Raw genomic sequence first — 112,657 nt, 5'->3', positions numbered from 1 at the left:
CGCGTCAAATCCCAATAGCAGGGGAGTGGCAACCCCGGATCCATGGCCGTGGACCGGGACGCTAACGGAACGGTGGTTAAAAGCTGGTGCGGCGCCAGGTGATCGGCGACTGAACTTTTCCCGGGATTGGCAGTCTCATTGCCCGACGTCGGTTGGGCTGACAGGAGTGCGGCCCCTCATGGCCGAGGTTGATACACCACAGGAGTTGGATCTGGAACTGGTCCGGCGCGTGCAGCACGGCGAGAGTGCCGCCTTCGATGTCCTGGTGCGCAAGTACCAGCATCGGGTGGTGGCCCTGGTCGGTCGCTACATCGCCGACTGGAGCGAATGTCAGGACGTCGCCCAGGACACTTTCATCCGTGCCTACCGCGCGATCGGGAGTTTCCGTGGCGATGCCCAGTTCTCAACCTGGTTGCATCGAATCGCCGTGAATACCGCCAAAAACTACCTGGCTTCACACAATCGACGGCCGCCGACCGATGACATCGACATCGGCGATGCCGAACAGTTCGACAGTGGTACGCGCCTGCGTGACACCGACACGCCCGAACGCGAGTTGATGCGCCAGGAGCTGGAACAGACGGTGATGAAGGCCGTCAACGCGCTGCCGGAAGAACTCCGGTCAGCGATCACCCTGCGCGAGGTGGAAGGCCTGAGCTACGAGGATATCGCGCAGAAGATGGGGTGCCCGATCGGCACGGTGCGTTCACGGATCTTCCGGGCGCGCGAGGCGATCGACACCGAACTCCGGCCGCTGCTGGACATCGGCAGCGCCACCCGTGAGAAGAGCCGCGTATGACCAGTAACCCGTTCAACGAATCGCAGAACCATCAATCGCCCGCCGGGCAGCGCCTGGACCAGCGCCATCGCGAGCAGCTGTCGGCCCTGGTCGATGGCGAGCTGGGCGCCGATGAAGCGCGCTTCCTGCTGCGCCGGATGGAGCACGACCCCGAGCTGGCCGGCTGCCAGGAACGCTGGCAGCTGCTGGGCGACGTGATGCGCGGACAGGCGTCGGCGCTGGCGCCGGCCGGCTTCAGTGCCGCCGTGGCTGCCGCCATCGCGGCTGAGCCGGCGCCACAGGCCGAGCCGCGTCGCCAGGTACGTCGCAGTGGCTGGCGGGCCTGGGGCGGCGGCGCCGCCCTGGCCGCGTCGGTGGCCGCCGTCGCACTGTTCATCGGCGGCGAGAAACTGAAGGAGGCCACGCCGGGTGAACCGCTGGCGCCGCAGGTGATCGCCAGCCAGGCGGAACTGCCACCGGCGCCAACCGCGCCGGCCCCGGTGACCGAAGCATCGGTGGATACCGCCGCGATGGCCGTGGCGGCGGCGCCGGCTGTGGCGATGGCTGCTACCAGCCGTCGCCAGGACGCCCGCCGCGCCAGTGCAACCCGCAGCCAGCAGGCCGCGCGTGCCGCCCAGCGCGATGACGCTCCGCAGCGCGCCATCGCCGCCGTGCAGGCACCGCTGGCTCCGACCGTACCGGCCAACGCCAACCACAACCTGCCGTTTGGTGAGGTCGGTGGGCTGCAGGCCCGGCCATGGCCGCGCTCCAGCCTGGCGCCCGCCGCCGGTGGTGCGCTCAATGCCAGCTTCCCGGCCCATGCCGGTGGTGCCGCGTTCTACCCGTTCGAGCCGCGCCTGCAGGACGACCTGCCGGTGCCGCCGCGCCCGCGCGACTGAGCCGGGCGCCTTCACGCCCCGCCGTCGGCGGGGCCCGTATTCCTCTTTCCACCCGATCCGGAGGTTGCCGTCCGATGACTCCCCGACTCCGCACGCAGGCCATTGGCCTGCTGGCCCTGACCCTTCCCCTGGTGGCCTGCGCACAGGCGCCGGCGCCTGCCGCGCAGACCCAGCCTGCGCCGGCCGCGGCGCCGCGGGCGCCTGCACAACCGCTGGTCAGTGGCTTGCCTGACTTCACCAACCTGGTCGAACAGGTCGGCCCGGGCGTGGTCAACGTCGACACCACCATCGTCCGCAACAACCGCCAGGCCTCGCGCGGCCCGATGGGCGACGATGACATGCCGGAGTTCTTCCGCCGCTTCTTCGGCCCTGACTTCCCGATGCCGGGGCAGGGGCCGGGTGGGCAGGATGGCGGTCCCAGCATCAAGGGGCGTGGCATGGGATCGGGCTTCATCATCTCGCCCGATGGCTATGTACTGACCAACTACCACGTGGTGGCCGACGCCAGCGAGGTGAAGGTCAAGCTGGGCGACAGCCGCGAGTTCACCGCCAAGGTGGTGGGCAGCGACCAGCAGTACGACGTGGCCCTGCTCAAGATCGATGGCAAGAACCTGCCCACCGTGCGCGTGGGCGATTCCAACACCCTGAAGCCCGGTCAATGGGTTGTCGCGATCGGCTCGCCGTTCGGCCTCGACCATTCCGTTACCGCCGGCGTGGTCAGCGCCGTTGGTCGCAGTACGGGGGGGCCGGACCAGCGCTACGTGCCATTCATCCAGACCGACGTGGCGATCAACCAGGGCAATTCCGGTGGGCCGCTGCTGAACACCCGCGGCGAAGTGGTCGGCATCAACTCGCAGATCTTCTCGGCCTCCGGCGGCTACATGGGCATCAGCTTCGCGATCCCGATCGACCTGGCGATGAGCGCGGTCGAGCAGATCAAGAAGAGCGGCAAGGTCACCCGCGGCCAGCTCGGCGCGGTGGTCGAACCGATCGATTCGCTGAAGGCGCAGGGACTGGGCCTGCCGGACAGCCGCGGCGCGCTGGTCAACCAGATCGTGGCCGGCAGTGCGGCCGCCAAGGCCGGCGTGCAGGTGGGCGATGTCATCCGCTCGGTCAACGGCAGCGCGGTCAACAGCTGGTCCGACCTGCCGCCGCTGATCGGTGCGATGGCGCCGGGCAGCAAGGTGAACCTGGTGGTTTACCGCGACGGCAAGCCGCATGAGCTCAGTGCCACGCTGACCGCACTGAGCGAGGACGGGCAGGCCAATGCCCGCGGGCCGTCGGCTGGCGGTGGCGAGGCGGCTCCGCAGACCGGTGCCAACGCCCTGCTGGGGCTGGACGTCAGCGACCTGAACGCGGCCCAGCGCAAGCAGTTGGGGCTCAACGGCAATGAAGGCGTGCGCATCACCGGGGTCAAGGGCCAGGCGGCACGCGATGCCGGCCTGTCGCCGGGCATGGTGATCCTGCAGGTCGGCCGCACTGCGGTCGGCAGCGTGGATGCCCTGAACCGGGCATTGTCCAGCTTCAAGAAGGACGACGTGGTGATGCTGCTGGTCCGCACGGCCAACGGCAACAGCGCCTTCGTGGCGGTGAAGGCCGGCCAGTAAGGCGCCTGCCGGGGCCGCTTCGGCGGCGCCGGCGCGGCCCCCGAAGCCCCGCCCCGGCGGGGCTTCGGCCGTTCTGGCCCCGGCCCGATGAGGCAGTTTTCGCGGCCGGGCGCCGGGCATGCGATAATCGACCGTTACCCTGACGACGCCGCGCGCCGCCGCCACCTATGTCTTCTGATTCGATGCGGAACATCCGCAACTTCTCCATCATCGCCCATGTCGACCACGGCAAGTCCACGCTGGCCGACCGCATCATCCAGCTCTGTGGTGGCCTGCAGGCCCGCGAGATGGAAGCGCAGGTGCTCGACTCCAATCCCATCGAGCGCGAGCGTGGCATCACGATCAAGGCGCAATCGGTGTCACTGCCGTACCTGGCCAAGGACGGGCAGACCTATCACCTGAACTTCATCGACACCCCCGGCCACGTCGACTTCTCCTATGAAGTCAGCCGCTCGCTGGCCGCCTGCGAAGGCGCGCTGCTGGTGGTCGACGCGGCGCAGGGCGTGGAAGCGCAGTCGGTGGCCAACTGCTATACCGCAGTGGAGCAGGGCCTGGAAGTGGTGCCGGTGATCAACAAGATCGACCTGCCCACCGCCGACATCGAGCGCGCCAAGGCCGAGATCGAGGCCGTGATCGGCATCGACGCCTCCGACGCCGTGCCGGTCAGTGCCAAGACCGGCCTCAACGTGCAGGACGTGCTGGAGGCGATCGTCCATCGCATCCCGCCGCCGGTGCCGCGCGACACCGACAAGCTGCAGGCGCTGATCATCGACTCGTGGTTCGACAACTACCTGGGCGTGGTCTCGCTGGTGCGCGTGATGCAGGGCGAGATCAAGGCCGGTGACAAGCTGCAGGTGATGTCGACCGGCCGCAACCACCAGGTCGACAACGTCGGCGTATTCACTCCCAAGCGCAAGGTGCTGCCGGCGCTGCGTGCCGGTGAAGTGGGCTGGGTCACCGCCAGCATCAAGGACGTGCATGGTGCGCCGGTCGGCGACACCCTCACCCTGGCCGGCGATCCGGCGCCGAAGCCGCTGCCGGGCTTCCAGGAAATGCAGCCGCGCGTGTTCGCCGGCCTGTTCCCGGTCGATGCCGAGGACTACCCGGACCTGCGCGAAGCGCTGGACAAGCTGCGCCTGAACGATGCCGCGCTGCGTTTTGAGCCGGAAAGCTCCGAAGCGATGGGCTTCGGCTTCCGCTGTGGCTTCCTGGGCATGCTGCACATGGAGATCGTGCAGGAGCGCCTGGAACGCGAATACAACCTGGACCTGATCAGCACCGCGCCGACGGTGGTGTATGAGGTCCTGAAGACCGACGGCTCGGTCATCAACATGGACAACCCGGCCAAGCTGCCGCCGGTGAACCAGGTCGAGGAGATCCGCGAGCCGATCATCCGCGCCAATGTGCTCACTCCCGAGGAATACATCGGCAACATCATCAAGCTGTGCGAAGAAAAGCGCGGCAGCCAGATCGGCATCAACTACCTGGGCAGCCAGGTGCAGATCAGCTACGAGCTGCCGATGGCCGAGGTGGTGCTGGACTTCTTCGACAAGCTCAAGTCGGTCAGCCGTGGCTATGCCTCGCTGGACTACCACTTCGTGCGCTTCGACGCCGGCCCGTTCGTGCGCGTCGACGTGCTGATCAACGGTGACAAGGTCGACGCACTGTCGCTGATCGTGCACCGCAGCCACGCCGACCGCCGTGGCCGCGAGCTGTGCGAGAAGATGAAGGACCTGATCCCCCGGCAGATGTTCGACGTGGCCATCCAGGCCGCCGTCGGCTCGCAGATCATCGCCCGCACCACGGTCAAGGCGATGCGCAAGAACGTGCTGGCCAAGTGCTATGGTGGCGACGTCTCGCGCAAGAAGAAGCTTCTGGAAAAGCAGAAGGAAGGCAAGAAGCGCATGAAGCAGGTCGGCCGCGTGGAGATCCCGCAGGAAGCGTTCCTGGCCGTGCTGCAGATGGACAACAAGTAAGCCCGCACCGGCCTCGCGGGGCCGGTCGTCTGGTGACGTTGCAAAGGACCCTGAATGAAACTGTTTGAGATCCTCCTGGTCGTGCTGACCCTGGCCTCGGGCCTGATCCTGCTCGCCGACAAGCTGTACCTCGCCAAGCGCCGCGCCCAGCGCGCGGGCCTGCTCGACACCGAGCCGGTGCTGGTGGACTACTCGCGTGCATTCTTCCCGGTGCTGGCGATCGTGCTGATCGTGCGCAGTTTCATCGCCGAGCCGTACAAGATCCCGTCCAGCTCGATGATGCCGAACCTGCTGATCGGCGATTTCATCCTGGTCAACAAATTTTCCTACGGCCTGCGCCTGCCGATCAGCAACACCAAGATCGTCCCCTTCGGCGAGCCGTCGCGCGGCGACGTGGTGGTGTTCCACTTCCCCGGCCACAGCGACAACGACCCGGCCAAGGGCGAGAACTTCATCAAGCGCGTGATCGGCGTGCCGGGTGACACCGTGGTCTTCGAAGGCGACGGCGTGATCCTCAATGGCGAACCGCTGAAGTACGACAACAAGGGCATCTATGCCGGCCACAAGGGCCAGGGCGAGGGCGCCAACCTGCTGGTCGAGCACCTGCCGGGCCGTACCCATACCGTGCTGGAGACCGACTATCCGCGTGGCCAGGGCCAGTGGACCGTACCGGCCGGCAAGTACCTGGTGATGGGCGACAATCGTGACAACAGCGACGATGGCCGCTTCTGGGGCCTGCTGCCGGAAGAAAACCTGCGCGGCAAGGCCTTCCTGATCTGGCTGAACTGCCAGGGCTGGTTCTGCAAGGATGGCTTCGAGCCGTCGCGGATCGGCTCGAGCATCAACTGAGTACCTTCACATCCAACGCGTATCTGGGGAGAACGCAATGAAGACGATGAACACGCAGCGTGGCATGACCCTGACCTCGTTCCTGGCGGTCCTGATCGTGGTGGGTTTCTTCCTTTACATCGGCATGAAGCTGTTCCCGATGTACCAGGAGTATTACGCGGTGCGCTCGGCGATGAAGAGCCTGGCCAAGGAGCCGGGCGTGGGCAGCATGGAGCCGGCCCGGATCCAGGATCTGTTCTTCAAGCGCCTGTACATCAATTACTCGGAAAACGTGAAGCCGGCCAACGTGAAGTTCGACCGTCGCGACAATGGCTGGACCCTCAAGGTCAACTACGAAGTGCGCCGTCCGTTGGTTGGCAACCTGGACGTGGTTGGCAAATTCGATTCATCCCAGGACCTGACTCGAAGCGGTGCCGAATAAACCTTTCCAACGTGGTGACCTGATCGGTCATCCCTTCCGCGACCCGGCGCTGCTGAAGCAGGCGCTGACGCATCGCAGTGCCGGTGCGCCACACAACGAGCGCCTGGAATTCCTGGGCGACAGCATCGTCAACATGATGGCGGCCGAGGCGCTGTACCGACGCTGGCCCAAGGCTGACGAGGGCGCGATGACCCGTGCCCGCGCCGAACTGGTGCGTGAGGGCGCGCTGGCGGTGATTGGACGTAGCCTGGAACTGGGCGAGCGGCTGATCCTGGGCCCGGGCGAAATGAAGTCCGGTGGCCACCGTCGTGATTCGATCCTGGCCGACGCGGTGGAAGCCGTGGTGGCTGCGATCTACCTGGATGCCGGTTTCGAGGCCTGCCGGGCAGTGGTCCTGCCCTGGTTCAGCGCTTCGATCGAGGCACTGCCGGCCTCTGGCCGACCCGAGAAGGACCCCAAGACCCGCCTGCAGGAATGGCTGCAGGCCCGACAGAAGGCGTTGCCGCAGTATGAACTGGTGTCAGAATCCGGTGACGACCACGCCAAGCACTTCCGGGTACGCTGCAACGTAGCCGACCCGGCCGCCAGCACCGAGGGCGAAGGCGCCTCGCGGCGGCTTGCCGAACAACAGGCGGCTGCGGCCGTCCTAGAACAACTGGATTCCAAGTGAGCGAACAAACTCCCCATCATTGCGGCAGCGTGGCCGTCATCGGCCGCCCGAACGTGGGCAAGTCGACCCTGACCAATGCCCTGGTCGGCGCCAAGGTCAGCATCGTCTCCAACCGTCCGCAGACCACGCGTCATCGCCTGCTGGGCATCGCCACCTATCCGGAGGGCCAGCTGGTGCTGGTCGACACCCCCGGCCTGCACAAGGTGCAGAAGCGGGCGATGAACCGGGTGATGAATCGCGCCGCGCGTGGCTCGCTGGAAGGCGTCGATGCCGGCCTGCTGGTGATCGAAGCCGGTCGCTGGGATGAAGAGGACAGCCTGGCGTTCAACGTGCTGCGCGACGCCGGCATCCCGGTGGTGCTGGTGGTCAACAAGATCGATCGCCTGAAGGAAAAGGGCGCGTTGCTGCCGTTCCTGCAGCAGGTGACCGAGGGTCGCGACTTCGCCGCCGTGCATCCGATCTCCGCGCAGAAGCGCAACGGCCTGGAAGCGCTGGTGCGCGACGTGCTGAAGCTGCTGCCGGAAGCCCCGCCGATGTTCGGCGAGGATGAGATCACCGACCGCAGCCAGCGTTTCCTGGCCGGTGAACTGGTGCGTGAGCAGCTGATGCGCCAGCTCGGCGAGGAACTGCCCTACGCCACCACTGTCGAGATCGAACGCTTCACCGAGGACGGCAACCTGCTGCGCATCGGTGCGGTGATCTGGGTCGAGCGTGAAGGCCAGAAGGCCATCGTGATCGGCAAGGGCGGCGCCCGCCTGAAGGAGATCGGCGCCAAGTCCCGCCTGCAGATGGAGCGTCTGTTCGGGGCCAAGGTGTTCCTGGAAACCTGGGTGCGCGTGCGTGAAGGCTGGTCCGACGACGAGGCCGCGCTGAAGGCCTTCGGTTACGAGTAAGGCGTTGTAGTCGCTTCGATGATGATCGAGGACGACACCGGCTTCGTGCTGCACGCACGGGCCTACCGCGAGACCAGCCTGCTGGTCGAAGTGTTGAGCGCACAGCATGGCCGTATCGGCCTGCTTGCGCGTGGCGTGTCCACTGCCAAGGGCCAGGTGCTGCGCGCCGCCCTGCAGCCGTTGCAGTGGATCCGCTTCAGTGCCCAGCAGCGGGGTGAGTTGGCCCAGCTGCGTGGCGCCGAGGCGCTGGATGCCGCGCCACGCCTGGTCGGGCAGGCGATGCTGGCCGGCTTCTACCTGAGCGAACTGACCCTGCGCCTGGCCCCGCGCCAGGACCCGCTGCCGGAGCTGTACCTCGCCTACGGCGAGGCGCGTGCGCGGCTGGCGGTGGGCGCTGGCCTGGCCTGGACCCTGCGCCGTTTCGAACGCGAGCTGCTGTCTGCGCTGGGCCTGGGTTTCGAGCTGGACAGCGCCAGCGATGGCCAGCCGATCGACCCGGCGGCGCGGTACGAACTGGACCCGCAGGAGGGTGCGCAGCGCCTGTTGAGCGAGCGCGGCGGGGAGCGCCGGGCAGCCGCCACCGGGTCGGCGCTGTTGGCGCTGGCGGCTGACGAAGAGCCGGATGCCGCCGATCTGGCCAGCCTGCGCCTGCCGATGCGGCGGGTGCTGGCCCATCACCTGGGGCCGCGCGGGCTGAAGTCCTGGGAAATGCTCGAGCAGCTGGCGCCCAGGCGTTGAGGGGTGTTCGGCAGGGCTTGCAGCCCTGCACCTGCCGAGGCCAAAGCAACAGCAACAGCAACAGCAACAGCGTGCATTCCGTCGGATGGCGGGGTGGGTCCGGTTGAGGGGGGGGCGCTGCAAGTACCCCTCCGGGGCCCGGCCCAGCCGCCAGCGGCTGGGCCGGACCGCGGAGCGGGGTTTACGGCGTGTCCTGCCCACCCATCCCCCCCGTCCAACAGGCAGAAAGACAGAGCCGCTCTGGCTCTGGCCTTTGATGTTGCTCTGGCTTGAAGCATCTGCGGGTGCAGGGCGCAGCCCTGCCGAGCAACCCTCAGTGCAGCAGGGCAGCCACCGCGTCGCGGAACCCCGCCTGGGCCTGCCCGGAATCGGGCGCATGATGCAGCTGGCGCACCGCCCGTCCCAACCGTGCCGCCCCCACGAAGCCACAGCTGGCCTGCAATCGGTGCAACTGGCTGCGCAACTGGCGCTCGTCGTGCTGGTCGACCGCCTGCTCGACCGCGTCGCGCACGCCCGGCAACTCGGCCAGGAACAGTTCGCGCAGTGCGATCAGGTGGTTGCGCTGGCCATTGAGCGCTGCCAGGGCTGCGGTCTCGTCCCAGTCCTGTACGGCCAGTTCGACCGCGGCCGGGGCCTGTGCCACGAAGATCCCCGCCGGGCTGTTGACCAGCGCTCGGCGCACGGCCTTCAGCAGCTGGTCGCGGCCCAGTGGCTTGACCAGCGTGTCGCTGAAACCAGCTTCGCGCAGGCGGGCGTGAATGGAGGCATCGCCGTCGGCGGTATGTGCCAGCGCCGGCGTGTCGGGATGTGAACGGCGCAACTCACGCAACAGCTGCGCGCCATTGCCGTCCGGCAGGTTGACGTCGATCAGCCACAGGTCATGCGAGCCGGGCTCGGCACTGGCCAGGGCACTGGCCAGCGAATCTGCGGTGTCCACATCCGCCGGTAACGTTTCCAACGCCGCCTTGAAAAAACCGCGGCTGATGATGTCGTCCTCGACAAGCAGGAAGCGGGGCCGTGCGGCCCGCGGGGTCATCTGCATCAGGGCTGCCTCCATGTCAGCTGTCCCAATCATCATGCACGACGGCCACGGGCGCAAGCGGGTCCGGGCCCCATCGGTCAGGATCTGCGACAATACGCCCCCATTTTTGCCCGCAGCCTGTTGCCACGTGGCCCGATCCCGCTCCCGCACCGACCGTACCCCGTTCCAGACCGAGATCCTCGACCTCAGCCATGATGGTCGCGGTGTCGCCCGCCGTGAAGGCGAGGGCGGCAAGGTTACCTTCGTCAGCGGCGCCCTGCCCGGTGAGGTGGTGATGGCCGAACAGACAGCCCGCAGCCGCCATTTCGACGAGGCGCGCACGCTGGAGGTGCTGCAGGCCTCGCCGCAGCGGGTGACCCCCAAGTGCCCCCATTTCGGCACCTGTGCCGGCTGCGTACTGCAGCACCTGGACGAGGCCCAGCAGATCGTCGCCAAGCAGCGCGTGCTGATGGACAACCTGGAGCGGATCGGCCATGTGAAGCCGGGCACCGTGCTGCCGCCGCTGGTCGGCGAGAGCTGGGGTTACCGCCGCAAGGGCCGCTTCTCGGTGCGCCGGGTCGAGAAGAAGGACAAGACCCTGGTCGGCTTCCGTGAACAGGATCCGCGTTTCGTCGCCGACCTCAGCCAATGCCTGACGGTGATTCCGGAAATCGGCACCCAGGTCGAGGCGCTGTCCACCTTCATTGAAACGCTCGATGGCAAGCGCGACATCCCGCAGATCGAGTTCATCGCCGGTGACCAGGCGGTGGTGCTGACCGTGCGCCACCTGGAACCGCTCAGCGATGCGGACCGCGCGGCCTGGGCTGCCTTCGGCCAGCAGCATGGGTTCGTGATCTACCTGCAGTCCGGCGGCGTGGACACCGTGCAGCCGCTGGACGGGCAGGGCGTGCCGCTGTCGTTCCGGCTGGCGCCGTGGGATGTCGAGCTGGCGTTCCGCCCGTTGGATTTCATCCAGGTCAACGCCAAGCTCAACGAGAAGATGATCGCCCACGCCCTGGACCTGCTGCAGCCGGGTAAGGACGAGCGCGTGCTGGACCTGTTCTGCGGCCTGGGCAACTTCACCCTGCCGTTGGCCCGCCGTGTGCGTGAAGTGGTGGGTGTGGAAGGCGATGCCGGCCTCGTCGCGCGTGCGCGTGAGAACGCCGAGCGCAACGGCCTGGCGAACGCGCAGTTCTTCAGCGCCGACCTGACCCAGGACCAGCGCAGCACGGCGTGGATGCGCCAGGGCTTCGACAAGCTGCTGCTGGATCCGCCGCGCTCGGGCGCGATCGAAGTGCTGCAGCAGCTGCCGCTGAAGCAGTTCAAGCGCATCGTCTACGTCAGCTGCCACCCGGGCTCGCTGGCGCGCGATGCCGGCTATCTGGTCAACGAACAGGGCTTCACCCTGGTCAGCGCCGGTGCCATGGACATGTTCCCGCACACCGCGCACGTGGAAAGCATCGCGGTATTCGAAAAGCGCTGAGCAGCTGTCATCACCCGTGGCGCATAATTGCGCCATGGGCATCGAAATCGAACGCAAATTCCTGGTCAGCAGCGATGGCTGGCGCACCGCCGCGCATCGGGTGATCCCGATGGCGCAGGGCTACATCAACGACATGGGCGCGCTCGACCGCGGCACCCAGAACGCCTCGGTGCGCGTGCGCATCGAAGGCGACCACGCCGCGCTGAACCTGAAGTCGCGCACCCTCGGCCACACCCGGCAGGAGTTCGACTACCCGATCCCCGTGGAGGACGCGCGCGCACTGCTGGCGCTGTGTGTCGGCGGCCTGATCGACAAGCGCCGCCATCTGGTCGAACACGCCGGCCTGACCTGGGAAGTGGACGAGTTCCTCGGTGACAACGCCGGCCTGGTGGTGGCCGAAGTCGAGCTGGAAAGCGCGGACCAGGCCATCGACCTGCCGGACTGGGTCGGCGCCGAAGTGACCGATGACGCCCGCTACTACAACGTTGCCCTGGCCAGCCGCCCGTATTCACAGTGGTGAGCCCCCAAAAAGGGGACGGAGGGGATTAAGTCGGCTTTACCCCGCCTGTGCGGAAAGCGACTTAATCCCCTCCGTCCCCTTTTATCGAGGAAGGCGGTCCCCATGTCGTTCGGATGAGAATCGACATCTACTCCGACGTGGTCTGCCCTTGGTGCTGGATCGGCAAGCATCGTTTCCAGCAGGGCGTGCAGTTGCTGGGTCTGAACGCGCCTGACCTCGATATCCACTGGCAGCCGTTCCAGCTGGACCCGGATGCGGACGACACCCCGGTGCCGCTGCGCGAGGCCTATTCGCGCAAGTTCGGGGGCGTCGAGCGCACCGAGCAGATCCTCGGCCAGACCCAGACCGCCGCGCGCGCGGAGGGGCTGCCGATGGATTTCAACCAGGGCCAGGTGCGGGTGACCACACTGCCGGCGCATCGGGTGTTGTGGCTGGCCGGCCAGCATGGCGTGCAGGATGCGGTGGGTGAATCGCTGTTCCGCGCCCACTTCGAGCATGGCCAGAACCTGGCTGACAACGCTGTACTGGTGAAGGCCGGCGTGGCGGGCGGCCTGGACGGTGGCGAAATCGCGCAGATGCTGGCCTCCGACCGCGGGCTGGCCGAGGTCGAAGCCAAGCTGGCGCAGGCCCATGCACTGGGCATTTCTTCGGTGCCGACCTTCGTCATCGATGGGAAGTGGGCGATTTCCGGGGCCCAACCACCCGAGGCGTTCGCCCAGGCCCTGCAGCAGATCGCGGCCGAACAGGGCGCCCCGGCCACCCCGGCTGACGGCGACGAGGCCTGCGGCCCGGACGGCTGCAAGGTCTGACCGGCTCCTCAAAAGGGGACGGAGGGGATTAAGACGTATCCAGCCCCTTGGGGCCGATTGCGCCTTAATCCCCTCCGTCCCCTTTTTCTGACCACTGCGCCTGTCGGCCGGTTCTGCGACAATGCGGCACTGCGCCATGCGGGCGCGCGTTGTGGAGATCGACCATGCTGCTGATCGGCGTTGCCGGCACCGAACTGACCGCCCAGGAACGTGACTGGCTGCAGCACGACGCCGTGGCCGGAGTGGTGCTGTTCAAGCGCAACTTCGCCTCGCGCCAGCAGGTGACCGATCTGAGCGCGGCCATCCGTGCCGCTGCCCCGCGCCCGCAGCTGATCTGCGTGGACCAGGAGGGCGGCCGCGTACAGCGCTTCCGCGAGGGTTACAGCGATCTTCCGCCGCTGCAGGACATTGGTGCCCTGTACGCCACCGACCCGCAGCAGGCCCTGGCGCTGGCCGAGCAGCATGCCTGGCTGATGGCCAGTGAAGTCCGCGCCAGCGGCCTGGATCTCAGCTTCGCCCCGGTGGTCGACCTTGGCCGCGGCAACCGCGCCATCGGCAACCGCGCCTTCAGTGAAGACCCGCAGGTCGTGGCCGCGTTCACCGCAGCCTATGTGCGCGGCATGCACGCGGTCGGCATGGCCGCCACGCTCAAGCATTTCCCTGGCCACGGCACCGTGCTGGAAGACACCCACGTGGATACCGCGATCGATCCACGCGCGCTGGACGAACTGCGCGCGCAGGACCTGGTGCCGTTCCAGGCCGGCATCGCCGCCGGTGCCGATGCGGTGATGATGGCGCACGTGATCTATCCGCAGGTGGCACCGGAGCCCGCCGGCTATTCCCCACGCTGGATCCAGGACATCCTGCGCGGCGAACTCGGCTTCCGCGGCGTGGTGTTCTCCGATGACATCGGCATGGCCGCCTCGCGCAGCGCCGGCGGCGTGCCGGCACGCGTGCACGCGCACCTGGACGCCGGCTGCGACGTGGTGCTGGTTTGCCATCCGGAACTGGTCGATGAAGCCCTGCATGCGGTGCAGGGACGCTCCCTCAATACTGCTGCGCTGCTGGGCCTGCTCGGCCGCGGCGCACTCGGCTGGGACGGCCTGCTGGCCGATGCCCGCCATGGCGACACCCAATCCCGTCTGCTTGAAACCCTTGGAAGAACCGTCTGATGCCCAACCTCACCATTTCCCAGGCCCTGGCCCAGGCTGACCTGCTGGTCGACCGCCCCACCATCGACAAGGCCATCGCTGCTATCGCCGACGCCATCGCGCGCGATTACAAGGGCGAGGTGCCGTTGTTCCTGTCGATCATGCATGGTGCGCTGCCGTTCGCCGGCCAGCTGGCGCTGGAACTGGGCGCGCGCGGCCAGGACGTGCAGTTCGATTACCTGCACGCCACCCGCTACCGCGGCGAAACAACCGGCGGTGACCTGGTCTGGAAACACAAGCCGGCCACCTCGCTGTTCGGCCGCCGCGTGCTGCTGGTCGACGACATCCTCGACGAGGGCTACACCCTGCAGGGCGTTCGCACCTGGTGCCTGGAACAGGGCGCGACCGATGTGCGCATCGCTGCGATGACCGTGAAGAAGCACGACCGTGCGCTGCCTGACGTGACCGCCGATTACGCGGGCATCGAGCTGCCGGACCGCTACGTGTTCGGCTTCGGCATGGACGTCAACGAGACCCTGCGCTGCGTGCCGGCCATCTACGCGATGAAGGAATAACGGCGCAGCCGCCCGCGGCGCGTCTTCTTCTGCCGCCGGCATCCTCGGGTGCCGGCGTTCGTCTTTTCATGGAGTGCTTCGAATGCAACAGATCGCCCTGGCCGTGATCGGCGGTACCGGTGTCTACAACCTGGCCAAGCTTGACGACGTGCAGACCCACGAGGTCGACACCCGCTTCGGCCGCCCATCGGGCCCGGTGCGCGTGGGCACGCTGCTCGGCCATCGCGTGGCGTTCCTGGCGCGGCATGGCGAGGGGCATTCGCTGCCGCCGCACAAGATCAACTACCGAGCCAATTTGGCTGCGCTGCAGCAGCTGGGCGCGCAGCGGGTGCTGGCATTGAACACGGTGGGTGGCATCACCGAGAACTTCGGTCCGCGCGTGCTCGCCTGCCCGGACCAGATCATCGACTACACCTGGGGCCGCATCAGCACGATCTGTGAAGAAGAAGGCTCCGACGTGGTCCACGTCGATTTCGGCCATCCGTACACGCCGATGCTGCGCAGCAAGATCCTGGCGGCAGCCAAAGTGACCGGTGTCACGGTCCATGACGGTGGCTGCTATGGCGCAACGCAGGGCCCGCGCCTGGAAACGATCGCCGAAATCGCCCGCATGCGCCGCGACGGTTGCGATCTGGTGGGCATGACCGGCATGCCGGAAGCCGCACTGGCGCGGGAGCTGGGGCTGGATTATGCCTGCCTGGCGATCATCGCCAACTGGGCCGCCGGCTGCGGTGATGGCGAGGAGATTACGATGGCCGAAGTGCTGGCCAATGTGCAGGCGGCCAGCAACGGACTTCCGGAACTGGTGGGCGAATTGGCGCGGGGGTGATTGTCTTCCCCGAGCAAGCTTTGCATACTCAGCTTGTGCGCGGGTTCAGCGTACACCACCCATTCATTGCATAAGGTCTCGCATCACCATGCCGAACGGTACCGTCAAGTGGTTCAACGACGCCAAGGGATTTGGCTTCATCTCGCCGGAGGATGGCAGCGCCGACGTGTTCGCGCACTTCTCCGCCATCAACTCCAAGGGCTTCCGCAGCCTGCAGGAAGGCCAGCGTGTCACCTATGACGTGACCCAGGGCCCGAAGGGCGCCCAGGCTTCGAACATCACGCCGGCCGAGTGATCCACTCGACAGTGCGTTGAAAACCCCGCTCCGGCGGGGTTTTTTTGCGCTGCGACAAGAATTGCGCTGCCGTGGGCGGAGGCCCCGCTGGGCATCCGGATTTGCGCTCGGGCACAATGCGCCCATGAAGGAACGACTGCGCATCGCCGTGATCGGCTACGGCACCGCTGGACAGGCATTGTCCATCCTGCTCTCCCGTGATGGCCACGAGGTGGAGATCTTCGAACGTGTGCCCACGCCGGGACCGGTTGGCGCCGGTTTCCTGCTGCAGCCCAGCGGCCTGCAGGTGCTGTGGCAGATGGGCCTGCTTGACGCCGTGCGCGCGCATGCCGCGCCGGTGCATCGCCTGTACGGCGATACGCCGTGCGAACGCGCAGTGATGGACATGCGCTACGCCGGCCTGGACGCGCGCCTGCACGGCCTTGGCATGCAGCGCGGCGCCCTGTTCTCGTTGCTGGATGATGCGCGTGCTGGTGCGGGCCAGCTGCATGCCGGCGTCAGCATTGCCGCAGTGGATGCCGAGCAGGGCCGCTTGCGTGACAGCGAAGGGCGCCTGCACGGTGCGTTCGACCTGGTGGTGGCCGCCGATGGTGCGGCCTCGACGCTGCGCGGCACGATCAAAGACGGCAACGGACTGGATCGCGTGTATCCGTGGGGTGCGCTGTGGTGCCTGTTGCCGGCCGAAGACTGGCCACACCTGCAGGAGCTGCGGCAGCGCTACGTGGCCGCACGCAAGATGATCGGGCTGTTGCCGGTCGGTACGCGGCCCGGTGATGACACGCCGCGCCTGAGCTTTTTCTGGAGCCTGCCACGCGCCGATTTCGAACGTTGGCAGGCCGACGGCATGACGCCCTGGCTGGACGAACTGCATGCGCTGTGGCCGCAGGCCAGTGCACGCTTCGCGCATCTGCGTGACGCCGGCCAGCTGGCACGGGCCGTCTACCGCGACGCGGTGATGACGCGCTGGCATCACGGCCGCATGGTGCTGGCCGGCGATGCCGCGCATGCGATGAGCCCACAGCTGGGCCAGGGCGTGAACATGGCGCTGCTCGATGCGCTGGCGCTGCGCGATGCCTTGCGCGCGCATGGTGGCGGTGCCGCGGCATTGCAGGCCTACCAGGCGCAGCGCAGGGCACACGTTGCGGTCTACCAGCGCTGGAGCCGTTGGCTGACGCCGCTGTTCCAGTCCGATCGCGATGCCTGGGCCAAAGCGCGCGACGTGCTGCTCGGCCCGATGGGGCGCCTGCCGGGTGGACGTGGTCACATGCTGCGTGTGCTCAGCGGTACCCAGCATGGCTGGTTCGGTTCGCTCGCGCTGGATCCTGCTTTCGTCGACGCGCTGGCCACTGCGGCGCAGGTGCCTCGCATCAACGCGATCACAGCCACTGCGTGAAACGCGTCGTCACGTGAATTAACGGTTGCCTCACTGCGCATATGCGAGAAGTAGGTTGCACGCGATTACGCGTCGCCCGTTTTCCTTTCCGTGATCAACATCGCGCGTGGCCCGGGAGGCGCTGCCGTCGCGGCCTGTTGCGGCCCGGATGTGCCGCCTGTTGTCGAAGAGGAGGATGCCATGTTGTTCGCGGTCGAGGAGCTGGAATCGGAAATCTGCAAGCTGCGCGGTCTGTTGCAGATGCTGCACGAGGACCAGCCCGACGTACTGGAGGACGTGTTCGAGTTTCATGTCGGCAGCCTGATCAGTCATGCGTCGCCGGAGCACCACACGCGCATCCGCACCTGCGCGCAGGAGATGCTGGCGGCGATCCAGGCCTTGCCGCGGCGACGGGAAGAGGACACGCCTGAGTTCCAGCTGATGCCGCAGCTGGATATCCGTCCGGCCTGATTCAAGCCAGGGGCAGTGCCACCAGGCCGTTGTCCACGCAGGCGACCATCTGTTCGCCGGCAGCGGGAACAGGAACGATTCCGGCGGTGAACGCGGAGAAGGCCGGCAGGAGTGTCATCCTGTCACGCAGCCAGAATGCGGGGAAGCGCCGCCGCAACGGAGGCAAAGCGATCTGTGGATGCAGATGCCCGGCGATCACATGCAGCTCCGCATCGGGCACCGGCTCATGCCGAAGCAGGAACGGTGGCAACCGTACTTCGTCGTGGATCTGCACCTGCAGCTCGGCACGCGGCAGCTGCCGGTCATGATTTCCGCGCAGGACATGCACGTCCAGTGCGGCATTGCGTTCGCGCCATCCCAGCCATTGCTGGTACCACGCAGCACGATGCGCCGGGCCGTGCAGGATGTCGCCCAGGATCCACACCTCGCGGCAGGCACGCGCGTCCAGCAGCCCCTGCAGGCGTTGCAGGTCCTTGCCGGTACCGCCGCCGGGCAGCGCGATGCCTGCGCGGCGGAAGACATCGGCCTTGCCCAGGTGCAGGTCGGCGAGCAGCAGTGCCTGCCGCGCGGGCCAGTACAGTGCACGCGCGCCAAGCAGCACCAGCGGCTCGCCTGCGCGCAGCAGCGGCAGTTCATCGGCCATACCGACGCTCCAGCTGCTGGGCCACGCGTTGCACCCGGGTACGCCAGTCTTCGTTGCTGAACTGCCCGCGCAGGCGTTCGGCCCACAGCGGGAAACCCAACGGCGTCAGTGACGCCGGGCGCTGCACCGAGAGGGTCTGCATCCGAATCCTGGCCAGTACCTGTTGCAGCCCCGGCATGTCGAGGCTGTCATTCAGCACTTCCTGTTCCGCCAGCGCCAGCAGCAGGTGATCCGGGTCGTGCTCGCGCAGTACGTCGTAGAGCAGTCCCGCGGACGCCTGCAGCTGGCGCAGTGCCCGTGGCATGCCACCGGGCAGGCTGGGGACCAGCAGGCCGGCGACGCGTGCGATGCCGCGGAACTGGCGACGCGCCAGCTCGCCCAGGTTCACCGCAGCACGCAGGTCATCCAGCAGCTGACCGGTGGCGAACAGCGCCCGCCATTGCGCCGCGTCCAGATCGATGGCCTGTGCCGGTACCAGCACCAGGCCGTGATCGTTCACCGCATAGCCGATGCTGTTGCGCTGCCGGCGGGTACAGCGCAGCGCGAGCAGGGCGGCCAGCGCCTCATGCACGTGGCGGCCGGCAAAGGGATAGACGAACAGGAACTGGCCTTCGCGACGCCGCACCTCTTCCACCAGCAGGTGGTCCGGGCCGGGAAGCGCCGACAACTGTTGCTGCAGTGCCAGCAAGGGCGACAGCCAGCGTGATTCGGCGCTGTCGTCAGCACCGGACAGTACCCACTCCAGCTCGCGTCCGAGTGGCATCGACAGCGGCAACTGGCCTCCCTGCCAGCGTGGCACGACACCGTCTCCGCGCCCTCGTGCCAACCGCACGAAGGCGGTCATGTCGCGCAGCTGCACCAGCTCCAGCAGGCGCCCGGCGAACTGGAAGCGGTCGCCACGGCGCAGGCGGCTGGCGAACTGCTCCTCCACGGCGCCCAGGCCGCCGCCGCGCAGGAACTGCACGCGCACGCTGCCATCGCTGCTGATGGTGCCGATCGACAGCCGATGACGCAGCGCCTGGCGGCGGTCGTGCATGCGGTACCACCCATCGGCATCTCGCACGACCTTGTGGAAATCGGGGTACTGGGCCAACGCCTGCCCGCCCTGCACGATGAACGTGAGCACGGCCTGCCACTGGTCGTCGCCGAGCGACGCGAAGGCATGGGTACGCCGGACCTGTGCCAGCAGCGCAGTGCTGTCGAAGCCGCCCGCCAGTGCGCGGCTGACCGCGTGCTGGGCCAGCACATCCAGCGACAGCGTCGGCGGCTTGCGCGCTTCGACCACACCTTCAGCCAAGGCACAGCGCACCGCAGCGTACTCGGCCAGTTCCAGCGCATGGCTGGGCACGCACAGGATGGCGCCGCTGGCACCCGGGCGGTGGCGTGCGCGTCCGGCGCGCTGGCGCAGGCGCGCCACGCCCTTCGGGCTGCCCAGCTGCAGGACCTGCTCAACCTCGGGGAAGTCGACGCCCAGGTCGAGGCTGGAGGTGGCAACCACGCAGCGCAGCGCGCCCGCGCGCAGGCCGTCCTCCACCTGCTGGCGCAGTGCCGGATCCAGCGAGCCGTGGTGCAGTGCAAGCGTGTCCGGTTCTTCCGGCCAGACCGCCGCCAGCGCCTGATGCCACAGTTCCGCCTGTGCACGGGTGTTGGTGAACAGCAGGCTGCTGCGTGCCTGCATCAGCGCCTCCAGCACGCGTGGCAGCTGTGCCAGGCCCAGATGCCCCGCCCATGGGAAGCGCTCGCCGGGGTCTGGCAGCAGGCTGCGCACGCTCAGTGGGCGCGGCCGTACGCCCTGCACGATCGGTGCTTCCGGTCGCCCGGGCAGCAGCACGTCGCGCGCCTCCTGCAGATTGCCCAGGGTGGCTGACAGTCCCCATAGCTGCAATGCCGGCGTGGCATCGCGCAACACCGCCAGGTTCAACTGCAGCAGGACGCCGCGCTTGTTTCCCAGCAGTTCGTGCCATTCGTCCACCACCACGCAGCGCAGCCGCTGCATGCGCGGCAGCGTATCTGGATAGCTCAGCAGCAGCGCCAGTGATTCCGGCGTCGTCACCAGTACGTCGATGCGGCCTTCGCGCGCCTGGCGCCGCTCGCGGTTGCTGGCGTCACCACTGCGCAGGCCGACACGCCAACCCAGCCCCAGCCCATCGACCACGGTCTGCAGCGCGCGTGCAGTGTCGCTGGCCAAGGCGCGCAAGGGGGTCACCCACAGCACCTGCAGCGGGCGTACCGCGCTGGCGCGGCGGGGGGAGGTCGGCGGGTTGATCATGGCCTGCAGCAGCGGCCCTCCGAACATCGCCAGTGTCTTGCCACTGCCTGTGGGTGTGTGCAGCAGTCCGGATTCGCCGGCGAGATAGTGACGCCACATCGCGCGCTGGAACGGCAGTGAGCGCCAGCCTCTGGACGCGAACCAGTCTTCAAGCCGGCGCAGTGCCTGGCTGCGGTTCATCGTGCCAACGCCTGCAGCGTGGCCAACTGATCGGCTTCGCTGGCGGGCTTGTCGTGGCGCCAGCGCAGGATGCGCGGAAAGCGCACGGCGATGCCCGACTTGTGCCGGCTGCTGCGGTTGACCGCCTCGAAGCCCAGCTCGAAGACGTGTTCGGCGCGAACGCTGCGCACCGGGCCGAAGCGCTCGCGGGTGTTGGCGCGGATCCAGCGATCGAGCGCGAGGATTTCCTTGTCATCCAGGCCCGAATAGGCCTTGGCCACCGGCACCAGCGTGTCGCCGTCCCAGACGCCGAAGGTGTAGTCGGTGTACAGCGTGCTGCGCCGCCCATGGCCGGCCTGCGCGTACAGGAGCACCGCATCGATGGTGAGCGGATCGACCTTCCATTTCCACCAGTCACCACGGCGGCGTCCGGCCTGGTAGGGCGAGGCATGCCGCTTCAGCATCAGCCCTTCCACGCCGCGTTCGCGTGCCACGTCGCGCATTGCCGCCGCCTGAAGCCAGTCGTCGGCGTCAACGCCGGGTGAGAGCTGGATCCGTGCATCGTTCAGTGCACCGACGACCTCGGCGAGACGCGCGCGCCGCTGCTGCAGCGGACGTTCGCGCAGGTCCACGCCATCGAGTTCAAGCAGGTCATAGGCGAGCACCCGCACCGGCGTGTTGCGCAGGGTGGCCGCACCGGGTTTTCGGCGCTGGATGCGCGTCTGCAGCGCGGTGAAGGCACGCGGCAGGTCCGCGGCTTCGTCCCAGGCCAGCAGCTCGCCGTCCAGCACGCAGCCATCGGGAAGCGCCATCGCCGCCTGTTCGATCTCGGGGAAGCGGCCATCCAGCCGCTCTTCGCCGCGTGACCACAAGGCGACCTCGCCGCGCCGGCGCAGCAGCTGCAGGCGGATGCCATCCCACTTCCATTCCAGCAGCCAGTCATCGATCGCGCCGAGTCGTTCGGCAGGGTTGCCCTCCAGTGGCGAGGCGAGGAAGAACGGGTAGGGCTGCTGCCGGTCCAGCGGCAGCTCATCCGGCGACAGCAGCTGGGCCAGCAGCCCGGGCGAGGGCACCCACTCGCCCAGCATGCGCTGGGCGATGCGTGCGATGTCCAGGCCGGACCATTCGGCCAGCGCCTGCTGCACCAGTCGTTGCGAGACGCCAACGCGCAGGGCGCCGGTCAGCAGCTTGTTGAACACCAGGCGTTCGCTGCTGCACAGCTGCTGCCAGCCGGCCACGACTGCCGCACGGCGCATCGCCTCGGGTTGGTTGGCCACCGCCAGCAGGTGCTGTTCGATCCATTCGGCCAGGGGCCGGTCAGGCGAGGGGTTCGGTGGGTCGTCCAGCAGCAGGGTCAGCGTTTCGGCCAGGTCACCCACCTGCGCATAGCTGTCCTCCACCAGCCACGGTGGCAACCCTGATTCCTCGGCAATCCAGGCGCGCAGTTCGCCACTGGCGGCGATCTTCCTGCGCGCGCCGCCCACCTTGCCACCACTGAGCAGGTACAGCGCCCACGCCGCATCGTGCGCGCCTGCCTGGCCGAAGTAATCGACCAGTGCCGCTCGCTTGTCCAGCGTGGCAGTGCTGCGGTCCAGGCGTTGGTAGAGTGCTGCGAAGGCCTTCATTCCTCGCTCCCGAAATCGGTACGGAAGGCTTCGGCAGCCACGCCGCGCTCGCGCAGGAACGGAATCAACGCATCGGTATTGCCATGGGTGGCGATCACCCGCTGCGCGCCGGTCTGTTCGATCGTCTGCAGCAGTGCGGGCCAATCGGCGTGGTCGGAAATGACGAAGCCACGATCAACGTTGCGGCGGCGGCGGTTGCCGCGCAGTTGCATCCAGCCCGAGGCGAAGCCCAGCTGGTGACGGCCGAAGCGGCGCATCCAGGGCGTGCCCGCAGCCGAGGGCGGGGCGAGGATCAACTGGCCGGCGGCATCGGGCTGGCGGCCCTGTTCGGCCACGGTGAGCGTCTCCAGCATCGGTACGCCGGCCTGCCGGTACACCGCCACGCCATTGGCGATGGCGCCATGCAGCCAGGCCGGCCGATCGTCCAGCGGCCGCAGCTCGGCCAGCACCCGTTGTGCCTTGCCGAGTGCATAGCACAGCAGGATCGCAGCCTCGCCGCGTTGTTCGCATTCGCGGCGCCACGCCACGATCTCAGCAGCGACGGCCGGCGTGTCCGGCCAGCGGTAGATCGGCAGGGCGAAGGTGGCTTCGGTGATGAAGGTATCGCAGGGCACCACTTCGAACGGCGCACAGGTTGGGTCAGGCTGCCGCTTGTAGTCGCCGGAGGCGACCCAGACCTGCCGCCCGTCGTCGATGCGCACCTGCGAAGATCCCAGGACGTGACCGGCTGGATGCAGCGAGACCTGTACCCGGCCCAGGCGGAACGGCACGCCCTCGACGTGCGCCTGTACCGGCACATCGCCCAGGCGCCAGCGCAGGATCGGCAGGCTGCCTTCGCTGCAGTGGTACTCGCCCATGCCCGGGCGGGCGTGATCCCCGTGGCCATGGGTGATGACCGCGCGCGCTACCGGTCGCCAGGGATCAATGTGGAAATCGCCGGCGGCGCAGTACAGCCCTTCCGGGCGCAACACCACCAGATCGTCGTTGGCTGCCATGCGGTCACTGTGGCCTGCCGCTCGTGCACAGGGTGAGAACCGGCCTGAACACGGGCTTGGCAAGTCATGCGGCACAATCGGACCGCATACCTCTTGCCGCCAGGATGGACCGGATGAGTGGACCGAGCTTCAGCAGCGACGCGCCCTACGAAACCCATGTGGTGTTGAACCAGCCGCCACCGTTCGCGGGGCGCCAGTTGTGGACTGACGATGTGGCGCTGATGGAAGCCGTGCAGCGCGAAGGCGCTGGCAGCTTCGCGCCACGCCTGGCGGTCTATGGCGCGCTGGCCGGCGACGAGCTGTACCGGCTCGGCTTCGATGCCAACCGCGACCGCCCACGCCTGCGCACGCATGATGCACAGGGTCATCGCATCGATACGGTGGAGTTCCACCCGGCCTATCACCAGTTGATGGAAACGGCGAAATCGCACGGTGTCGCCGGCTTGTCCTGGCACGAACCGCAACCCGGCGCGCACGTCGCGCGTGCGGTGTTGAGCTACCTGCACCACCAGGCCGAGGCCGGCACCAGTTGCCCCTTGACGATGACCCATGCAGCAGTAGCGGTGCTGCACACGCAGCCGCATCTGGCCGAGTGGGCACGCAAGGCCGCAGCGCCGGTCTATGACCCGCGCGACGTGCCGGTGGCTGACAAGGCCGGCATCACCCTGGGCATGGGCATGACCGAGAAGCAGGGCGGCTCGGATGTGCGCGCCAACAGCACGCGCGCCGAACCGATCGATGGTGAGCGCTATCGCCTTGTCGGCCACAAGTGGTTCTTTTCCGCACCGATGTGCGATGGCTTCCTGGTGCTGGCGCAGGCGCCCGGAGGACTGACCTGCCTGCTGATGCCGCGCCGGCTGGCCGACGGTGACCGCAACGCGTTCCGCCTGATGCGGTTGAAGGACAAGCTCGGCGATTGGGCCAATGCCTCCAGCGAAGTCGAGTTCTGCGGCGCGCAGGCATGGCGGGTGGGCGAGGAGGGGCGTGGCGTGGCCACCATCATCGGCATGGTGATGATGACCCGCCTGGATTGCATGCTGGGCGCAGCGGCGGAAATGCGCATGGCGTTGGCGCAGGCGTTGCACCACGCACGCCATCGCCGCACCTTCGGCAAGCTGCTGGTCGAGCACCCGTTGATGACCAATGTGCTGGCCGACCTGGCACTGGAATCGGAAGCGGCCACGGTACTTTCGATGCGCATCGCACGCGCGGTGGATCGCGCAGGCGTGGATGCCAACGAAGCTGCGCTGGCACGGGTGGGAACGGCGCTGGGCAAGTACTGGCTGTGCAAGCGCGCACCGGCCTTCGTCAACGAAGCGCAGGAATGCCTCGGCGGCGCAGGCTATGTGGAGGAATCGATGCTGCCGCGGCTGTACCGGCAGGCGCCGTTGAATTCGATCTGGGAAGGCAGTGGCAACATCCAGTGCCTGGACGTACTGCGCGCGCTGGCACGTGAACCGGAGGCACTGGCGGCGCTGCGCGCCGAGCTGGCAGCGGTGGCCGATCGTGATGCGCGCTACGCAGCGGCATTGCAGCGTTGGGCAGCGGCACCGGCACCGGATGAGTCGCAGGCGAGGCTTTTCTGCGAGCGCACTGCGCTGCTGTTGCAGGCAGCGTTGATGTTGCGGGCGGGCAGTCCAATGGCTGAAGCGTTCGTGCGCAGCCGGCTGGAAGGGCAGCATGGGCTGGTGTTCGGGACGCTGCCGGCGGGTGTGGATCTGTCGGCAATGCTGGCGCGCGCGCTGCCGTAGGGCGGCCAACGGCGAAGCCCCTCGGGGTGGGCGCTGATACTGATGGGTGGGCCGCGCGGGTAGGTCGCGCAGGGGACGCCGTGAATACGTTCTTGTAGGCTCGGGCGCGCCATCCATGGCGCTTACGCCCCTGCGCAACCTACCCGCGCGTCCTTGGACACTTTCCGTACGCGTCCAGCACGGAATCAACAGAAAGAGCAGAGAGCGAAAAGCAGAAAAGCCGCGGCAGTGCCGCGGCTTTTCCTGTGGCGCCGAGCCGATGCCCGGCTGCCGGTACGCCTTAGTGCTTGGCTTCTTCCCTGGCGGCGTTGGCCTTGGCGTCATTGGCGACATCACGGGCCTTGTCAGCAACCTTCTGTGCGGCGTCCGCAGTGGCGTCGCTGGCATGTGCAGCGGCGTCGGTGGCTGCAACCTTGGCCTTGTCTGCGGCGTTTGCGGTGGCGTCTGCGGCCTTGTCCAGTGCCTGCTGGGTATCGGTGGCGGCCTGCTCGGAAGCGGCAGCGGTCTTGTCGGCAGCGTTGCGGGTGGCTTCGGCGGCCCTGTCCACGGCGTCACGGGCGGCAGCGCCGGCGCTGTCGGCGGCCTGCTGCGCGTCCTGCTTGGCCTGTTCGGCTTCCGGACCCTTGCAGGCGGCCAGGGCCAGCAGCAGGGAGGCGGCCAGCAGCGTGGTGGTGATCGGGCGAATCTTCATGGCGGTCTCCGGTACTGCAATGGATGGGGACGCCAGCCTATTCATGCCGTTGTGAAGACGGGGTCGCGATCCGAGGCGCGCGCAGGCAGCAGGCCAAAGAAAAAGCCGCTGGCGAACCAGCGGCTTTTCCAGAACAGCCTGAAGAAAGAAGTTATTACTTCTTGGCTTCTTCAGCAGCGTCCTTGGCCTGCTCAGCGGTAGCTTCGGCAGCCTTGGCAGCGTCCTTGGCTTCGCCAGCAGCAGCGTCGGTCGCGGCAGCAGCGGTGTTGGCAGCAGCGTCGGTCGCAGCGTCAGCAGCGGTGGCGGCGGTGTTGGCAGCCTGCTGGGCAGCGTCGGCGGTCTGGGCGCCGGCAGCGGCGGCCTGGTCGGCAGCAGCCTGGGCTTCGGTGGCGGCTTCGTTGGCCGAAGCAGCGGCGTCCTGGGCAGCTTCCTGCTTCGAGCAGGCGGCCAGGGCCAGAGCCAGGGACATCGCGACCAGCAGCTTGTTGATGCTCATTGTGTAAATCCTCGTCGTTAGAATTAGGCAACGCGCATGCTGCGCGCCGACAACATGATGACAAGCCAAGATTGGGTGTCAAGCGATCCCGCATTCATTTTTGCGAAATCGTCGTTAAATCTTTTTAAATCAATTCGATGGCGATGGCTGTTGCTTCACCGCCACCGATGCACAGGGTGGCAATGCCGCGCTTGCCACCGCGCGTGCGCAGGGCGTTGACCAAGGTCACCACCAAGCGTGCACCGGAGGCACCGATGGGATGGCCCAGTGCGCAGGCCCCGCCATTCACGTTGAGCTTGTCGTGCGGGATGCCCAGTTCACGCATCGGTGCCATTGCCACCACGGCGAAGGCCTCATTGATTTCGAACAGGTCGATCTGGTCCAGCGACCATCCGGTCTTGGCCAGCAGCGTGCGGATCGCGCCGATCGGGGCGGTGGTGAACCACTCCGGTTCCTGCGAATGGGTGGCGTGGCCGACGATGCGCGCCAGCGGGGTAATGCCACGTGCGTTGGCGTCTTCCTCGGTCAGCAGGACCACCGCAGCGGCGCCGTCGGAGATGCTGGAGGAGCTGGCGGCGGTGACGCTGCCGTCTTTCTTGAAGGCCGGGCGCAGGGTCGGGATCTTGGCGATGTCGGAGCGGCCGGGTTGCTCGTCGGTGGCGACCTCGACCTCACCCTTGCGGGTGGCGACCTTCACCGCGACGATCTCGTCGGCGAATGCCCCATTGGCCTGTGCGGCCTGTGCGCGCTTGACCGATTCGATCGCATAGGCGTCCTGTTCCTCGCGGCTGAACTGGTACTTGTCCACGGCGCATTCGGCGAATTCACCCATGGCCTTGCCGTCGTAGGCGTTGACCAGGCCGTCGTGGGCCATGTGGTCGATCGCCTGGAAGTTGCCGAAGCGGTTGCCGGTACGCGAGTTGGGCAGCAGGTGCGGGGCGTTGGACATCGATTCCATGCCACCGGCAACCACGATGCTGGCCGAACCGGCCTTGATCAGGTCATGGCCGAGCATGATGGTCTTCATGCCCGAGCCGCACACCTTGTTGAGGGTGGTGGCACCGGTCGACAGCGGAATGCCGGCGGCGATCGCCGCCTGGCGGGCGGGCGCCTGGCCGAGGTTGGCCGGCAGCACGCAGCCCATGAGGACTTCAGAGACGTCGCTGGCCGGCACGCCCGACTGTTCCAGGGCGGCCGCGATGGCGGCCGCGCCGAGGGTCGGGGTCGGCACGCCGTTGAACTGGCCGAGGAAGGAGCCGATGGCGGTGCGCTTGGCGGCGGCGATGACGATGTTGGACATGGCAATCTCGTTGATGCGTAAGCAATGTTCGGAAAGGAGACCGAAGACGTTGGAAGCGCCGCGATTTCCCGGCAGACTGCGTGGGGGTCGACCCAAGTATAGAGGGTCGGGGAGGGCCGCCGCTGGGCGGCACCGCACGCCTGCCGGGATGTGGGCAGGCCAACGTTCATGGGAAGGAATCGATGGAACGCACGATGATGGTGAGGTCGGCGCTGGCGTCGGCGCTGGCGATGGCATTGACGGCATGTGGTGGCGGCGGAGGCGGCGGCAATGTCCGCATCGATCCACCCCCGACCACCCCGACGCCCCCGACCACGCCCCCGCCGACCACCCCGCCTCCGGCCAAGCCGCAGGAGCCGGCCTTCGACGCGCACCTGTCCGTGACCAATGCGCGTGCCGCACAGGCCGCTGGCCTGACCGGGCAGGGGGTGCGCATCGGCATCGTCGATTCGGGCGTGCAGCGCAACGCAGTGGCGCTGAACGGGCGCGTGGTCGCCAACCTCAACTACATCGACCCCGCCCGCAACAACCTGCAGGTGGACGACGTGGTGGGCCACGGCACGGCGGTGGCCAGCCTGGCCGCGGGTGCTCCGGTGGGGTCCTGGCCGGGCGGCATCGCCCCCGGCGCACAGATCGTTTCGGCGCGGATCATCGCCGACAAGCCGCCCGTCGATGACGGCAGCGGCAAGGGCAATTCCTTCAGCGGCCCACTGGGCGTGGCGCAGGTCCACCAGGACCTGATCAGCTACAACGTGAAGGTGATGAACAATTCGTGGGGCGGCCTGTACTGGACCGACCTGCCGACCACCGCGCAGGTGGCGGCCGAGTACCGGCCTTTCGTCATCAATCATGGCGGCCTGGTGGTGTTCGCGGCCGGCAACGATGCGCGCCCCGAGCCGAGCAGCCTGGCCGCGCTGCCCAGCCAGCTGGGCGTTGCCGGCTCGCTGCCAGCGGCCGATCTGGAGCGCGGCTGGCTGGTGGCCACTGCGGTGGATCCGTATGCACCGGGCACGCTGGCCAGCTACGCCAATGCCTGCGGCCAGGCCGCGCGCTACTGCCTGGCGGCGCCGGGCAGCGCGGTCTATCCCGATGCCAACGGCGGCAGCTATTACTGGAACTACGGCACGTCCTTCGCCGCCCCGCTGATTTCCGGCGCCGCCGCCCTGGTCTGGCAGCGCTACCCGTACTTCGACAACAACCTGGTGCGGCAGACCCTGCTGGGCACCGCCAAGGACATCGGTGCGCCCGGCGTGGATGCGGTGTTCGGCTACGGTCTGCTCGACATCTCGCGGGCGATCAAGGGGCCGGGGCGCTTCGACTGGGGCGATGTGGTGGCCAATGTCGATGCGCCATCGAGTGGCTCGCTGTGGAGCAACGACATCGTCGGCAGCGGTGGCCTGGTCAAGCAGGGCGGGGGAACCCTGGTGCTGGGGGGCAACAACAGCTACAGCGGCGCCACCCGCATCGAGCGCGGCATCCTGTCACTCCAGAACGGCAGCGTGATCCGCTCCAACGTGACGATCCTGGCGCAGCCCGATCCGGATTCGACCGGCCTGCAGTTCAATGGCGGTACGCCGCGCGTGATCGGCAATGTGGTCAACGGCAGCAGCGTGTTGCTGACCACCGGTAGCACCACCGGCACCATCGAGGGCAACTACACCCAGCAGGCCGGCGCGCAGCTGATGATCGCGCTCGGTGCCAATGCGCTGCAGGTCACCGGCAACGCCACGATCAACGGGGGCGTGCGCGTGCACGGCTTCGTCTCCGGCTATGTGCCGCAGAACGGCAGCCGCCAGGACCTGATCCACGCCGCCGGCGGCCTCAGCGGCACCTTCAGCAGCCCGGCCACCTCCAGCGGCCTGCAGGGCCTGTCGCTGCTGCAGAGCAGCTATGGCTATGACAGCAACAACGCTTGGTTGAACCTGACCCAGGTCAGCGTCACGGCGGCAGCGACCGGGCTCACGGCCTCGGCGCAGTCGGCTGCGCAACGCGTGGACAGTGCGTTCAGCGCGCTTGATGGCGATACGACGCTGCAGGGCTCGGCCTTCGGTACGGCCGCCGGTGCGCTGCAGTGGACTGGCGGTGGCAGCAAAGGCCTCGAGGCCAGTTTGCAGAGCCTGTCCGGACAGGCGCATGCGCGGGCCGAGTCGGCCACCTTCGACAGCATCGACATGTCACGCCGCGCGATCGCCGAGCGCTTCGATCGCGTGCAGGCGGCGCCGCGCCTGCGCGGGGCCTGGCAGAGCGCGCTCGGCGAAGCCGGGCAGGGCAGTTTCGCCGGCAATGCCGCCGACAGCCGTGGTTGGATGGCCGGCCAGGACCTGCCGCTGGGCAGCAATGGGCTGATGGGTGTGGCCTTCGGCGAAACCCGCAGCAATGGTGGCAGCAGCTTCGGCGGTGATCGTGGGCGTGATCGCCAGGCGCAGGCGCAGCTGTACGCCGGCTGGAACCTGGGCCGGGGCTATGCGCTGGCCCAGGTCGGCAGCGGCCAGTTCACCCGGGCGCTGGATCGCCAGTTGCTGCTGGGCGCCGGCGCCTACGGTGTCTCTGCACGTTACGGCGGACGTTTCAGCAGTGCCAGTGTCGAAGGCGGCTATCGTTTCGGCCGCGTAGGTGCGTCGTTGACACCGTATCTGGGCGCCAGCACGACGCGCGTGGATACCGATGCCTTCAACGAACTGGGCGGGTTCGGCTTCGGCCTGCGTGGCGATGCCAACCGCGTACAGCGCAGCCAGATGCTGGCCGGTATCCGCGGTGAACGCGGCTGGGGGCGCTGGACCCTGCGCGGGCATGCCGAATGGCAGCAGCGGCTCGATGGTGCCGATGCGGACTGGCAGGCCAGTTTCGTCGGCGTCGATGCCTGGGCGCCCCTGGCGGGCTGGAACGCGCCGCGCGGCAGTGCGCTGTTCGGCGTGGCGCTGGAGTCGTGGTGGGGCCGCAACGGCCGCCTGAGCCTGGGCTTTGACCAGCGCGTCGGCGGCGAAGGCGCGCGCCAGGCGGCGTTGCGCTACAGCACCGGCTTCTGAACGGGCGGTCGCGCCGGGTCGAAAGGCCCGGCGCGACATCGGCAGGCTCAGCCGCCGCGCAGGTTGCCCAGGCGCGGGGTGCTGCGGCCCAGCGGCATCTTCAGCTTGCCGATCGACAGGATACGGCTTTCGGCGATGCGGTCGGCTGCCCGCTGCGGCGCGATGTTCTCGCGTTGCGACAGTTCGAAGATGCGGGTGAGGTTGTGGTAGATGCTGCGGATCAGGCGCATCGCGCGTTCGCGGTTGTAGCCATCGATCTCCAGCGACACGTTCATCACGCCGCCCGCGTTGACCGCGTAGTCAGGTGCATACAGGATGCCGCGCGCATGCAGTTCGTCGCCGATTTCCAGGCTCGCCAGCTGGTTGTTGGCGGTACCGCAGATGATCTTCGCCTTGATCCGCGGCAGGGTGTCGGCGTTGATCGCGCCTTCCAGCGCGCACGGTGCGAACACATCGGCGTTCACTTCGTGGATCTCGTCCGGCTTGACCGCTTCGGCGCCGAAATCGCTGACCGCGCGATCAACCAGCGCGCTGTCCAGGTCGGTGACATACAGTTTGGCGCCGCGGTCGCGCAGCAGCTTGACCAGCTCCATGCCGATGTGGCCCAGGCCTTGCACTGCGATGCTGGTCTTGCCCACTTCCTCATGGCCGAACTTGAAGCGCATCGCCGCCATCAGCGCCTGCAGCGCACCGTAGGCGGTGAACGGGGCCGGATCGCCGGAGCCGCCATGGACCTGGTGCACGCCGGTCACGAACTGGCTCTCCAGGTAGATGTTCTCCATGTCGTTGACGTCGGTACCGACGTCCTCGGCGGTGATGTAGCGCCCTCCCAGCGAGTCGACATAACGGCCGAAGGCGCGGAACAGTACTTCAGTCTTGTCCACCTTCGGGTCGCCGATGATCACCGCCTTGCCACCACCGACGTTGAGGCCGGCCAGCGCATTCTTGTAGGTCATCGTCCGGCTCAGCCGCAGCACGTCGGCCAGCGCCTCGTCGGTGCTGGCATACGGACGCATGCGCACGCCGCCCAGGGCCGGGCCCAGGGTGGTGTTGTGGATGGCGATGATCGCCTGCAGGCCGGCATCGTGGTTGTGGCAGAACACCACTTGTTCGTGGCCGGTGGTGGCGAGGGTTTCGAATAGCATGGCGTCTCCGATGGCGCGAACAGCGGCGAACTGCAGCGAACGGCCAGTGAACGGTAGGGTCCCAAAACAAAAAAAGCGACGTCGTCATGGCTGGGGGACGGGTCGCGCGGCGCCATTCTAGTCCATTCCCCCGGCCGGTGCCGTCGACATCGCATGCCTTGCAGTTAAAGAAGATGAAAATGCGGCCGATGCTGCGACGACGGCGGGTGGCCGGATTCGCGTGAAGAGGCAGGCGGTCAGTGACGGCAAGGGCACCACAACGACAGGGCAGGCGGCGATGACAGCGGCCTGGTGGCGATCGCTGCGCGGCTGGCTGGCGCGTTCGACCGGGGCGGCACCGTCGCGGCTGGTTGCTGCGTCCCGCCAGGCGGTGGCCGCCGCAGCGGCGAGCCTGCAGGGCGAAGCGCTGCCCCCGGCCGAGATCGCTGCACATCTGCAACGTGGCCTGCATGCGCTGGCCCTGTACCCGCGTCTGGCCGGTGAATCCACGCCGGTGCAGGCCGCAGGGCTGGGCGAGGCGGTGGCGCGCGCGCTGCAGGACCGCAACTGGGCGGCCAGGCAGCTGCCCCGCCGGCCGCAACTGCTGCCGCAGCTGATCCAGACCGTCAACGACGATGCCGCCTCAGCGCGGGTGATGGCCGCGATCATCGGCCAGGACCCGGTACTGACCGGCAACCTGCTGCGCATCGCCAACAGCCCGGCCTACAAGGTGCATGAGCGCCCGGTCGAAAGCCTGCAGCGGGCGGTGACACTGGTGGGTACCGAAGGCGTGCGGCAGATCATCAGCGCGGTACTGGTGCAGCCGGTGATGCAGGTGCAGTGCGAAGTGTTCCCGCAGTTCAGCGCGATCATCTGGGAGCACGCGCTGCTGGCCTCGCGCGCGGCCGCCGATCACGCACGTACGGTCACCTTCGGTGATGCCTTCGCTGCGCAGTGGCTGGGCCTGGTGCAGGGACTGGGCGCGTCACTGGTAATGCGCCAGCTGCTGCAGGAAGCGCAGGCCCGCGGCGAGGCCGTGGAGCCGGCGTTGGCCCTGCAGCTGCTGCAGCAGTGGTCGTTACCGTTGGCGCAGCGGGTCGCCGCCGCATGGGAGCTGCCTGAACCGGTTCACCAGGCCCTGGCGGTGGATGCAGAAGGGGCGCTGGCCGACAGCCTGCGCCTGGCCAGCGCCGCCGCAGCGGCCAGCCTGTTGTGCCGCCATGGGCATGCCAGCCAGAGCCGCATGCTGGCGCTGCTGGAGCAGCTGCCTTCAGCGCCGCCGCATGCATTGCGCTGGATCTGGCGGCGCCTGCATGGGCGCAGCGTGGAAACGCTGGATGAGGCCGGACAGGACCAGGCCGGCCCGGCGGCCTGAGTGCTACAGCTGCGATTCGACAGGCAGCCAGCTGATGGCCCGCGACAACCAGCGTTTGCGCGCCGTTGCCCCTGGCTCGGCCTCGACCCAGTGCGGTGGCGGCTCGCGCTCCAGCCAGCGCAACCGGCCACGGTCGTCCAGCGCCAGCCACCAGCTATGCCTGGGGTCTGCCAGGCGCAGGTACTCATCGCGCAGCCGCGCCCCCAGCACCGGGTCGTCGAACAGTACGCCCATTTCGGTGTTGAGGTAGGCCGAGCGCGGGTCGAGGTTGAACGAGCCGACGAAGCCGCGGCGGTCGTCGACCACGAACGCCTTGGTGTGCAGGCTCGCGCCGCTGCTGCCGAACATGCCGGCATCGCCGGACTGCCCCTGCGCCTTCAGTTCGTACAGGTGGACGCCCGCTTCGAGCAACGGCACGCGGTAGCTCATGTAGCCGCCGTGCACGGCAGCGACGTCGTTGGCAGCCAGTGAGTTGGTCACCACGCCGACCTGCACGCCCCGCCCGGCCATGGCCGAAAAGCCATCCAGGCCTTCGTCGCCTGGCACGAAGTAGGGCGAAATCAACAACGTTTTGTGCCGGGCGGCCTGCAGCTCGCTGATCAGGGTCGACACCAGCCAGGCAGCGCGATCATCCTTGCGATGCTTCATCGGCGGGTCCGAGACGATGCGCACTGCACTGCTCCAGTGCAATGGCTCGGGACTCGGGCGCTGCCGCTGGCGCGATTTGGCCACGCGCGCAAGGTAGGGCCGGGCCACGTCCCGCTGCGCCTCATGATCCGATTCGCGCACCAGCAGGCGCAGCTGCGCATCGGTATGGAAGGCAAGCGCGGATACCGGAATGGCGGCCTCGCTGTTCCAGTAGTCGTCGAAGATCCGGTTGGCCTGCTCCACGGCAGGGCCGGCGACCAGCAGGTCCAGATCCTGGAAATTCACACCGGTGCGCGCGCTGAAGTACTCCTCGCCGATGTTGCGGCCGCCGACGATCGCGACGCGACCATCGGCGATCCAGCTCTTGTTGTGCATGCGGTGGTTCACGCTGAAGAAGCGTTGCACCATCTCCACCATGCGCAGGATGCCGGTCCGGTTGCGGAACGGGTTGTAGAGGCGGATTTCAATGTTGGGGTGCCGGTCCAGCGCCATCATCAGCGCGTCCTTGTCCTTGGCATTCATGTCATCGAGCAGGATGCGCACGCGCACACCGCGCTCGGCGGCGTCATGCAGCGCCTTGGCCATCAGGTGGCCGATCAGGTCGTCGTGCCAGATGTAGTACTGCAGGTCCAGGCTGCGGCCAGCGTGCGCGGTGATCATCGCGCGCGCGGCGAAGGCATCCATGCCATCACCGAGGAACGCTACGCCTGATTGCCCGGGATGCGCGTCCTGCAGCGGCACGATCTGCTGGTCGATGCGGGTCTGCGCCGGCTGCAATGGCAGTACATGCGAGGGCGCGCCCTGTGCCTGTGGCGTGAGATGGTCGGCCAGCAGCAGCCCGGACAGGACCAGCAGCAACAGCGCGGCGAGGATGATTGCAGCGACGCGCAACAGGCGTCGCCACAGGGGCATGGGCAGGCTCATGCCTCGATGGTAGATCCACGCCCTGCGTGAAGGAATGCCTGCAGGATCGATAGGGCATCAGCGCGCTTGCCTTCGGCAACGGATCCGACCCCGGGGCGTCAGGATGGGGGCGGACCCGTTTCCGCAGGAAAGGGCCCTGACCCGCAGGCCTCAGAACCGCTCGTCGCTGCCCAGGTAACGCCACTGCGCCGGCGGCAGCGGCCCCAAGGCCACGCGGCCGATGCGCAGCCGGCGCACGGCCAGCACCTGCAGCCCGGCGGCGGTCACCGCCACGCGCAGCCCCTTGGCGGTCAGCCCCTTGCCGGCAAAGCGCAGGCGCTGCTCGCTTTGCCAGCTGACCTTGGCGCCGCCGGATTCCTGCTGCAGCCGCGCCAGCAGCCACGGTCCTCGCTCGGGGCCGCCTTCGGCCACTTCGATCAGGTACTCCTGTTCGGTGCGGCCCAGATTGCGCTGTAGATGGGCCAGCGTGGCCGGATCCTGGCTGACCACCACCAGGCCGCTGTCGCTGGCCGGAAGCGCAGCGGCCAGCTGCAGGCCGTGGAAATGGCGCTGCAACGGACGGATGTCGCTGGCATCAAGTTCGCTGCGGCTGTCACTGCTGACCAGCGCACACAGGGTCTCAGCAGCAACGCCGGCCGGCTTGTGCAGCAGCATGCTGACCCGCTCGGCCTTTTCATCACTGGCCTGCTCGGCCACGACGATCACCACGCTGTCATCGACCGGGCGCTGTGGCTGTTCCACCACTTCGCCGTCGACCGTTACCCAGCCGCCTTCGATATAGCGCCGCGCTTCGCCGCGGGGGATGCCGAGCAGGGCGGACAGGCGTTTGTCGAGACGGATCGGTTCCATGGCGGGCAGGTCGGGCAGGGGGCGCGCAGTGTAGCTGCTGCGGCCGGTCAGCGCTGGCTGCGGTTGGCCAGCTCGGTCAGGTAGAGACGGGTATCGAACTCCAGCTGCAGGTAATCCGGTTCCATGTGCTGGCACAGCTGGTAAAAGGCCTTGTTGTGGTCGGCTTCCTTCAGGTGGGCCAGCTCATGCACCACGATCATGCGCAGGAACGCCGCTGGCGCCTGGCGGAATACCGTAGCGATGCGGATCTCGCGGCTGGCCTTGAGGCGGCTGCCGTGCACGCGGGAAATGGCGGTATGCGTACCCAGCGCGTGCTTGATCACTTCCAGGGTGTTGTCGTAGCAGACCTTGTTGAGCGGCACCGACTTGCGCAGGTAGCGATCTTTCAGCGCCTGGGTGTAGTCGTACAGCTGGCGGTCGCTGCGCACCTCGTGCGGGTCGGGATAGCGCTGCTGCAGCCAGGGGCCGAGCTTGCCCTGCGCCAGCAGTTCGCTGACCTGGGCGACCAGGGGTTCGGGGTAGCCGGTGAGGTACTTCAGGACTGCCATGCAGGGGCGGCGGGGCGTCGGTAGAATGGAAGCATCCAAGATTACACGCGGTATGTACCAACCATGGCAAAGCCCAACGCGCTGCAGGAACAATTGCTCAAGGCCGGTCTGGCCAAGAAGTCGCAGGCCAGCGCCGCCGCGCGGGAGCAGGCCAAGGCCCGCCAGGGCAAGGCCGAATCGGCCTCGGCCGAGGTCCAGCGTGAGGCTGAACGTGCCCGTGCCGAGAAGGTCGAGCGCGACCGTGCGCTGGCCGCCGAGCGCAATGCCCAGGCCAGGCAGGCGGAACAGAAGGCGCAGGCGAAGCAGATCATCGCGGCCCATGCCGTGCCCCACAAGGGCGATGACGAGTATCGCTTCAGCGATGGCGCGGCGATCCGCACCCTGCTGATCGACCCCAAGCTGCGCAAGGCGCTGTCGGTGGGCGTGCTGGTCATCGTCGCCAATGGCGAGGGTTACGCCCTGCTGCCGCGCGCCGCCGCCGAGAAGGTGCGCGAGCGGGCCCCGGAGGCGATCATCGTCGACCACGGCCAGCCGGGCTCGACTGCCGAGATCTCCACCGGCAACGCCGAGGACGACGCCTACTACGCCCAGTTCCAGGTGCCGGACGACCTGATCTGGTGAGCAAAAAGGGGACGGAGGGGATTAAGTCGCGATCGACCTGATTGGATCCGTTGGCGTTCTGCTCAGCTTGCTGAAGGCGCACCGGCCATGGCTCGGCGCAACACAGGCCTGCTCCTTTGTGCGCGGGTGTATCGTCCCCATATCAGGCGACACACCTGCGGAGGAAGACCATGGCCACTGGTTGGGCGGGAGATGGCGCGGTGCAGGACCAGATCGACGCCACCGTCGACGATGCGATCGCCCGCGCGCGAGGCCAGCTGCGGCAGGGCCCGGGCCTTGAACACTGTGAGGAATGTGACGCGCCGATTCCGTTGGCGCGACGTCGTGCTGTGCCGGGAGTTCGCCTGTGCGTGGCGTGCCAGCAGGCGCATGACGAAGAAGCGCAGGCGCACGCCGGTTACAACCGGCGCGGCAGCAAGGACAGCCAGTTGAGGTAAAGGTTGTTCGGCAGGGCTGCGCCCTGCACCTGCTTGGAGCAACGGCAACGGCAACGGCAACGGCAAAAGCGTGCTATCCGTGGGATGGCGGGGTGGGTCCGATTGAGGGGGACGCTGCAAGTCCCCCTCCGGGGCCCGGCCCAGCCGCTGGCGGCTGTGCGTTCGGGCGCTTGCGAAGCAATGCTTCGCAAGCAAAGCGCCCTCACCCATGTAAGCTCGGCCGCCGCATCCATGCGGCTCACGCCCCCTCAACCGGACCCACCCCGCCTTCGACAGATTTCCGCGATCTGTTGGAACCTGCTGCTGATGGTGGGTGCCGACCGTTGGTCGGCACGGGGTCGGATCCAATTCTGACTATCGATATCTGACAGATGTGCCGACCAACGGTCGGCACCCACCAACAGCGCGCGGAATCTGTCAGAGGTGGGGCGGTGTGGGTGGGCAGGACCGTTGGCGCCATGGATGGCGCCATCGAGCCCCCATGGATGGGTTTACGGCGTGTCCTGACCACCCACACCGCCCCGCCATCCCACGGAATGCCGCTCTTGATCTTGCTTCGGCTTCGGCCTCTGCAGGTGCAGGGCGCAGCCCTGCCGAAAACCACCCTCAGCCGTCGCCCTGGATGCCGCCGGGCGCCTGCGCCGGGTCACGCCAGCGGCGCACCGTGCGCTGGAAGAACAGGTTGTTCGGCAGCTGCAGCACCGTGCCTTCGTGGCCGTCGCCGGTTTCCTGCAGTGTGGTGTAGATCAGGTTCACGTCGATCACCCGGCCTTTCAGGCCCGGCTTCTCGCCGTTCTCCAGCACTTCGATGTAGTCATGCAGGCGGAACGGGCGAGTGGTGAAGATCAGCAACGTGCAGAAGATGTTGGAGAGCACGCTCCAGGCCGCGAAGAAGGCCACTGCGCCCACGGCCGCGAAGCCGGTGAACGCGGTCCACAGCACTGAAGGCTTCGCGCCGAGCAGGCTGAGGATATACAGCAGGGCGCTGAAATAGACCACGAAACTGGTGATCCGGCGCGCGCCCATCACCATTTCAGGTGGCAGCGTGTAGTGCTCGGCAAAGCGCCGGATCAGGCGACGGGCCAGTACCCGCAGCAGCCAGGCGACCAGCAGCACCAGCACGATCTGCAGGGCCACGCCCGCGTAGTTCAGCCATGGGTGGCTCCAGGCCGGCAGGTGATCCTTCAGCGACAACATCATGGGGGCGAAAACAGGTGGCGGGAACGGCCTCGATGTTACCCGGCGCGTGCCGGGGTTTCGACCATCGGTGACCACGCCAGGCAGACCAGCTCCTGGCGATCCTGCTGCAGGCAGGCGCGGCCGTTGTCGGGGCACAACCGCAAGGACAGGCCCGATGCCTGCAGCACGACGCAAGCGACGATTACCAGCAGGGCGGCGCAGGATGGGCTGGACATGGCGGAACTCCCTGGAGGTGTTTTCTCGAATGACCATGCATGGATGCAGCCATCGTCGAAAAGGTTGCATGGCCTCGATTGGCGATCGGCTCTAAACCTTTTTCCGGGTCGCCGCATCCAAGCGATATGCTCGACACCACGATGCCATCGCCGCCTGCCGCCCACGCCCCTGTCGACGAACCCGCCCTGGTGCGGGCGGCCGCCGCCGGTGACACTGCGGCCTACGAACTGCTGTACCGGCGCCATGCGCCGCGCGTGTTCGCCGTACTGTGGCGCCTGTGCGGGGGCCAGCAGGCGCGTGCCGAGGATGCCCTGCAGGAAGCCTTCCTGCAGGCATGGAAGGCGCTGCCGGGGTTCCGGTTCGAAAGCAGCCTGTCGACCTGGTTGCATCGGCTGGGCGTCAACGCCGCACTGATGGAACTGCGCGGGCGCGCCGCCGGGCAGGACCACGACAGTCTGGAGGAGGTCGACGGCGGCCTGCAGGAGCTGGCGGTGCACGACCGTTGTGGCGGTACCGAGCGCGACCTGGAGCGCGCACTCGCGACGCTGCCTCCGAGGGCGCGTGCGGTACTGGTACTGCACGACATCGAAGGCTGGAAACACCAGGAAATCGCCGAGCAGCTGCAGATGGCCGTCGGCAGTTCAAAGGCACAGCTGCATCGTGCGCGCGGCCTGCTGCGCGCACGGCTGGGAGACATGACATGAGTACACACGAACACGATTGCGATCACGATCTGCTGGCCCGGCTGCGCGCGCTGCCGAACGAGCGCGATGTACCGGCCGATGGCTGGGCACGCCTGTCCGCGCGGCTGCCGCCGCGTGAACCAGAGGCAGCACCTGCGCCAACGGGCAACGTGGTGGCCCTGGCAACGCGTTCGCGGCGCCGCTGGTGGTTGCCGGCCGGCGCTGCCCTGGCTGCCAGCCTGGCGATCTACGCCGTGGCCCCTTGGCGGCATGCGCAGCCGGATATGCCGGTGCCGTCCGCGCTGCAGTTGCAGGCTGCGGCGATGACCGAGCAGTACCGGCAGGCGGTGGCCTCGCTGCCCGCAGGCCGGGCACCGGAATGGCAGCCGGCGCTGCACGAACTGGATGAAAGCGCGGCACAGATCCAGGCCGCGCTGGCGCAGGACCCACGTGCGCCTCACCTGCTTGGCCAGCTCAAGCGCACCTATGCGCTGCGGCTGGAACTGACCCGGCAGGCGGCCTATGCCGCCGAGTCCGGCCTGACGACCTGAGGAGACCCCCGATGACACGAACCCTGATGACCTGCTGCGCCGCGCTGTTGCTGCTGCCCGCGGTGGCCCTGGCTGACACCCGGATCGACGAACGCCACAACCTGGCCGCCGGCGGCCGCATCGAACTGAGCAACGTGGCCGGCAAGGTGACCGTGCGTGGCTGGGACCGCAACGACGTGCAGCTCACCGGTACGCTCAGTGATGGCCTGCAGCTGCGCCAGGAAAAGAGTGCCAACCGCGTCCGCTGGGAGATCGAGTATCCGCGTCGCAGCAACAACGGCGGCGCAACGCTGGTGCTGAACGTGCCGCGCTCGGTGGAACTGCTGCTGAGCACGGTCAGTGCCAGCCAGGACATCAGTGGCATCGACGTGCGCCGCCTGCAGGCCGACACCGTCAGCGGCAGCCTCAGCGCCTCCGGTCGCAGCGGTGACAGCAAGCTCAATACGGTCAGTGGCGGTGTCAGCGCGCGCCTGCAGACGCCGAAGCTGGACGTAAATACGGTCAGTGGCCGGATCGTGGCCGGGAGCGGCGTGTCCGGTGACATCGGTGCACAGACGGTATCCGGCCGGGTCGAGGTCGATGCCGGGCGGGTGCAGCGGCTAGCGGTGGAAACCGTATCGGGCAGTATTGACCTGTCGGCGGCCGGGCTGGCGCCGGGAGGCCGTATCAATGTCGAATCGGTGAGTGCGTCGGTCAACCTGCGCCTGCCGCGCGCCGTCTCGGCGCAGCTGTCGGTGAACAGCTTCAGCGGGTCGATCAACAGCGATGCTGGCCAGGTGGAGCGGCCGCGCTACGGCCCCGGCAGCCATCTTGATACGCGGCTGGGCAGCGGCGACGGTGATATCCGCATCCAGTCGCATTCGGGCAGTGTTCGGGTAAGCCTGGATCGCTGAGCGCGATCCGGCAGGCCGCGGCGGCAGCGCCGCCGCGGTCGCTACTGGGTCAGCTGGCTTTCTTCAGCGCCCAGGTGGTGCCGAGGACTTCGATCTTGCCACCGGCCTTGCGGAACGCTGCCAGGTCCGAAGCGATCGAATCGCTGCTGACCACGGTGCTGGCGGCCGCGCCCTTGCGTTCGCTGCGGATGCTGTTGCTGGCCTTCGCGGGGGTCTTTGCCTTGCGGGGCATGGTTGCTCCTGTCAGGTGGAAGGGGAGGAAAGCGCCCAGGCATCAGCCTGGCGCAGGTAGTCCTGCCGCTCGCGGCGGCAGTCACTGCCGCCCATCGAGAACTGGCGGCAGATCGCCGGGCGCTGCGAATAGATCGTGCAGCGCAGGTGATAGGGATCGATCGCCGCACACCAGCCTTCCTCGTTGCGCGCCATCACGGCACGGCCGTGGGTGTCGCGTGACAGGAACTGGCCGGGCACGTGGTCGCCGGACTGCAGCAACACGGGCAGCCGGCAACAGACCGCGTCACAACGGCGGCAGTCGATGGGTGCATGTGCTGCGTCAGGTTGTAAGGCCTCAGGGGCCTGGCGGGTGCCCAAAGCGGGTCTCGATGGCGGCTCCGGTGGTACGCGGACCATGAACGAGCCAGGAAGGCATGGCCGCTAGGCCCGCAGGGCGGGCCAGGCTGCACCGTGGACACACACCGGCGTGGCCGGTGGAAGGTACAGCAGGGTTCTAGCCGACCAAGAGTAACTTGGATCGCGTAACGTTTTGTTAATCCTGGCTGGCTGCCGCCAGCGCAAGGCCCTGGACCACGCCCAGCGAGGGCTCGCCGTGGACCATGCGGGCGCCCGGGAAGGCCTCCGCAACGGCCTGGCGCAGATACCCGGCGCGGGACATGCCGCCGGTCAGGAACACCGCGTCCGGGTCGCCGCCGATGTCGCTGCGGACCTGGGCCAGCAGCTCCCGGAGCTGCTCCAGATAACCATGGGCGGCTGCGGCCAGGCCGTCGGCGCTGCTGTCGGCATGCAGGTCGCGGGCGATGTAGTCCAGCGTGCTGCGATGTTCGCTGGCGGCGCTGAGGGCGATCTTGGCGCGCTCGACGTCGCGGTACAGGCGGGCGGTATTGCCGGTGTCCTGCAGGGCCTGCAGGCGCGCGCCCCACGGATTGTCGACATGGTCATACTTGTGCTGGCGGAAGTCGCGCTGGCGGGTCATGTCCTGCACGGTGGCCGCTTCCACGTAGTGGTGGGCGGGCACGCGGGTGATGCCGCGGCCGAACAGCGGCATGTAGCTGGACAGGCTCAGCGCCAGGTCGATGTCGGTACCGCCGCGGGCGATGCCCCAGGCGCGGTGGATGCGCGGGGCGTCGTCGCCGCCGACTTCGGCGTGGGCGATATCGGTGGTACCGCCGCCGATGTCGACGATCACGGCCTGGTGCCGTTCGCGGCTTTCGGCGTGATAGTGCATGGCCGCCGCGGCCGGTTCCTCGAGGAAATCGATCTGGTCGAAACCGGCCTGGCGGGCGGCTTCGCGCAGGATGTCCAGCGCCTGGTCATTGCCGGCCGCACCGATCGAGCTGCGGAACTGCACCGGACGCCCGAGCAGGGCCGCTCGCAGCGGCTGGCCAAGCTGGGCGCTGGCGGTCAGGCGGATGTGTTCGAGGATGTGCGCGGCGATGCCGGTGATGGTCTGCTTGGCGCGTGGGTGCAGGTTGTAGCCGAGCATCGATTTCGGGCTCTGCACCAGGTTGCCTTCGTGTTCCTCGAAATAGGCTTCCAGCGCTTCGTCACCGTAGACCGCATTCTGCAGCAGGTCGCTGGCACTGCGTTCCTTGCCGGCACGGGCCTCCATCCATTCCCGGCGCAGCGCGCGCAGGGCTTCGCGGCGCAGCGCCTGCGGCGTGCGTTCCTGGCCGGCGGCGCGCGCCGCACGCGCAGCGCTGTCGATCATCTGCTGCAGCTGGTGCTCCTGGCCGTCATCGAGCTGGAAGTCATCCGGGTCGGGCACCACGCCGGGGAAGTACACGCTGGTCCGGAACTGCTCGGCGTCGCCGAAGCGGATCGGCAGCAGCTTCCCTTCATGCACGATGGCGGCGGCGGAGTTGCTGGTACCGAAGTCGATGCCGAGGCGCATGGGGAGTTCCGGGGGCGATCAGGGGCCGCGCACTCTGCTGCAGTTCGCCGCCGACTGCAAGGTCCCGCAGCTTCCTGTTCCGGGCCGGGTCAAGGAGGTCGCGGCGTACTGCCCGGAAAAGGCCAGGGGAGCCGGGCGGTTACAATGGCGGCTGTTGATTCACTTTGAGGTACTTGCTGATGTCTTCTGCCCCCGCCTGCCCGCAGTGCACCCTGGAAAACACCTACGCCGATGGCGCGCTGTGGATCTGCGCCGACTGCGGCTTCGAATGGACCGCCGAGGAAAGTGCCGGTTCGACCCTGGTCGTGCGTGACAGCAACGGCAATACCCTGCAGGCCGGTGACACCGTCACCGTGATCAAGGACCTGAAGGTGAAGGGCTCCTCGATCCCGCTCAAGCAGGGCACCGTGATCCGCAACATCCGCCTGGTCGAGGACGATGCCGAGCACATCGAAGGCAATTCGGACAAGATCAAGGGCCTGGTCCTGAAGACCTGCTTCCTCAAGAAGGCCTGACCGGCCTTCAGCGCCTGGCCTGCTGCCGTGCGCGCCAGCGGGCCAGGCTGTCCAGCTTGGCCTGGTAGCGCGCCTGCTGCGGCGCCCCGCCCAGTTCCTGTGCACGCAGCAGCTCACGATCGGCGTGCTTGAGCTGGCCCGCCAGGAAATAGACCCGCGCCAGCCCGAAGTGGAACTGGTGCGCGGTGTCGTACAGGCGCACGGCCTGCCGGTAATAGCGGATCGCCTGCTGCAGTTGCCCGGCGCGTTCGGCCTCGGCACCGAGCATGTACTGCGCGAACGGGTCTTCGCGCTGCACCGATTGCAGCCGCTGCTCCAGTGCTTGGGCCTGCGCAATCATGCCGAGCTTGCGGTAGAGGGCGCTGGCGTTGGTGAGTGCAGCATCCTGGCGGCCGTCCAGTCGCAGCGCCCTTTCCAGTGCCCGTCGCGCGGCGGCGGTATCGCCCGTGCGATTTTCCAGCACGCCCAGGTTGTTCCAGGTGGCAGCGAAGCTGTCGTCCTGCGCCAGCGCGGTATCGAAGAAGGTACGTGCGCCCGCCAGGTCGCCGCTGGCCATGCGCTCGGCACCACGATTGTTGTAGAAGTGCGCCAACGCCCGCGCCTGGCTGATCGGCAGCGGCCCGCGGCGGTCGTACAGCACATTGCGATCCAGATCGACGGTGGCGAAGCGGCCGGCGAAGCCGACCCCGGCATTGACGTGGCCTACGCTGTAGACCAGGCCCTGGGCCTGGTCCTGGTACCACGACACCACCTGGCCGACCTCCTGCACGCGCGCCTGGATGCCGGCTTCGCGTGCCAGCGCCACGAACATCAGGGTAAAGGCCAGGCAGTTGGCGCGTCGCTGCTGCCAGATCTCGCTGACGGTAAGGGTCGCGTCGGCGTCGTACTGCAGGTCCATGCCATGGCGGTCGAAGATCATCTCCACCAGCGCCTGCAGGCGCTGCTCGCGCGAATAGCTGCGACGGGTCACCTGGGTGTGCAGCATATCGAGCATGGCCGGTGGAATCGCGAACACCTGCTGCGGCGTCGGAATCGTCGGCGCGGCGGTGCTGGCAGTGAGCGCAGGGACTTCGTTCGCGCCAGGGTTCAGTGCGATCGCGGAGGGTGCCGCCAATGCGGCCAGTGCGAGCAGAACGGATCGGGCGGCAGGACGGTACATGACGGCTCCCGGCAGCGGCGGGCGCTCCCGCCTGAGGCGAGTGTAGACCTGTGCGCGCCCCCCTGCAGTGACCGCTGGTCGGTACGCGCGTTCATCCACAGCCGGTGTGGACCAGCGCTCGACAAAGCTGTGGACAACCGCGTTGGGGCCCCGTGCGAAGGGCGTTGTGAGGGTGTGGTGAAAAAATGGCCAGCTTGCCCGCCACCGGCGCAGGCGGGATGATCCGGTCATGGACTTCTCCCCGCTGACGCTCGCTCCGGCGCAGTGGCAGGCGCTGCAGGACAACTATGCGACGCCACCACGTGCCTACCATCACTTCGGCCACGTGCGTGCGGTGCTGCAGCACTGCCAGGAGGTTGCCGACGGTCCAGGCTGGCAGCAGCCGGCCGAGGTCTACCTGGCCGCGCTCTACCACGATGCGATCTATGTGGCGGGGCGAAAGGACAATGAGGCGCGTTCGGCGCAGCTGGCCCTGCAAGTGATCGCGCAGGCGCCGGAACTTGCCACGGTCGACGCGGCCCGGGTCGAGCAGCTGATCCTGCTGACTGCCCGTCATGGCGAGCTCGGCCTGGACGATGTCGATGCCGAGGCCGCGTTGTTCCTGGACTGCGACATGGCGATCCTGGCCGCGCCGGAACCGGTGTTCAGCGCCTATGACCGCGGCGTGGCCGAAGAGTACAAGGGCGTGGTGCCGGGCTTCCTTTATCGCGCCGGCCGCCGCCGTTTCCTGCAGGGCCTGCTGCGTGCACCGCGCATCTTCCTCAGCGAATTCTTCCACCAGCGACTCGACGCGGCCGCGCGCGACAACCTGCGCCGGCAGCTGGGCCGCTGAACCAGCCCGGTACACTGGGGCCTGTTTCCACCGATTGCCGCTTCCAACCGTGTCTGTCCCTGATCCCGATCCCCGCCCGTTGCCGCCGGAAGAGCCCGGTCCGAACGAATGCTGCGGCAGCGGTTGCCCGCTGTGCGTGCTGGACCTGTATGCCGACGAGCTGCAGCGCTATCGCAAGGCGTTGGCCGAATGGCTGGCGCGGCACCCGGAGGCGTCCGCATGAGCCGCGCGCGCCCAGCGGCACTGCTGGCGCTGGCGGCGCTGCTGCTGTTCGTGGCCACCGCGCTGTGGACCCAGTTCGCACGCACTGATCTGGACTGGGTGCGGGCCACGCTCAGCCTCTACCTGCACGGGCCGTGGGGGCTGGCATTGCGCGCGGCCTACTGCCTGCTGGCATTGGCGATCGCCCTGCTCGGCATCAGCCTCTACCGGGGCAGCGTCGGCCCGCGGCGCAGCGCGGCGGCGCCGCTGCTCTTCACTGTCTCGGCGCTGGGCCTGGCCACGGTCGCCATCGGTGACAGCTGGCTGCCGGAAGCGACGCCGCTGCTGGCACCGTTCATCCATGGGCTGGCGGCCAACACTGCGTTCCTGTGTGCCAGCGTCGGCATGCTGCTGCAGGCCTGGTACCTGCGCCGCGAACCGGGTTGGCAGTCCGCCGCGGGCCTGCTCTGGGGCTGGGCCTGGCTGGCGTTCGTACTGTTGTGGCTGCATGTGCTGTGGCGTGGCGGGCCGCCGCGCGGGTTGGGGCAGAAGGTCGTGATCGTGGTGATCGTAGGCTGGCTGCTGTACCTGGCGCTGGCACTGTACCGGCGCAGTCGGCGTACCACGGCCGACTGAATCGCCAACGGCCTGCACCGGTACGTGCCGTGCACGCGGTGGCGGCGTATCGTGTGCGCATTCCATCGGGGATGCGATATGAAGCGTGCAGGGCTGGGCAGGGCAATGGGTGTGGTTCTGGCGCTGGCGGCGCTGCCGGCAATGGCGGCGGCCAACGTGCAGCAGTTCAGCCACGGGCGGTTCGAGCAGATTCCGGTGCACATGCCGGCCGGCACGCCGCAGCGGGTGGTGATCTGGTTCCACGAACCCACCCCAGGGGGTGACACCAGCCGCCTGCCGATCGAAGCCCTGCGTGCCGACGGCGCCATGGTTGCCGCTGTGGACATCGCGCACCTGCGCGGGGTGCTCAAGCGCGAGGGTGATCCGACCTGCTCGTTCGGCGCCGGTGACGTCGAGAACTTCTCGCGCTGGCTGCAGGCGTCCCTGCATCTGCCCGGCTACCACCTGCCGCTGGTCGGCGGTGACGGCGAGGGTGCCGAGATGGCCTATTCGCTCGCGGCGCAGGCCGACACCCAGGTGTTTGCCGGCCTGCTGACCACCGGCTTCTGCCCGGACCACAACCATGAGCGCATGGTCTGCGGCGATGGTGTGAAGCACAACACGCTGCAGCCCGCCGAACTGAATTTTCCGTGGTTGAGTGCCGCTGGCGATCACGGCTGCAAGGTGGGCGAGGCCAGCCAGTTCGTGCAGCAGGTGGCGATGGCGCGCGAATTCAAGCGCACCGCGCGCGGTGATGCGTCGCCGGGTCTGGTCGCCGCGGCGCGCGTGATCGGTGCGCAGGCGGGTGTCAGCCTGGCACCGCCACCGGCAGCGCTGAAGGACCTGCCGATAGTGGAAGTGCCGGCGAGTGGCAACGGTGACACGCTGGCCGTGTTCGTGTCCGGCGATGGCGGCTGGGCCGGCCTGGACAAGGACGTGGCGTCGTCGCTCAACGAGCACGGCGTGGCCGTGGTCGGCATCGACTCGCTGCGCTACTTCTGGAGCGAGCGCACGCCGAAGGGCTTCGCCGCTGACCTGCAGAAGATCATCGACCACTACCGCCAGCAGTGGCACCGCGACAAGGTAATGCTGATCGGCTTCTCGCAGGGTGCCGACGTGCTGCCGGCGACCATCAACCAGCTCGACGCCGATACCCGCGCAGCGTTGGATCGTATCGTGCTGCTGTCGGTGGGCAGGAAGGCCGACTTCGAGTTCCACGTCAGCAACTGGCTGGGCGGTGGCGGCGATGGCCTGCCGATCGCACCGGAGGTGGCCAGGCTGCCGGCGGAAAAAACCCTGTGCGTATACGGCGACAAGGACGAGGACGCACTGTGCCCGGACCTGCCGGCCAATGACGGCGTGAAGCGGGTGAAGCTGCCGGGCGACCACCATTTCGGCGGTGACTATGATCGGCTGGCCGAGGTGATCCTCAAGGGCGGGGCGTAGCGCCGGGCCACGCTGGCCAGCGTGCTGGAAAATGCCGACCTTGGTCGGCGCTGGCGTGTCGACCAAGGTCGACACCTGTCGGGTGGTGCGGGTCGTCAGTTGCGCCGCGGGTCCAGAGAGATCAGGCGCGTGGCGTCCAGCAGCGCCGCCGGCAGGTGCATGCCGCCAGGCGCGGCGAGATAGCGCGGCCGCCACTGCGGATCGAACTTCGACTTGAAGCGGCGCAGGCCACTGAACCCGTAGAAACGTTCGCCATGCCGCGCCAGTAGGCCGGCCAGGCGGTTCCAGCGGCCAGCCAGACGATGCTGTGCCAGCCCGGAAAGCGGCGCCATGCCCAGCGAGAAACGTGCATAGCCCTGTGCGCGGCCCCACAGGAACAGCTCGATGAAGAGGAAGTCCATCGTGCCCTTCGGTGCTTCGCTGACGTGGCGCATCAGGTCCACCGACAGCTCGGCGCCTGCCGGTGCCTGCCACAGGTTGGCGAAGGCCACGATCTGGCCTTCGGCCTCGACCAGCGCCACCGGGAAGCGCACCAGGTAATCCGGGTCGTAGCTGCCGAGCGAGAAGCCCTTTTCGTCGCCGGCCTTGTCTTCCAGCCATGCGTTGGAGATCGCGTGCAGGCGCGGCAGCAGGCTGGGAACTTCCTCCACGGGCGCCACGCGGAAGGACAGGCCACCCCGCTTGCCCCGGTTCCAGGCCTGGCGCAGGTCGGCGCGCTCGCGCCCTTCCAGGCCGAAATCATGCAGCGGCACCATCGCTTCTTCGCCCAGCTTGACCAGCCCCAGGCCGAGGTCAAGGTAGGTCTGCCAGTAGGACTCGCCGACCTGGTAGAAGACGGGGCGCAGGCCGAGGCGGTCGGCTTCCTCGCGGAAGCGCCAGATCAATGCGCGGGCGACGTCCGGCGGGCCGACCGGGTCGCCCATCGCGATCAGCGACCCCCCATAGCGCTGCATCATCACGAAGCCCAGTTTCGCTTCATCGCGCAGCACTGCCTTGTCAGCGGTCAGCACCAGGCAGGCCTGGGTATCGGTGGCGCCGGCCAATACCGGCGCCAGTGATTGCAGCGTGGCCTCGTCGGCGGCCGGCAGCGGGCTGCGGGTGCTGTGCAGCAGCCGCGCCAGGCCGAACATCACCAGCGCGATGGCCACCACCAGCAACGCGCGCAACGCGCGCGGTGCGTTGCCCGACACCGCGAACTGCCACCACAGCTCGTTCTGGTACTCGACATGGCTGTAGGTGAAGAACAGCAGCCAGGTGACCGCGACCAGCACCAGGCCCAGATTGCGCAGCCACGGCCAGGACCAGGCTTCATCCAGCAGCGCACCCTGGCGGTAGAACTCGCGGCGCGCGGCCCACAGCGCCATCGCCACCAGCACCGCCGAGACGGCGATCAACGGTTGGCCACCGCGCAGCCACAGCGGCAGCGGGGTGACCACGCACACCGCCATCGCCAGCATCCACGCCGCGTGGCTGCGCCGGGCCAGGCCCTGTCCGATCAGCAGCAGCGCGACACCACTGAGGCTGCCGATCAGGTGCGAGGTTTCCAGGATCGGCAGCGAGGCGTTCACCAGGTGCCGGCGTGGCGTGGGCAGCGTGCCATCGATGACCAGCGCGGCGCCGATGCTGAACACCGCCAGCGCGATGATCTGCGGCAACCACGGGCGCAGTGCGTTCCAGCCGGCGCGGGTTGCCCCGGCACTGGCCTGCAGCGGCTGGCGCAGCGCGGGCGCAAGGGCGAGCAACGTGGCCAGCACCAGCGGTAGTACGTAATAGGTCACGCGGTAGATCAACGCGGCCGCCAGCACCGCCGCCGGTGCCACCTGCGGCAACAGCTTCAACAGGCTCCATTCGAACACGCCCAGGCCGGCCGGCACGGTCGAGACCAGGCCGGCCAGTACCGCGACGAGGTACAGGCCGACGAAGCCGGGCAGGCCGGTGGGCGTCGAGTCCGGCAGCAGCACATAGAACGCGGCGCTGGCCAGCACCAGCTCGATCACGCTGAGCACGGTGACGCCGAGCATGGTGCGGCGGTCGGGTAGCCACAACGTATGGCCGAACACGCTGAACTGCCGTCCATCGCGACCGACCAGCAGCACGGTACCCAGATAGGCGAGCAGGGCGACGATGCCGACGATGCGCACGGCATCGGGATTCAGTGGCAATGCCAACGCCGCTGCTGCCGGTTCCATGCAGAGCGCCACGCTGATCAACAGCCACGCACCGAATACGAAACCGAGCGTGCTCATCAGCACCACCTGGCCGATCTGTGCCAGATCCAGGCCGGCGCTGCGGTAGCCACGCAGGCGCACTGCGCCGCCGGTCAGCGCGGCAAAGCCCACGGTCTGGCCCAGTGTATGCGCAAGGAAGGCGGTGATGCCGATGCGTGCCGGATGCACGCGGATGCCGCTGCGGCGCAGGCCGATGGCATCGAAGCCGATCAGGCAGGCGTAGCTGGCCAGGCCGAGCATCACGGTGAGCGTGATCTGCAGGCCACTGAGCTGGCGGAATGCCTGGCGGATGGCGCGGTAGCCGTGCTCATCGAATTCATTGGCCAGGCCATGCAGGGCCAGCGACAGGATCAGCAGGGGAACGACAATGGTGAGGACCCGCTTCCATGCCGGGGTGGAGGAAGCGGCGGCGGGGTTGGTGGCTGCGGTCATCGGCGCAAGGGTGCGTCAGGAGGGGCGAGTGCGGTGTCAACGCGGGGCGTGGCGCATCGTGCGCCTGTCACCGCCATTTGACCAGCGGATGTGTCGGAGCCCGGTAGTGACGTGTCGCGCGGGGGACCCGTGCACCCACCGTTGACCGGATTGGAGGACAATGCGGGCCTGATCACCCGCAGGAGCCACGCCCATGATGGAGCGTTACGACGTCGGACCGCGCATGTCCGAAATGACCGTGTACAACAAGGTCGCCTACCTCTCCGGCCAGATTCCGGAAGACACCAGCCAGGACATCACCGGCCAGACCCGGCAGGTGCTGGCGGAGATCGACAAGCTGCTGGCGCTGGTCGCCAGCGATCGCCAGCACGTGCTGCGTGCGGAAGTGTTCCTGGCCGACATCGCCGACTTCGACGGCATGAACAAGGCGTGGGACGAGTGGGTGGTCGAGGGCGCGACCCCGGCCCGCGCAACCTTCGAAGCCAAGCTCGCCCACGCCGAGTGGAAGGTCGAGATCGTGGTGACGGCAGCGGTGCCGTAACTGCGGGATGGGGGCAGGTCCCTTTCCTGCGGAAAGGGATCTGACCCCTGTTACAGCGGCACCAGCTCGATGCAGTCCACCGGGCACGGCGGGATGCACAGCTCGCAGCCGGTGCACAGGTCGGCAATGACCGTGTGCATGTACTTGGCGCCGCCGACGATGGCGTCCACCGGGCAGGCCTGGATGCACTTGGTGCAGCCGATGCAGTCGGCTTCGACGATCAACGCCACCTGGGCCGCCTTGTGCTCGCCGCGCGAACGATCGAACGGAATCGCCGGTACGCCCAGCACCTGCGCCAACGCCCGTGCACCGGCGTCGCCACCCGGCGGGCAGCGGTCCACACCCGCCTCGCCACGTGCCATTGCCTGCGCATACGGGCGGCAGCCGTCATAGCCGCATTGCCCGCATTGGGTCTGCGGCAGCAGGCGGTCGAGGCGTTCGGTCAGGGGCGGGATCAGGCTCATGCGTGGCGGAGGCTGCGCGTTGGGTTATTTCAGGGGCTTGCCGCGGAACCAGCGCTCGTGGGCCAGCGCCAGCATCGGCTTGTCTTCGGAACTGTCACCGTAGGCATGGATGCGCACGTAGCGCGACAGATCGAACTGGCGGCGGATGTGCTCGGCCTTGCGCGGACCGCAGTCGCCACCGGCGTAACGGCCGGTCAGGCGGCCGTCCTGGCTTTCCAGCCGGTTGCAGATCAGCTGCAGGCCCAGCTGCTCGCACCACGGCCGCAGGTACAGGTCCAGCGAGCCGGACACGATCACGACGGTGTGCTGCTGTTCCTTGTGCCAGCGGATCTGCTCCAGCATTTCCGGGCGCACCACGTCGGGCAGGAACTCACGCGAGAAGCCGGCGGCCAGCGTGGCGATGTCATCGCTGTGGCGGTCACTGAAGGTCAGGCGGGTGACGCGGGCGCGGATGCGTTCGGCCGAGATCAGCTTCAGCCTGTACGCGGCCAGCCACGGCCCGACTTTCCACCATGCCTGTGCCAGCTGTTCGGCGGTGGCCACGCGGCGCAGGAAGCGGCCATAGGTATCGCAGGTGGTCACGGTGTGGTCGAAGTCGAACAGCGCCAGTTCCATTGCGTTGCTTCCCATCGCGTTGCCTCCCGGGGCCGGAGCTGCCGGCGGGCGTGGCCGTAACCACGCCCGCTGCAGGCATCAGCGGACCGGCATGCCCGGCTGCGCGCCGCTGTCGGCGTCCAGCAGCGCCAGTGCGCCACCGTCGAAGCCGGCCGACAGGATCATGCCTTCGCTCAGGCCGAAGCGCATCTTGCGCGGGGCCAGGTTGGCGATGAACACCACGCTGCGGCCCACCAGCTTCTCCGGTTCGCCGTAGCTGCCACGGATGCCGGAGAAGATCTGGCGCTTGCCCAGCTCGCCGGCGTCCAGTTCGAAGCGCAGCAGCTTGTCCGAACCTTCCACGAACTCGCAGACCAGCACCTTGCCGATGCGCAGGTCGAGCTTGGCGAAATCGTCGATGCCGATGTAGGCCGACGCGTCGGCGCTCATTGCTTCGTCCTTGGCCGGGGCCGGAGCCGGGGCGGCCGGCTTGGCGGCGGGGGCAGCGGCAGCCGCCGGCTGCAGGGTGTCCTTGGAGGCGTCGATCATGGCGTCAATCTTCTTCGGGTCAATACGGGTGAACAGCGGGGTGTACTCGGTGATGCGGTGTCCCAGCAGCGGTTGCGCCAGCTCGGTCCAGTCATTCACCGGCGCGGCGAGGAAGGCCTCGGCCTGCGCGGCGGTGGCCGGCAGCACCGGCTTCAGGGCGGTGACCAGCACGCGGAACAGGTTCAGGCCCTGGCTGCACACGGCCTGCAGCTGCGCATCGGCGCCTTCCTGCTTGGCGATGACCCACGGCTTGACGTCGTCGATGTAGCGGTTGGCTTCGTCGGCCAGGGTCATGGTCAAGCGGATCGCCGCGGCCGGGTCGTTGCGCTCGTAGGCTTCACGGATCGGCGCCAGGCCATCGACGAAGCGCTGGTACTGCGCCGCATCGGGGAGCTGCGCGGCCAGCTGGCCGTCGAAGCGCTTGCTGATGAAGCCGGCGCAGCGGCTGGCCAGGTTGACGAACTTGCCGACCAGGTCGGCGTTGACGCGGGCGATGAAGTCACCCAGGTTCAGGTCGAGATCGTCGACGCCACCGCCGGACTTGGCGGCGTAGTAGTAGCGCAGCGCTTCCGGCTCCAGGCCAGCATCGAGGAAGGTACGGGCCATCACGAAGGTGCCGCGAGACTTGCTCATCTTGGCGCCGTCCACGGTCAGGTAGCCGTTGACGTGCAGGCGGGTCGGCGCGCGGTGGCCGGTTCCGTGCAGCACCGCCGGCCAGAACAGCCCGTGGAAGTTGACGATGTCCTTGCCGATGAAGTGGTGCAGTTCGGTGGCGGTGCCGGCACGCAGGTGCGCTTCGAAGTCCTCACCGATCCTGCCGCACAGGGTCTGGAAGCTGGACAGGTAGCCGATCGGTGCGTCCAGCCAGACATAGAAGTACTTGCCCGGCTGGCCGGGAATCTGGAAACCGAAGTACGGCGCATCGCGCGAGATGTCCCACGCGCGCAGGCCGCCTTCGGCATTGAGCCACTCGCCCAGCTTGGCCTTCACGCCCGGCAGGGCGACATCGCCGGCCAGCCACTCGCGCAGGAACGCATCGAAGTGGCCCACCTCGAAGAAGAAGTGCTCCGAATCGCGCATTTCCGGCGTGGCGCCGGAGATGACCGAACGCGGCTCCTTCAGGTCGGTCGGTGCATAGGTCGCGCCGCAGACTTCGCAGTTGTCGCCGTACTGGTCGGCACTGCCACAGTTCGGGCAGATGCCCTTGACGTAGCGGTCGGGCAGGAACATGCCCTTGGCTGGGTCGTAGAACTGCGCGACCGAACGGCGGCTGATGTGGCCGGCCGCTTCCAGCTTCAGGTAGAACTGCTCGGTCAACGCCTTGTTGGCCGCCGAATTGGTCGAGTCGTAGTGGTCGAAGGCCACGCCGAAGGCGGCGAAGTCACGTTCGTGGCTGGCCTGGATGTTGGCGATGAAGGTTTCCGGGGTGACCCCGGCCTTTTCCGCGGCCAGCATGATCGGCGTGCCGTGGGTGTCATCGGCGCAGACGAACCAGGTCCTGCCGCCGCTCATTCGCCGCGCACGTACCCAGATGTCAGCCTGGATGTAGCCGACCAGATGGCCCAGGTGCAGCGGGCCGTTGGCGTAGGGCAGGGCGGTGGTGACGAGCGCGGTACGGGTCATGGTCGCGGGTGGATCCGAGGGGAACCGCAGAGTATCGCATGCCCGCAACGACGTGACCCGGCCGGGGCCGGGTCACGGGGTTGAAGCAGGTGCGGGGCGCTTATTCGCGCTGCCAGGTCTGCGCGCGGCAGATGAAGGCGATGCAGCCGGACACGTCCAGCCGGGTGCCGCCGGGCTGCAGTTCCATCTTCGACTTGTAGGTCTTGCCGTTGGCCGGGTCGAGGATGGTGCCGCCGGACCACTTGTTGGCGCCGTCGGCCTTCAGGTTCCAGAGGATGGTCATGCCCTTCACCGGCTTGTTCCTGTTGGCGCCTTCACAGCCGTCACAGACCGGGTTCGGGCCCTTGTCCGAGTGCAGGATGTCGACCACCTTGCCGGTCAGCGTGCCGTTGGGGGCCTGGGTGATCTCGACGATCGACTTCACCTTCCCGGTCTTGTCGTCGATGGTCTTCCAGCGGCCGGCGGCGCCGTCGGCGGCCTGCGCCGAGAGCGCGGCCAGGCACAGCGGCAATGCCAGCAGCAGGGTCTTGAAGGTCTTGCGCATGGTCCCCTCCCAGGGTTCATTCCGGCACGGTGCCGGCATGGGTCGACTGTATACCCATTCGGCGGAGTATGGGGAAGGGGGGCGTTGCAGGGTTGCGCCCTGCACCCGCGGTAGTGCCGGCCGCTGGCCGGCAACCTCAACGGCGGGATTCCGTGGGATGGCGGGGCGGTGTGGGTGGGCAGGACACGCCGTAAACTCCGCTCCGCGGTCCGGCCCAGCCGCTGGCGGCTGGGCGTTCGGGCGCTTGCGAAGCAGTGCTTCGCAAGCAAAGCGCCCTCACCCTTGGGGGCTCGATGGCGCCATCCATGGCGCCAACGGTCCTGCCCACCCACACCGCCCCACCTCTGACAAATTCCTTCGGCTGTTGGTAGGTGTCGACCTTGGTCGACACGGTAGATCCACGCGTGGATGACGTTTCCGGTGGCGGCGATGGGGTCAGATCCCTTTTCCGTCGGAAAAGGGATCTGACCCCAGGGCCGTCAACCGACTTCGTACAGTTCCAGCGGCAGGCCGTCGGGGTCGGCGAAGAAGGTGAAGCGGCGGCCGGTGTATTCGTCCACGCGGATCGGTTCGCAGTCCACGCCGTGGCTGGCCAGGCGTTCGATGAACGGCTCCAGCGCAGCGACCCGGAACGCGAGGTGGCGCAGGCCCTGGGCCTCCGGGCGGCTGGGGCGGGGCGGTGGCGAGGGGAATGAGAACAGTTCCAGCTGTCCGCCGTCGGGCAGGGCCAGGTCCAGTTTCCAGGAATCGCGCGCAGCGCGGTGGTTCTCGGCCAGTACGCGCAGGCCGAGGATACGGACGTAGAAGTCTTTTGAACGCGCGTAATCGCTGCAGATCAGTGCCGCATGGTGGATGCCCAGCAGGGCGTCGGAACCAGTGTTCATTGCAGGGTGTCCAGCCAGCGCTGGGCGATCTTCAGTGCCAGCGGATAAGGTTCGGGGGCGTTGCGGTTGGTCAGCACGATCACGGTCAGGTGCTTTTCCGGGTGTCGCACGACCACATTGCGGAAGCCGATGCTTTCGCCACTGTGCCATTGCACCGGGCCGTTCAGGCGCCAGCCGAAGCCGTAGTGCGGCACATCCGGTTCGGATGTCGATGTGGCCGGGCTGAACATCGCGCGGCGCGAGGCCTTCGACAGCAGGCGGTCGTCGTACAGCGCCGCATCCCAGCGGGCGAGGTCGTCCAGCGAGGAGTAGATCCCGCCATCGCCGAGCACGGCACTGGTGGCGCTCTGGTCGGTGCGCTGCCAGCGGCCATCGATCCAGCTGTAGCCATAGGCGCGTGCGGCGATGGTATCCATGCCGTCCTGATGGGCCACAGTGTGGGCCATGCCTAGCGGGCGGAAGATGCGCTGTTGCAGGAAGGCTGCGAAATCCAGGCCGGAGGCACGGCCGACGATCAGTGCCAGCAGCGCATAGCCGCTGTTGCTGTAGTGGTACTGCGTGCCCGGCGCGAACTTCAGCCGGTCCTGGCGTGACAGCAGGGTCAGCACATCGGCGTCATGCACCTGCCGAGTGTCAGCCGGATCCATCAGGTCTTCGTAGTCGAGCAGGCCGCCGGTGTGCGAGAGCAGCTGGCGGATCGTGATGGCCGCGGCAGCCGGTGGCAGTTCGGGCAGCCACTGCCGGGCGGGTTGATCCAGCCCAAGCCGGCCATCCTCCACCAGCAGCAGCACCGCCGCAGCGGTGAACTGCTTGCTGACCGAGGCCAGCCGGAAGTTGCTGGCCGGGGTGACCGCAGTGCCGTCCTCCACCACCGCCAGGCCGTAGCCACGGCGGAACACCGCTTGCCCGTCGTGCAGCACCAGGACTGCAGCACCGGGTACCTGGCCGTCGTAGGCCTGCATCAGCCCGTCGATGCCCGCATCCGGTGGCGTCAGCACCGGTGCGGCGATACCCGTTGAAGGCAGCAGGCCCAGCACGACGGCGAACAGGGCGACGGCAGGGCGCATGGTGGCTCCGGAGGGGTCAAGGAGAAGGCGTGGGCGTAGTGCTGGCCGGCTGAACCATCCAGCGTTCCATCTTGCGGTCAAGCACGTCCAGCGGCATCGAGCCGTCCTTCAGCAGTTCGGCGTGGAAGCGGCGCAGGTCGAAGGCGGCGCCCTGGCGTGCCTTGGCCTTGTCGCGCAGGGCAACGATGGTGGTCAGGCCGGCGACATTCGACAGCGCCTGGCCGGGCTGGGCCATGATCCGCTCGACTTCGGCGTTGGCATCGTCGCTGCTCATGTCCACGGTCTTCTGCAGGTAGGTGACAGCCTGCTGCTTGCTCCAGCCCTGGGCGTTCACGCCGGTGTCGGCCACCACGCGGGCGGCGCGCAGCAGGCGCGAGTACAGGTAGCCGATGCGGTCGTAGGGATCGGTGTAGATGCCCAGATCCTCGCCCAGCGTTTCTGCGTACAGGCCCCAGCCTTCGACGAAGGCGAGATCGCCACCGAGGCGGCGGAAGCGTGGCAGCTTGGCCAGCTCCTGCTGCAGGCCCAGCTGCACGTGGTGGCCCGGGATCGCTTCATGCAGGTACTGCACCGGCACGTTCCAGCGCTTTCGGCTGGGCAGGTCGCGGGTGTTGATGTACAGCACGCCCGGTTGACCGGCCGCCGACGGCTGATAGGCGGCAGCGGCGGCGGTCAGTGCACGTTCCGGTTCCACCGCACGGACCTCCAGCGGTGCCTGCGGCAAGGTATCCAGCACCTGCGGCAGGCGTGCGCTGACCTGTTGCTGCACCTGGCGGTAGCGGTTGATCAGCGCGTTGGCGTCGCCGTACTGGAACTGGCGGTCGTTGCGCATGCTGCGCAGCAGCTTGGTGGGAGAGCCGCGCAGCTTGGCGTCCTTCATCACCGTGGCGATCTGCGCCTGCAGTTCCTGCACGCGCTGTTCGCCCAGCGCATGCAGTTGTGCGGCGGTCTGGTCGCTGGCGGTGGTCTGCACGATCAGGTTGGCGTACCAGGCCTGGCCATCGGGCAATGCGCCCAGGCCGCTGCTGGTGCGTGTGGCCGGCAGGTATTCGGTGGCGATGAAGCCGCGCAGGGCGCGGTAGGCCGGCATGATGCGCAGCTCGATCATGCGCTTGTATTCGGCGCTGATGCGCGCCTTGTCCTCAGCCGGGATGGTGTTCGGCATGGTGCGGATCGGCGACCAGAAAATGCTCTCCTCGGCGGTCGGCTTGATCACCGCATCCAGCTGCGGCAGCACTTTTTCCATCAGGTCGCGTGGTTGCACCACGCCGGCCTTCATGCCCTGGCGCATGTTGTCGATGGCCTGGTCGAACAGCTCGGGAATGCCCAGCGAACGGCGTGACCAGGTGTCGTAGTCCTGCACGGTGTTGAATGGCTGTGCGCCCGCACCGGAGCCGAGGATCGCCATGATGCTGCCGATGTTGTAGTACTGGCTGATCGGCATCATCCAGCTCGGGTAGCGCTCGGCGGCCAGTGATGCGCGCGCGTCGCGCACGAAGATCTCGTAGCTGAGCAGGTCCTGGCCCTGCAGGCCGTCACTGCCGAGCTTCTCGACCTTGCCCAGCCATTGCGTGGTGAAGTCGTGCGACTGCTGGCGCCAGGCGGCGGACAGGATGTTGGGCAGCTGGTCGTTGTAGCGGGCCTCGCCCTGGAAGGTGGCCTGCAGCGGGTTCAACCGCATTGAGGCATCCCAGTACTCGTCGTACAGGCGCTCCAGCTGCACCTGCTTGGGTACGGCCCGGGCCGGGGCGACCGGGCGCGGCGCGGCGCGGCGCGCCGAGCTGCCACGCGCCGGCGCGGTGACGCGGGCGGGCCTGGCCTTGGGCTTGGCAGCCTGGCGGGTCTGCGCGGCGGCAGGGCGGCTGGCCTTTTTCTTCGCTGCTTCGGCCGACGGTACGGCACTGAACAGGAACAACGCGGCAATGGCGGCGGCCAGGGCGCGGGTGCGATGCGGCATCAGGAGCTTCCGTGGAACACAGACCGTGGAGCTTGCACGATCCGGCCGCGTACGGCCAGCGTGAAGGCGCAGTCAGCTTGCCGTCGCTGGGGCTTCAGTCAGCCGCGGCGGCGGCGCGCAGCGCGGCGGCCCTGTCTGCGCCCAGGTAGCGGGTGATCGCACGCCGCATCAGGTACAGCAGTGGAATCAAGGCAACCGCAAAGCCCATCTTGTAGATGTAGTTGACGCTGCTGACGGCCAGGAACAGTGAGGTCGGCCAGTGCTGCGGGCCGAGCACGAAGGCGATCCAGATCACTACAAAGCTGTCCACCACTTGGGAGATCGCGGTGGATCCGGTCGCACGCAGCCACACGTGGCGCTCGCCGGTGGCCTGGCGGATGCGGTGGAACACGGCCACGTCGATCAGCTGGCCGAGCAGGAAGGCCACCAGCGAACCGGCGATGGTCCACATGCCCTGGCCGAACACCGCTGCGAATGCCGCCTGGTAGTCCGGCACGCCGTGGCCGTCCATCGAGGTGACCCACCAGCTGGCCGGCGCCAGCGAGATCGCTGCGAAGGCGAACAGGAAGCCATAGGCGATCAGCACCACGGCCAACCACGAGATGAAGCGCACGCCGCGCTTGCCGAAAAACTCGTTGATCGTGTCGGTCATGATGAACACCACCGGCCACAGCAGGGTACCGGCGGTGAAGCTGAGCGAACCGGTCTGGCCAAACAGGTTCCAGTTCAGCGGATCAATGCCGAGGGTGTCTTCCAGCGCGAAGATCTTCACCCCGATCAGTTCGGCCAGCACGGCGTTGCCGCAGAAGAACGCGGCCAGCACGATGAACAGCAGGACCGCGCGGTCCTGCAGCGGGCGCTCGATTGGCGCCGCGGTGGTCATTCGCTGCGTTCGCCTGCGCGCGTGAACGGAACGCTGGACGGTGCGACGGCACCGCCGGAAATGATGAAGCTCATGGCCTGGTCGACGGTCCAGTCGGTCGGGGTCAGCAGCTCCACCGGCACGATCTCCAGGTAACCCGAGGTCGGGTTCGGCGTGGTTGGCACGTACACCGCGGCCAGTTCACGGTCGGTGCCCTGTTCCTTGATCACGCGGGTGACCAGCCCGACCGACTTCATGTCGCGGTGCGGGAAATCGATCAGCACCACGCGCTGGGTGCTGCCCGGCTCGGTCTGCAGCATGTCCAGCAGCTTCTTGGCGCTGTCGTAGATGATGCTGGCCAGCGGAATGCGCTTGATCACCGCGCCGACCCAGCGCAGCAGGCGCTGGCCGAGCACGCGGCGGCTGGCCACGCCCACCGCCAGGATCACCAGCAGGGTGGCGAGCAGGGCGATGGTGTTCTGGATCCACTCGGCACGGACCCAGCCGAGGTAATGCGGGAAGCTTGTCGCGATCTGCTCGGAAAGCGGCACCACCAATGGGCTGGAAATGCCCGACAGCAGCACGAACACGAACTTGACCACGACCCAGGTCAGCCAGATCGGCAGCAGGGTCAGCAGGCCGGTCAGGAACAGGCGCTGCAGGGAGGGGCGGGGGACCAGGGCGGGGGCTTCGAGCGACATGCGCGCATTGTAGCGGCCACAGCCGGTCGATTACGCTGGGGGATCGACTGCGGCAACGATGCATGGAAGGGAAGCTGTGTTGAAGATTCTGCGCGGACTGGGCTGGGCCCTGGCAGGACTGCTGGTGCTGGCCATCGTGGCGTGGTGTGCCTCGCGCATGTGGCCCGTGCCGGAATCACGGCTGCAGGCCCAGCAGCGGTTGCAGGCCCGCCTGCCCGCTGATGGCCGCAACGGCTTTGCGCTGCTGTGGACACTCGCGTTCGACGATCTCGACCCGGGCCAGCGCGATCAGGCGCTGGTCCGGGACGTACAGCGCTGGGAGGCGGATCCGCGCGGCAATGGCGGCGCCCGTCCGCAGCTGGCAGAGGACCACGTCGAGCTGCAATCACGGCCTTCGGCCAGCTGCGGACCGACCGCCAGTGACTGCCTCGCCCAGGTGCGCGCGGACCCGCAGCGCTTCGTCGATGCCCACGCTGGCCACCAGCAGCTGCATGCGCGCCTGGACCAGCTGGCCGATGCGGATCACTTCGTGTCGCCGTTCCGGCCCAAAGGCGAAGGCATCCTCGTGCCGATGCCGACCTATGGCTTGGTGATCGACGCCACCAGCGCACGCGCGCTGGCCTATGTGCAGGGTGATATCGACGGTGCGCTGCGTGGCAGTTGCCGCGGGCTGCAGCTGGGCCGCCGGCTGGTGACGGGCGGCAGCTACCTGGTGGAGAGCATCATCGGTGCCAGCCTGGTGCAGGCCAATGCCCAGCTGCTGGCCGACATGCTGGTTGAACTGCCGGCCGACCAGCCGCTGCCTGCGGAATGCGAGCAGGCGATGAAGCCGATGCGGGCCGCCGAACAGAGCCTGTGCCGTGCGATGCAGGGCGAGTATGCGATGAGCAGGGCTGCGATCGAAACCTCGGCGCAGGAGTTCGGTGGTGTGCTGGTACTCGATCGCAGCAGCACCCTGGCGCGTGTGGCGGGCAACCTGGGCTGGGCCTGTGGCGCGGCGGCGATGACCGCGCTGGAGGCGGATCGCCCGCTGCCGGTGCCGGCACCGCCGCAGCATGACTTCGGCTGCCTGTCGAACATCATGGGGTGCGTGCTGGCCGATATCGCGGGCCCGGCCTATCCGGCCTATTCGTCACGGCCCCAGGATGCTGCCGCGATGGTGCGGCTGATCGGTGCGCAACGCTGGCTGCGACAGCAGGCCGAGGACCCTGTGGATGCGCTGAAGCGCTTGCCTGCCCAGTTCCGCTCGCAGGTGCGGACACCGCAGTTGTCGGCCGATGGCCGCCGCCTGCAGGTACCGCGGCGCTCAGCGCCGCGCAGCACCGACGAGAGCCCATGGTTGTCGGTACCGATGGTGGCGGGGGACGCCCCGGCCGCCGCCGCGCGCGACTGAGCAGCGGCGGCCAGTGCGCGCTGTCCCCGTCATCCTCGCGGCTGCCTTCGCTCCGCAGGTGCACACGCGCATACGGGCGCATCGGAGCCTCCCTGGCAGGGCAGCAGAGGACAGCGCCCGCGCCGGATCAGCGCGCGTGTGGCTTCAACCGCAGATAGACCTGCTTGCGCACCTGGGCGACCACCTCGCCGCTGTCGTCGACGACGTCGTTGCTGAACCAGCGCAGCACCTTCTCGCCGCCCGCTGCTTCGGCACGCAGTTCGGCCAGCAGCGCATCGTCGATGCGGAACGAGGTGCGCACCGTGCCCCGGCCAGGCTTGAGGAAATCGATCGCACCGGCCCGGTCCCACACGTAGTAGTCACGGCCGAGGATGTGCAGCAGGCCCAGCATCCAGAACGGGTCGGTCATCGCGAACAGGCTGCCGCCGAAATGCGTGCCGACGTAGTTGCGGTTCCACGGGCGCAGCCGCAGCTCGACGTCGATCTGCCGGTAATCGGGCGTGATGCGGGTGACATGGATGCCGGTGAACAGGAACGGTGGCCACAGGTTGATGCCGAAGCGGAACAGGCGGGCGTTCATGCGGGTCCGGGGGCGCGAGGCGAGGCGCCCAGTCTAACCATTCGCATGCGTATGTTGCACCCCGGGCGTGTGTCCTACGGCGGCGTGCATGTCCTGCCTCATGGGCCGTCGATCATGTACCCGTCGCGGCCGTTGGCCTTGGCCTGATAAAGGGCGGTGTCGGCGCCTTCCACGAAATGGTGGGGCTGCAGTTCGCCGTCGGGCACGCGGGTGAATACGCCGATGGTGAGCGTGACGGTACCGTCGCTGCCATCGCCCGGCGCCGGCAAGGCGCGCACGCAGGCAATCAGGTCCTCGATCACCTGGCGTGCGCCCTCGGCCGGTGTATCCGGCAGCACCAGCGCGAATTCGTCGCCACCGTAGCGTGCCGCCATGTCGCGCGGGCGGCGCGCATGGGCGCCGATCAGGCGGGCGACATCACGCAGCACGCGGTCGCCGACCTGGTGCCCGTGGCGATCGTTATGGCGCTTGAAGTGGTCGACGTCGATCAGCGCCAGGCTCAATGGCTTGCCGCTGCGCCGCGCTGCATCACATTCCTGCTGCAGCGACTGCTCGAAGCGGAGGCGGTTGCCCAGGCCGGTAAGGGCGTCGCGGTTGGCCTGGCGGTGCCAGGCCGAGATCCGCCACACCGCCCAGACCAGCAGTGCCAGCGTCACGCCCAGCATCGCGCTGGCCGGCGCCCACCACAGGTCACTCGTGCGCAGCAGCAGCCAGCTCAGCAGGGCAGGCATCGGCAACGAACACAGCGCGACCAGCCAGGGCAGGCGCAGGCCGAGCAGGATCACGCACAGCGCCACCAGCACACCGCTGATGGCGTGCTGCCAGGCATGCGGTAGAACATCGATCTGCCTGTGCTGCAGCAGCATCGAGGTGATGTTGGCCTGGTACTCGCTGCCGCTCATCCAGAACTCGCGGGTGGTCGGGGTCAGCAGGCGGGGCGCGATGCCGCTGGCCGTCATGCCAACTACGATGCGGCGGCCATGCAGCATCGCCATGTCCACGTGGCCATCGAGAACGTCCGCATAGGACACCTGCGGCAGCCGCTCGGGGGGGCCGGCGTAGCGCACGCGAACGTAATCGTCGCGACGCCATTGATAGGGCGAGCCCAGTTCCGGGTCGGGATCGGGCAGGCCGCGTACGGCACCGGCAGGCAGGTCGGCCAGTGCCAGGCCCAGTGCCGGCCAGTGCGGCTGGCCGATACCTGCGTGCAGATAGACGCCACGGGCGACGCCGTCGCCATCCACCTCGACATCGGTGTGGCCGATGGCGGCAGCACTGGCAGCGATCTGTGGGATCGGCAGCATCTCCTCGGCCATGCGGTCGCCGGCCGCCGGTGCGGCCAGCACCGGCAGCACCACCCGGCCATTGCGTCGGATGGCGGCCGCCAGTTGATCATCCTGTCGGCTGTCACGGCGATCCGGTTCGGACAGCATCAGGTCCAGCGCGACGCGTTCGGCGCCGGCATCGGTCAGGCGGTCAAGCAGGCGTGCATGCACCGAGCGGGGCCAGGGCCACTGGCCAATGCGCTGCAGGCTCCCTTCGTCGATGGCGACGATCAGCACGCTGGGATCGGGGCGGTAATCCCAGTTGCCGACCAGCGCGTCATAGGCCGCCTCGTCCTGCCGCCACAGCCATTGTCCCTGGCTGGCCACGATGGTCAGCACGCCGGCCAGCAGGGCCAGCAGGATCCGCTTCGACCATGGCAGCGGCGAGCGCCTCACAACAACAACCAGAGCAGCAGGGCACCGCCACCCGCGCCGTAGCACAGGCGGCACGGCAGCGGGACCTGCTGGGCAGGCGAGAACGCGCTGGCGTGGCCGTCATCGTCGATGTACTGCACGCGTACATGCAGGGTGCCGCTCCACGGGCGCTTGAAGCTCACCTGCGGCTGGTCCACGGTTTCGTCGACCAGCGGTGCCTGGAAGTCGCCGCGGCGATCCACCTGCACCCGGTAGCGCTGGCCCTCGCTGCCGGCCTGCCAGCGCAGCGTCAGCTCGCCGTGTGCGGCCTCGGGTGGTTGCAGGGCCGGGTCCACCGGTTCGTTGCTCAGCTGCAGCGGCAACGCCTGGCCATAGCGGCCCTGTCGGCCTTCGCCATCGCGCGAGGCCACGCGCCAGTAGTACTGGCCGGGCGGCAGCGGTTGCGCCAGGCGCAGGTCGGTCGCATGGGTGGCCTGCTCCTGCAGGGGCTGCAGGAAGCTGGGTTCGGTGGCGATCTGCAGGACGCTGCTGCGCGCACCGGGGGCCTGGCTCCAGCGGAAACGCGGGCGGTCGCTGTTGATCGTCTGCCCATGCAGCGGCGATACGGTCAGCGGCGGTGGTGGCTGGTCACCGAGCTCGAAATCGGCGCTGGCATCCAGGCCTTCGACCCCCTGGGCGTCGACCGCGCGCAACAGGATGCGCAGTTGGCCAGGCGGCAGATCGCCGATCGCCAGCCGGGTGTCGGCGGTGGTGGCGGCGAACAGCAGGATCTCCGGCGTTGCCGCCTGCACCACTTCCACCCGGTAATGATCGGCGCCATTGACCGGTTCCCAGGCAAGCACGGTCGGCAGCGGCGCCAGGCGCAGCGCGTCATTGCGCAGCGCCGGCGCCGGCAGCAGTGCGGAGACCGCAGCGGGCGCCGCATCGGCACTGCTGCTGCGGGTCGCCTGGCCCGGCCGGACCAGGCGCTGGCCATGGGAGTTGCCGACCTGCACCTTGCCCTGCAGGACCTCGGTGGCACCGACGTGCCCGTTATCCCCGGCGCTGACCCGGAACACCGTGCCGCGCACGCTGCTGGTCGCGGTGGGCGCATCGATGATGTAACGCGAGGCGGGGCCGCGCGCCGGCGTCACCCGGTTGCTGGCTCGCCCCTGCTGCAGGCGCAGTCGGGTGTCGACCATGCCGGTGTGGCCGTAACGGCTCAGCTGGTCCAGGCGCAGGCGCGAGTACTCGCGCAGCTGCAGGCGCGAGGCATCGGCGAATTCCAGGGTGATGCTGGAATCGCCTTCGGTCTCCACGGTGTCACCGATATGCAGCTGTTCGCCGGCCTGGAGCGCGCGGGTCGCCGTGCCATCGGCGCCTGCCAGCGCGACCTTGCCGCGCACGGACAGCACCCGGGCCGGCGCCGGTTCGGTGCGCAGCCAGCTGATCGGGAAGCGCAGCAGCTGGCCCGGCGGCAACTGGTAGGGGTTGTCGATGCGGTTGTGCTGCTGCAGCTGCTGCCAGCGTACCGAGGGCTTCAGGTAGAGCCCGCCCAGGTCCCACAGGGTATCGCCGGGCCGGACCCGGTAGTTCCAGTCCTGGGCGCCGGCAATGGCGGGCATCAGGAAGAGGGCGCAGAGCAGAGCGCCCGTTAAATGCATGGCGAACGACAGAGAGCGGACGACGGTCACAGTTTGCAATCCCGGCAATGCGGGGGTGCAGCTGCAAGACCCCATGGCCCCGACCTCATCCCCCCGAACGGATCGTGGCGACCGCGTGGCCACCAGCGCGGGCATTATTGCCCGCGTTCAGTGCAGGGATTCTGAACGGAGCGGGTTCCCGTTCAGAACAGCAGCGACGCCATCCTGCGGCGGTACTGGCCGACCAGATCCTCGTCGGAGATCACATTGAAGGCGTCGATCAGCGCCTTGCGCGGCAGGCCTTCCTCGAATCCGCGGTCGATCCGCAGCATTTCCAGGAACTGGGCCAGCGCGGCCTCGTCATGACCGCCGAGCAGCAGTTGCACGCCGCGCAGGTGGCGGGCCTTGAGGTCCTTGCCGTCAGCGGCGATGCGTGCGTCCAGTACCTCGGCGGCCGGTGCATCCTTCAGCGCGGCGGCGAAGGCCAGGCGGGCGCGGGCACGCACGGCGCGGTCGTCGGTGGCCAGGTTGGCAGGCAGGCCGTCGATCAGGGTGCCTGCCTCGTCCACGCCACCGATCTGCAGCAGGGCCAGGGCCAGGTCGAGCTTCAGTTCATCCTTGTCCGGCTCGGCGGCGATCTGCGCACGCAGCACATCGACCTGCGCCTGCGGATCCAGCGGGGTGTCATCTTCGGGGACAGCATCGCCCACATCGGCCGGTACGATGCCGTGCTGGGCCAGGAACTCACGCAGCTGGCCTTCCGGAATGGCGCCGGGGAAGCCGTCCACCAGCTGGCCGCCCTTGACCAGGAACACGGTCGGCACCGAGCGGATCTGGAAGGCCGCAGCGATCTGCTGTTCCTTGTCGACATCGACCTTGGCCAGCTCGAACGCACCGTTGTACTCGGCAGCCAGCTTTTCCAGCATCGGGCCGAGGGTCTTGCACGGCCCGCACCAGGTGGCCCAGAAGTCGACCAGCACCGGCGTCTGCAGCGACTTCTGCAGGACTTCGGCCTCGAAGGTCGCAGTGGTGGCGTCGAATACGTAGGTCGTCTCGGTCATGGGGAAAGCATCGCTTGGCATCTGGAGACCGATTCTATGGTGACGATCGATGTCCGTCTCAACCCTGCCATCACATCGCGCGCGACGGCCTCGGGGGCGTGGCACGCAGTACAGCTCGTGGATCACCCGCTTTCCGGAGCTGACCGGCGTAGTGGTCGCGGTGCGCCGGAAGCACCCGGCCTCGGTCGCGCGCTTGGCGCACCGCGTCGCTGCCGCGACAATGCGCTGATCCATTCTTTTCCGGGTGACTGCGCGCAATGTCCATGGTCCGGCTTGATCGTTGGTTGGGACTGCTTGCTGCAGTCGTGTTCGTCCTGGCTGTGTCTGGCTTCGGTGCCGGCCTGGAGGGTTATGCACAGGCGCGCCACCCGGTGGCGCTGCTGGGTGCGCGGGGTGTACCGCATGCGCTGGCCTTCAATCTGCTTGGATTTGTGCTGCCCGGCGTGCTCGCCGCGGTGGTGGCTGAGCGCCTGCGCCGCAGCCTGCCCGCCACTGCCGGCTGGGCATCGAGGGTCGGCAGCCAGATGCTGCTGCTGGCTGGCCTGGGCTTTGCCGCGATGGGCTTGCTGCCGCTGGACGTGGACGATCTGCATGGGCCGGCCAGCCAGCTGCATGCCAGTGCCTGGATGATCTGGGTGCTGGGCTTCGTCGCCGGAACCCTGTTGCTGGGCACGACACAGCTGCGTCAGGCGCATGGCCGCGCCCTGGGCGCCTTGGCCCTGGGCTGCGGCATGCTGGCTGCGGTGGCCGCGTTTGCCCTGCAGGGCGTCCTGCCGGCGCCGCTGGCACAACGGCTGGCGTTCGCCTGCTGGGTGGCCTGGCTGGCCACCGCACTGCCGCTGTCGCGCCAACGCTGAGACGGCTCCCGGGGCATCGCGGCGCCCACCCCCAGCAGGCAGGATTGGAGACGTTTGCCGCACTGCGGTACGCTGTACCGCTTTGCCGCCGCATCCGCGTGTTCCATGACCAGCGCTGAAACCAACGCCTACGACCCGCAGCAGGTTGAATCCGCCGCCCAGCAGTACTGGGACGCCACCCGTGCCTTCGAGGTCGACGAGACCTCGGACAAGCCGAAGTACTACTGCCTGTCGATGCTTCCGTACCCGTCCGGTGCGCTGCACATGGGCCACGTGCGCAATTACACGATTGGCGACGTGATCAGCCGCTACAAGCGCATGACCGGCCACAACGTGCTGCAGCCGATGGGCTGGGACGCGTTCGGCCTGCCGGCGGAAAACGCCGCGATCAAGAACAAGACCGCGCCGGCGGCGTGGACCTACAAGAACATCGACCACATGCGCAGCCAGCTGAAATCGCTGGGCTATGCCATCGACTGGTCGCGCGAGTTCGCCACCTGCCGTCCGGACTATTACGTCCACGAGCAGCGCATGTTCACCCGCCTGATGCGCAAGGGCCTGGCCTATCGCCGCAACGCGGTGGTGAACTGGGACCCGGTCGACCAGACCGTGCTGGCCAACGAGCAGGTCATCGACGGCCGCGGCTGGCGCTCCGGTGCGCTGGTGGAGAAGCGTGAGATCCCGCAGTGGTTCCTGCGCATCACCGACTACGCCCAGGAACTGCTGGATGGCCTGGACGAGCTGGATGGCTGGCCGGAATCGGTCAAGACCATGCAACGCAACTGGATCGGCCGCTCGGAGGGCCTGGAAATCCAGTTCGACGTGCGCGACGTCGATGGTGGCGTGCTGGATCCGCTGCGCGTGTTCACCACCCGCCCGGACACGGTGATGGGCGTGACCTTCGTGTCGATCGCCGCCGAACACCCACTGGCGCTGCACGCAGCGAAGAACAACCCGGAACTGGCCGCGATGCTGGCCGACCTGAAGCAGGGCGGTGTATCCGAGGCCGAGCTGGAGACCCAGGAAAAGCGCGGCATGGACACCGGCCTGCGCGCGCTGCACCCGGTCACCGGCGAGCCGGTCCCGGTGTGGGTCGCCAATTTCGTGCTGATGGGCTACGGCACCGGTGCGGTGATGGCGGTGCCGGGCCATGACCAGCGCGACAATGAAGTGGCCAACAAGTACGGCCTGCCGATCAAGCAGGTCATCGCGCTGAAGGACCCGCGCACTGAAGAAGAACGCAACTGGGACGGCAGCCGCTGGCAGGACTGGTACAGCGACAAGAACCGTGCCTTCGAACTGGTCAACTCGGCCGAATTCGACGGCTTGGACTTCCAGGGCGCGTTCGAAGCGCTGGCCGAACGTTTCGAGCGCAAGGCCCAGGGCCAGCGCCGCGTCAACTACCGCCTGCGCGACTGGGGCGTGAGCCGCCAGCGCTACTGGGGTTGCCCGATTCCGGTGATCTACTGCGCCAAGTGCGGTGCGGTGCCGGTGCCGGAGGAGCAGCTGCCGGTGGTACTGCCGGAGGACGTGGCGTTCTCCGGGACCGGTTCGCCGATCAAGACCGACCCGGAATGGCGCAAGACCACCTGCCCGGAATGCGGTGGCGCCGCCGAGCGCGAGACCGACACCTTCGACACCTTCATGGAGTCGAGCTGGTACTACGCCCGCTACACCTCGCCGGGTGCCCGTGACGCCGTCGACAAGCGCGGCAACTACTGGCTGCCGGTCGACCAGTACATCGGTGGCATCGAGCACGCGATCCTGCACCTGATGTATTTCCGCTTCTATCACAAGCTGCTGCGCGACGCGCGGATGGTGGACAGCAACGAGCCGGCGCGCAACCTGCTGTGCCAGGGCATGGTGATCGCCGAGACCTACTACCGCCCGAATCCGGACGGTTCGAAGGACTGGATCAACCCGGCCGATGTGGAAGTGCAGCGTGACGAGCGCGGCCGCATCACCGGCGCCACCCTGATCGCCGACGGCCAGCCGGTGGTGGTCGGTGGCACCGAGAAGATGTCCAAGTCGAAGAACAACGGCGTGGACCCGCAGGCGATGGTCGGCAAGTACGGCGCCGACACCGTGCGCCTGTTCTCGATGTTCGCCGCGCCGCCGGAGCAGTCGCTGGAGTGGAACGAGGCCGGCGTGGACGGCATGGCGCGCTTCCTGCGCCGCCTGTGGGCCCAGGTGCAGAAGCATGCTGCCGACGGTGCCGCCCCGGCGCTGGACGTTGCAGCACTGGATGCCAACCAGAAGGCGCTGCGCCGCAAGACCCATGAAACCATCGGCAAGGTCGGTGACGACTACGGCCGCCGCCACAGCTTCAATACCGCCATCGCAGCGGTGATGGAGCTGATGAACGCGCTGGCCAGGTTCGAGGACGACAGCGAGCAGGGCCGCGCGGTGCGCCAGGAAGCGCTGCAGGCCGTCGTGCTGCTGCTGAACCCGATCACGCCGCATGCCAGCCACGCCCTCTGGCAGGTGCTTGGCCATGGCGAGACGCTGCTGGAAGACCAGCCGTTCCCGCAGGCCGACAGCAGTGCGCTGGTACGCGATGCGCTGACCCTGGCGGTGCAGGTCAACGGCAAGCTGCGCGGCACCATCGAGGTGGCGGCCGATGCCGCGCGCGAGCAGGTCGAGGCGCTGGCGCTGGCCGAGCCCAACGCGGCCAGGTTCATGGAAGGCCTGACGGTGCGCAAGATCATCATCGTCCCGGGCAAGATCGTGAACATCGTCGCCGCCTGATGTACCTCGCACCGGCCACCCGCGCGGTGGCCGGTGCCTTTCCAGAAGCAGGGCCGGGTGCTTGATGGCCCTGCATTCACGCGGCTTCGGGCACGCTGTGTGTTGCCGTGATCGCCCGGCTCCGCCAGACTGTCTCCATGACCCGAATCCTGCTTGCCCTCGTTCTTGTCCTCGGCCTTGCCGGCTGCGGCTTCCATCTGCGCAACAAGCTGATGCTGCCGACCGACACCGCCCCGGTGAAGGTGGTCTCCACCGCCCCGTACAGTGAACTGGTCAAGCTGCTCAATCGCAGCCTGCTGGCCTCCGGTGCCAGGCTGGCCGATGAGGACAGCAAGGAACCCAGTACCCAGCTGCAGGTGTTGTCCGAGCGCTGGGGTGACCTCCCGATCGCCATCGACTCGCAAGGTCGTGCGCAGGAGTACAGCCTGCGCTATGCGGTGATCTTCATCTTCCGCCGCGAGGATGGCAGCGAACTGGTGCCGCAGCAGGTGATCGAACTGTCGCGCGACTACGTGTCGCCGCCGACCGACGCCACCGGCACCACCACCGAACGCGAAATCCTGGCCACGGAGCTGCGCCGGGAAATGTCCGCCTCGATCATCCGCCGTATCGACAGCGTGGTCCGCGCCGAGATCGAGAAGGGGGGCAGCCTGTCCGCGCCGAAGGCCAAGCCGATCGAGGGCGCGGTGCCGGCAGAGCCGGCCGCCGCCGTCAAGCACTGAGCGGCAGCGACGATGGAACTGCGTCCGGAGCAGCTGGCCAGCCAGGGCGCTGACACGGCGTTGGCGCCGGTATACCTGATCGCAGGCCCGGAAACACTGCGCGTGCTGGAGGCCGCAGATGCCATCCGCGCGCGTGCGCGCGCCTCGGGCATCGGCGAACGCGAAGTGTTCGACGCCGACGGGCGTGATTTCGACTGGAACCAGCTTGACGCCAGTTTCAATGCGCCCAGCCTGTTCAGCGCCCGCCGCCTGGTCGAGGTGCGCCTGCCCAGCGGCAAGCCGGGCAAGGAGGGCGCCGAGGTGATCAGCCAGTTCTGCGCCAACCCGGCGCCGGACGTGGTGTTGATGATCACCGCCAATGAATGGAGCAAGGCCCACCAGGGCAAGTGGGCCGAGGCGGTCAACCGCATCGGCGTGCTGTCGGTGGCATGGGCGATCAAGCCGCATGAACTGCCGGACTGGATCGAGCGCCGCCTGCGCGGCAAGGGCCTGCGTGCCGACCCGGCTGCCGTGCAGCGCCTGGCCGAGCGGGTGGAGGGCAACCTGCTGGCCGCCGCCCAGGAAATCGACAAGCTGGCGCTGTTGGCCGACGGCCAGCCGTTGGATGTGGAACGGATGGAGTCGCTGGTGGCTGACGCTGCCCGCTACGACGTGTTCCGCTTGGTGGAGGCGACGTTCTCCGGCCAGCCGCCGGCGGTGCTGCGCATGCTGGCCGGCCTGCGCGGTGAAGGGGAGGCGGTGGCCGCATTGATGCCGATCGTGATCCGCGAGCTGCTGGCGGGCGCAGGCCTGGCCCGCGTGCAGGCGCGTGGTGGCAACCTGGCCGCTGAAATGAAATCGCGCGGCATCTGGGAATCGCGGCAGGCGCCTTACAAGCGCGCGCTGCAGCGGCACCCGGAAGGCAAGCGCTGGGAGCGCTTCGTGGCCGAGGCGGGGCTGGTCGACCGCATTGCCAAGGGGCGCGCTGACGGCGACGCCTGGCTGGCGCTGGAACGCCTGCTGGTGGCCGTGGCCGAGCCGCGTGCCGTGCGCCTGCTGGTGCGGGCCTGAGTGATGAGCCTGCGGATCTACTACGGGGGCACCTTCGATCCGGTGCACCTCGGGCACCTGGCGATCGCGCGTGCGGCCCGTGATGAACTGCAGGTCGCCGTGCGCATGCTGCCGGCCGCCGATCCGCCGCACCGCGCGGTGCCCGGTGCCACTGCTGAGCAGCGCTGCACGATGTTGTCGCTGGCCATCGGCGACGAGCCGGGGCTGCTGCTGGACCGTCGCGAACTGGATCGTGCCACCCGCTGCCCCGGTCGCCCGTCGTACACCGTCGACACGCTGCGCGAGCTGCGTGGCGAGCTGGGCCCGAGCCGGCCGCTGGCCTGGCTGGTGGGCGCCGACAGCCTGCTGGGGCTGTCCGGCTGGCATGAATGGGAGGCCCTGTTCGATCTGGCCCACTTCGTGGTGGCCGAACGGCCGGGCAGTCCGTTGCAGGCGTCGATCGATGGCGAGCTGGGGCGCGCCCTGCAAGGGCGCTGGGCCGACAATGAGCAGGCCCTGTTCGCCAGCCCGGCCGGGCGCATCCTGCGCCTGCACCACCCACTGCGCGAGGAATCGGCCAGCGCCGTGCGCTCGCAGATTGCCGCTGGCGGTCCCTGGCGCGCACTGCTGCCACCGGCCGTGGCCGACTATGTCGCTGCACACGGGCTGTACCGCCCGGCCACGGCGTGAATGGCGCGGCCGCGCCATCCCCGTATAATCGCCCCCACGTTTATCGAGTCGATCCATTTTGAGCAACCAGACCCAGCCCCAGACCATCAAGGTCGATCTGCCCAGCCCGCCGCCGTCCGTGCCGGAACTGCTGGCCAGCGTCCGCCAAGCCACCGAAGACCTGAAGGCCAAGGACCTGGTCGAGATCGACGTGCGCGGCCGGTCCAGCGTTGCCGACTACATGATCGTCGTTTCGGGCACTTCGACCCGCCACGTCAAGTCGATTGCCGATGAAGTCGTGCGCTTCGCCAAGAACATCGACGTGATGCCGCTGGGTGTTGAAGGCGAGCGCGAAGCGGAGTGGGTGCTGGTCGATCTGGGCGACGTGATCGTCCACGTGATGCTGCCGCGCGTGCGTGAGTTCTACGCGCTCGAGCGCCTGTGGACCGTCGGCGACCAGCCGCCGTCCAGCGACGACGAAGTGGCCTGAGCCGCACGTTGACGCATCCCTTCGACGGCGCCGATGGCGCCGTCGACGTTTTGGAGGACCGTTGATGAAAGCCCGCCTGATCGCCACCGGTGAACGCGCGCCCAGCTGGGTCGCGCAGGGGTTCGCCGAATACCAGAAGCGGCTGTCGCATTGGCTGCCGTTCGAGCTGGTGGAAATCGAACCCGGCCTGCGCGGCAAGGGGCGCGATCCGCGCCGTGCCACCGAGGATGAAGGCAAGCGGGTCATCGCCGCGCTGCCGAAGAACGCTTACGTGGTGGCACTGGACGTGCCGGGGCGGCAGTTGAGTTCCGAGCAGCTGGCGCAGCGCCTGGAGCATTGGCGCGGGCAGGGCCGGGACCTGGCGTTCCTGATCGGTGGCCCGGAAGGGCATTCGCCAGAGGTCTCCGCGCTGGCCGACGAAAAGTGGTCGATCGGACCGCTGACGCTGCCGCACATGCTGGTGCGTCTGGTGGTGGCCGAGCAGCTGTATCGGGCTGCCGCAATGATTGCCAATCACCCCTACCATCGCGCGTGAAGAGTGGTTATACTAGTCGTCTGCCCGAATAGCTCAGCCGGTTAGAGCACTTGACTGTTAATCAGGGGGTCGTTGGTTCGAGTCCAACTTCGGGCGCCACCTTGCAAAACCTGCATCGCGAGATGCAGGTTTTTTTTTGCCGTGTTGTGGCGGCGAGCCCATGCTCGGCTGCATCCTCCAAGCCGGGCACGCGCTCGGCGCTACAGCGTGATCCGGCCCTTCCAGAACGCTGCCAGCGTGGCGATCGCTACTGCCAGGATCGCGCCGAACAGCGCCCACTCCCAGCGCGTGAAAACCGGCTCGCCGCGCTGGCGCCGGGTCTGCGCAAACAGAACAACGCCGGGCACGTACAGCAGCACCGACAGCAGCAGGTTGTTCAGGCCGCCGGCATACACCAGCCACAGCGCGTAGGCGCTGGCCAGCAGCGCGACGACGAAATCGCGCCAGCGCTCGCGTGGCTCACCCGCGTAGGACTGCCCGCGCCAGGCCAGTTGCACGCCGAACGCGGTGGACAGGAAGTAGGGCACCAGGCTCATCGATGCGGCCAGCAGCACCAGGCCGGTGTAGCTGCCCGCATTGAACAGCACCAGCAGCAGGAACAGCTGGATCAGCCCGTTGCTCAACCACAATGCAATGGCCGGCACGCCACGCGCATTCTCGCGTCCCAGGAAGGCGGGCATCGTGCCGTCGCCAGCGGCGGCATACAGCACTTCGGCACACAGCAGCACCCAGGCCAGCAGCGCGCCCAGCACCGAAATGATCGAACCGGCGATGATCACCGTCGCGCCCCATTCGCCGACGATGGCGCGCAGCACGTAGGCCATCGACGGGTTGGGCAGCCCGGCCAGTTCGGCCTGCGACAGCACGCCCATCGACAGCAGGCTGACCAGGACCAGCAGCAGCCAGACCCCCAGGAAACCGATCACCGTGGCACGGCCGACGTCGGCACGGCGCGCGGCTCGCCGCGAATAGATGCTGGCGCCTTCGATGCCGATGAACACCCACACGGTGACCAGCATCATGCCGCGCAGTTGCTGGCCGAGGTCGCCGAGCGCAGGCGTGCCGAAGAAGTCGGCGCGGAACACCTCCATGCGGAACGCGCCGGCGGCCAGCACCAGGAACAGTGCGATGGGCAGCAGCTTGGCCACTGTCACCAGGCCGTTGACGATGGCTGCTGTGCGCAGGCCGCGCAGCACCAGCAGGTGGACGGTCCACAACAGTACGGACGAAGCGGCCACGGCGGCTGGCGTGTTGCCTTCGCCGAACACCGGCATGAAATGGCCCAGGCCGCTGAAGATCAGCACGAAGAAGCTGGCATTGCCCAGTACCGAAGCGACCCAGTAGCCCCACGCCGCGGAGAAGCCGATGTAGTTGCCGAAGCCTTCGCGTGCATATGCGTAGATGCCGGTGTCCAGGTCCGGACGGCGGTTGGCCAGGGCCTGGAACACGAAGGCCAGCATCAGCATGCCCGCACCGCTCAGCGCCCAGCCGATCATCGCGGCGGCCGGGCCGGCACTGCGGGCAACGTTCTGCGGCAATGAGAAGATGCCGGCGCCGACCATCGAGCCGACTACCAGTGCAGTCAACGCCGGCAGGCCGAGGCGTTGCGATGTCGTGGCCATTGAGATCCCCTGCGGCCCGGATGCCGCGAGCACACCCTAGCCATGTACTCGTGAACATGGCTGCAAGGCCGGGTGTGCGGGAGCCGGCATGGACAACGAACAGCCAGGAAACGACGAAGGCCCGGGCAACAGCCCGGGCCTTCGAAGCAAACACAGCAGCGGGATTATTTGAACGTGTACTTGGCGCCGACAGTGAAGTAGCGGCCAATCGCACCACTGAAGTGCAGCGGGTTGTAATTGACTGCACCGTAAGTGCTCGGGTCGAGCGGCGCGATGCGGTCGAACACGTTCTGCACCGAAGCGTTCAGCTCGAAGGCTTCGGTGATGTTCCAGCGGCCGGACAGATCGAAGGTGGTGAACGAGGAGATCTTCTCTACCGGCTCGCCGTCTTCATAGAAGGCCAGGTAGTCACCGCCGCGGCGGTCCTTGTTCTCCAGCTTGCTGATGTAGTTGGCCACGCCGCTGATGCTCCACGGGCCCTGCTTCCAGGTGGTGCCGAAGTTGATGCGGTCCTTCGGCGTGCCGATGCAGTTGGTCACGTCGCAGTTGCCGTGGGTGCCCACATAGTCGACGGTGGTATCACCCTCGGTGCGCTCGAACTTGAGCACGTGGCTCCACTGCAGGTCCATTTCCAGCTGGCCCGGGCCGATGTCGAAGGTCTGGCGGATGTCGGTGTCGATACCGCGGACGCGCGAGGAGTTGGCATTCACGTAGGCGGTATTGACGGCCAGGATGGTGCCGCTGTTGGCGACTCCGCCGATGTTGTTGGCATCGCGGAGAACGTTGCCCGCGGCGATGGCGTCGGCCGTGCTGCCCTGCGCGATTTCGTTGGTGCGCTTGATTTCCCACGCATCCACAGTCAGCGAGGTGGTCGAGGTTGGCTGCAGCACGATGCCCACCGAGTAGCTCTTGGACTCTTCCGGCTTCAGGTCCTTGTTCGGCCGCGTGATGATCGCCACTGAGCGCGCGGTGCATTCGTTGGCCGGGTCGATGGCGCAACGCACCGGATCGCGGGCGTTGGAGAAAGCGGCCAGGCCACCGTCACCGTTCTCGGCCGGGTTCGGCGCACGGAAGCCTTCAGCGTAGCTGGCGCGCAGTGCGATCCAGTCGGCCGGGGTCCACTTCACGCCCAGCTTCGGCGTGGCCTTGCCTTCGCCGCTTTCGTACTTGTCGTAGCGGACCGCAGCGCTCAGCTCCAACTGCTCCAGCACCGGTGCGGACAGTTCGGCGTAGCCGGCATACACATTCTGCGTGCCGTCGTAGGCCGAGTAGCCCAGGCCGATGATCTGGCCGATATCGGTGAAGGTCTGCGGCGTCAGGCTGTTGCTCGTCTTGCGCCACTCCGTACCGAAGGCCAGGCCCAGCGGACCGCCCTTGAGATCCATCAGGCTGCGCGAGATGGTGAAGTCGAACATGTCCAGGCTCGACTTGGCACGCGCGCTGATGGTCGGGCTGATGGCATCGTAGACCGACTGCGGCGTCTGCGAGGCATTGTCGCCGATGCGCCAGGTGCCATAGGGGCAGGCCGGATTGCCCAGCACGCAGCGTACTGCGTCATAACGCAGGAAACCCGTGCGCTTGTTGACCAGGTCGGTGCCGGAATGCAGGTAGGCGGTGTCGTAGCTCCAGTCGCCCCAGTTGCCCTTGACACCCACCAGGAAGCGGTTGAACTCATTGGTATTGTCGGTCACGCGCGGGCCCACGTCCCACGCGCTGTAACGCAGGCGGGCCGCGGTGGGCAGCGGGTTGTCCGGATGACCTGCATACAGCTGGGTCGCACCGGCACCGCTGTTGGCGTTGACCGGGCCGCCAGGGTAGCCCCAGCCGCCGGATACGCCGGATGGCGTATTGCTGAAGATCGTTTCCTTCTTCGAGTAACCGATCTCGGTATAGACCTCGCCGCCTTCACCAAACGCGAAGCTGGCGCGGCCGAACACGTTCACGTACTTCTCTTCCGGGCTCAGGTCGCGGTACTGCTGCGCCGGATCCCACAGGCAACCCTGGGCCTGCGCGGTCGCGTCACTCTGCCCGGGAATCGTGGTCAGCCCGGCGCAGCCCGGCAGGGCAACCAGATGGCCGGTGGCATCGAACACCGAGCCATTGGGACCCACGCCGCCGGCGGTACCGCCCGACAGGTAGGCACCGCCCAGGAACTGCGCGTCTGCAGCGTCGTAACCCCAGCGCCGGATATCGCCGGTGCCGATCCACTTGCGGTTCTTGCGGTCGCTGATCTTGATCGCGTCGGTCTTGCCGACGTCCAGGCTGAAGAACGCATTCCAGCCATCGCTGGACAGGTCGCCGGTGCCGGCAGTGAGGGTCGCCTTCTTCGCGTCGCCATCGCCGTCACCGGAAATGCCGTAGGAACCGCGCAGGATGGCGCCTTGGAAGTCGCTGCGCAGGATGATGTTGACGACGCCGGCGATGGCGTCGGAGCCATAGATCGCCGAGGCGCCGTCCTTGAGCACTTCCACGCGCTCGACGGCATCGAGCGGGATGGTGCTGAGGTCGGTGAAGACCTTCTGGCCGTCATCGGCCAGGCCGTAGGTGGCCATGCGGCGGCCGTTCAACAGCACCAGCGTCGAGCCGGCGCCCAGGCCGCGCAGCGAGATGCCGGCGCCGCCACCGGCGAAGCCGTTGCCGAAGGTCTTGGGAATGGAGCCTGCGCCGTCGGCGGTCAGGGTCTGCAGGTACTCGGCGACCGTGGTCTTGCCGGTGCGGTCGATTTCCTGGCGGGTCACCACCTGCACCGGCGACGGTGTCTCGGTGTTGGTGCGCGGGATGTTGGAGCCGGTGACCGTGATGCGGTCGAGGTTGGTGGCCTGCTCCTGTGCAAAGGCTGAGGAAGAAGCCACGGCGCCGACCAGCAGCAGGGTGCTGCCAGCAAGGATATGGGTGATGGACGATGCCAGGGTGGTGCGGCGGCGGCTGGCGGGCCGTTGGATCGGGTGTTTCACAGCTTCTCTCCTAACTGGAAAACCGTAGCGTTGAGGGCTGTCGCCGGATCGATACCGGGACGCGCCAATCTAGGTTTCCAGCAGGTGACGAAGACGTGAATTTTTGCTTAATCAGTAACGCTTGGCCCGGGCATGTCCGCATTTGTCGGGCAGTGGCAGGGGCCGGCCCGGCGCGGGGCCGGGCCGGTGGGACGCTCAGTCCGGCAGCGAGAACTGCACCGGCACCATGCCGATGGCCGGAACCGCCACGCCGTCACGCTGGGCAGGCTCGAAGCGCCAGTGCTTGAGCACCTGCTGGCGGGCGGCCTGGTCCAGGTTGCGCGAGCCGCTGCTGCGCTCGACGCTGACCGCGACCGGCTGGCCACGGGTGTCCACTTCCACCCGCAACAGCACCGTGCCCTGTTCGTGGTTGCGCAGGGACTGGATCGGATAGGTCGGCGGCGGAGCGCTGCGGTACTGCAGCTGGGCGCCGGCCAACGGGGTGGAGGTGTCGATGCTGGGCGCCAATTGCGGCGGAGCCGGTTCGGCGGCCGGCAATGCGATGCCCTGGGTCTCTTCCACGGTCGCGGTGGGTGCGGGCAGTGGCGGTACCACCGGCTGCGTCCGCGGCTTCGGTACCACCTGGACGATCTCTTTTGGCGGGACCGGAACCGGCGGCGCCGGCGGTGGCGGGATCTTCTCGATCAGCCGGACCGGCGTCTTTTCACGCGGGGCCTGCACGGCCTGGTAGGTCGCAGGGATGAGCAGCAACAGGAAGGCCAGCAGGTGCAGGGCGATCGCTGCACTCCAGGCGGCTACGCGGGCGGGGTCGAAGTGCGGGGATGCAACGGGATAGGTACGAACCATGGTCCACCTCCATGCCAGTGACGAAGTCCTCAACGCACCAGGGTCCGTGGCGGGGTTGCCGCACGCGGCTGGCAGTCCATCAGTAGCGCGGCATGGCGGCCACTGCCTAGAGGCAGGGGCATGCGCGTTGGGCTGGCCTTCAGCCAACGCCGCCGGAATACACGAAAAAGGCGGGCCCCTGCGGGACCCGCCTGTGTCGGCCGTGCCGGGCGCGATCAGCGGCCCAGTTCGAACACCACGTCCAGGTTGACCGAGACGGTCGATTCACCCGGTGCGACCGGGGTAGCCTTGTCCATCGCCGCGCCGGCGGCCATGGTGCGCATCATCGGCATCGGGCGGAAACCGCCGTTGCTGTTTTCAGAGATGCTGACGATGCGGCGCACCTGCAGGCCCAGCGATCTGGCATAGGTCTGGGCGCGGGCCTGGGCCTTCTTCAGGGCGGCCAGGCGGGCTTCGTCATAGACCGGTTCGGGCTGGTCGATCTCAAACTGCGGACCGTTGATCTGGTTGGCCCCCTGCGCGGCCAGCGCGTCGAGCACCTTGCCGAGCTTGGCGATGTCGCGGACCTTCAGGCTGACCGTGTTGCTGGCCTGGTAGCCGGTGATCTTCGGTGCCTCATTGTCGGCATAGCGGTACTGCGGGTTGAGGCTGACGCCGCTGGTCTGCACGTCGCGCTCGGCGATGCCGGCGGCCTTGATCGCGGCCAGCACCTTGTCCATCTGCTGGGCGTTCTGGCGCATGGCGCTGTTGCCGTCGGCAGCCTGGGTGACCACACCGGCCGACAGGGTGGCGACGTCCGGCACGCGGGTGGCGTCGGCGTTGGCCGAGATGTTCAGCAGGGTGCCTTCGGCCGCGGCGGCGATCGACGGCGACGACGGAGCGGCATGAGCAGTCATCGAGGTTCCAAGGGCGAGGGACAGGGCAAGCAGCAGCGGGGTGGCGGTCAGGCGCATGGGATCTCCTTGTTGTGCCGGTGAGGGTGGTGTCGTAGCGATGAACGCGCTGTGAGCCTGTTCGGGGTTGTACGCGTTCCGTAACGGGTTGCCGACGATTCAGGTGGCGGCGTCAGGTTATGCTGTGCCGATGCTCTATCTTGCTTCCCGCTCCCCCCGACGCAACCAGCTGCTGGCCCGACTCGGACGCCCCTTCCAGGCCCTTGACCTGGAGGTCGTCGAGCAGCGCGCGGCCACTGAAAGCGCCGAACAGTATGTATGCCGGGTCGCCGCCGACAAGGCGCGCGCCGGGCTGGCCCGGGTGCTGGCCGACGACCCGCAGGCGCGGGTGCTTGGTTCGGATACCGAGGTGGTCCTGGACGGCGAGGTCTTCGGCAAGCCGGTCGATGCCGCTGACGCGCGGGCGATGCTGGCGCGGCTGGCCGGGCGCACCCACCAGGTGATGACCGCCGTGGTGGTGGTCGGCGCGGGCGGCCTGGACAGCGAGCTGGTCATTTCCGAAGTGACCTTCGCCCCGATCGATGCCGCCGACATCGCCGCCTATGTCGCCACCGGCGAGCCGCTGGACAAGGCCGGCGCCTACGCCATCCAGGGTGGGGCCGAACGCTGGATCGAACACCTTTCCGGCAGCTACTCCGGCGTGATGGGGCTGCCGCTGCTGCATACCGATCGTCTTCTGGCGCGCTGTGGCGTGCCGGTCCCCACTGCCGATGCCGCCAGGGAGGCTGCCGATGTCTGAGGAAATCCTGGTCAATGTGACCCCGCGCGAGACCCGTGTCGCGGTGATCGAAAACGGCATGCTGCAGGAACTTCACATCGAGCGCGGTTGGCGCCGTGGCGTGGTCGGCAACATCTACAAGGGCAAGGTGCAGCGGGTCATGCCCGGCATGCAGGCCGCCTTCGTTGAAGTCGGCCTGGAGCGCGCGGCGTTCCTGCACGCCAACGACGTGGTGCGGCCGGCGCCGGTGGCCAGCGCCGACACCGAGAACACCACCCTGCCACCGCCGGCCAGCGTGCCGATCGTCGAGCTGCTGCGTGACGGCCAGGACATCGTGGTGCAGGTGGTGAAGGACCCGATCGGCACCAAGGGCGCGCGCCTGACCACGCAGATCAGCATTCCCTCGCGCTACATGGTGCTGCTGCCGCAGTCCAAGGTGGTGGGCGTGTCGGCGCGCATCGAAGACGAAACCGAGCGCGCCCGCCTGAAGGCGCTGGTGACCGAACTGTCGGCGCAGCACGGTGGCTACGGCTACATCGTGCGGACCAACGCCGAAGGGCAGCCGGCCGAGGCCATCGCCGAGGACATCGCCTACCTGTCGCGCGTGTGGAACGTGGTCGAGCGCCGCGGCCGCGAGGCGCCGTCGTGCAGCATCATCTATGAAGACCTGAGCCTGCCGCTGCGGTCCGTGCGCGACCTGATCCGCAAGGACGTGGACAAGGTGAAGGTGGACTCGAAGGAGACGTTCGGCCAGTTGCAGGCCTTCGTCGCCAAGTACATGCCGGTGCTGGCCGAAAAGCTGGAGCTGTATTCCGGCGACCGCCCGATCTTCGACATGTTCGGCGTGGAAGACGAGATCGGCCGCGCGCTGGACAAGCAGGTGCCGTTGAAATCCGGTGGCTACCTGGTGATCGACCAGACCGAGGCGATGACCACCATCGACGTCAATACCGGTTCGTTCCTCGGCCAGCGCAACCTGGAAGAGACGGTGTTCCGCACCAACCTGGAAGCGGCGCAGGCAGTGGCGCGTCAGCTGCGGCTGCGCAACCTGGGCGGCATCATCATCATCGACTTCATCGATATGGATGATGCAGAGCATCGCCGCCAGGTGCTGCGCACGCTGGAAAAGGCGCTGGCCCGCGACCATGCCAAGACCACGGTGTACGACTTCTCGCCGCTGGGCCTTGTGGAAATGACCCGCAAGCGCACGGTCGAAAGCCTGGAGCGCCAGCTGTCGGAAACCTGCCCGCAGTGCAGCGGCCGCGGCAGCATCAAGACCACCGAGACGGTGACCTACGAGATCTTCCGCGAGATTACCCGCGCCGTGCGCCAGTTCGATGCCGCGCGGCTGCTGGTCATCGCGTCGACCAAGGTGGTCGCGCGCATCACCGACGAGGAGTCCTCGGCGGTGGCTGAGCTGGAGGAATTTCTCGGCAAGAGCATCCGCTTCCAGGCGGACGAGCAGTACCTGCAGGAGCAATTCGATGTTGTTCTGCTCTGATCCTCGCCGGCTGCGGGCCGGCGGTGGCCGATGAGCGCGCCGCCGCGCCTGCGACTGCGAAGGATCCGCCGTCATTTCATTGCCGCCTGTGCGGTGGGCCTGGTCGGGCTTGCACTGCTGGTGGGCACCTTCAGCCAACTGCTGCCGCTGGCCGAGCGTCATCCCGACAGGATCGCCGCCTGGCTGAGCGAGCGGGCTGGCCAGCCGGTGCGTTTTGACCAGCTGCAGACGACCTGGACCCGTCGTGGCCCGCTGCTGCAGCTGAAGGGCCTGCGCATCGGTGCCGGGCAGGGCCTGGCGATCGGTGAGGCCGAGGTGCTGGTATCGATGTACAGCGGGCTGCTGCCCGGGCGCTCGTTGACCGAACTGCGCCTGCGTGGCCTGGCCCTGGACCTGCAGCAGGGCGACGACGGACGCTGGTCGGTGCGCGGGCTGCCGCAATCCGACAACGGGGGGGATCCGCTGGATGCGTTGCGCCGGCTCGGCGAGCTGCAGGTGATCGGCGGCCGCCTGGGCGTGCACGCGCCGGGGATCGGCATCGACACCACGCTGCCGCGCATCGACCTGCGCATGCGGGTCAATGGTGATCGCCTGCGCGTGGGTGTACGCGCCTGGGCCGATGCGCAAGCGCTGCCGCTGACGGCGGTACTGGACGTGGACCGTGCGCGCGGCAACGGCCAGGCCTGGCTCGGCGCCGACCCGGTCGATTTCCATGCCTGGTCGCCCTTGCTGGCGGCCGGCGGCGTGCGCCTCCGCGAGGGCAAGGGCGAGCTGAACCTGTGGCTGACCCTGCGTGATTTCGCGCCGGTCGCGCTGACCACCGATTCGGACCTGCGGGACGTGCGCGTCGACGGTGCACCGCTGCCCGGCGTGGCAGCGCCGCAGCTGCAGCTGCAGCGGCTGCAGGCCCGCCTGCGCTGGCAGCGCCAGGCCGATGGCTGGGCGTTGCAGGTGCCGCGCCTGCGCCTGAAGACCGAAGATGGCGCACAGCAGCTCGATGGCCTGCAGCTGCAGATCGGCAAGCAGCTGCGGGTGAACGCCGGTGCGGTGCAGGCCGGCACCGCGCTGCGAGGGCTGGCCCTGAGCAATCTCCTTGAACCGGGTCTGCGGCGCTGGCTGTTCCTGTCCAGGCCGCAGTTGGAGATGCGCCGATTGCAGTTGGCCGGCGAGCGTGATGGCCCGTTGCGGGCACAGGGCGAACTGCAGTCACTGGGCTTTGCCAGCGTCGGCAATTCTCCGGGCCTGCGCGGCCTCGGGGGGCGTTTCGAAGGCGATGCCGATGGCTTCAGCCTGCAGCTGCAGCCGCAACGGCAGCTGCAGTTCGATTGGCCGACCGGCTTTGGCGTGCGGCATGACCTGCATCTGGCCGGACAGATCGTGGGGTGGCGCGACGAGGGCGGCGGTTGGCGGATCGGAACGCCGGCGATGCGCGTGGAGGGCACCGACTACGCGGCCGACGTGCGCGGCGGCGTCTGGTTCCAGGGCGACGGCACGCGGCCGTGGCTGCAGCTGGCCGCCAAGCTGGACGACGTGCCGATGACGGCAGCCAAGCGCTTCTGGATCCACTCCAAGATGAGCAAGGGCGCCACCGACTGGCTGGACATGGCACTGGCCGGCGGCCAGGTGCGTGGTGGTGTCGGCCTGGTCACCGGTGACCTGGACGACTGGCCGTTCGACAACAACGATGGCCGCTTCGAGGCCACCGGCCACATCAGCAATGGCGACATCCGCTTCCAGCACGATTGGCCGCTGATGCGCCAGGTCGATGCCGATATCGCCTTCATCGGCCCCGGCTTCGAGATGCGTGGACGTGGCGACCTGGCGGGCGTGGCGGTGCAGAAATTCGAAGCCGGCATTCCGGACTTCGGCCACCAGCCGCTGTACGTGCGCGCCGACGCGCCGAGCGAGGCCGGCAAGCTGCTGGCGATGCTGCGCCAGAGCCCGTTGCACAAGGACTATGGCGATACCCTGGACAACCTGGTCGCCAGTGGTCCGGCACATGTGACTTTCGATCTGCTGCAGCCGCTGCACCACGATGAAGGCGGTGGTCATCTGCAGGGGACGGTCGACTTGACCGGCGTGAAGCTGGTCGACAAGCGCTTCCAGCTGGCCTTCGACAACATGCGAGGGCAGGCGCGCTACAGCAATGGCGGCTTCGGCGCCGACGAACTGGCGGTGCGCCACCTCGGCCAGGATGGCCGCCTGAGCCTGCGCGCTGGCGGCTACGTGCACGACAGCACGCAGGCCTTCGAATCGAAGCTGACGGCGCATCTTGATGCGGGCGTACTGATCGACCGCGCACCGGAAATGGCCTGGCTCAAGCCCTACATCACCGGCACTTCAGCGTGGACCATCGCGGTCAACCTGCCCAAGGTGGCCCCGGGGGCGCCCGCGCCGCCGAGTGAACTGCGGTTGAGTTCGGATCTGGTCGGCACGCGGCTGGACCTGCCGGCACCGCTGGACAAGCCGGCCGCCGAAGCGCTGGCGACCACGGTGGCCGCGCAGTTGCCGATGGGCGCCGGCCGCATCGATGTGGCCTTCGGCCAGCGCCTGGCCCTGGCCGCACGCAGCCACAACAACCAGACCGGCGTGCAGGTCACGTTGGGCAGTGATCATGTTGATCGTGAGCCGCCGCCGAGCGGGCTGACGGTCAATGGCCGCAGCGCGACCCTGGATGCGCTGGAGTGGATCGGCCTGGCGCGGGGCGGCGGTGACGACGATGCGATGCCGCTGCGAGCGGTGGACGTCCAGGTCGGCCAGTTGAAGCTGATCGGCGGCGTGTTCGAGCAGACCCGGCTGCAGCTGCACCCGGGTCCACAGGCACTGGATGTGCGCCTGGACGGCCCGTCGCTGGCCGGACGCCTGACCGTCCCCAATGCGGACGGTGGCACGATCAGTGGCCAGCTTGACCGCGTGCACTGGCAGTCACTGCCGGCGGCACCGGGTGCGCCGGCTGCACCGGCGCGGGTACAGGCCGGTGCCAACGACATGGACCCGGCCAAGCTGCCGCCGTTCGCGCTGGACATTGCCGACCTGAAGTTCGGCAAGGTGGTGCTGGGCCAGGCGGTGCTGCGCACGCGGCCGCTGGCCAACGGCCTGAACGTGGATGAGCTGCGTTTCCGTGCGCCGGACCAGGAGATCGACATCAGCGGTCGCTGGCTGGGCCGGACCGGCGGTGCCCGTACCGAGTTGACCGCACAGGTGCGCAGTGAGGATCTGGGTGGGTTGATGCAGAATCTTGATTACGGTGGCCAGTTGCGCGGCGGTTCCGGCCAGGCGCAGTTGCAGGCCTCGTGGAGCGGAGGCCCGTCGGACTTCCAGCTGGGCAATCTGCAGGGCAGCCTCGACCTGCACGCGCGCAATGGCCAGCTGCTGGAGCTGGAGCCAGGCGCCGGCCGCGTGCTGGGCCTGCTCAGCGTCGCGCAGCTGCCGCGGCGCCTGATGTTCGACTTCCGCGACTTCTTCTCCAAGGGCTTCGCGTTCAACCAGATCGACGGCAGCATGCAGTTCGGCCAGGGCATGGCGCGCACCGACAAGGTGCTGATCGAAGGCCCGGCGGCCAACATCACCATCCGTGGCCAGGCCGACCTGCGCAACCAGCGGTTCGACCAGACCATCGACGTCAACCCGCGCGCGGGCAACCTGCTGACCGTGGTCGGTGCGGTGGCCGGCGGCCCGGTGGGGGCCGCGCTGGGCGCGGCCACCAATGCGGTATTGTCCAAGCCGCTGGGCGAGATTGGCGCCCGAACCTACAAGGTGACCGGTCCATGGAAGGAACCTAAGGTGGAAGTGATCGAGCGCAGCCGCGACAAGACCCCATCACCGCCCGAGCCGGCGTCTGCACCGGCCATTCCGCCGACCGTCACCGACCTGCCGCGCTCGCGCTGAGCGCGGTTCCCTGTTCACGGGGCTTGCCTGAGCGCCCCCGCACCCCCAGATCGAGACCATGACTGATATCGCCCTGACGCTTGCCCAAGACCGCCTGCTGCGCCCCGGCGGCCTGGATACCGCTGGCCTGGAGCGCACCTTCGGCCAGTTGCTCGGCCCCGGTGTCGACTTCGGTGACCTTTATTTCCAGCACGCCCGCCGCGAGAGCTGGAGCGTGGAAGACGGCATCGTCAAGGACGGTGCCCATTCCATCGAGCAGGGCGTGGGCGTACGTGCGATTTCCGGCGAGAAGACCGGATTTGCGTACTCCGATGACATCCATGCCGACGCGCTGCTGGCGGCGGCGCAGTCGGCGCGCGCGATCTCGCGTGAGGGCGGTGCGCAGTCCGGGCGATCGCTGCTGCGCGGCAATGCGCGTGCACTGTACCCGGCGCTGGACCCGATCGATGGTATCGGCAACGAAGCCAAGGTCGAGGTGCTCAAGCGCCTGGATGGTTACCTGCGTGCCGCCGACCCGCGCGTGAAGCAGGTGATGGTGAGCCTGTCCGGCGGCGTCGATACGGTGCTGATCGCCCGCAGCGACGGTGTGCTGGCGGCCGATGTGCGTCCGCTGGTACGCCTGAATGTGCAGGTGATCGTCGAGCACAACGGCCGTCGCGAGTCCGGCTATGCCGGGGGCGGTGGCCGCTATGGCTACGAAGACCTGTTTGCCAGCGGCCGCCCCGAAGCCCTCGCCCAGGAAGCGCTGCGCCAGGCGCTGGTGAACCTGGAAGCGGTGCCGGCGCCGGCCGGCATGATGCCGGTGGTGCTCGGCCCGGGTTGGCCGGGCGTGCTGCTGCACGAAGCGGTCGGCCACGGCCTGGAAGGCGACTTCAACCGCAAGGGCACCAGCGTCTACGCCGGCCGCATCGGCGAGCGTGTGGCGGCACCGGGGGTGACCATCGTCGACGACGGCACCCTCGACGGCCGCCGCGGTTCGTTGAACATCGACGACGAAGGCCACCCCAGCCAGTGCACCCCGCTGATCGAGGACGGCATCCTGGTCGGCTACATGCAGGACAGCCTCAATGCGCGGCTGATGGGCATGGCCCCGACCGGCAACGGGCGCCGTGAATCGTTCGCGCACCTGACCATGCCACGCATGACCAACACCTACATGCGCGCCGGCGAGCACGACCCGCAGGAGATGATCCGTTCGGTGAAGAAGGGCCTGTACGCGGTCAACTTCGGTGGTGGCCAGGTCGACATCACCAATGGCAAGTACGTGTTCTCGGCCACCGAGGCCTACCTGATCGAGGACGGCCGCATCACCACGCCGGTGAAGGGCGCGACCCTGATCGGCAACGGCCCGGAAACCATGCAGAAGGTGCGCATGGTCGGCAATGACCTGGCCCTGGACGAGGGCGTGGGCATCTGCGGCAAGGACGGGCAGAGTGTGCCCGTGGGTGTCGGCCAGCCCTCGCTGTTGATCGAGGGCATCACCGTCGGCGGTACCCAGGCCTGAGCGTGGCGATGGCCACAGCAACCGCCCGGGCCGACGGGGACTCAGTCCTCGTCGGCCTCGCCGGTCCCGATGTGGTCGGCGTCTTCGGCGCCGGCCTTCAGGCCCAGCGCGGCTGGCAGCATCAGGCCGCGCAGCACCTGGAAGATCTCGCGGTAAGCGCGCGGCGGCTTGTTCCTGGCCTTCTCGGCCTGCGCGTTGCGTACCAGCGTGCGCAGCTGCTGGCGGTCGGCCTGCGGATAGTCATCGAGCAGAGCGGCCAGCGCCTTGTCTCCCTCGGCCAGCAGGCGGTCGCGCCAGTCTTCCACACGGTGCATCATCGCCACTTCGCGGCGGCCGGTTTCGCTGTTGGCGTCGAGCGCATCGCGGATCGCATCCAGCGTGGCCTCTTCTTCGCGGCGCATGTGCTTGGCCAGGAACGCCAGTTGGCGCTTGTGGGCGATGTGGGCGGTGATGCGCTTGCACTCGGCGATGTGCGGCAGCAGGTCTTCCGGAATCGGCAGGCGCGCCAGCTGGGCCGGGGTCAGCGACACCAGCTTCTCACCCAGGGCCAGCACGTCGAGTGCATCGCGCCGGTTCTGGCTGCGGCTCTTGTCGTGGAATTCACCGGTTTCTTCGTCGCGTCCGCGCATCGTCCCTACCTGATTTCAAAAAAAGTCGCCAGGCGTGATGCCGGGCCCAACCCGTACAGGATAAAGCATTGAACGTGATCGCCCCTGAAGTGGCCGTCGGCGACGACAGCCTGGCCCGGCTGGAACGGCTGGCCGACCTCTCCCAGCAGCTGCTCGACCGCGCCCGCGCGCTGGGCGCCAGCCAGGCCGAGGTCAGCTGCAGCGAGGACCGCGGCCTGGAGGTCAATGTCCGCCTCGGCGAGGTCGAGACCGTGCAGTCCACCCGTGACCGTGGCATCGCCGTGACCGTCTATTTCGGGCAGCGCAAGGGCAGTGCCAGCACTGGCGACCTGAACGAGGCCAGCCTGGCCGCTACGGTCGAGCAGGCCTGCGCGATCGCACGGCATACCGAGGATGACCCGGCCGCCGGCCTGGCCGAGGCCGCACTGATGGCCACCGACTTCCCGGACCTGGATGGCTGGCACCCGTGGGCGCTGCAGGCCGATGAGGCGGTGGACCTGGCGCTGGCCTGCGAGGCCGCTGGCCGCGAGGCCGATGCGCAGATCCGCAATTCCGATGGCGCTTCCGTGTCGAGCATGCAGAGCCTGTCGGTGTACGCCAATTCGCATGGCTTCTTCGGCCGTGAGCGCGGCACCCACCATTCGATCGGTTGCGCGCTGATCGCCGGGCGGGGCGACGGCATGCAGCGCGATGGCTGGTACACCAGCGCGCTGGCGCAGGGGGACCTGGAAGACGTGGGCCTGGTCGGCCGTCGCGCCGCCGAGCGCACCATCGCCCGCCTGCAGCCGCGTTCGTTGGCCACTGGCAGCATGCCGGTGCTGTTCGCCCCGGAAGTAGCGCGCAGCCTGGTTGGCCACCTGCTGTCGGCAGTGTCCGGCGGCGCCTTGTACCGCCAGGCCAGTTTCCTGCTGGACAGCGTCGGCCAGCGCCTGTTCCCGGAGTGGATGCAGATTGACGAACTGCCGCACCTGCGCCGCGGCCTGCGCTCAGCCGCCTTCGACGGCGACGGCGTGGCCACCCGTGCTTCGGCGCTGGTCCGTGACGGCGTGCTGCAGCGCTATGTGCTGGGCAGCTATTCGGCGCGCAAGCTGGGCCTGCAGACCACCGCCAATGCTGGCGGCGTGCACAACCTGCAGCTGGCGGCCAATGCCGGCTCGCTCGAAGAGATCGCCCGGCAGATGGGTGACGGCCTGCTGGTGACCGAGCTGATGGGGCAGGGTGTGAACGGGGTGACCGGCGACTATTCGCGCGGCGCCGGCGGCTTCCGTGTCGAGAACGGCGAGATCCAGTACCCGGTGGACGGCATCACCATCGCCGGCAACCTGCGCGAGATGTTCAGCAGCATCGAGGCGGTCGGCAGCGACGTCGACCCGCGCTCGCACATCCGGACCGGCTCGATCCTGCTGGGGCGGATGACCATTGCCGGTAATGATTGATGGCATCGATGGCGTAAGCTATGCCCGCCTGACGCATCCAGCTTGGTGCTGGTGGGTCAAGACCACCCAATGAAAAGGAGTTTTGTCGTGAGTGAATTCGATAACGTCCCGCCGCCGCCGGCAACCACCAATGCCCCGGCCGACCAGCGCACGATGGCGCTGGCCGCGCACCTGCTGGGCATCTTCACCTGGTTCATCGGCCCGCTGATCATCTGGCTGATCAACAAGGATGACGCCAGCAAGTCCTTCGTGACAGACCAGGCCAAGGAAGCGCTGAACTTCCAGATCACCATCACCATTGCGATGCTGATCTGCATCGTGCTGACCATCGTGATCATCGGCGGCATCCTGGCGCCGATCGTCGGCATCCTGAACCTGGTGTTCTGCATCATCGCCGCTGTGAAGGCCAACAACGGCGAAGCCTACCGCTACCCGTTCGCGCTGCGCCTGGTCAAGTAATACCGTCTGCGTGCGCAAACAGGAACGCCCGGCATTGCCGGGCGTTCCTGTTTGGCGCCAACGTCACGCCAGCGATCAGTGATCGCGTTCCACCGCCAGTGTTGCCAGCGCGCGCAGCGCATCGGCTTCTTCGCCATAGTCGGCCAGCGTGGCCTGCATGCGTGCGGCCAGTTCGCGCAGCTGCGCCTTCGCACCGTCCATGCCGAGCAGCGCGGGGAAGGTGCTCTTGTCCTGCGCCTGGTCCTTGCCGGCGGTCTTGCCCAGCTGTTCGGAACTGGCTTCGACATCGAGGATGTCATCGCGGACCTGGAAGGCCAGGCCGAGCGCGTCGGCGAAGCCGTCCAGCTGGGCCAGCTGTGGTTCGTGGGCCTGGCCGCACAGCGCGCCCAGGCGCACTGCCGCGCGGATCAGCGCGCCGGTCTTCAGCGCATGCATGCGGGTCAGTGCCGCCAGCGTCTGCTGCTGGCCGGTGGCGTCGATGTCCAGCGCCTGGCCACCGCACATGCCGGAAGCGCCGGAGGCGTGGGCCAGGGTCTGCAGGCAGGCCACGCGCAGCGTGGCCGGCAGCGGCGCATCGGCCAGCAGACCGAAGGCGCGGGTCTGCAGGGCGTCACCGGCCAGGATCGCAGTGGCTTCGTCGAAGGCGATGTGGGTGGTCGGCTTGCCGCGTCGCAGCGCGTCATCGTCCATCGCCGGCAGGTCGTCGTGCACCAGCGAATAGGCGTGGATGAGCTCGACGGCCATCGCCGCTGCGTCAAGGTGTTCAGGCTGCGCGCCAAACAGATGGCCACTGGCGTACACAAGCAGCGGTCGCATGCGTTTGCCACCGCCCAGCACCGAATAGCGCATGGCCTGGTGCAGGCGCTGCGGTGCTTCGGCGGGCGAGGGCAGGGCGGCGTCGAGCTGGCTTTCGATACGGTCGCGCCAGCGCGCGAACAGAACCTCAGCCGTCATGGCTGGGCGGATCGAAAGGCTCGGATGTTTCCGGCTGCGCCGGATCGCTGAGCAGGCGCACGCGCAGTTCGGCCTGTTCCAGCGCCTGCTGGCACTGGCGGTACAGACCGACGCCGCGTTCGTAAGCACTGAGCGAGGCTTCCAAGCTCAGCTCGCCGGTTTCCATCTGCTCCACCAGCTGTTCCAGCGATTCGAGCGACTGCTCGAACTGGGCGACCGGGGAGACGTTTTCGGGGGACTTCTTGGCCATGCGGCAAGTGTGGACGGGCTGCGCGCGGGGGTCAATTCACCAGCCGCCGGGACGCCACTGCAGCTGAGCATCCTGGGCCTGCAACCAGGCTTGCAGAGGGGCCGCAATGACCACGTCGGCGGCAGCGAGCAACTGTGGCCCATCGAAGATCAGCGGCAGCTGGGCGCGCCGCCAGGGGGCCAGGTGCTCGCGTTGCAGGCAGTCCTTCAGAGCATGCGAATGCGGGCGACCGGGCAGCACGATGCGCTCGCCGCCCACGCGCGCACGGACCTGAAGCGGGCGTTCGAAGGCCGCGGCGCCCCGCAGGCGCAGTTGACCACCATCGGGCAGCGGCAGGGGGGCACGCCCATCCCATTCGGCCTGCCACCCGCGGGGCAGCGATGGCAGCTGTGCGGGCAGCAGATAGGCGTGATCGCGCCATTGCTGGATGGCATGCTCGTGCCAGCGCACCCGCGCGTGGCGATCGTTGCCGGCCGGCAGCAGTTCGTGCAGACCCTGCTGCAGTACCGTGGCCGGCAGTGGGGCGGCACCGTGGCCGATCACCCAGGCGCGCAGCACGCGCGCGGCACGCCCCGGTGACACCTGGCGCAGCAGTTGCAGCGAAAGCACGCGTGGTGCCACTTCCAGGTGGGCGATCAGCTCGGCGTCTTCCTCGTCCAGCAGGGCACGGGTCTGCCCGCAGTGCATTGCGCTGCCCGCCAATGCCGCAGCCGCATGCGGCCAGCGCTGGCGCAGCAACGGCAGCACCTGCAGGCGCAGGAAGTTGCGATCGGCGTGGTCGTGGCCATTGCTGGGGTCTTCGATCCAGCGCAGCGCGTGCTGGCGCGCGTAGTCGAGCAGCGCGTTGCGCGTTGCCGGCAGCAGGGGGCGCCATAACGGATGCCCGCCAATGTGGCTGTGTGCGGACATCGCCGCCAGGCCGTCAATACCGGAACCGCGCAGGGCACGCAGCAGGAAGGTCTCGGCCTGATCGTCCTGGTGCTGCGCCAGTGCCAGCGTTTCGCCGTCGCGCAGTTCGGCCGCGAAGGCGGCGCGTCGCGCCTGCCGCGCCGCGCCTTCAAGGCCGAGGCCCGCGCGATTGTCGATCTGCACGTGATGCACGGCCAGTTCAATGCCCAGTGCCGCGCATTGCTGCTGGCAATGCAGCACCCAGCCGTCCGCATCGGCCTGCAGGCCATGGTGTACGTGCACCGCACGCAGCGCCGTGCCGGAGGCCTGTGCGCAGCGCCACAGCCAGTGCAGCAGCACGGTCGAGTCGACACCACCGCTGTAGCCCACCAGCAGTGGCGCATCCAGCGGAACGAGGGCAGGGAAGGCAGTCACGCCGGCAAGTATAGGGTTGCTCGGCAGGGCTGCGCCCTGCACCCGCAGAGGCCACGGCCACGGCAGGAGCCGAAGCAACAGCAGAAGCTGGTTTCCTGCGCGTCGGCGCGGTGGGTCCGGTTGCGGGGGCGTGAGCCGCATGGATGCGGCGACCGAGCTTACATGGACGTACTTGCAGCGCCCCCCGCAACCGGACCCACCCCGCCTTCGACAGTTTCCTGCGGTCTGTTGGACATGTTGATGGGGTCAGATCCGTTTTCCGCAGGAAAACGGATCTGACCCCGGATTCAATTCGATATCTGACAGATCTGATCCACGCATGGCGTGGATGGTCCAACCGTCACCGGAAATCTGTCGGGGGGTGGGGCGGTGTGGGTGGGCAGGACCGTTGGCGCCATGGATGGCGCCATCGAGCCCCCATGGACGGGTTTACGGTGTGTCCTGACCAGCCACACCGTCCCGCCCAACTCACAGAAAACCAGAGCCGCTTTTGATCTTGATTTGGCTTCGGCAGGTGCAGGGCGCAGCCCTGCCGAAACCCTACTTCACCCGGCGGCCCGAGCGGTCGATGCGGAACCGCTCTCCGCCTTCCATCGGCGTGTGGCCATCGGCATCCGGCGTGCCGCGCCGGCAGCCGTTGCAGACCTCGGCCACGCCATCCTGGAATGGCCAGGCGAAATCGAAGGTGCCGGGCACCACCTGGCGGAACTTCAGGTCGAAGTAGCCGACGCGGCTGCCGACGCGGCCGCGCAGCAGGCCTTCCTGCGGCGTTTCCGGGCCGTTGTCCCAGGTCAGCACCGGCAGGCTGCGGCCCGTGCGGTCGACGTAGTGGAAGCCCTGGTCGGCATACACCACGGCCAGGCCGTGGTCGTCGTAGTTCAGGTCCTTCAGCGTATCGGCGCTGATCTTCAGCCGGTGATCGACCACCTCGCAGTTGGGGAGCGGCCACAACCCGTGTTCGTCGGTCAGCAGCTTGCATGCCGGTGCCTGTGCCTGTGCATTGGCACTGACCAGCACGCCAAGCATTGCCAGCGACCGCGCAAGGCGGCCGCTGGCAGGGGCAGGGCGGGCCTGCCGCGCGATCACTTTGCCTCGGCCTTGCGTTCGAAGGCCGCCGGTGCCGGCAACTGCACCGGCACGCCCTTGTCATCGCAGGTGCCGGCCTGGCACAGGCGTTCGCGCAGGGCCGGGGTGGCCTGCACGATCATGTGGTAGATCGCGTTCTGTTCCAGCGTGCCGCGGATCGCCTTGCTGCCCGGGCCACGTGCCCAGATGCCGACGTCCTCACCACCATGCGATTCGGACTTCATCGGCACCAGCGCTTCCTGCATGTAGTCCGGATGCTCGGTGTCGACCTCGCGCAGGTTCGGGCGACCGTTGGCCGGTTCGAAGCTGCTTGGGTTGTGCGGGTAACGCTTCGGCCCGGCCGGCTGCTGGTTGCTGCTGCCGGTGTGGCCTGGGCCGTTGGCGTAGCTCAGCGTGGTGTACGGCTGGCCGGTGCCGTCCAGGGCGTAGTCCAGCTTGCCGGCGCCGTCTTCGCCGCCCTTGTCCTTCACCTTGCCCAGGATCGGGTTGCCGCGTGCCGGGTAGCCGACGAAGTTCAGCGTGTGCGAGTGGTCGGCGGTGACGATGATCAGGGTGTCGTCGGCCGAGGTCAGCTCGTTGGCCACGCGCACCGCATCGGACAGCGCCACGGTCTCGGTCAGTGCACGGTAGGCATTGCCGCTGTGGTTGGCGTGGTCGATGCGCGCGCCTTCGATCATCAGTACGTAGCCTTCCGGGTGCCTTGAAAGGTTCTTGATCGCCGCTGCGGTCAGTTCGGCCAGGCTCGGCTCACCGCCCGGATCCTGCGGGCGCTCGTACTCGTAGCGCATGTGGTCCGGCTCGAACAGGCCAAGGATGGCCGGCGCATTTGCGGCTGCGGCCAGCTGCTTGCTGTTCCAGACATAGGCACCCTGCGGATGCGCCTGCTGCCATTCCTGGACCAGGCTGCGGCCGTCCAGGCGCTGGCCGACCTTGTCGTCGTATTCCGGGTCGCGCTCTTCCACGGTGGTGAACTCACCACGGCCGCCACCAAGGGCGACAAGCGGACCGCGCCCATAGCGCGAGGTCGACAGCAGCTGCTGGGCGATGTCCTTGCAGCCGGCCGCCTTGGCCGCTTCAGTCAGGTCGGTGTCGTTTTCCCAGTTGCGCTCGGGCGAGTGCGCGTAGGTGGCAGCGGGGGTGGCATGGGTCAGGCGGGCGGTGGATACCACGCCGGTGGCCAGGCCGGCGCTGTCGGCCAGCTGCAGCCAGGTCAGCAGGCCCTTGGACAGGCTGTCGGCACAGTCGGTGCGGCTTCCGGCACTGACGCCGATCGCGCCCATGTGGGTCTTCACGCCGGTGGTGATGGCGGTCATGGTGCCGGCCGAATCAGGCGTCTGCGAATCGGTGTTGTAGGTCTTGCTGAACGCCGTGGCCGGGAAGCGTTCCCAGGACAGCAGGTTCTCCTCGCCGGAGCCGCCCTTGCGCTGGCCCTCGTAGATGCGCGAGGCGGCCACGGTGGTCAGGCTCATGCCGTCACCGAGGAACAGGATGACGTTCTTCGCCTTGCCGGACATCGCACCATTGGCCGCAGCCTGGGCGGCACCGCTGCGGTACCACCACTGCGGGGTCTCGCCGGCCGGATGGGCGACGGGATCGACGGCGACCTTCAGGCCGGCCGGGGCGGACGCGGGGGCAGTGCTGGCGCAGGCGCCCAGCAGGAGGGTGGTGGCGCAGGCGGCCAACAGGGAGACGGAACGACGCATGGACGCTGGGATCTCACAAACTGTAACGGGACATTCATTATGCCCGCCCCAGCAAGGCACGCCGATGACACACTGATTTGCCGGCCGGGCGGTCGTTCTGCGGGCTGCCTTGGGCTATCGTGCCAGCATCCCTTCCTTCCCCTCTGGATTGCCTATGACGCTGGTCTCTGCCTGGCTGCGGATTCCGTTCTGGCAGCGCGTGGTCGGTGGCTTCGTGCTCGGCGCGCTGGCCGGCTGGGCGCTCGGCCCGGCCGCGGAAACGTGGTTCGGCCCGCTCGGTGAGCTGTACGTCACCCTGATCAAGATGATCGCCGTGCCGCTGGTGTTCTTCGCGGTCATCAACGCGATTTCGTCGCTGCACGGGCAGAAGTCCGTGGCCGCGCTCAGTGGGCGCACCTTCCTGTGGTTCGTGATCACCGCCGCGCTGGCAGTGTGTGTCGGCCTGGCCGTGGGTACGGTGCTGCAGCCCGGCGCGGGTGGCCTGCAGTTGTCGATGGCCAGCAACTACGTGCCGCGCGAAGTGCCCAGCGTGGTGCAGGTGCTGCTGGACGTGGTGCCGGCCAATGTCTTCTATGCGCTGTCCGGCATCGGCACCAAGGTCAACGCGGCCGGTGAGACCGTGCTGGCCGCGGGTCGCGGCTCGATCCTGCCGGTGATCTTCTTCGCCGGCCTGGTGGGCTTTGCCATCGTCAAGCTGGGCGAGAAGGTGACCGAGGCGCGCAAGCTGGTCGGCCAGATGAGCGACATCATGATCCAGGTGACCCGCTTTGTGCTGGAAGTCACCCCGATCGGCACCTTCGGCCTGATCGCGGGCCTGGTCGGCAGCTATGGGTTCGAGAAGCTGCTGCCGCTGGGCCATTTCGTGCTGGCGTTGTACGTGGCCTGTGCGCTGCACATCGTGGTGGTCTACAGCGCGCTGCTGCTGGCGCACGGCCTGAACCCGCTGAAGTTCTTCCGTGGCGCCGCACCGGGCATGCAGGTTGCGTTCGTCAGCTCGTCCAGCTTCGCTGCGATGCCGGTGGCGCTGCGTTCGATCACCCACAACCTGGGCGTGAACAAGGACTACGGTTCGTTCGCGGTGCCGCTGGGCGCCAGCATCAAGATGGACGGCTGCGGCGCGATCTATCCGGCGCTGTGCGCGGTGTTCATTTCGCAGTACAGCGGCGTGCCGCTGACCCCGGAGCAGTACGTGGTGGTGCTGATCGCCTCGGTGCTGGGCAGCTTCGGCACCGCCGGCGTGCCGGGTACTGCGGTGATCATGGCCACGGTGGTGCTGAGCGCGGCGAACCTGCCGCTGGAGACCATCGGTTACCTGTATGCCATCGACCGCATCCTGGACATGATGCGCACGATGACGAATGTGACCGGCCAGATGCTGGTGCCGGTGCTCGTGGCCAAGGAAACCGGGCTGCTCGACCAGGCGGTGTATGACAATCCGTCCAGCAATGTGGGCGTGGACGATCCTGACCCGACTCCGCCACGCAGCTGAGGTTGCGTGGAGATGAAAGGCCCGCCTGACCGGCGGGCCTTTTGCTTGGGGATGGCCGACGCGGTGCCGGCCAAGGGGCATTCCTCGTAGATCCACGCCATGCGTGGAGGGAGAGACACAGTGCCGACCAACGGTCGGCACCTACCAGGGCGGTCGGCGGTGGCACAACGAGCAGGTCCCAGTAGATCCACGCTATGCGTGGATGGGGGGCAATGGATTCCTGCCAACAAAAAAGCCGCTGCAGGGCAGCGGCTTCTCGCGTCAGGCGGCGCCGTAGCGCCAGCGGGTCAGAGGTCGACCCGGCGGGCCTGCATGAACTTGTTGCCCCAGTAGCCACTGAGCAGGGTGTCCACGCGCACGTCCTTGCCCGAACTCGGTGCGTGCAGGAAGCGGCCGTCGCCGACATAGATGCCGACATGGTCGACGCGGCCCTTGCGGCCGAAGAACACCAGGTCACCGGCAGCCAGCGCGGTGCGGTCGTTGATCAGTTCGGCGTTGTCATCGTGGGCCATCTCGCGCGAGACGCGCGGCAGCTCGATGCCCAGGGCCGAACGGAACACATAACCGACCAGGCCGCTGCAGTCGAAACCGCTGTCCGGGTTGCTGCCACCCCAACGGTACGGGGTGCCCAGCAGGGTCATCGCGCGGCGCAGCAGCGACTGCACCTTGCCGTTGTCGGCGGCGGTACCGACAACGCTGCCATTGGCGGCGCTGCTGGTGTCGTAGTTGGCGAGCAGGCGGCTGAGGTCGCCGGCCACCACGGCCGAGCGGTCCATCAGCGGAATGGTGTCGTTGGCGGCCAGGTGCGGCAGCAGGGCGGCCAGCGTGGCGCTGGCGGCGGCATCGACGCGGCTGCGCTGCGGAGCGGCAGCCTCGGCCTTGGCGGCCGGTCGGGCGGCGCTCTCGGCCACCGGGGCCGGGGGCACATCGGAACGGTTCGGAGCAGTCTGCGACCAGGCCGGAAGGCTGGTCAGGCACAGTGCCAGGCCAAGCAACAACGGGCGGGCACTGCGTGAAGATACGGAAGTCTGGCCTTCGCTTTTCAGGTCGTCAGTCGTCACGCGTCGGTCACAGGAAAAAAACGATGGGGCATCATGCCCTGTAAAACCGCCGATAAGTTAAAAATTCCGTTAGTAAAACGTTATTTCAGTAGTGATTTACGTCACAGTTTTGAACATATCGCCTGTTCATTTTAGCGAAGGACGCGTTTCGCCCCTGTGTAGTGGTCTTTCCAGTAGGGGCCGCTGAGCGAGTCGAGGCGTACCGTCCCGCCGGTACTCGGCGCGTGCACGAAACGCCCCTCACCTACATAGATGCCGACATGGGTGACGCTGCCTCGGCTGCCAAAGAACACCAGATCGCCGGTGGCCAGGCGCTGCGGATCGATCTTCGGGCCCTGTACGGCGGCCAGGTCGCGCGAGGTGCGCGGCAGTCGCAGGTCCAGCATTTCGCGATAGACATAGGCGACCAGGCCGCTGCAGTCGAAGCCCGAATCCGGGGTGTTGCCGCCATAGCGGTAGGGCGTGCCGACCAGGCTGATGGCCCGCATCAGCACCGAGTTGGCGGCCTCGGGGTTGTCCGGCACGGTCTTCGGCCAGTTCGCCGTCGGCGGGGGCGGCGCCGGGCGGGTGGCCTTGCCGCCGCCACAGGCGGTCATCAACACGGGCAGGGCCAGCAGCAGGGCCGGGGCGAGAAACCGGCGCGGGCCGGACGAAACTGGCGTGATGTGCATGATCTCCGGATAATGCGCCACCTTGGATTGGCCGTCATGATGGCGGCGTCCCCGCCGGGCGACAACCCGCCCCAACCCGCCTGCCTCCGGCAGATCCAGACAGAGTTGCGCATGAAGATCGAAAAAGACCGCGTTGTCCGCTTCCACTACACCGTTTCCGAAGTCGGCCAGGAGCCGATCGAGTCGTCCAAGGACCGCGGCGAGCCGCTGGCGATCCTGATCGGCCACGGCAACATCATCCCGGGCCTGGAAAACGCCATGATGGACAAGGAAGCCGGCGCGACCTTCAACGTCGACGTCAAGGCGGCCGATGCCTACGGCGAGCGTCGTGAAGGTCTGTCCCAGCGCGTGCCGAAGAAGCACTTCGGCAACACCAAGCTGGCCCCGGGCCAGCAGGTCGTGCTGCAGACCAACTTCGGCCCGCGTGCGGTGACCGTGCAGAAGGTCGGCATGAGCGTCGTCGACGTCGACCTGAACCACCCGATGGCCGGCAAGGACCTGCACTTCGACGTCGAGATCGTCGACGTGCGCGAAGCCGGCAAGGAAGAGATCGACCACGGCCACGTCCACGGCGACGGTGGTCACCAGCACTGATCGCAGCGCGATCGTGATGGATGCAGCGGCCCGCTTCGGCGGGCCGTTGCGTTTCTGGAACACGGCGCGGCCATCCATGGCGTACGGGCCGGCGGCATAATGGCGGACCTGCCTGACGGACGCCCCGTGAACGCCGCTTCTCCTTCCCTGCAGCCGGTCGCTTCCGGCGAACGCATCGCCGTGCTGGACGTGCTGCGCGGTGCCGCGCTGCTGGGCATCCTGCTGATGAACATCGAGGCCTTCAGCGGACCGCTGGACCTGGCCTTCACCGGCATCGACGTACATTGGCAGGGCATCGACTACTGGGCCGATGCCTTTGTGTACGTGTTCGTGCAGGGCAAGTTCTTCACCCTGTTCTCGCTGCTGTTCGGCGCCGGCTTCGCGGTGATGGCGCAGCGCGCTGAGGCCGCCGGGCGCGACTTCACCCCGTTCTACCTGCGCCGCAGTGCTGGCTTGCTGCTGATCGGCCTGTGCCACGCGCTGCTGGTCTGGTCCGGCGACATCCTGGTGATGTACGCGTTGGTCTCGTTGCCGTTGCTGGCCTGCCGCGAGGCGCCGCGCAGCTGGCTGCCGTGGATGGGCGTAATCGTCTATCTGGGCGGCGTTGCGCTGATGCTGCTGGTGGGCGCGATGGTGTCGATGGCTTCGGCCGAAGAGGTGCGGGGCATGCTTGCCGAGGCGCAGCAGAGCATCGACCTGCAGCGGCAGGTGTACGGGCAGGGCAGCTGGGCGCAGGCCACTGTGCAGCGCCTGAGCGAGTTCGGCACCTCGATGGGCGCGCTGCTGATCACCGGCCCGGAAGTGCTGGGCATGTTCCTGATCGGCAGCTGGTTCGCCGCCAGCGGCGCGTTGGCGACGCCGGAGCGCTTTCCGCGGCTGTACGCGGTGCTGCGTTGGGGGGCACTGCCGCTGGGCCTCGTGGTCACGCTGCTGGGTATTGCCTGGAAGCCCTACCTGGCGCCGGGTGCCTACGGCCTGCCGGTGACAGCGGCGATGGCGCTGGTGACGATCGGTGGCCTGCCGATGTGCCTGGGTTACCTCGCGTGGATCGTGCATTGGCGTGCGCGGTTGGCCTGGCTGGCACCGGTCGGGCGCATGGCGCTGACCCACTATCTTGGTCAGTCGCTGCTGTGTACCTGGACCTTCTACCACTATGGCCTGGGCAGGTTCGAGATGATGCCGCGCAGCGTGCAGCTGTTGTTCGCGCTGCTGCTGTTTGCCGCGCAGGTGGTCTTCTCGCACCTGTGGCTGCGCCATTTCCGCTTCGGCCCGATCGAGTGGATATGGCGTGCGATGACCTATCGGCAGTGGCCACCGATGCGGCGCAGCACGGAGCAGGGGTGAGCGATGGGCACGCATGCGCTGTGCCGATCGGCCGCGCGCCCGCGCATCCTCACGTCTGGCTTGCAGCGGGGCATGGCATGCTCGGCATCAGCATGAGCGCCGGCACCGGCCAGCTGATCGCCGATCTCGTCTGCGGCCGCACGCCAGCGATCGATCCTGCCCCTTACCGACCCGAGCGATTCCGATGAGCACTGCACCTTATGATTACGACCTGATCGTCCTTGGCGGCGGTTCCGCCGGCCTGGCCGGTGCCATCCGTGCAGCGCAGCATGGCAAGCGCGTGGCGATGCTGGAACCGGGCGAACTGGGCGGTACCTGTGTCAATGTTGGCTGCGTGCCGAAGAAGGCGATGTGGCTGGCGGCCGACCTGCACGAGCGCATCGGCCTGGCCAATGCGATGGGCTTCGATGTCGAGGCACGCCCGGCGCTGTCGTGGAAGGAGCTGGTGATCCATCGCCAGGCCTACATCACCAACATCCACACCAGCTACCACAAGCGCCTGGATGAAACCGGCGTGGTGCGCATCCCTGCGCGCGGCCGTCTGCTTGATGCGCATACCGTGGCCTGCAGTGACGGCGTGCATTACAGCGCCGAGCACATCCTGATCGCCACCGGCGCGCATCCGCTGCGTCCGGATATTCCCGGCGCGGAACTGGGCCTGGTTTCCGATGACTTCTTCGATCTGCGTGCGGCACCGGCCGAGGTGGCGATCATTGGTGGCGGCTACATCGCGGTGGAACTGGCCGGGTTGCTGCAGGCGCTGGGCAGCAAGGTGAGCCTGCTGGTGCGGGGCAAGCGGTTGCTGGAGCGCTTCGACTACGAGCTGACCGACCAGCTGGCCGAGAACCTGAAGCAGCAGGGCGTGCGGATCCACTTCGACTATCGCCTGCGCGAACTGCAGCGCGATGGCGAGCGCGTGCGTGCGTTCGGCCATGACGGCCCGATCGACAGCGTGTTCGATGCGGTGTTCTTTGCCACCGGCCGCCGCGGCAACAGCCGTGATCTGGGCCTGGAAGCGCTCGGCATCGGCATTGGCGAGCACCAGCAGGTGCAGGTGGACGAATGGCAGACCACCTCTGTGCCGAGCGTGCACGCGGTCGGCGACATCGCTGGCAAGGTCGGCCTGACCCCGGTGGCGGTGGCCGCTTCACGGCGGCTGATGGACCGCCTGTTCGGTGGACGTCCGCAATCGAAGATGGATTACGAGAACGTGGCCAGCGTGGTGTTCTCGCATCCGCCGCTGGGTGCAGTGGGCATGAGCGAAGAGGAAGCGCGCGCGCGTTTTGACCAGGTGAGCGTTTACCACAGCCGTTTCCGCCCGATGCTGCAGGCGCTGGCCAACGGCACCCAGCGCAGCCTGTTCAAGATGGTCTGCGCGGGCCCGGAGGAGCGCGTGGTGGGTATCCACCTGCTGGGCGAAGCGGCCGACGAGATCCTGCAGGGCTTCGCGGTGGCGGTGAAGATGGGCGCAACCAAGGCCCAGTTCGACGACACCGTGGCGATCCACCCGACCTCGGCCGAGGAAGTGGTGCTGATGCGCTGAGCCCGCAGTTGTAGAGCCGAGCCCACGCTCGGCTGCTTTTCGCCCAGGCTTGGCGAAGCCGAGCGCAGGCTCGGCTCTACAGGGCACCGGGGGCGCCCGTGCGACAATGGGCGCCCCCACGCCTTACCGGGCCGCTCTGCGCGGCCCGCCGTCGTCCTGATGTCCACGCCCGCTTCCCGCATCGCTACGGCTTCCCCCCGCATCGCGCTGGGGGGTATCGGCCTGGCTGCGATCGGCGCCATTGCTGCTTCCGGCAAGGCCATCATCGTCAAGCTCGGCCTGCGCCACGGCGTGGATGCCACCACGCTGCTCGCCCTGCGCATGCTGATGGCGCTGCCCTTGTTCGCGTTGATGGCCTTGTGGGCCGCGCGCCGGGCCACACCGCTGTCCTGGGCCGACCGCGCCCGCGTGCTGTGGCTGGGCTTCACCGGCTATTACCTGTCCAGCCTGCTCGATTTCCAGGGCCTGCAGTACATCAGCGTGACGCTGGAACGGCTGATCCTGTACTTGAACCCGACCCTGGTGCTGCTGATCAACGTGCTGCTGGCGCGCCAGCGGCCGGGACGCTGGCAGATCGGCGCGCTGGTGCTGAGTTACCTCGGCGTGCTGCTGGCCTTCGGGCACGACCTGCAGCGCGAGGGCGGCCAGATCATCGTCGGCAGCCTGCTGGTGCTGGGCAGTGCGCTCAGCTACGCGCTGTACCTGTTCGGCAGCGGGCAGGTGGTCGCGCGCATCGGTGCAGTGCGGCTGACGGCCTATGCCAGCTGCGTGGCCAGCGTGCTTGTGCTGCTGCATTTCGCGGTGACCCATCCGCTGCCACTGCTGTGGCAGGCACCGGCGCCGGTACAGTGGCTGTCGCTGGTCAATGCCACTGTCTGCACGGTGCTGCCGGTGCTGGCGATCATGTTGGCGGTGCAGCGCGTGGGTTCGTCGCTGGCCGCACAGGTCGGTATGCTGGGCCCTGTTTCCACCATCGTGATGAGCCTATGGCTGCTCGACGAACCGATGGGGCCGGCACAGATCGCCGGCACCGTGCTGGTGCTGATCGGCGTTCTGCTGGTGACCCGCCTGCGGCGCTGACGCCGGAGCAGGCGCGTGCGCGCATCCTGGCGGTGATCCGCGCGATCCCGGCGGGGCAGGTGATGGGCTACGGCCAGGTGGCGATGCGCGCGGGCCTGCCCGGGCGTGCACGCCTGACCGCGCGCATCCTGGGCCAGAACGACGACCCGGACCTGCCCTGGCACCGCGTGCTGCGCTCGGATGGGCGCATCGCCATGGAAGAAGGGTCGGCGGGCTGGCGCGAGCAGTCGCAGCGGCTGCGTGCCGAGGGCGTGGTGGTTGAGAACGGCCGGGTGCAGATGCCCACGACCGATCCGGCGGTAGCGCTGGATGCTGCCGTATGGGGGCCGGGCTGAGCGCCGCTGGCGACTGAACAGGCCGGACCTGCGGGTCGCCAACAAGGCGCGGTGCTGCGGCTATGATGGAGGTCGTTCCATGCCGGTGCTCCCATGTTCCCGCGACTGCCAACCGTCACCAAGGCCCTGCTGATCGCCAACGCGATCCTGTTCCTGCTGCAGCAGCCGTTCCTGCTCGGCATGCAGACCTTTGAGCCGTTCATGCTGCAACCGCTGCAGCAGGGCTTCGATGCGTTCTCGCCGGGCGGCAACTTCCAGCCTTGGCAGCTGCTGACCTATGGCTTCCTGCATGGCAGCTTCGGCCACCTGTTCTTCAACATGCTGGCGGTCTTCATGTTCGGTGCGCCACTGGAGCAGACCTGGGGCGAGAAGCGCTTCCTGCTGTATTACCTGGTCTGCGTGGCCGGTGCCGGTGTCTGCCAGCTGCTGGTGGGTACGCTGCTGGAGAACCCGGCCACGGTGCTGGGTGCCTCTGGCGGCGTGTTCGGCCTGCTGCTGGCCTACGGCATGCTGTTCCCGAACCAGCGGGTGATGCTGCTGTTCCCACCAATCCCGATGAAGGCGCGCACCTTCGTGATCCTGTTCGGCGTGGGCGAACTGGTGCTGGGCATGACCGGCTGGCAGCCGGGCGTGGCCCACTTCGCGCACCTCGGCGGCATGCTGTTCGGCTGGTTGCTGATTCGCTACTGGCGCGGGCAGCCGCCGTTCAACAAGCGCCGACCGCCCGGCCCACCGAAGCGCCCGAACCATCTGCGCAGCGTCAAATGATCCGAAGGATCATTTGACGCTGTAGGTGCCGACCGTTGGTCGGCACGCCTTCTCCCACGCGGGTAGGTGCCGACCTTGGTCGGCACGCCCTCACAGATCCTGCAACACCACCTGCGCCGCATTGTGACCTGGCGCGCCGGTCACGCCACCGCCGGGATGCGTACCCGACCCGCACAGGTAAAGGCCGGGCAGGGCACCACGATAGCCAGCCTGACCAACCATCGGCCGTGCCGAGAACAACTGGTTGGCACTGAGCGCTCCGTGGAAGATGTCGCCGCCGATCAGGCCGAAGGTGCGCTCCAGATCCAGCGGTGACAGCACCTGGCGGCCCAGTACGCTGCCAGCGAAACCCGGCGCATACCGTTCAACGGTGGCGATCATCAGATCGGCCACCGTTTCACGATGATCATCCCAGTGACGCCCGCCGGGCAGCACGGGCGCCACGTGCTGGCAGAACAGGCTGGCGACGTGCTTCCCCGGCGGCGCCAGCGAATCGTCCAGCGTGCTGGGAATGAGCATTTCCACGATTGGTTCGCGTGACCAGCCATTGCGACGCGCATCCAGCCAGGCACGGTCCATGTAATCCAGGCTTGGGGCCATGATGATGCCGGCGCTGAGGTGATCGCCGGGACCGGGCAGAGCGCGGAAGTCCGGCAGCTGCGACAGCGCGACATTCATCCGGAACGTGCCGGAACCGCAGCGCCAGTTCGCCATGCGTTCGCGCGTTGCGTCCGGTACCTGCTCCGGTGCCAGCATCTGCTCGTACAGCAGCTTTGGATTGACGTTGGCGATCATCGCGCGTGCGCGCAGGATTTCGCCGTTGGCCAGCGCCACGCCCACGACACGACCCTGCTCGATCAGCAGGCGTTGCACACCGGCATCCACGCGCAGCTCAGCCCCGGCCTCCCGCGCGGCAGTGGCGATGGCCTGGCTGATCGCGCCCATGCCACCGATCGCATGGCCCCACGCACCTTTCATGCCATTGCACTGGCCGAACACGTGGTGCAGCAGTACGTAGGCACTGCCCGGTGTATAGGGGCTTGCGTAGTTGCCGACGATGCCATCGAAGCCGAACAGCGCCTTGATCGGCTCGCTTTCGAACCAGCGGTCCAGGTACTCGGCCGCCGACAGCGTGAAAAGGTCCAGCAGCTCCTGCCGCAGCGAGGCATCCAGCGTGGCCAGTTCACGACCGAGGCGGCCCATCTGCCACAGGGCGGGCAGCGCACGCCAACCGCCTGCTGCACCCAGGTCCGGCGGCGCGCGCAGGGCCCAGGCGCGCAGCACATCAGCGAAGATCTCCAGGCGCGCTTCGTATTCGGGTAGCCGCTGTGCATCCCGCTCGGAGAACTTCGCGACCCCGGCCTGGGTGCGGCCCGGTGCGGACAGCAGGTAGCGGCCGTCCGGCAATGGCAGGAAGTTGTTGGCCGGGCGATTGATGATGCGCAGCCCATGCGCATGCAGCTGCAGGTCGTCGATCACCTTCGGCTGCAGCAATGACACCGTGTAGGACGCCACTGAGTTGCGGAACCCGGGGTGGAATTCCTCGGTGACCGCCGCGCCGCCGAGAACGCCACGACGTTCCAGCACCAGCACCTTCTTGCCAGCGCGTGCGAGATAGGCCGCGCAGACCAGGCCGTTGTGGCCGCCACCGATGATGATCGCATCCCAGGACATCAGCACCTCGGAAAAAGGGGACGGAGGGGATTAAGTCGCAATCCGCATCTGCGCACAGGGGGGAAGAAACGACTTAATCCCCTCCGTCCCCTTTTTTGATTGCCGCTTCGATGGTGGCGATGTCGATCTTCTTCATCGGCATCATCGCGTTGAAGGCGCGCTTGGCCAGTGCCTTGTCCTGGCTGGTCACCGCTTCGATCAACATGCGTGGGCTGATCTGCCAGGAAATGCCCCATCGGTCCTTGCACCAACCGCACTGGCTCTCCTGTCCGCCGTTGCTGACGATGGCGTCCCACAAGCGGTCAGTCTCGGCCTGGTCCTCGGTCTGGATCTGGAAGGAGAAGGCTTCGCTGTGCTTGAACGCGGTGCCGCCGTTGAGGCCGACGCAGGGGATGCCGCAGACCGTGAATTCGACCGTCAGTACGTTGCCTTCCTTGCCGTCCGGGTAGTCGCCCGGGGCGTGGTGGACAGCGGTCACCGCGCTGTCGGGAAAGGTGTTGGCATAGAAGGTGGCGGCCTCGAGCGCGCCGTTGTCGTACCAGATACAGATCGTGTTCTTGTGTGCCATGTCCGGCTCCGCGTTGGACGAAGCCGCAGCGATAGCACGCGCAGTGTTAACCCGGGATCGTGCTGCACCCGCAAAAAAAGAGCGCCCGAAGGCGCCCTTTGTACTACCAGTGCGGCCGCGGGCTCAGCGCCAGACCTTGATCTGGTCGGCTTCGCTGCGCTGCATCGGCTGCCCGGCCTTGCAACTGAAGGTGGCACCGAACGCCGGCAGGTTGGCCAGCGTGCCGTTGCTGCGCCACAGGCCCGGTGCGCGGATGTCGGCGGTCAGGCGGCGCGCGGCCTCGTTCGGCGACAGCTGCTGTGCCCACAGTGCCGACCAGGCGCGGAAGAAGCCCTGCTGCTGTGCCTGCTTGGCCTTCGGTTCCTGCGCCGTATACGCCGCCCAGGCCAGTTCCAGGCCGGCGATGTCGGCCAGGTTCTCTTCCTGGGTCAGCGTGCCGTTGACCTTGGCACCCTTTACGCCCGGGAAGTCGTAGGCGCTGTACTGCGCGGCCACGCGATTGCCGAGCAGGGTCCAGGCGGTCTTGTCGGCCGGGGTCCACCAGCTGCGCAGTTCGCCCTTGGCATCGACCAGCGCGCCCTTGGCATCGATCGCACGGGTCAGCTCGTGGCCGACCAGTCCACCGAAGCTGCCGAACTTGTCGGCGGCGTCGGCCTTGGCGTTGAACACCGGGCCCTGCAGGATCGCGGCGGTGACGATCAGGCGGTTCTGCGCCAGGTCGTAGGCCAGCGACGGCTGCTGCGGCAGCACGTCCCAGCGGCGGTCGGCATTGCCCTTGCCGATGCGCTTCATTTCCTCGCGGTGGCGCCAGGTCGATGCAATCAGCATGTTGCCACCAAACGAGCCGCGCCCCATCGGCTGCACGCTGTAGTCCAGGTCGCGCAGTGGAGTGCCGATCTCGATCTTCAGCGCAGCCAGCTTGGCCTGCGCTTCGGTCTTGGCTTCGGCACTCATCCAGCTGCTGTTCTTTACCGCCTCGATCTGTACTTCGCGCACCTTGTCGACGATCCATGCGGCCTGGCGACGATCTTCGGCCGACAGGTAGCGGGCGGCGTACTCGCGGCCGACCATCGGGCCGGCGGCCACATTGATTGCATCCAGCACGGATTCCCAGCGCTGCGGCGGCAGGGTCTGGCCACGCAGCACACGGCCACGGAATTCGAACTCGGCGTCGCGGTAGGCCTTGGACAGGTACGGCGCCATCGAGTCGCCCACGCGCCAGCGCAGGTAAGCTCTCCACTGCTCCGGCTTGAGCTTGGTGACCATGCCATCGAGCTGCTTGAACAGGCCTGGGTCGGCCAGCGAGACCAGGTCATCGTCCACGCCCTGTGCCTTCAGGAACGCGTCCAGCTGCAGGTTGCGGTAGCGGCTGTTGAGCTCCTTGGTGGAGATCGGCGCGTAGTTGTTGAACGGGTTGTTGATGCCGGCCAGCGACTGCGCGTTGCGCGCCAGCTCGGTCTCCAGCGCGATCACTGCCTGCGATTCGGCATCCAGCTTGGCCGCCGGGGTGCCGGTCAGCGCCAGGATCTGCTTGACGTAGTTGCGGTAGCGGCCCATCAGCGCCACGGTATCGGCGTCGGTGCGGGTATAGAACGCCGGATCCGGCAGGCCCATGCCGCCCTGCATGAAGTAACCGATGTGGCGGTCCAGTGCCTTCAGGTCGACGTCAGGGCCGAAGTTGAAGGCGACCGGGATGCCCACCTGGTGCAGCGCGGCGATCGAGGCCGGCACATCCTTGGCCTTCTTGATGGCGTTGATGCGGGTCAGCAGCGGGGCGATTGGATTGGAACCGTCCGCTTCCACGGCGGCTTCGTCAAGGCCGCTGGCCCAGAAGTCACCCAGCAGCTTCTGCACGTTGCCCTGCGGCGACTTCATCGCGGCATCGAGCAGGTCGCGCTGCTGCTGGCGGCTGCGGTCGACCAACTGGCCCAGCGCGGTCGTGGCGCCGGTCTGCGGCACCGGGTTGGCCTTCAGCCAGCCTGCATTGGTGGTGTTATAGAAGTCGCTGCACTGGGCGCTGACGGCCGGGGCGCGTGCGGCCTTCTTCTTGGCGGCGGCAAACGCATCGTGGGTCGGGACCAGAGTCGCCAGGCTGATGCCCAGGGCGATGGCAAGCGGACGGAAGTTGGGCATGTGGAACGAATCCGTGATGGATTGAGGGCGCGCGCACTATAGCAAGCCGGGCATGGGCGCGGCATGCACGCATCACGGTGGCTCCGCCGAGCCGTGCGCCGACCAAGGTCGGCATCTTCCAACGGCGTGGGCCATGCGTGGATGACGGGCGCTGTGAAAAACAAGGGCCCGGGAATTCCCGGGCCCTTGCAGGTACGCCGCAACGTCAGCCGTTGCTTACCAGATCACCACCTGCTGCTCGCCGGTGCGGGCCATCGGCGAACCGGCCTTGCACTGGAACGCGGCGGCGAAGGTCGGCAGGTTCGACGGCGCACCCATGGCACGGAACTGCGCTGGGGCGTGCGGGTCGGTGGCCAGGCGGACCTTGGCGTTTTCCGGGGTGTACTTGGTGCGCCACACGGTGGCCCAGTTGAAGAAGAAGCGCTGGTCTCGGGTGAAGCCATCGACCTTCGCATCTTCCTTGCCGGCGGAGGCCTTCTGCAGGGCGTCGTAGGCGGTGGCCAGGCCACCCAGGTCGGCGATGTTCTCGCCCAGGGTCAGGTGGCCGTTCACCGCCTGGCCGTCCACCTTGTACTGGTCGAACTGCTTGACCAGCTTGCCGGTCAGGCCTTCGAAGTTCTTCTTGTCGGCCGGGGTCCACCAGTCTTCCATGTTGCCGGTCGGCCCGAAGCGCGCACCCTGGTCGTCGTAGCCGTGGGTCATCTCATGACCGATCACCGCACCGATGCCGCCGTAGTTCAGCGCGTCGTCGGCCTTCGGATCGAAGAACGGCGGCTGCAGGATGGCGGCCGGGAACACGATCTCGTTCTGCAGCGGGTTGTAGTAGGCGTTGACGGTCTGCGGGGTCATGCCCCACTCGGTCTTGTCCACCGGCTTGCCGATCTTGGACAGGTTGAACTTGTAGTTGAACTCGTTGGCCGCGCGCACGTTGCCGAGGAAGCTGTCGCGCTGGGTCTGCAGGCCCGACCAGTCGCGCCACTTGTCCGGGTAACCGATCTTCGGGGTGAAGGTCTCCCACTTGGCGATGGCCTTGGCCTTGGTTTCCTCGCTCATCCAGCTCAGGCCCTGGATGCGGTCCTTCAGCGCGGCGGCCAGGTTCTTTACCAGTTCTTCCATCTTCGCCTTGGCTTCCGGCGAGAAGGCAACCTTCACGTACAGCTGGCCGAAGGCTTCACCGGCATCATTCTCGATGGTGCCCAGCACGCGCTTCCAGCGCGGCTTCTGTTCCTTCTGGCCGTTGAGGGTCTTGCCGTAGAACTCGTAGTTCTCCTGCACGAAGGCGTCAGCCAGGTACGGCGAGGCACTGTCCACGGTGTGGAAGCGCAGGTAGGCGCGCCACACCGACGGGTCGGTATCGCCCAGCGCCTTGCTCACTTCCTCATGGAACGCCGGCATGGCCAGCGAGAACTTCTCCGGTGCGGCCACGCCCTGCGACTTGAAGAACTCGGTCCAGCTGAAGTTCGGGGTCAGCTTGTCGGCGTCGGCCAGGGTGACCGGGTTGTAGTACAGCTCGACGTTGCGCGACAGCTCGACGCGCGACTTGGAAGCCTTGGCCAGGCGGGTTTCGAACTTGACCACGTCCTCGGCCTGCTTGGCCGCGTCGGCCGCGGCGACGCCGGACAGCTCCAGCACCTTGGCGACGTGCGCCTGGTAGGCCTTCAGCTTGTCGGCGTTCTTGGCATCGGTGTAATAGGTGGTATCCGGCAGGCCCAGGCCGCCCTGGCTGGCGTAGGCCATGTTCATGGCCGAGTTCTTGAAGTCCGCTTCGGCACCGAAGCCGAACAGGACGTTGTCACCCTTGGCGGCGCTGGTGCGCAGGTAGTTGGCGATCGCTGCCTTGTCCTGCAGGCCGTCGATCGCCGCCAGGTCCGCCTTCAGCGGCTCGATGCCCTGCGCGTTGATCTTCGCTTCGTCCATGCCGGTCGCCCACAGGTCGCCGACGATCTTCTCGATGTGGTTCGGGTTCTTGACCTGCGCGACCTGTTCGGCCAGCTGGTGCTGCACGGCCACCGAACGCTCGTCGAGGATGGTGAACGCGCCCCAGCTGGTGCGGTCGCCCGGGATTTCGTTGGCGGCCAGCCACTTGCTGTTGACGTAGTCGCCAAAGGCGGTGCAGGCGTCCTTGGTGGTGTCCAGGTCGCTCGGCTGGAAGGCGTTGTAGGCCGGCAGCTTGCTCTCGTCCAGCTTATAGGTGGTGGCTTCGGCGGTGGCCGGGGCGGAGGCGGCGGCATCCTTGGCCGGGGTTTCAGTCTTGCCGCAGCCAACCAGCGCGGCCGAAACGGCCAGGGTCAGCAGCACGATCTTGGGAGTACGGGTCACTTGAATGGCCTCCAGGCCGAGTGAGTCAGGGAGTGGCCGCAGGTGCGACCGTGGGCCGAACGATACGCCGCCGGCCAGACCTGCAAGGGTGTCGAAGGTCATGTCCCCGCGCAAGGGCCAGAACGTGCAAGGGCGCCCGCCGGGCGCCCCTGCTGTAGGCCGGTAACGCTTACAGGCCGCCGCCGCCGCAGCCTTTGCCCAGGTAGTCGTCTATCAGCTGCAACTGGTCGGCCATGATGCGGCGCGTCCAGGCCGGCCCGTGGGCGTAGTCGGCGATGGCGTGGAACTCGACCGGCTGGCCGGAACCTTTCGCCTTGTTCACGAACCACTCCGACTGTTCGATCGGCACCGTGCGGTCGCGATCGCCGTGGTAGACCATCAACGGGATCTTCATCTCGCCGGCCTTGTCCACCGGGTTCAGGCCGGCCACCGTGGGGGCCTGGGCCTGGCGGAAGAATGGGTTGGTATAGAAGCGCGACCAGATCTTCTTGATATCCGAGACGCCGGCGCCGGCAATGGCGCATTTGTACAGGCCGTTGGGGCGCACCGAGGCCGCAAACGCCGAATAGCCGCCATAGGAGAAGCCGAACATGGCGATGTGGCCGGGGCGGGCGATCTTCTGGTCGATCATCCACTGCGCGCCGTCGTCCTTGTCATCCTGCATCTTCTGGCCCCACTCGGCGTCACCGGCCATCCACAGCTTGCGGCCCCAGTCGGCCGAGCCACGGAACTGCGGGCGCAGCACCGCCATGCAGCGCGATGCCATCAGCGGGACCCACATCGAGCCATCGAAGTCCATGCCATCGCGCGCCCAGGGCCCGCCGTGCGGATGCACGACCGCCTTCCAGGGGCCGGCGCCGCACAGCTCGGTGCTGGGCGTGGTGAGGAATGCAGGAATGTCCAGCCCGTCGCGTGCCTTGTAGTAGACCAGCCGGGTCTGGCCCAGCGCGGCAGGCTGGATCTGCGGGTAGGTCTTCGCCAGCAGGGTCAGCTTGCCGTCGTGCAGCAGGTGGTATTCGGGCGGATTGGAAGGCCCGGAGGTAACGACCAGCACGTTGGAAAGGTCCGCCGTGTAGTCGACGATGCGCAGGCTCACGCCGGTATCGTAGTTGGCGGTGAAGCGCTGGCCGTTGGCGGTATCGACCATCGCCAGCGGTTCCTGGGTGATGCCCAGGGCCTGGCGCAGGCCCTGGTCCAGCGCCTTCATGCGCGGCGAGGTCCACTGCATGTCGTCACCGCGCGGACCGGCGTAGCCGATGCCCATGATCTCGCCGAACGGCACCGCACCCTTGCGGAAGCGGTTGATCAGCATCGAACCGGCGTTGAACAGCTTGTGCTCGAACAGCACTTCCTTCTGCTTGCGCGCGCTGATGTCGTACTCATACACGATCGCCTTGTCGCGGCCGACATTGCTGAGCACGAAGGCGATGTTCGGGTCGTCGGCAAAGCCGATCACCTGGTTGACGTCGCGGTTCTTCACATAGGAGCGAAAGTGCTCTTCCCAGGTACCGGTGGCGGGCGACCGGAACTCGGTGGCGACGTAGGCACCGGTGCCGTCGACATCCTGGCGCAGGCGTGCGCGCAGCTCGCTGTCGAGGTCGGTGATGTAGCCGGCCACGCGCTCTTCGGTCTTCTGGATGCGCTGCGAGGTGAAGTTGCGCAGGTCGACCTTGTAGACGTCACCGGAGCTGCTGCCACTGCCGTTGACCACCAGGATGTGGTCCGGATCGTTGGGCAGGGTGTCCAGTACCGTGGCGTTGGCCAGGGCCTGCTCGAGCTCCTCGCTGCGGCTGCTGGCACGTGGCGGCGTGATCGGCTCCTTCCATTGCTTGCCTTCGATGTCGGTGATGAAGAACTTGCTGACGAAGGTCTTGGTCACCCGGTCCGCGCGCAGGTCGTAGGGCTGCCACAGCACCACCGCCAGCTGCCCGTTCTTGATGAACGACACGCTCTGGAACTTCATGCGGTTGGCGCCGATCACCGTTGGCGGCTTGTCCAGTGCATCGGTGCGCCACACCACGATCACGCGCTCTTCGCCATTGGCCCGCAGGCCGGCGATGTGCTGGCCATCCGGCGATAGCGACAGGCTGGAGATGGCGGGGAAGGCCGCCATCTGCTCAATG

103 protein-coding genes, 1 tRNA gene and 1 pseudogene (1 of these 105 cut by a window edge) are annotated in these 112,657 nt (G+C 67.7%); 56 read left to right on the top strand and 49 right to left on the bottom strand.

The features are described 5' to 3' along the window. Positions 1-178: 178 nt before the first annotated feature. The 9 genes from rpoE (at position 179) to recO (ending at position 8,831) form a co-directional block, all read left to right on the top strand. A complete protein-coding gene (rpoE, locus tag ACUDTM_RS07430) occupies positions 179-799 on the top strand; it encodes an RNA polymerase sigma factor RpoE (protein WP_005418256.1) in 621 nt (206 codons plus the stop codon). Further along, complete coding sequence (locus ACUDTM_RS07425; protein WP_072169164.1) at positions 796-1,677, top strand: sigma-E factor negative regulatory protein; 882 nt, start codon at positions 796-798, stop codon at positions 1,675-1,677. Before rpoE ends, ACUDTM_RS07425 begins: the two co-directional genes overlap by 4 nt. A 74-nt stretch (positions 1,678-1,751) precedes the next feature. After that, a complete protein-coding gene (locus tag ACUDTM_RS07420; RefSeq protein ID WP_111008361.1) occupies positions 1,752-3,284 on the top strand; it encodes a DegQ family serine endoprotease in 1,533 nt (510 codons plus the stop codon). 182 nt (positions 3,285-3,466) lie between these two features. Beyond that, positions 3,467-5,260 (top strand): translation elongation factor 4, encoded by a 1,794-nt coding sequence (lepA, locus tag ACUDTM_RS07415; protein WP_005418237.1) that lies wholly within the window; start codon positions 3,467-3,469, stop codon positions 5,258-5,260. 54 nt (positions 5,261-5,314) lie between these two features. Then, positions 5,315-6,109 carry a signal peptidase I gene (lepB, locus tag ACUDTM_RS07410; RefSeq protein ID WP_005418234.1) on the top strand — a complete coding sequence of 265 codons (795 nt, stop codon included), beginning with the start codon at positions 5,315-5,317 and terminating at the stop codon, positions 6,107-6,109. A gap of 37 nt (positions 6,110-6,146) precedes the next feature. Continuing rightward, positions 6,147-6,530, top strand: coding sequence for a DUF4845 domain-containing protein (locus ACUDTM_RS07405; RefSeq protein WP_014038086.1), 384 nt, complete (start codon positions 6,147-6,149; stop codon positions 6,528-6,530). Continuing rightward, positions 6,520-7,200, top strand: a complete 681-nt coding sequence (rnc, locus tag ACUDTM_RS07400) for a ribonuclease III (RefSeq protein WP_005418230.1) — start codon at positions 6,520-6,522, stop codon at positions 7,198-7,200. The genes ACUDTM_RS07405 and rnc overlap by 11 nt, the downstream gene beginning before the upstream one ends. Continuing rightward, positions 7,197-8,093: a GTPase Era gene (era, locus tag ACUDTM_RS07395; RefSeq protein ID WP_005410599.1), complete on the top strand. Its 897-nt coding sequence runs from the start codon at positions 7,197-7,199 to the stop codon at positions 8,091-8,093. The genes rnc and era overlap by 4 nt, the downstream gene beginning before the upstream one ends. An 18-nt stretch (positions 8,094-8,111) precedes the next feature. After that, positions 8,112-8,831, top strand: a complete 720-nt coding sequence (gene recO, locus ACUDTM_RS07390) for a DNA repair protein RecO (RefSeq protein WP_049447075.1) — start codon at positions 8,112-8,114, stop codon at positions 8,829-8,831. Positions 8,832-9,144: 313 nt separating this feature from the next. Here the strand turns inward: recO and ACUDTM_RS07385 are convergent, their stop codons facing one another. Beyond that, positions 9,145-9,873 (bottom strand): response regulator, encoded by a 729-nt coding sequence (locus ACUDTM_RS07385; RefSeq protein WP_072169087.1) that lies wholly within the window; start codon positions 9,871-9,873, stop codon positions 9,145-9,147. 127 nt (positions 9,874-10,000) lie between these two features. On the opposite strand from ACUDTM_RS07385, the gene rlmD reads away from it, so the two are divergent. The 9 genes from rlmD (at position 10,001) to ACUDTM_RS07340 (ending at position 17,357) form a co-directional block, all read left to right on the top strand. Then, the gene (gene rlmD / locus ACUDTM_RS07380; protein WP_445391234.1) at positions 10,001-11,335 is read left to right on the top strand and encodes a 23S rRNA (uracil(1939)-C(5))-methyltransferase RlmD; all 1,335 of its coding nucleotides are present in this window, start codon (positions 10,001-10,003) and stop codon (positions 11,333-11,335) included. A gap of 34 nt (positions 11,336-11,369) precedes the next feature. Continuing rightward, a complete protein-coding gene (locus ACUDTM_RS07375; protein ID WP_053500339.1) occupies positions 11,370-11,855 on the top strand; it encodes a CYTH domain-containing protein in 486 nt (161 codons plus the stop codon). A 113-nt stretch (positions 11,856-11,968) separates the two neighbouring features. Further along, positions 11,969-12,664 (top strand): DsbA family oxidoreductase, encoded by a 696-nt coding sequence (locus ACUDTM_RS07370; protein WP_353761600.1) that lies wholly within the window; start codon positions 11,969-11,971, stop codon positions 12,662-12,664. Between the two features lie 164 nt (positions 12,665-12,828). After that, complete coding sequence (nagZ, locus tag ACUDTM_RS07365) at positions 12,829-13,836, top strand: beta-N-acetylhexosaminidase (RefSeq protein ID WP_445391233.1); 1,008 nt, start codon at positions 12,829-12,831, stop codon at positions 13,834-13,836. After that, entirely contained in the window at positions 13,836-14,390 is a 555-nt protein-coding gene (locus ACUDTM_RS07360) for a hypoxanthine-guanine phosphoribosyltransferase (protein WP_005418223.1), read from the top strand. Before nagZ ends, ACUDTM_RS07360 begins: the two co-directional genes overlap by 1 nt. An 82-nt stretch (positions 14,391-14,472) precedes the next feature. Further along, positions 14,473-15,219 carry an S-methyl-5'-thioinosine phosphorylase gene (locus tag ACUDTM_RS07355; RefSeq protein WP_005418222.1) on the top strand — a complete coding sequence of 249 codons (747 nt, stop codon included), beginning with the start codon at positions 14,473-14,475 and terminating at the stop codon, positions 15,217-15,219. A gap of 88 nt (positions 15,220-15,307) precedes the next feature. After that, entirely contained in the window at positions 15,308-15,514 is a 207-nt protein-coding gene (locus tag ACUDTM_RS07350) for a cold-shock protein (RefSeq protein ID WP_005410590.1), read from the top strand. Between the two features lie 124 nt (positions 15,515-15,638). Beyond that, complete coding sequence (locus tag ACUDTM_RS07345; protein ID WP_164263716.1) at positions 15,639-16,907, top strand: FAD-dependent oxidoreductase; 1,269 nt, start codon at positions 15,639-15,641, stop codon at positions 16,905-16,907. Positions 16,908-17,087: 180 nt separating this feature from the next. After that, positions 17,088-17,357, top strand: a complete 270-nt coding sequence (locus ACUDTM_RS07340; protein ID WP_053500349.1) for a hypothetical protein — start codon at positions 17,088-17,090, stop codon at positions 17,355-17,357. 1 nt (position 17,358) lies between these two features. Here ACUDTM_RS07340 and pdeM read toward each other — a convergent pair whose 3' ends face one another. Genes pdeM through ACUDTM_RS07320 form a run of 4 tightly spaced genes read right to left on the bottom strand, consistent with a single transcriptional unit; the run spans position 17,359 to position 23,048 of the window. Beyond that, on the bottom strand, positions 17,359-18,000 hold the full coding sequence (gene pdeM / locus ACUDTM_RS07335) for a ligase-associated DNA damage response endonuclease PdeM (RefSeq protein ID WP_072169094.1): 642 nt from the start codon (positions 17,998-18,000) through the stop codon (positions 17,359-17,361). Then, complete coding sequence (locus ACUDTM_RS07330) at positions 17,990-20,449, bottom strand: ligase-associated DNA damage response DEXH box helicase (RefSeq protein ID WP_445391232.1); 2,460 nt, start codon at positions 20,447-20,449, stop codon at positions 17,990-17,992. Before ACUDTM_RS07330 ends, pdeM begins: the two co-directional genes overlap by 11 nt. After that, positions 20,446-22,053, bottom strand: a complete 1,608-nt coding sequence (locus tag ACUDTM_RS07325; protein WP_072169096.1) for an ATP-dependent DNA ligase — start codon at positions 22,051-22,053, stop codon at positions 20,446-20,448. The genes ACUDTM_RS07330 and ACUDTM_RS07325 overlap by 4 nt, the downstream gene beginning before the upstream one ends. After that, entirely contained in the window at positions 22,050-23,048 is a 999-nt protein-coding gene (locus tag ACUDTM_RS07320; RefSeq protein WP_061479802.1) for a ligase-associated DNA damage response exonuclease, read from the bottom strand. The genes ACUDTM_RS07325 and ACUDTM_RS07320 overlap by 4 nt, the downstream gene beginning before the upstream one ends. Before the next feature lie 113 nt (positions 23,049-23,161). Between ACUDTM_RS07320 and ACUDTM_RS07315 the strand changes: the two genes are divergently transcribed. Continuing rightward, positions 23,162-24,799, top strand: a complete 1,638-nt coding sequence (locus ACUDTM_RS07315; protein ID WP_252744656.1) for an acyl-CoA dehydrogenase family protein — start codon at positions 23,162-23,164, stop codon at positions 24,797-24,799. A 280-nt stretch (positions 24,800-25,079) separates the two neighbouring features. Here the strand turns inward: ACUDTM_RS07315 and ACUDTM_RS07310 are convergent, their stop codons facing one another. From ACUDTM_RS07310 to ACUDTM_RS07300, 3 genes are all read right to left on the bottom strand, one after another. Then, entirely contained in the window at positions 25,080-25,490 is a 411-nt protein-coding gene (locus tag ACUDTM_RS07310) for a hypothetical protein (protein WP_227838280.1), read from the bottom strand. Positions 25,491-25,644: 154 nt separating this feature from the next. Then, positions 25,645-25,986, bottom strand: a complete 342-nt coding sequence (locus ACUDTM_RS07305; RefSeq protein WP_005418203.1) for a hypothetical protein — start codon at positions 25,984-25,986, stop codon at positions 25,645-25,647. A 124-nt stretch (positions 25,987-26,110) separates the two neighbouring features. Beyond that, positions 26,111-27,286, bottom strand: coding sequence for a thiolase family protein (locus tag ACUDTM_RS07300; RefSeq protein WP_049413060.1), 1,176 nt, complete (start codon positions 27,284-27,286; stop codon positions 26,111-26,113). Positions 27,287-27,468: 182 nt separating this feature from the next. Between ACUDTM_RS07300 and ACUDTM_RS07295 the strand changes: the two genes are divergently transcribed. After that, positions 27,469-30,312 (top strand): S8 family serine peptidase, encoded by a 2,844-nt coding sequence (locus tag ACUDTM_RS07295; protein WP_445391231.1) that lies wholly within the window; start codon positions 27,469-27,471, stop codon positions 30,310-30,312. A gap of 47 nt (positions 30,313-30,359) precedes the next feature. Here the strand turns inward: ACUDTM_RS07295 and ACUDTM_RS07290 are convergent, their stop codons facing one another. Beyond that, on the bottom strand, positions 30,360-31,457 hold the full coding sequence (locus tag ACUDTM_RS07290) for a Glu/Leu/Phe/Val dehydrogenase dimerization domain-containing protein (RefSeq protein WP_049413064.1): 1,098 nt from the start codon (positions 31,455-31,457) through the stop codon (positions 30,360-30,362). Positions 31,458-31,734: 277 nt separating this feature from the next. On the opposite strand from ACUDTM_RS07290, the gene ACUDTM_RS07285 reads away from it, so the two are divergent. After that, positions 31,735-32,811 carry an HDOD domain-containing protein gene (locus ACUDTM_RS07285; protein ID WP_180884613.1) on the top strand — a complete coding sequence of 359 codons (1,077 nt, stop codon included), beginning with the start codon at positions 31,735-31,737 and terminating at the stop codon, positions 32,809-32,811. Between the two features lie 3 nt (positions 32,812-32,814). Here the strand turns inward: ACUDTM_RS07285 and ACUDTM_RS07280 are convergent, their stop codons facing one another. The 3 genes from ACUDTM_RS07280 to ACUDTM_RS07270 form a co-directional block, all read right to left on the bottom strand. Then, positions 32,815-34,371 carry a phospholipase D family protein gene (locus tag ACUDTM_RS07280; protein ID WP_445391230.1) on the bottom strand — a complete coding sequence of 519 codons (1,557 nt, stop codon included), beginning with the start codon at positions 34,369-34,371 and terminating at the stop codon, positions 32,815-32,817. Between the two features lie 162 nt (positions 34,372-34,533). Further along, positions 34,534-35,232, bottom strand: coding sequence for an RNA pseudouridine synthase (locus tag ACUDTM_RS07275; RefSeq protein ID WP_005418190.1), 699 nt, complete (start codon positions 35,230-35,232; stop codon positions 34,534-34,536). A gap of 47 nt (positions 35,233-35,279) precedes the next feature. Next, positions 35,280-35,780 carry a M48 metallopeptidase family protein gene (locus ACUDTM_RS07270; protein WP_053499398.1) on the bottom strand — a complete coding sequence of 167 codons (501 nt, stop codon included), beginning with the start codon at positions 35,778-35,780 and terminating at the stop codon, positions 35,280-35,282. Between the two features lie 63 nt (positions 35,781-35,843). Here ACUDTM_RS07270 and ACUDTM_RS07265 point away from each other — a divergent pair, with 63 nt between their 5' ends. Together ACUDTM_RS07265 and ACUDTM_RS07260 are read left to right on the top strand one after the other, a co-directional pair. Continuing rightward, entirely contained in the window at positions 35,844-36,401 is a 558-nt protein-coding gene (locus ACUDTM_RS07265) for a DUF2058 domain-containing protein (protein ID WP_005418186.1), read from the top strand. 170 nt (positions 36,402-36,571) lie between these two features. Further along, positions 36,572-36,838 (top strand): DksA/TraR family C4-type zinc finger protein, encoded by a 267-nt coding sequence (locus ACUDTM_RS07260; protein ID WP_072169104.1) that lies wholly within the window; start codon positions 36,572-36,574, stop codon positions 36,836-36,838. A 606-nt stretch (positions 36,839-37,444) separates the two neighbouring features. Here ACUDTM_RS07260 and ACUDTM_RS07255 read toward each other — a convergent pair. Together ACUDTM_RS07255 and ACUDTM_RS07250 are read right to left on the bottom strand one after the other, a co-directional pair. Continuing rightward, a complete protein-coding gene (locus ACUDTM_RS07255) occupies positions 37,445-38,038 on the bottom strand; it encodes a mechanosensitive ion channel family protein (RefSeq protein ID WP_005418176.1) in 594 nt (197 codons plus the stop codon). Positions 38,039-38,073: 35 nt separating this feature from the next. Next, on the bottom strand, positions 38,074-38,253 hold the full coding sequence (locus ACUDTM_RS07250) for a hypothetical protein (RefSeq protein ID WP_061480628.1): 180 nt from the start codon (positions 38,251-38,253) through the stop codon (positions 38,074-38,076). A 126-nt stretch (positions 38,254-38,379) separates the two neighbouring features. Between ACUDTM_RS07250 and ACUDTM_RS07245 the strand changes: the two genes are divergently transcribed. The 3 genes from ACUDTM_RS07245 to ACUDTM_RS07235 are packed head-to-tail and all read left to right on the top strand — an operon-like array spanning position 38,380 to position 40,381. Further along, the gene (locus ACUDTM_RS07245; RefSeq protein WP_445391229.1) at positions 38,380-38,958 is read left to right on the top strand and encodes an RNA polymerase sigma factor; all 579 of its coding nucleotides are present in this window, start codon (positions 38,380-38,382) and stop codon (positions 38,956-38,958) included. Then, complete coding sequence (locus ACUDTM_RS07240; RefSeq protein ID WP_445391228.1) at positions 38,955-39,488, top strand: hypothetical protein; 534 nt, start codon at positions 38,955-38,957, stop codon at positions 39,486-39,488. Before ACUDTM_RS07245 ends, ACUDTM_RS07240 begins: the two co-directional genes overlap by 4 nt. Before the next feature lie 11 nt (positions 39,489-39,499). Beyond that, complete coding sequence (locus ACUDTM_RS07235; RefSeq protein WP_061480626.1) at positions 39,500-40,381, top strand: DUF4097 family beta strand repeat-containing protein; 882 nt, start codon at positions 39,500-39,502, stop codon at positions 40,379-40,381. A gap of 49 nt (positions 40,382-40,430) precedes the next feature. On the opposite strand, the gene ACUDTM_RS07230 is transcribed toward ACUDTM_RS07235, so the two are convergent. From ACUDTM_RS07230 to ACUDTM_RS07220, 3 genes are all read right to left on the bottom strand, one after another. After that, the gene (locus ACUDTM_RS07230) at positions 40,431-40,613 is read right to left on the bottom strand and encodes a hypothetical protein (RefSeq protein ID WP_005410566.1); all 183 of its coding nucleotides are present in this window, start codon (positions 40,611-40,613) and stop codon (positions 40,431-40,433) included. 11 nt (positions 40,614-40,624) lie between these two features. Next, complete coding sequence (locus tag ACUDTM_RS07225; protein ID WP_072169117.1) at positions 40,625-40,918, bottom strand: YkgJ family cysteine cluster protein; 294 nt, start codon at positions 40,916-40,918, stop codon at positions 40,625-40,627. Positions 40,919-41,147: 229 nt separating this feature from the next. After that, entirely contained in the window at positions 41,148-42,509 is a 1,362-nt protein-coding gene (locus tag ACUDTM_RS07220) for an Hsp70 family protein (protein WP_065185477.1), read from the bottom strand. Between the two features lie 179 nt (positions 42,510-42,688). On the opposite strand from ACUDTM_RS07220, the gene ACUDTM_RS07215 reads away from it, so the two are divergent. Beyond that, a complete protein-coding gene (locus ACUDTM_RS07215) occupies positions 42,689-43,024 on the top strand; it encodes a zinc ribbon domain-containing protein YjdM (RefSeq protein ID WP_010482882.1) in 336 nt (111 codons plus the stop codon). 7 nt (positions 43,025-43,031) lie between these two features. On the opposite strand, the gene ACUDTM_RS07210 is transcribed toward ACUDTM_RS07215, so the two are convergent. Continuing rightward, positions 43,032-44,183, bottom strand: a complete 1,152-nt coding sequence (locus ACUDTM_RS07210) for a transglutaminase domain-containing protein (RefSeq protein WP_188240755.1) — start codon at positions 44,181-44,183, stop codon at positions 43,032-43,034. Positions 44,184-44,412: 229 nt separating this feature from the next. On the opposite strand from ACUDTM_RS07210, the gene ACUDTM_RS07205 reads away from it, so the two are divergent. The 4 genes from ACUDTM_RS07205 (at position 44,413) to ACUDTM_RS07190 (ending at position 47,277) form a co-directional block, all read left to right on the top strand. Beyond that, positions 44,413-45,015, top strand: coding sequence for an HD domain-containing protein (locus ACUDTM_RS07205; protein WP_188240756.1), 603 nt, complete (start codon positions 44,413-44,415; stop codon positions 45,013-45,015). Between the two features lie 49 nt (positions 45,016-45,064). After that, positions 45,065-45,238, top strand: a complete 174-nt coding sequence (locus ACUDTM_RS07200) for an oxidoreductase-like domain-containing protein (protein WP_061480629.1) — start codon at positions 45,065-45,067, stop codon at positions 45,236-45,238. Next, positions 45,235-45,852, top strand: a complete 618-nt coding sequence (locus ACUDTM_RS07195) for a DUF998 domain-containing protein (RefSeq protein ID WP_072169109.1) — start codon at positions 45,235-45,237, stop codon at positions 45,850-45,852. Before ACUDTM_RS07200 ends, ACUDTM_RS07195 begins: the two co-directional genes overlap by 4 nt. 78 nt (positions 45,853-45,930) lie before the next feature. Further along, positions 45,931-47,277: a virulence factor family protein gene (locus ACUDTM_RS07190; protein ID WP_072169110.1), complete on the top strand. Its 1,347-nt coding sequence runs from the start codon at positions 45,931-45,933 to the stop codon at positions 47,275-47,277. 95 nt (positions 47,278-47,372) lie between these two features. Here ACUDTM_RS07190 and mprF read toward each other — a convergent pair whose 3' ends face one another. Then, positions 47,373-49,937, bottom strand: coding sequence for a bifunctional lysylphosphatidylglycerol flippase/synthetase MprF (gene mprF / locus ACUDTM_RS07185; RefSeq protein ID WP_445391227.1), 2,565 nt, complete (start codon positions 49,935-49,937; stop codon positions 47,373-47,375). Positions 49,938-50,130: 193 nt separating this feature from the next. On the opposite strand from mprF, the gene ACUDTM_RS07180 reads away from it, so the two are divergent. Next, the gene (locus tag ACUDTM_RS07180; RefSeq protein WP_005418155.1) at positions 50,131-50,478 is read left to right on the top strand and encodes a RidA family protein; all 348 of its coding nucleotides are present in this window, start codon (positions 50,131-50,133) and stop codon (positions 50,476-50,478) included. A 50-nt stretch (positions 50,479-50,528) separates the two neighbouring features. On the opposite strand, the gene rnfB is transcribed toward ACUDTM_RS07180, so the two are convergent. From rnfB to ACUDTM_RS07135, 9 genes are all read right to left on the bottom strand, one after another. Beyond that, positions 50,529-50,942: an Rnf electron transport complex subunit RnfB gene (gene rnfB, locus ACUDTM_RS07175; protein WP_151355456.1), complete on the bottom strand. Its 414-nt coding sequence runs from the start codon at positions 50,940-50,942 to the stop codon at positions 50,529-50,531. Between the two features lie 24 nt (positions 50,943-50,966). Next, positions 50,967-51,557 (bottom strand): HAD family hydrolase, encoded by a 591-nt coding sequence (locus ACUDTM_RS07170; RefSeq protein WP_151355457.1) that lies wholly within the window; start codon positions 51,555-51,557, stop codon positions 50,967-50,969. Between the two features lie 78 nt (positions 51,558-51,635). Continuing rightward, positions 51,636-53,708 carry a methionine--tRNA ligase gene (gene metG, locus ACUDTM_RS07165; RefSeq protein ID WP_072169113.1) on the bottom strand — a complete coding sequence of 691 codons (2,073 nt, stop codon included), beginning with the start codon at positions 53,706-53,708 and terminating at the stop codon, positions 51,636-51,638. Positions 53,709-53,808: 100 nt separating this feature from the next. Then, positions 53,809-54,252: a DUF2147 domain-containing protein gene (locus ACUDTM_RS07160; RefSeq protein ID WP_049415741.1), complete on the bottom strand. Its 444-nt coding sequence runs from the start codon at positions 54,250-54,252 to the stop codon at positions 53,809-53,811. A gap of 479 nt (positions 54,253-54,731) precedes the next feature. Further along, positions 54,732-55,136 (bottom strand): SMU1112c/YaeR family gloxylase I-like metalloprotein, encoded by a 405-nt coding sequence (gloA2, locus tag ACUDTM_RS07155; RefSeq protein ID WP_072169114.1) that lies wholly within the window; start codon positions 55,134-55,136, stop codon positions 54,732-54,734. Further along, positions 55,133-56,203, bottom strand: coding sequence for a serine hydrolase domain-containing protein (locus ACUDTM_RS07150; protein ID WP_088496128.1), 1,071 nt, complete (start codon positions 56,201-56,203; stop codon positions 55,133-55,135). The genes gloA2 and ACUDTM_RS07150 overlap by 4 nt, the downstream gene beginning before the upstream one ends. A gap of 16 nt (positions 56,204-56,219) precedes the next feature. Then, entirely contained in the window at positions 56,220-58,160 is a 1,941-nt protein-coding gene (locus ACUDTM_RS07145; protein ID WP_088496127.1) for a DUF885 domain-containing protein, read from the bottom strand. A 94-nt stretch (positions 58,161-58,254) separates the two neighbouring features. Beyond that, positions 58,255-59,043, bottom strand: a complete 789-nt coding sequence (locus ACUDTM_RS07140) for a queuosine precursor transporter (RefSeq protein WP_061479667.1) — start codon at positions 59,041-59,043, stop codon at positions 58,255-58,257. Next, a complete protein-coding gene (locus ACUDTM_RS07135) occupies positions 59,040-59,723 on the bottom strand; it encodes a DUF502 domain-containing protein (protein WP_227836920.1) in 684 nt (227 codons plus the stop codon). Before ACUDTM_RS07135 ends, ACUDTM_RS07140 begins: the two co-directional genes overlap by 4 nt. A 76-nt stretch (positions 59,724-59,799) precedes the next feature. On the opposite strand from ACUDTM_RS07135, the gene ACUDTM_RS07130 reads away from it, so the two are divergent. After that, entirely contained in the window at positions 59,800-61,116 is a 1,317-nt protein-coding gene (locus ACUDTM_RS07130) for a hypothetical protein (RefSeq protein ID WP_088496125.1), read from the top strand. Between the two features lie 127 nt (positions 61,117-61,243). Here the strand turns inward: ACUDTM_RS07130 and ACUDTM_RS07125 are convergent, their stop codons facing one another. From ACUDTM_RS07125 to trxA, 4 genes are all read right to left on the bottom strand, one after another. Continuing rightward, a complete protein-coding gene (locus ACUDTM_RS07125; RefSeq protein WP_072168538.1) occupies positions 61,244-61,696 on the bottom strand; it encodes a DUF4442 domain-containing protein in 453 nt (150 codons plus the stop codon). Positions 61,697-61,794: 98 nt separating this feature from the next. Then, positions 61,795-63,417: a CHASE2 domain-containing protein gene (locus tag ACUDTM_RS07120; protein ID WP_445391226.1), complete on the bottom strand. Its 1,623-nt coding sequence runs from the start codon at positions 63,415-63,417 to the stop codon at positions 61,795-61,797. Beyond that, positions 63,414-65,114 (bottom strand): FecR family protein, encoded by a 1,701-nt coding sequence (locus ACUDTM_RS07115; protein WP_343236035.1) that lies wholly within the window; start codon positions 65,112-65,114, stop codon positions 63,414-63,416. Before ACUDTM_RS07115 ends, ACUDTM_RS07120 begins: the two co-directional genes overlap by 4 nt. 107 nt (positions 65,115-65,221) lie before the next feature. Beyond that, a complete protein-coding gene (gene trxA / locus ACUDTM_RS07110) occupies positions 65,222-66,079 on the bottom strand; it encodes a thioredoxin (RefSeq protein WP_069139614.1) in 858 nt (285 codons plus the stop codon). 49 nt (positions 66,080-66,128) lie between these two features. Here trxA and ACUDTM_RS07105 point away from each other — a divergent pair, with 49 nt between their 5' ends. From ACUDTM_RS07105 to ACUDTM_RS07065, 9 genes are all read left to right on the top strand, one after another. Then, the gene (locus ACUDTM_RS07105) at positions 66,129-66,308 is read left to right on the top strand and encodes a hypothetical protein (protein WP_141653594.1); all 180 of its coding nucleotides are present in this window, start codon (positions 66,129-66,131) and stop codon (positions 66,306-66,308) included. A 28-nt stretch (positions 66,309-66,336) separates the two neighbouring features. Further along, entirely contained in the window at positions 66,337-66,936 is a 600-nt protein-coding gene (locus tag ACUDTM_RS07100) for a DUF998 domain-containing protein (RefSeq protein WP_072168536.1), read from the top strand. Positions 66,937-67,041: 105 nt separating this feature from the next. Further along, positions 67,042-69,684: a leucine--tRNA ligase gene (gene leuS, locus ACUDTM_RS07095; RefSeq protein ID WP_072168545.1), complete on the top strand. Its 2,643-nt coding sequence runs from the start codon at positions 67,042-67,044 to the stop codon at positions 69,682-69,684. 137 nt (positions 69,685-69,821) lie between these two features. After that, positions 69,822-70,406, top strand: coding sequence for an LPS-assembly lipoprotein LptE (locus ACUDTM_RS07090; RefSeq protein ID WP_005418114.1), 585 nt, complete (start codon positions 69,822-69,824; stop codon positions 70,404-70,406). A gap of 12 nt (positions 70,407-70,418) precedes the next feature. Then, positions 70,419-71,456 (top strand): DNA polymerase III subunit delta, encoded by a 1,038-nt coding sequence (gene holA, locus ACUDTM_RS07085; RefSeq protein WP_072168535.1) that lies wholly within the window; start codon positions 70,419-70,421, stop codon positions 71,454-71,456. A 3-nt stretch (positions 71,457-71,459) separates the two neighbouring features. Further along, a complete protein-coding gene (gene nadD, locus ACUDTM_RS07080) occupies positions 71,460-72,125 on the top strand; it encodes a nicotinate-nucleotide adenylyltransferase (RefSeq protein ID WP_069139612.1) in 666 nt (221 codons plus the stop codon). A 58-nt stretch (positions 72,126-72,183) separates the two neighbouring features. Further along, entirely contained in the window at positions 72,184-72,594 is a 411-nt protein-coding gene (gene rsfS / locus ACUDTM_RS07075; protein WP_005418109.1) for a ribosome silencing factor, read from the top strand. A gap of 64 nt (positions 72,595-72,658) precedes the next feature. Then, the gene (gene rlmH, locus ACUDTM_RS07070) at positions 72,659-73,129 is read left to right on the top strand and encodes a 23S rRNA (pseudouridine(1915)-N(3))-methyltransferase RlmH (protein ID WP_005418108.1); all 471 of its coding nucleotides are present in this window, start codon (positions 72,659-72,661) and stop codon (positions 73,127-73,129) included. A 22-nt stretch (positions 73,130-73,151) separates the two neighbouring features. Further along, positions 73,152-73,228: transfer RNA gene (locus ACUDTM_RS07065), tRNA-Asn, on the top strand. Between the two features lie 101 nt (positions 73,229-73,329). On the opposite strand, the gene arcD is transcribed toward ACUDTM_RS07065, so the two are convergent. The 4 genes from arcD to ACUDTM_RS07045 all read right to left on the bottom strand — a co-directional run bounded on the left by arcD (position 73,330) and on the right by ACUDTM_RS07045 (position 79,504). Beyond that, positions 73,330-74,751, bottom strand: coding sequence for an arginine-ornithine antiporter (gene arcD / locus ACUDTM_RS07060; protein ID WP_445391225.1), 1,422 nt, complete (start codon positions 74,749-74,751; stop codon positions 73,330-73,332). A gap of 164 nt (positions 74,752-74,915) precedes the next feature. Further along, the gene (locus ACUDTM_RS07055) at positions 74,916-77,705 is read right to left on the bottom strand and encodes a TonB-dependent receptor (RefSeq protein ID WP_061479655.1); all 2,790 of its coding nucleotides are present in this window, start codon (positions 77,703-77,705) and stop codon (positions 74,916-74,918) included. 195 nt (positions 77,706-77,900) lie between these two features. Further along, on the bottom strand, positions 77,901-78,551 hold the full coding sequence (locus ACUDTM_RS07050) for an energy transducer TonB (protein WP_072168532.1): 651 nt from the start codon (positions 78,549-78,551) through the stop codon (positions 77,901-77,903). Between the two features lie 215 nt (positions 78,552-78,766). Further along, the gene (locus tag ACUDTM_RS07045) at positions 78,767-79,504 is read right to left on the bottom strand and encodes an SIMPL domain-containing protein (RefSeq protein ID WP_072168531.1); all 738 of its coding nucleotides are present in this window, start codon (positions 79,502-79,504) and stop codon (positions 78,767-78,769) included. Between the two features lie 130 nt (positions 79,505-79,634). Between ACUDTM_RS07045 and ACUDTM_RS07040 the strand changes: the two genes are divergently transcribed. From ACUDTM_RS07040 to tldD, 4 genes are read left to right on the top strand one after another with little or no spacing between them, the layout of a single operon-like run. Then, complete coding sequence (locus ACUDTM_RS07040; protein ID WP_065179231.1) at positions 79,635-80,243, top strand: Maf family nucleotide pyrophosphatase; 609 nt, start codon at positions 79,635-79,637, stop codon at positions 80,241-80,243. Beyond that, complete coding sequence (rng, locus tag ACUDTM_RS07035; protein ID WP_005418079.1) at positions 80,236-81,723, top strand: ribonuclease G; 1,488 nt, start codon at positions 80,236-80,238, stop codon at positions 81,721-81,723. Before ACUDTM_RS07040 ends, rng begins: the two co-directional genes overlap by 8 nt. A gap of 30 nt (positions 81,724-81,753) precedes the next feature. Then, positions 81,754-85,611 (top strand): YhdP family protein, encoded by a 3,858-nt coding sequence (locus ACUDTM_RS07030; RefSeq protein WP_088496584.1) that lies wholly within the window; start codon positions 81,754-81,756, stop codon positions 85,609-85,611. A gap of 58 nt (positions 85,612-85,669) precedes the next feature. Then, positions 85,670-87,115: a metalloprotease TldD gene (tldD, locus tag ACUDTM_RS07025; RefSeq protein ID WP_072168528.1), complete on the top strand. Its 1,446-nt coding sequence runs from the start codon at positions 85,670-85,672 to the stop codon at positions 87,113-87,115. A 41-nt stretch (positions 87,116-87,156) separates the two neighbouring features. Here the strand turns inward: tldD and yjgA are convergent, their stop codons facing one another. Continuing rightward, positions 87,157-87,744, bottom strand: coding sequence for a ribosome biogenesis factor YjgA (gene yjgA, locus ACUDTM_RS07020; RefSeq protein WP_088496583.1), 588 nt, complete (start codon positions 87,742-87,744; stop codon positions 87,157-87,159). A 68-nt stretch (positions 87,745-87,812) separates the two neighbouring features. Between yjgA and pmbA the strand changes: the two genes are divergently transcribed. Then, complete coding sequence (pmbA, locus tag ACUDTM_RS07015; protein ID WP_088496582.1) at positions 87,813-89,180, top strand: metalloprotease PmbA; 1,368 nt, start codon at positions 87,813-87,815, stop codon at positions 89,178-89,180. An 87-nt stretch (positions 89,181-89,267) separates the two neighbouring features. Continuing rightward, entirely contained in the window at positions 89,268-89,639 is a 372-nt protein-coding gene (locus tag ACUDTM_RS07010) for a DUF4870 domain-containing protein (RefSeq protein ID WP_005418071.1), read from the top strand. 75 nt (positions 89,640-89,714) lie between these two features. Here the strand turns inward: ACUDTM_RS07010 and ACUDTM_RS07005 are convergent, their stop codons facing one another. The 5 genes from ACUDTM_RS07005 to ACUDTM_RS06985 all read right to left on the bottom strand — a co-directional run bounded on the left by ACUDTM_RS07005 (position 89,715) and on the right by ACUDTM_RS06985 (position 94,955). Then, complete coding sequence (locus tag ACUDTM_RS07005) at positions 89,715-90,593, bottom strand: polyprenyl synthetase family protein (protein ID WP_072168525.1); 879 nt, start codon at positions 90,591-90,593, stop codon at positions 89,715-89,717. Beyond that, entirely contained in the window at positions 90,583-90,843 is a 261-nt protein-coding gene (locus ACUDTM_RS07000; protein ID WP_072168524.1) for an exodeoxyribonuclease VII small subunit, read from the bottom strand. Before ACUDTM_RS07000 ends, ACUDTM_RS07005 begins: the two co-directional genes overlap by 11 nt. A gap of 36 nt (positions 90,844-90,879) precedes the next feature. Further along, entirely contained in the window at positions 90,880-92,166 is a 1,287-nt protein-coding gene (gene tilS / locus ACUDTM_RS06995) for a tRNA lysidine(34) synthetase TilS (protein WP_172412115.1), read from the bottom strand. A gap of 540 nt (positions 92,167-92,706) precedes the next feature. After that, positions 92,707-93,252 (bottom strand): WG repeat-containing protein, encoded by a 546-nt coding sequence (locus ACUDTM_RS06990; protein ID WP_072168522.1) that lies wholly within the window; start codon positions 93,250-93,252, stop codon positions 92,707-92,709. Further along, a complete protein-coding gene (locus ACUDTM_RS06985) occupies positions 93,249-94,955 on the bottom strand; it encodes an alkaline phosphatase (RefSeq protein WP_072168521.1) in 1,707 nt (568 codons plus the stop codon). The genes ACUDTM_RS06990 and ACUDTM_RS06985 overlap by 4 nt, the downstream gene beginning before the upstream one ends. A gap of 154 nt (positions 94,956-95,109) precedes the next feature. On the opposite strand from ACUDTM_RS06985, the gene ACUDTM_RS06980 reads away from it, so the two are divergent. Next, positions 95,110-96,444, top strand: a complete 1,335-nt coding sequence (locus tag ACUDTM_RS06980) for a dicarboxylate/amino acid:cation symporter (protein ID WP_072168520.1) — start codon at positions 95,110-95,112, stop codon at positions 96,442-96,444. A 287-nt stretch (positions 96,445-96,731) separates the two neighbouring features. Here the strand turns inward: ACUDTM_RS06980 and ACUDTM_RS06975 are convergent, their stop codons facing one another. Both ACUDTM_RS06975 and ACUDTM_RS06970 read right to left on the bottom strand, forming a co-directional pair. Beyond that, positions 96,732-97,505 (bottom strand): C40 family peptidase, encoded by a 774-nt coding sequence (locus ACUDTM_RS06975; RefSeq protein WP_053497133.1) that lies wholly within the window; start codon positions 97,503-97,505, stop codon positions 96,732-96,734. Positions 97,506-97,636: 131 nt separating this feature from the next. Further along, the gene (locus tag ACUDTM_RS06970) at positions 97,637-98,176 is read right to left on the bottom strand and encodes a C40 family peptidase (protein ID WP_005418044.1); all 540 of its coding nucleotides are present in this window, start codon (positions 98,174-98,176) and stop codon (positions 97,637-97,639) included. 111 nt (positions 98,177-98,287) lie between these two features. On the opposite strand from ACUDTM_RS06970, the gene ACUDTM_RS06965 reads away from it, so the two are divergent. From ACUDTM_RS06965 to ACUDTM_RS06935, 7 genes and pseudogenes are all read left to right on the top strand, one after another. After that, positions 98,288-98,770, top strand: a complete 483-nt coding sequence (locus ACUDTM_RS06965) for an FKBP-type peptidyl-prolyl cis-trans isomerase (RefSeq protein ID WP_005418041.1) — start codon at positions 98,288-98,290, stop codon at positions 98,768-98,770. Between the two features lie 99 nt (positions 98,771-98,869). Continuing rightward, entirely contained in the window at positions 98,870-100,114 is a 1,245-nt protein-coding gene (locus ACUDTM_RS06960; protein ID WP_088497841.1) for a DUF418 domain-containing protein, read from the top strand. A 26-nt stretch (positions 100,115-100,140) separates the two neighbouring features. Continuing rightward, positions 100,141-100,302: pseudogene (locus ACUDTM_RS06955) on the top strand (amino acid dehydrogenase); the annotation flags it as partial. Next, entirely contained in the window at positions 100,299-101,657 is a 1,359-nt protein-coding gene (gene gorA / locus ACUDTM_RS06950) for a glutathione-disulfide reductase (RefSeq protein WP_072168518.1), read from the top strand. The pseudogene ACUDTM_RS06955 and the gene gorA, both read left to right, overlap by 4 nt. Before the next feature lie 159 nt (positions 101,658-101,816). Then, positions 101,817-102,737 carry a DMT family transporter gene (locus ACUDTM_RS06945; protein WP_061479639.1) on the top strand — a complete coding sequence of 307 codons (921 nt, stop codon included), beginning with the start codon at positions 101,817-101,819 and terminating at the stop codon, positions 102,735-102,737. Then, the gene (locus tag ACUDTM_RS06940) at positions 102,644-103,072 is read left to right on the top strand and encodes an MGMT family protein (RefSeq protein ID WP_404830527.1); all 429 of its coding nucleotides are present in this window, start codon (positions 102,644-102,646) and stop codon (positions 103,070-103,072) included. Before ACUDTM_RS06945 ends, ACUDTM_RS06940 begins: the two co-directional genes overlap by 94 nt. A 93-nt stretch (positions 103,073-103,165) precedes the next feature. Beyond that, a complete protein-coding gene (locus tag ACUDTM_RS06935) occupies positions 103,166-103,840 on the top strand; it encodes a rhomboid family intramembrane serine protease (protein ID WP_005410509.1) in 675 nt (224 codons plus the stop codon). A 90-nt stretch (positions 103,841-103,930) separates the two neighbouring features. On the opposite strand, the gene ACUDTM_RS06930 is transcribed toward ACUDTM_RS06935, so the two are convergent. From ACUDTM_RS06930 to ACUDTM_RS06910, 5 genes are all read right to left on the bottom strand, one after another. Beyond that, on the bottom strand, positions 103,931-105,514 hold the full coding sequence (locus tag ACUDTM_RS06930; RefSeq protein ID WP_088497840.1) for a phytoene desaturase family protein: 1,584 nt from the start codon (positions 105,512-105,514) through the stop codon (positions 103,931-103,933). A 73-nt stretch (positions 105,515-105,587) separates the two neighbouring features. Continuing rightward, positions 105,588-106,082, bottom strand: a complete 495-nt coding sequence (locus ACUDTM_RS06925) for a VOC family protein (protein ID WP_445391224.1) — start codon at positions 106,080-106,082, stop codon at positions 105,588-105,590. Between the two features lie 123 nt (positions 106,083-106,205). Further along, on the bottom strand, positions 106,206-108,215 hold the full coding sequence (locus ACUDTM_RS06920; protein ID WP_072168516.1) for a M13 family metallopeptidase: 2,010 nt from the start codon (positions 108,213-108,215) through the stop codon (positions 106,206-106,208). Positions 108,216-108,431: 216 nt separating this feature from the next. Then, positions 108,432-110,534, bottom strand: a complete 2,103-nt coding sequence (locus ACUDTM_RS06915; protein WP_072168541.1) for a M13 family metallopeptidase — start codon at positions 110,532-110,534, stop codon at positions 108,432-108,434. Between the two features lie 169 nt (positions 110,535-110,703). Continuing rightward, positions 110,704-112,657, bottom strand: the 3' portion of a protein-coding gene (locus ACUDTM_RS06910; protein WP_072168515.1) for an alpha/beta hydrolase family protein. 74 nt of this gene lie beyond the right edge of the window; only the last 1,954 of its 2,028 coding nucleotides appear in the window; the start codon falls outside the window, past its right edge — the gene reads right to left on this strand; it ends in the stop codon at positions 110,704-110,706.

It is taken from the genome of Stenotrophomonas maltophilia group sp. vghtpe118, from assembly GCF_052605195.1.
This window is presented reverse-complemented; position numbering and strand designations above follow the sequence as displayed.

What these genes read in the sequence shown, in the direction of transcription:
- ACUDTM_RS06940 (WP_404830527.1), top strand. Translation starts at nt 102,644, where the DNA reads ATGGCTGCTCGACGAACCGATGGGGCCGGCACAGATCGCCGGCACCGT.
- ACUDTM_RS06960 (WP_088497841.1), top strand. Translation starts at nt 98,870, where the DNA reads ATGGCGGACCTGCCTGACGGACGCCCCGTGAACGCCGCTTCTCCTTCC.
- gorA (WP_072168518.1), top strand. Translation starts at nt 100,299, where the DNA reads ATGAGCACTGCACCTTATGATTACGACCTGATCGTCCTTGGCGGCGGT.
- ACUDTM_RS07195 (WP_072169109.1), top strand. Translation starts at nt 45,235, where the DNA reads ATGAGCCGCGCGCGCCCAGCGGCACTGCTGGCGCTGGCGGCGCTGCTG.
- ACUDTM_RS07180 (WP_005418155.1), top strand. Translation starts at nt 50,131, where the DNA reads ATGATGGAGCGTTACGACGTCGGACCGCGCATGTCCGAAATGACCGTG.
- holA (WP_072168535.1), top strand. Translation starts at nt 70,419, where the DNA reads ATGGAACTGCGTCCGGAGCAGCTGGCCAGCCAGGGCGCTGACACGGCG.
- arcD (WP_445391225.1), bottom strand. Translation starts at nt 74,751, where the DNA reads ATGGCCACGACATCGCAACGCCTCGGCCTGCCGGCGTTGACTGCACTG.
- ACUDTM_RS07040 (WP_065179231.1), top strand. Translation starts at nt 79,635, where the DNA reads ATGCTCTATCTTGCTTCCCGCTCCCCCCGACGCAACCAGCTGCTGGCC.
- ACUDTM_RS07310 (WP_227838280.1), bottom strand. Translation starts at nt 25,490, where the DNA reads ATGAAGATTCGCCCGATCACCACCACGCTGCTGGCCGCCTCCCTGCTG.
- ACUDTM_RS07170 (WP_151355457.1), bottom strand. Translation starts at nt 51,557, where the DNA reads ATGGAACTGGCGCTGTTCGACTTCGACCACACCGTGACCACCTGCGAT.
- ACUDTM_RS06980 (WP_072168520.1), top strand. Translation starts at nt 95,110, where the DNA reads ATGACGCTGGTCTCTGCCTGGCTGCGGATTCCGTTCTGGCAGCGCGTG.
- ACUDTM_RS07320 (WP_061479802.1), bottom strand. Translation starts at nt 23,048, where the DNA reads ATGGCAGCCAACGACGATCTGGTGGTGTTGCGCCCGGAAGGGCTGTAC.
- ACUDTM_RS07115 (WP_343236035.1), bottom strand. Translation starts at nt 65,114, where the DNA reads ATGGGGTCTTGCAGCTGCACCCCCGCATTGCCGGGATTGCAAACTGTG.
- ACUDTM_RS07350 (WP_005410590.1), top strand. Translation starts at nt 15,308, where the DNA reads ATGCCGAACGGTACCGTCAAGTGGTTCAACGACGCCAAGGGATTTGGC.
- ACUDTM_RS07300 (WP_049413060.1), bottom strand. Translation starts at nt 27,286, where the DNA reads ATGTCCAACATCGTCATCGCCGCCGCCAAGCGCACCGCCATCGGCTCC.
- ACUDTM_RS07295 (WP_445391231.1), top strand. Translation starts at nt 27,469, where the DNA reads ATGGAACGCACGATGATGGTGAGGTCGGCGCTGGCGTCGGCGCTGGCG.
- ACUDTM_RS07205 (WP_188240756.1), top strand. Translation starts at nt 44,413, where the DNA reads ATGGACTTCTCCCCGCTGACGCTCGCTCCGGCGCAGTGGCAGGCGCTG.
- ACUDTM_RS07375 (WP_053500339.1), top strand. Translation starts at nt 11,370, where the DNA reads ATGGGCATCGAAATCGAACGCAAATTCCTGGTCAGCAGCGATGGCTGG.
- trxA (WP_069139614.1), bottom strand. Translation starts at nt 66,079, where the DNA reads ATGACCGAGACGACCTACGTATTCGACGCCACCACTGCGACCTTCGAG.
- leuS (WP_072168545.1), top strand. Translation starts at nt 67,042, where the DNA reads ATGACCAGCGCTGAAACCAACGCCTACGACCCGCAGCAGGTTGAATCC.
- ACUDTM_RS07220 (WP_065185477.1), bottom strand. Translation starts at nt 42,509, where the DNA reads ATGCGCCTCGGCATCGACTTCGGTACCAGCAACTCCGCCGCCGCCATC.
- ACUDTM_RS07280 (WP_445391230.1), bottom strand. Translation starts at nt 34,371, where the DNA reads ATGCCCCTGTGGCGACGCCTGTTGCGCGTCGCTGCAATCATCCTCGCC.
- gloA2 (WP_072169114.1), bottom strand. Translation starts at nt 55,136, where the DNA reads ATGAACACTGGTTCCGACGCCCTGCTGGGCATCCACCATGCGGCACTG.
- ACUDTM_RS06920 (WP_072168516.1), bottom strand. Translation starts at nt 108,215, where the DNA reads ATGCCCAACTTCCGTCCGCTTGCCATCGCCCTGGGCATCAGCCTGGCG.
- ACUDTM_RS06935 (WP_005410509.1), top strand. Translation starts at nt 103,166, where the DNA reads ATGTTCCCGCGACTGCCAACCGTCACCAAGGCCCTGCTGATCGCCAAC.
- ACUDTM_RS07030 (WP_088496584.1), top strand. Translation starts at nt 81,754, where the DNA reads ATGAGCGCGCCGCCGCGCCTGCGACTGCGAAGGATCCGCCGTCATTTC.
- ACUDTM_RS07420 (WP_111008361.1), top strand. Translation starts at nt 1,752, where the DNA reads ATGACTCCCCGACTCCGCACGCAGGCCATTGGCCTGCTGGCCCTGACC.
- ACUDTM_RS07425 (WP_072169164.1), top strand. Translation starts at nt 796, where the DNA reads ATGACCAGTAACCCGTTCAACGAATCGCAGAACCATCAATCGCCCGCC.
- ACUDTM_RS07160 (WP_049415741.1), bottom strand. Translation starts at nt 54,252, where the DNA reads ATGCGCAAGACCTTCAAGACCCTGCTGCTGGCATTGCCGCTGTGCCTG.
- ACUDTM_RS07405 (WP_014038086.1), top strand. Translation starts at nt 6,147, where the DNA reads ATGAAGACGATGAACACGCAGCGTGGCATGACCCTGACCTCGTTCCTG.
- ACUDTM_RS07265 (WP_005418186.1), top strand. Translation starts at nt 35,844, where the DNA reads ATGGCAAAGCCCAACGCGCTGCAGGAACAATTGCTCAAGGCCGGTCTG.
- ACUDTM_RS07090 (WP_005418114.1), top strand. Translation starts at nt 69,822, where the DNA reads ATGACCCGAATCCTGCTTGCCCTCGTTCTTGTCCTCGGCCTTGCCGGC.
- ACUDTM_RS07290 (WP_049413064.1), bottom strand. Translation starts at nt 31,457, where the DNA reads ATGCTATTCGAAACCCTCGCCACCACCGGCCACGAACAAGTGGTGTTC.
- ACUDTM_RS07360 (WP_005418223.1), top strand. Translation starts at nt 13,836, where the DNA reads ATGCCCAACCTCACCATTTCCCAGGCCCTGGCCCAGGCTGACCTGCTG.
- lepA (WP_005418237.1), top strand. Translation starts at nt 3,467, where the DNA reads ATGCGGAACATCCGCAACTTCTCCATCATCGCCCATGTCGACCACGGC.
- ACUDTM_RS07385 (WP_072169087.1), bottom strand. Translation starts at nt 9,873, where the DNA reads ATGCAGATGACCCCGCGGGCCGCACGGCCCCGCTTCCTGCTTGTCGAG.
- ACUDTM_RS07005 (WP_072168525.1), bottom strand. Translation starts at nt 90,593, where the DNA reads ATGACGGCTGAGGTTCTGTTCGCGCGCTGGCGCGACCGTATCGAAAGC.
- ACUDTM_RS07275 (WP_005418190.1), bottom strand. Translation starts at nt 35,232, where the DNA reads ATGGAACCGATCCGTCTCGACAAACGCCTGTCCGCCCTGCTCGGCATC.
- rlmH (WP_005418108.1), top strand. Translation starts at nt 72,659, where the DNA reads ATGAAAGCCCGCCTGATCGCCACCGGTGAACGCGCGCCCAGCTGGGTC.
- recO (WP_049447075.1), top strand. Translation starts at nt 8,112, where the DNA reads ATGATGATCGAGGACGACACCGGCTTCGTGCTGCACGCACGGGCCTAC.
- ACUDTM_RS07270 (WP_053499398.1), bottom strand. Translation starts at nt 35,780, where the DNA reads ATGGCAGTCCTGAAGTACCTCACCGGCTACCCCGAACCCCTGGTCGCC.
- ACUDTM_RS06930 (WP_088497840.1), bottom strand. Translation starts at nt 105,514, where the DNA reads ATGTCCTGGGATGCGATCATCATCGGTGGCGGCCACAACGGCCTGGTC.
- ACUDTM_RS07000 (WP_072168524.1), bottom strand. Translation starts at nt 90,843, where the DNA reads ATGGCCAAGAAGTCCCCCGAAAACGTCTCCCCGGTCGCCCAGTTCGAG.
- yjgA (WP_088496583.1), bottom strand. Translation starts at nt 87,744, where the DNA reads ATGCGCGGACGCGACGAAGAAACCGGTGAATTCCACGACAAGAGCCGC.
- mprF (WP_445391227.1), bottom strand. Translation starts at nt 49,937, where the DNA reads ATGACCGCAGCCACCAACCCCGCCGCCGCTTCCTCCACCCCGGCATGG.
- ACUDTM_RS07140 (WP_061479667.1), bottom strand. Translation starts at nt 59,043, where the DNA reads ATGACCACCGCGGCGCCAATCGAGCGCCCGCTGCAGGACCGCGCGGTC.
- ACUDTM_RS07150 (WP_088496128.1), bottom strand. Translation starts at nt 56,203, where the DNA reads ATGCGCCCTGCCGTCGCCCTGTTCGCCGTCGTGCTGGGCCTGCTGCCT.
- ACUDTM_RS07250 (WP_061480628.1), bottom strand. Translation starts at nt 38,253, where the DNA reads ATGTCCAGCCCATCCTGCGCCGCCCTGCTGGTAATCGTCGCTTGCGTC.
- nadD (WP_069139612.1), top strand. Translation starts at nt 71,460, where the DNA reads ATGAGCCTGCGGATCTACTACGGGGGCACCTTCGATCCGGTGCACCTC.
- ACUDTM_RS07235 (WP_061480626.1), top strand. Translation starts at nt 39,500, where the DNA reads ATGACACGAACCCTGATGACCTGCTGCGCCGCGCTGTTGCTGCTGCCC.
- ACUDTM_RS07045 (WP_072168531.1), bottom strand. Translation starts at nt 79,504, where the DNA reads ATGCGCCTGACCGCCACCCCGCTGCTGCTTGCCCTGTCCCTCGCCCTT.
- metG (WP_072169113.1), bottom strand. Translation starts at nt 53,708, where the DNA reads ATGACCCGTACCGCGCTCGTCACCACCGCCCTGCCCTACGCCAACGGC.
- tldD (WP_072168528.1), top strand. Translation starts at nt 85,670, where the DNA reads ATGACTGATATCGCCCTGACGCTTGCCCAAGACCGCCTGCTGCGCCCC.
- ACUDTM_RS07330 (WP_445391232.1), bottom strand. Translation starts at nt 20,449, where the DNA reads ATGAACCGCAGCCAGGCACTGCGCCGGCTTGAAGACTGGTTCGCGTCC.
- ACUDTM_RS07135 (WP_227836920.1), bottom strand. Translation starts at nt 59,723, where the DNA reads ATGTCGCTCGAAGCCCCCGCCCTGGTCCCCCGCCCCTCCCTGCAGCGC.
- ACUDTM_RS06970 (WP_005418044.1), bottom strand. Translation starts at nt 98,176, where the DNA reads ATGCACATCACGCCAGTTTCGTCCGGCCCGCGCCGGTTTCTCGCCCCG.
- pdeM (WP_072169094.1), bottom strand. Translation starts at nt 18,000, where the DNA reads ATGGCCGATGAACTGCCGCTGCTGCGCGCAGGCGAGCCGCTGGTGCTG.
- ACUDTM_RS07305 (WP_005418203.1), bottom strand. Translation starts at nt 25,986, where the DNA reads ATGAGCATCAACAAGCTGCTGGTCGCGATGTCCCTGGCTCTGGCCCTG.
- ACUDTM_RS07355 (WP_005418222.1), top strand. Translation starts at nt 14,473, where the DNA reads ATGCAACAGATCGCCCTGGCCGTGATCGGCGGTACCGGTGTCTACAAC.
- ACUDTM_RS07105 (WP_141653594.1), top strand. Translation starts at nt 66,129, where the DNA reads ATGTCCGTCTCAACCCTGCCATCACATCGCGCGCGACGGCCTCGGGGG.
- ACUDTM_RS07325 (WP_072169096.1), bottom strand. Translation starts at nt 22,053, where the DNA reads ATGAAGGCCTTCGCAGCACTCTACCAACGCCTGGACCGCAGCACTGCC.
- ACUDTM_RS07145 (WP_088496127.1), bottom strand. Translation starts at nt 58,160, where the DNA reads ATGCCGCATCGCACCCGCGCCCTGGCCGCCGCCATTGCCGCGTTGTTC.
- ACUDTM_RS07125 (WP_072168538.1), bottom strand. Translation starts at nt 61,696, where the DNA reads ATGAACGCCCGCCTGTTCCGCTTCGGCATCAACCTGTGGCCACCGTTC.
- ACUDTM_RS07050 (WP_072168532.1), bottom strand. Translation starts at nt 78,551, where the DNA reads ATGGTTCGTACCTATCCCGTTGCATCCCCGCACTTCGACCCCGCCCGC.
- rpoE (WP_005418256.1), top strand. Translation starts at nt 179, where the DNA reads ATGGCCGAGGTTGATACACCACAGGAGTTGGATCTGGAACTGGTCCGG.
- ACUDTM_RS07255 (WP_005418176.1), bottom strand. Translation starts at nt 38,038, where the DNA reads ATGATGTTGTCGCTGAAGGATCACCTGCCGGCCTGGAGCCACCCATGG.
- lepB (WP_005418234.1), top strand. Translation starts at nt 5,315, where the DNA reads ATGAAACTGTTTGAGATCCTCCTGGTCGTGCTGACCCTGGCCTCGGGC.
- ACUDTM_RS06925 (WP_445391224.1), bottom strand. Translation starts at nt 106,082, where the DNA reads ATGGCACACAAGAACACGATCTGTATCTGGTACGACAACGGCGCGCTC.
- ACUDTM_RS07240 (WP_445391228.1), top strand. Translation starts at nt 38,955, where the DNA reads ATGAGTACACACGAACACGATTGCGATCACGATCTGCTGGCCCGGCTG.
- ACUDTM_RS07190 (WP_072169110.1), top strand. Translation starts at nt 45,931, where the DNA reads ATGAAGCGTGCAGGGCTGGGCAGGGCAATGGGTGTGGTTCTGGCGCTG.
- ACUDTM_RS07260 (WP_072169104.1), top strand. Translation starts at nt 36,572, where the DNA reads ATGGCCACTGGTTGGGCGGGAGATGGCGCGGTGCAGGACCAGATCGAC.
- ACUDTM_RS07285 (WP_180884613.1), top strand. Translation starts at nt 31,735, where the DNA reads ATGACAGCGGCCTGGTGGCGATCGCTGCGCGGCTGGCTGGCGCGTTCG.
- rnfB (WP_151355456.1), bottom strand. Translation starts at nt 50,942, where the DNA reads ATGAGCCTGATCCCGCCCCTGACCGAACGCCTCGACCGCCTGCTGCCG.
- ACUDTM_RS07315 (WP_252744656.1), top strand. Translation starts at nt 23,162, where the DNA reads ATGAGTGGACCGAGCTTCAGCAGCGACGCGCCCTACGAAACCCATGTG.
- ACUDTM_RS07210 (WP_188240755.1), bottom strand. Translation starts at nt 44,183, where the DNA reads ATGTACCGTCCTGCCGCCCGATCCGTTCTGCTCGCACTGGCCGCATTG.
- ACUDTM_RS06945 (WP_061479639.1), top strand. Translation starts at nt 101,817, where the DNA reads ATGTCCACGCCCGCTTCCCGCATCGCTACGGCTTCCCCCCGCATCGCG.
- ACUDTM_RS07370 (WP_353761600.1), top strand. Translation starts at nt 11,969, where the DNA reads ATGAGAATCGACATCTACTCCGACGTGGTCTGCCCTTGGTGCTGGATC.
- ACUDTM_RS07100 (WP_072168536.1), top strand. Translation starts at nt 66,337, where the DNA reads ATGTCCATGGTCCGGCTTGATCGTTGGTTGGGACTGCTTGCTGCAGTC.
- ACUDTM_RS07230 (WP_005410566.1), bottom strand. Translation starts at nt 40,613, where the DNA reads ATGCCCCGCAAGGCAAAGACCCCCGCGAAGGCCAGCAACAGCATCCGC.
- rng (WP_005418079.1), top strand. Translation starts at nt 80,236, where the DNA reads ATGTCTGAGGAAATCCTGGTCAATGTGACCCCGCGCGAGACCCGTGTC.
- ACUDTM_RS07340 (WP_053500349.1), top strand. Translation starts at nt 17,088, where the DNA reads ATGTTGTTCGCGGTCGAGGAGCTGGAATCGGAAATCTGCAAGCTGCGC.
- nagZ (WP_445391233.1), top strand. Translation starts at nt 12,829, where the DNA reads ATGCTGCTGATCGGCGTTGCCGGCACCGAACTGACCGCCCAGGAACGT.
- ACUDTM_RS06985 (WP_072168521.1), bottom strand. Translation starts at nt 94,955, where the DNA reads ATGCGTCGTTCCGTCTCCCTGTTGGCCGCCTGCGCCACCACCCTCCTG.
- ACUDTM_RS07215 (WP_010482882.1), top strand. Translation starts at nt 42,689, where the DNA reads ATGTCTTCTGCCCCCGCCTGCCCGCAGTGCACCCTGGAAAACACCTAC.
- ACUDTM_RS07245 (WP_445391229.1), top strand. Translation starts at nt 38,380, where the DNA reads ATGCTCGACACCACGATGCCATCGCCGCCTGCCGCCCACGCCCCTGTC.
- ACUDTM_RS07345 (WP_164263716.1), top strand. Translation starts at nt 15,639, where the DNA reads ATGAAGGAACGACTGCGCATCGCCGTGATCGGCTACGGCACCGCTGGA.
- ACUDTM_RS06965 (WP_005418041.1), top strand. Translation starts at nt 98,288, where the DNA reads ATGAAGATCGAAAAAGACCGCGTTGTCCGCTTCCACTACACCGTTTCC.